108 protein-coding genes (2 of these 108 only partly in view) are annotated in these 112,376 nt (G+C 62.6%); 64 read left to right on the forward strand and 44 right to left on the reverse strand.

The features are described 5' to 3' along the window. Both GR167_RS08460 and GR167_RS08465 read right to left on the reverse strand, forming a co-directional pair. Positions 1–540: the 5' portion of an ActR/PrrA/RegA family redox response regulator transcription factor gene (locus tag GR167_RS08460; protein WP_160973030.1), read on the reverse strand. The gene continues 12 nt to the left of window position 1, outside the view; the window shows 540 of its 552 coding nt (coding positions 1–540); the start codon lies at positions 538–540; its stop codon lies beyond the left edge, outside the window. Between the two features lie 88 nt (positions 541–628). Further along, a complete protein-coding gene (locus tag GR167_RS08465; protein ID WP_160973031.1) occupies positions 629–1,261 on the reverse strand; it encodes an SCO family protein in 633 nt (210 codons plus the stop codon). Positions 1,262–1,351: 90 nt separating this feature from the next. Here GR167_RS08465 and regB point away from each other — a divergent pair, with 90 nt between their 5' ends. From regB to trxA, 8 genes are all read left to right on the forward strand, one after another. Beyond that, positions 1,352–2,749 (forward strand): sensor histidine kinase RegB, encoded by a 1,398-nt coding sequence (gene regB / locus GR167_RS08470; protein WP_160973032.1) that lies wholly within the window; start codon positions 1,352–1,354, stop codon positions 2,747–2,749. A 98-nt stretch (positions 2,750–2,847) separates the two neighbouring features. Next, entirely contained in the window at positions 2,848–4,356 is a 1,509-nt protein-coding gene (locus tag GR167_RS20405) for a PAS-domain containing protein (RefSeq protein WP_160973033.1), read from the forward strand. A gap of 40 nt (positions 4,357–4,396) precedes the next feature. Beyond that, positions 4,397–4,867 carry a tRNA (adenosine(37)-N6)-threonylcarbamoyltransferase complex ATPase subunit type 1 TsaE gene (gene tsaE / locus GR167_RS08480; protein ID WP_160973034.1) on the forward strand — a complete coding sequence of 157 codons (471 nt, stop codon included), beginning with the start codon at positions 4,397–4,399 and terminating at the stop codon, positions 4,865–4,867. Continuing rightward, the gene (locus GR167_RS08485) at positions 4,864–5,874 is read left to right on the forward strand and encodes an aminoglycoside phosphotransferase family protein (protein WP_160973035.1); all 1,011 of its coding nucleotides are present in this window, start codon (positions 4,864–4,866) and stop codon (positions 5,872–5,874) included. The genes tsaE and GR167_RS08485 overlap by 4 nt, the downstream gene beginning before the upstream one ends. Next, a complete protein-coding gene (locus tag GR167_RS08490; RefSeq protein ID WP_160973036.1) occupies positions 5,856–6,542 on the forward strand; it encodes a nucleotidyltransferase family protein in 687 nt (228 codons plus the stop codon). Before GR167_RS08485 ends, GR167_RS08490 begins: the two co-directional genes overlap by 19 nt. Beyond that, positions 6,535–9,468: a double-strand break repair protein AddB gene (gene addB / locus GR167_RS08495; RefSeq protein ID WP_160973037.1), complete on the forward strand. Its 2,934-nt coding sequence runs from the start codon at positions 6,535–6,537 to the stop codon at positions 9,466–9,468. Before GR167_RS08490 ends, addB begins: the two co-directional genes overlap by 8 nt. After that, positions 9,465–12,851 carry a double-strand break repair helicase AddA gene (addA, locus tag GR167_RS08500; protein WP_160973038.1) on the forward strand — a complete coding sequence of 1,129 codons (3,387 nt, stop codon included), beginning with the start codon at positions 9,465–9,467 and terminating at the stop codon, positions 12,849–12,851. The genes addB and addA overlap by 4 nt, the downstream gene beginning before the upstream one ends. 55 nt (positions 12,852–12,906) lie before the next feature. After that, positions 12,907–13,227 (forward strand): thioredoxin, encoded by a 321-nt coding sequence (gene trxA, locus GR167_RS08505; RefSeq protein WP_160973039.1) that lies wholly within the window; start codon positions 12,907–12,909, stop codon positions 13,225–13,227. Between the two features lie 72 nt (positions 13,228–13,299). On the opposite strand, the gene GR167_RS08510 is transcribed toward trxA, so the two are convergent. Continuing rightward, on the reverse strand, positions 13,300–14,217 hold the full coding sequence (locus GR167_RS08510; protein ID WP_160973040.1) for a hypothetical protein: 918 nt from the start codon (positions 14,215–14,217) through the stop codon (positions 13,300–13,302). Between the two features lie 98 nt (positions 14,218–14,315). Between GR167_RS08510 and hslV the strand changes: the two genes are divergently transcribed. From hslV to GR167_RS08530, 4 genes are all read left to right on the forward strand, one after another. Continuing rightward, positions 14,316–14,873 carry an ATP-dependent protease subunit HslV gene (gene hslV, locus GR167_RS08515; RefSeq protein WP_160973041.1) on the forward strand — a complete coding sequence of 186 codons (558 nt, stop codon included), beginning with the start codon at positions 14,316–14,318 and terminating at the stop codon, positions 14,871–14,873. Continuing rightward, a complete protein-coding gene (locus tag GR167_RS08520; RefSeq protein ID WP_160973042.1) occupies positions 14,870–15,937 on the forward strand; it encodes a hypothetical protein in 1,068 nt (355 codons plus the stop codon). Before hslV ends, GR167_RS08520 begins: the two co-directional genes overlap by 4 nt. A 12-nt stretch (positions 15,938–15,949) precedes the next feature. Beyond that, entirely contained in the window at positions 15,950–17,257 is a 1,308-nt protein-coding gene (hslU, locus tag GR167_RS08525) for an ATP-dependent protease ATPase subunit HslU (RefSeq protein WP_160973043.1), read from the forward strand. A 77-nt stretch (positions 17,258–17,334) separates the two neighbouring features. Beyond that, positions 17,335–18,435 (forward strand): alpha/beta hydrolase, encoded by a 1,101-nt coding sequence (locus GR167_RS08530; protein WP_160973044.1) that lies wholly within the window; start codon positions 17,335–17,337, stop codon positions 18,433–18,435. Here the strand turns inward: GR167_RS08530 and GR167_RS08535 are convergent. The 3 genes from GR167_RS08535 to GR167_RS08545 are packed head-to-tail and all read right to left on the reverse strand — an operon-like array spanning position 18,432 to position 20,697. Further along, entirely contained in the window at positions 18,432–19,013 is a 582-nt protein-coding gene (locus GR167_RS08535; RefSeq protein WP_160973045.1) for a Smr/MutS family protein, read from the reverse strand. The genes GR167_RS08530 and GR167_RS08535 overlap by 4 nt on opposite strands. After that, a complete protein-coding gene (gene mltA / locus GR167_RS08540) occupies positions 19,010–20,047 on the reverse strand; it encodes a murein transglycosylase A (protein ID WP_160973046.1) in 1,038 nt (345 codons plus the stop codon). The genes GR167_RS08535 and mltA overlap by 4 nt, the downstream gene beginning before the upstream one ends. Beyond that, on the reverse strand, positions 20,044–20,697 hold the full coding sequence (locus tag GR167_RS08545; protein ID WP_160973047.1) for a Tim44/TimA family putative adaptor protein: 654 nt from the start codon (positions 20,695–20,697) through the stop codon (positions 20,044–20,046). The genes mltA and GR167_RS08545 overlap by 4 nt, the downstream gene beginning before the upstream one ends. 106 nt (positions 20,698–20,803) lie before the next feature. Between GR167_RS08545 and GR167_RS08550 the strand changes: the two genes are divergently transcribed. Both GR167_RS08550 and secB read left to right on the forward strand, forming a co-directional pair. Continuing rightward, complete coding sequence (locus GR167_RS08550; RefSeq protein ID WP_160973048.1) at positions 20,804–21,292, forward strand: FxsA family protein; 489 nt, start codon at positions 20,804–20,806, stop codon at positions 21,290–21,292. A 55-nt stretch (positions 21,293–21,347) separates the two neighbouring features. Next, the gene (gene secB, locus GR167_RS08555) at positions 21,348–21,833 is read left to right on the forward strand and encodes a protein-export chaperone SecB (RefSeq protein WP_160973049.1); all 486 of its coding nucleotides are present in this window, start codon (positions 21,348–21,350) and stop codon (positions 21,831–21,833) included. A 4-nt stretch (positions 21,834–21,837) separates the two neighbouring features. Here the strand turns inward: secB and dnaQ are convergent, their stop codons facing one another. From dnaQ to GR167_RS08575, 4 genes are read right to left on the reverse strand one after another with little or no spacing between them, the layout of a single operon-like run. Beyond that, a complete protein-coding gene (gene dnaQ / locus GR167_RS08560) occupies positions 21,838–22,569 on the reverse strand; it encodes a DNA polymerase III subunit epsilon (protein WP_160973050.1) in 732 nt (243 codons plus the stop codon). Next, the gene (coaE, locus tag GR167_RS08565) at positions 22,562–23,155 is read right to left on the reverse strand and encodes a dephospho-CoA kinase (protein ID WP_160973051.1); all 594 of its coding nucleotides are present in this window, start codon (positions 23,153–23,155) and stop codon (positions 22,562–22,564) included. The genes dnaQ and coaE overlap by 8 nt, the downstream gene beginning before the upstream one ends. Continuing rightward, complete coding sequence (locus tag GR167_RS08570; protein ID WP_160973052.1) at positions 23,152–23,985, reverse strand: shikimate dehydrogenase; 834 nt, start codon at positions 23,983–23,985, stop codon at positions 23,152–23,154. Before GR167_RS08570 ends, coaE begins: the two co-directional genes overlap by 4 nt. Then, positions 23,982–24,581 carry a Maf family protein gene (locus tag GR167_RS08575; RefSeq protein ID WP_160973053.1) on the reverse strand — a complete coding sequence of 200 codons (600 nt, stop codon included), beginning with the start codon at positions 24,579–24,581 and terminating at the stop codon, positions 23,982–23,984. Before GR167_RS08575 ends, GR167_RS08570 begins: the two co-directional genes overlap by 4 nt. A gap of 555 nt (positions 24,582–25,136) precedes the next feature. On the opposite strand from GR167_RS08575, the gene rho reads away from it, so the two are divergent. The 6 genes from rho to GR167_RS08605 are packed head-to-tail and all read left to right on the forward strand — an operon-like array spanning position 25,137 to position 31,943. Further along, positions 25,137–26,414, forward strand: a complete 1,278-nt coding sequence (gene rho / locus GR167_RS08580; protein ID WP_160973054.1) for a transcription termination factor Rho — start codon at positions 25,137–25,139, stop codon at positions 26,412–26,414. An 18-nt stretch (positions 26,415–26,432) separates the two neighbouring features. Next, entirely contained in the window at positions 26,433–27,719 is a 1,287-nt protein-coding gene (mnmE, locus tag GR167_RS08585; RefSeq protein ID WP_160973055.1) for a tRNA uridine-5-carboxymethylaminomethyl(34) synthesis GTPase MnmE, read from the forward strand. Between the two features lie 3 nt (positions 27,720–27,722). After that, a complete protein-coding gene (gene mnmG / locus GR167_RS08590) occupies positions 27,723–29,600 on the forward strand; it encodes a tRNA uridine-5-carboxymethylaminomethyl(34) synthesis enzyme MnmG (RefSeq protein WP_160973056.1) in 1,878 nt (625 codons plus the stop codon). A 32-nt stretch (positions 29,601–29,632) separates the two neighbouring features. Continuing rightward, the gene (rsmG, locus tag GR167_RS08595; RefSeq protein ID WP_160973390.1) at positions 29,633–30,205 is read left to right on the forward strand and encodes a 16S rRNA (guanine(527)-N(7))-methyltransferase RsmG; all 573 of its coding nucleotides are present in this window, start codon (positions 29,633–29,635) and stop codon (positions 30,203–30,205) included. Beyond that, complete coding sequence (locus tag GR167_RS08600; protein WP_160973057.1) at positions 30,198–31,007, forward strand: ParA family protein; 810 nt, start codon at positions 30,198–30,200, stop codon at positions 31,005–31,007. Before rsmG ends, GR167_RS08600 begins: the two co-directional genes overlap by 8 nt. 21 nt (positions 31,008–31,028) lie before the next feature. Further along, on the forward strand, positions 31,029–31,943 hold the full coding sequence (locus tag GR167_RS08605; protein ID WP_160973058.1) for a ParB/RepB/Spo0J family partition protein: 915 nt from the start codon (positions 31,029–31,031) through the stop codon (positions 31,941–31,943). On the opposite strand, the gene GR167_RS08610 is transcribed toward GR167_RS08605, so the two are convergent. Genes GR167_RS08610 through rph form a run of 4 tightly spaced genes read right to left on the reverse strand, consistent with a single transcriptional unit; the run spans position 31,933 to position 34,759 of the window. Beyond that, positions 31,933–32,286, reverse strand: coding sequence for a YbaN family protein (locus GR167_RS08610; RefSeq protein WP_160973059.1), 354 nt, complete (start codon positions 32,284–32,286; stop codon positions 31,933–31,935). The two genes, GR167_RS08605 and GR167_RS08610, sit on opposite strands and share 11 nt — an antisense overlap. Further along, positions 32,286–33,446 (reverse strand): radical SAM family heme chaperone HemW, encoded by a 1,161-nt coding sequence (gene hemW, locus GR167_RS08615; RefSeq protein ID WP_160973060.1) that lies wholly within the window; start codon positions 33,444–33,446, stop codon positions 32,286–32,288. The genes GR167_RS08610 and hemW overlap by 1 nt, the downstream gene beginning before the upstream one ends. Next, positions 33,439–34,050, reverse strand: coding sequence for an RdgB/HAM1 family non-canonical purine NTP pyrophosphatase (rdgB, locus tag GR167_RS08620; RefSeq protein ID WP_160973061.1), 612 nt, complete (start codon positions 34,048–34,050; stop codon positions 33,439–33,441). Before rdgB ends, hemW begins: the two co-directional genes overlap by 8 nt. Next, positions 34,040–34,759 (reverse strand): ribonuclease PH, encoded by a 720-nt coding sequence (rph, locus tag GR167_RS08625; protein WP_160973062.1) that lies wholly within the window; start codon positions 34,757–34,759, stop codon positions 34,040–34,042. Before rph ends, rdgB begins: the two co-directional genes overlap by 11 nt. A 113-nt stretch (positions 34,760–34,872) precedes the next feature. On the opposite strand from rph, the gene hrcA reads away from it, so the two are divergent. Genes hrcA through GR167_RS08640 form a run of 3 tightly spaced genes read left to right on the forward strand, consistent with a single transcriptional unit; the run spans position 34,873 to position 37,603 of the window. Further along, a complete protein-coding gene (hrcA, locus tag GR167_RS08630; RefSeq protein WP_160973063.1) occupies positions 34,873–35,937 on the forward strand; it encodes a heat-inducible transcriptional repressor HrcA in 1,065 nt (354 codons plus the stop codon). Between the two features lie 16 nt (positions 35,938–35,953). After that, positions 35,954–36,508, forward strand: coding sequence for a nucleotide exchange factor GrpE (locus tag GR167_RS08635; RefSeq protein WP_160973064.1), 555 nt, complete (start codon positions 35,954–35,956; stop codon positions 36,506–36,508). A 54-nt stretch (positions 36,509–36,562) separates the two neighbouring features. Beyond that, positions 36,563–37,603 (forward strand): TPM domain-containing protein, encoded by a 1,041-nt coding sequence (locus tag GR167_RS08640; protein ID WP_160973065.1) that lies wholly within the window; start codon positions 36,563–36,565, stop codon positions 37,601–37,603. A gap of 4 nt (positions 37,604–37,607) precedes the next feature. On the opposite strand, the gene GR167_RS08645 is transcribed toward GR167_RS08640, so the two are convergent. After that, positions 37,608–38,879, reverse strand: a complete 1,272-nt coding sequence (locus tag GR167_RS08645; RefSeq protein WP_160973066.1) for an NAD(P)/FAD-dependent oxidoreductase — start codon at positions 38,877–38,879, stop codon at positions 37,608–37,610. 150 nt (positions 38,880–39,029) lie between these two features. Further along, positions 39,030–41,657: a DNA mismatch repair protein MutS gene (gene mutS, locus GR167_RS08650; protein WP_160973067.1), complete on the reverse strand. Its 2,628-nt coding sequence runs from the start codon at positions 41,655–41,657 to the stop codon at positions 39,030–39,032. A gap of 151 nt (positions 41,658–41,808) precedes the next feature. Between mutS and GR167_RS08655 the strand changes: the two genes are divergently transcribed. Both GR167_RS08655 and GR167_RS08660 read left to right on the forward strand, forming a co-directional pair. Further along, positions 41,809–44,064, forward strand: a complete 2,256-nt coding sequence (locus GR167_RS08655; protein ID WP_160973068.1) for an NADP-dependent malic enzyme — start codon at positions 41,809–41,811, stop codon at positions 44,062–44,064. A gap of 15 nt (positions 44,065–44,079) precedes the next feature. Beyond that, positions 44,080–44,955, forward strand: coding sequence for a ribokinase (locus GR167_RS08660; RefSeq protein WP_160973069.1), 876 nt, complete (start codon positions 44,080–44,082; stop codon positions 44,953–44,955). Positions 44,956–44,975: 20 nt separating this feature from the next. On the opposite strand, the gene msrA is transcribed toward GR167_RS08660, so the two are convergent. Next, positions 44,976–45,638, reverse strand: coding sequence for a peptide-methionine (S)-S-oxide reductase MsrA (msrA, locus tag GR167_RS08665; protein WP_160973070.1), 663 nt, complete (start codon positions 45,636–45,638; stop codon positions 44,976–44,978). A 172-nt stretch (positions 45,639–45,810) separates the two neighbouring features. Here msrA and GR167_RS08670 point away from each other — a divergent pair, with 172 nt between their 5' ends. Continuing rightward, positions 45,811–46,524: a sulfotransferase-like domain-containing protein gene (locus GR167_RS08670; RefSeq protein ID WP_160973071.1), complete on the forward strand. Its 714-nt coding sequence runs from the start codon at positions 45,811–45,813 to the stop codon at positions 46,522–46,524. A 9-nt stretch (positions 46,525–46,533) separates the two neighbouring features. Here GR167_RS08670 and GR167_RS08675 read toward each other — a convergent pair whose 3' ends face one another. Further along, on the reverse strand, positions 46,534–46,821 hold the full coding sequence (locus GR167_RS08675; protein WP_160973072.1) for an SCP2 sterol-binding domain-containing protein: 288 nt from the start codon (positions 46,819–46,821) through the stop codon (positions 46,534–46,536). A 71-nt stretch (positions 46,822–46,892) separates the two neighbouring features. Then, positions 46,893–48,119: an argininosuccinate synthase gene (locus GR167_RS08680; protein ID WP_160973073.1), complete on the reverse strand. Its 1,227-nt coding sequence runs from the start codon at positions 48,117–48,119 to the stop codon at positions 46,893–46,895. Positions 48,120–48,249: 130 nt separating this feature from the next. Between GR167_RS08680 and GR167_RS08685 the strand changes: the two genes are divergently transcribed. Together GR167_RS08685 and ilvA are read left to right on the forward strand one after the other, a co-directional pair. Then, on the forward strand, positions 48,250–49,038 hold the full coding sequence (locus GR167_RS08685; protein ID WP_160973074.1) for a hypothetical protein: 789 nt from the start codon (positions 48,250–48,252) through the stop codon (positions 49,036–49,038). 69 nt (positions 49,039–49,107) lie between these two features. Beyond that, positions 49,108–50,355 carry a threonine ammonia-lyase IlvA gene (gene ilvA / locus GR167_RS08690; RefSeq protein WP_160973075.1) on the forward strand — a complete coding sequence of 416 codons (1,248 nt, stop codon included), beginning with the start codon at positions 49,108–49,110 and terminating at the stop codon, positions 50,353–50,355. Here the strand turns inward: ilvA and GR167_RS08695 are convergent. Next, positions 50,352–50,684, reverse strand: coding sequence for an Hpt domain-containing protein (locus GR167_RS08695; RefSeq protein WP_160973076.1), 333 nt, complete (start codon positions 50,682–50,684; stop codon positions 50,352–50,354). The genes ilvA and GR167_RS08695 overlap by 4 nt on opposite strands. Positions 50,685–50,779: 95 nt before the next feature. Beyond that, positions 50,780–51,214 carry an NUDIX hydrolase gene (locus tag GR167_RS08700; RefSeq protein ID WP_160973077.1) on the reverse strand — a complete coding sequence of 145 codons (435 nt, stop codon included), beginning with the start codon at positions 51,212–51,214 and terminating at the stop codon, positions 50,780–50,782. A 75-nt stretch (positions 51,215–51,289) separates the two neighbouring features. Between GR167_RS08700 and hslO the strand changes: the two genes are divergently transcribed. The 6 genes from hslO to GR167_RS08730 all read left to right on the forward strand — a co-directional run bounded on the left by hslO (position 51,290) and on the right by GR167_RS08730 (position 57,753). Beyond that, a complete protein-coding gene (gene hslO / locus GR167_RS08705; RefSeq protein WP_160973078.1) occupies positions 51,290–52,285 on the forward strand; it encodes an Hsp33 family molecular chaperone HslO in 996 nt (331 codons plus the stop codon). Further along, positions 52,278–52,874 (forward strand): CoA pyrophosphatase, encoded by a 597-nt coding sequence (locus GR167_RS08710; RefSeq protein WP_235915888.1) that lies wholly within the window; start codon positions 52,278–52,280, stop codon positions 52,872–52,874. The genes hslO and GR167_RS08710 overlap by 8 nt, the downstream gene beginning before the upstream one ends. Then, positions 52,871–54,016 carry a CCA tRNA nucleotidyltransferase gene (locus GR167_RS08715; protein WP_160973079.1) on the forward strand — a complete coding sequence of 382 codons (1,146 nt, stop codon included), beginning with the start codon at positions 52,871–52,873 and terminating at the stop codon, positions 54,014–54,016. The genes GR167_RS08710 and GR167_RS08715 overlap by 4 nt, the downstream gene beginning before the upstream one ends. A 62-nt stretch (positions 54,017–54,078) precedes the next feature. Then, the gene (locus tag GR167_RS08720) at positions 54,079–55,917 is read left to right on the forward strand and encodes an ABC transporter ATP-binding protein (protein ID WP_160973080.1); all 1,839 of its coding nucleotides are present in this window, start codon (positions 54,079–54,081) and stop codon (positions 55,915–55,917) included. Positions 55,918–55,955: 38 nt separating this feature from the next. Beyond that, positions 55,956–57,179 carry a class I SAM-dependent RNA methyltransferase gene (locus tag GR167_RS08725; RefSeq protein ID WP_160973081.1) on the forward strand — a complete coding sequence of 408 codons (1,224 nt, stop codon included), beginning with the start codon at positions 55,956–55,958 and terminating at the stop codon, positions 57,177–57,179. A gap of 70 nt (positions 57,180–57,249) precedes the next feature. Then, positions 57,250–57,753 carry a L,D-transpeptidase family protein gene (locus GR167_RS08730; RefSeq protein WP_160973082.1) on the forward strand — a complete coding sequence of 168 codons (504 nt, stop codon included), beginning with the start codon at positions 57,250–57,252 and terminating at the stop codon, positions 57,751–57,753. Between the two features lie 16 nt (positions 57,754–57,769). Here GR167_RS08730 and GR167_RS08735 read toward each other — a convergent pair whose 3' ends face one another. Both GR167_RS08735 and dalA read right to left on the reverse strand, forming a co-directional pair. Continuing rightward, entirely contained in the window at positions 57,770–58,774 is a 1,005-nt protein-coding gene (locus GR167_RS08735) for a fatty acid desaturase (RefSeq protein WP_160973083.1), read from the reverse strand. Between the two features lie 188 nt (positions 58,775–58,962). Continuing rightward, positions 58,963–59,472, reverse strand: a complete 510-nt coding sequence (dalA, locus tag GR167_RS08740; protein ID WP_160973084.1) for a divisome-associated lipoprotein DalA — start codon at positions 59,470–59,472, stop codon at positions 58,963–58,965. Between the two features lie 171 nt (positions 59,473–59,643). On the opposite strand from dalA, the gene GR167_RS08745 reads away from it, so the two are divergent. Both GR167_RS08745 and GR167_RS08750 read left to right on the forward strand, forming a co-directional pair. Continuing rightward, a complete protein-coding gene (locus GR167_RS08745; protein ID WP_160973085.1) occupies positions 59,644–60,246 on the forward strand; it encodes a L,D-transpeptidase in 603 nt (200 codons plus the stop codon). A 147-nt stretch (positions 60,247–60,393) separates the two neighbouring features. Then, entirely contained in the window at positions 60,394–60,576 is a 183-nt protein-coding gene (locus GR167_RS08750; protein ID WP_160973086.1) for a hypothetical protein, read from the forward strand. 85 nt (positions 60,577–60,661) lie between these two features. Here GR167_RS08750 and hemH read toward each other — a convergent pair whose 3' ends face one another. Both hemH and GR167_RS08760 read right to left on the reverse strand, forming a co-directional pair. Next, a complete protein-coding gene (gene hemH / locus GR167_RS08755; protein ID WP_160973392.1) occupies positions 60,662–61,726 on the reverse strand; it encodes a ferrochelatase in 1,065 nt (354 codons plus the stop codon). A 64-nt stretch (positions 61,727–61,790) separates the two neighbouring features. Next, positions 61,791–62,612, reverse strand: coding sequence for a class I SAM-dependent methyltransferase (locus tag GR167_RS08760; protein ID WP_160973087.1), 822 nt, complete (start codon positions 62,610–62,612; stop codon positions 61,791–61,793). Positions 62,613–62,626: 14 nt separating this feature from the next. Between GR167_RS08760 and GR167_RS08765 the strand changes: the two genes are divergently transcribed. The 4 genes from GR167_RS08765 to GR167_RS08780 are packed head-to-tail and all read left to right on the forward strand — an operon-like array spanning position 62,627 to position 64,930. Then, complete coding sequence (locus GR167_RS08765) at positions 62,627–63,358, forward strand: ComF family protein (RefSeq protein ID WP_160973088.1); 732 nt, start codon at positions 62,627–62,629, stop codon at positions 63,356–63,358. A 40-nt stretch (positions 63,359–63,398) separates the two neighbouring features. Continuing rightward, complete coding sequence (gene grxC / locus GR167_RS08770) at positions 63,399–63,656, forward strand: glutaredoxin 3 (protein ID WP_160973089.1); 258 nt, start codon at positions 63,399–63,401, stop codon at positions 63,654–63,656. 3 nt (positions 63,657–63,659) lie between these two features. Next, positions 63,660–64,493, forward strand: a complete 834-nt coding sequence (locus GR167_RS08775; RefSeq protein ID WP_160973090.1) for a carbon-nitrogen hydrolase family protein — start codon at positions 63,660–63,662, stop codon at positions 64,491–64,493. Then, the gene (locus GR167_RS08780) at positions 64,490–64,930 is read left to right on the forward strand and encodes a MarR family winged helix-turn-helix transcriptional regulator (protein WP_160973091.1); all 441 of its coding nucleotides are present in this window, start codon (positions 64,490–64,492) and stop codon (positions 64,928–64,930) included. Before GR167_RS08775 ends, GR167_RS08780 begins: the two co-directional genes overlap by 4 nt. Positions 64,931–64,945: 15 nt before the next feature. Here GR167_RS08780 and ubiG read toward each other — a convergent pair whose 3' ends face one another. After that, positions 64,946–65,692 carry a bifunctional 2-polyprenyl-6-hydroxyphenol methylase/3-demethylubiquinol 3-O-methyltransferase UbiG gene (ubiG, locus tag GR167_RS08785; RefSeq protein WP_160973092.1) on the reverse strand — a complete coding sequence of 249 codons (747 nt, stop codon included), beginning with the start codon at positions 65,690–65,692 and terminating at the stop codon, positions 64,946–64,948. Between the two features lie 49 nt (positions 65,693–65,741). Between ubiG and pip the strand changes: the two genes are divergently transcribed. The 5 genes from pip to infB all read left to right on the forward strand — a co-directional run bounded on the left by pip (position 65,742) and on the right by infB (position 72,242). Then, on the forward strand, positions 65,742–66,725 hold the full coding sequence (gene pip / locus GR167_RS08790) for a prolyl aminopeptidase (RefSeq protein WP_160973093.1): 984 nt from the start codon (positions 65,742–65,744) through the stop codon (positions 66,723–66,725). A 140-nt stretch (positions 66,726–66,865) separates the two neighbouring features. Beyond that, the gene (gene rimP / locus GR167_RS08795) at positions 66,866–67,453 is read left to right on the forward strand and encodes a ribosome maturation factor RimP (RefSeq protein WP_160973094.1); all 588 of its coding nucleotides are present in this window, start codon (positions 66,866–66,868) and stop codon (positions 67,451–67,453) included. A 5-nt stretch (positions 67,454–67,458) separates the two neighbouring features. Beyond that, complete coding sequence (gene nusA, locus GR167_RS08800) at positions 67,459–69,087, forward strand: transcription termination factor NusA (RefSeq protein WP_160973095.1); 1,629 nt, start codon at positions 67,459–67,461, stop codon at positions 69,085–69,087. Positions 69,088–69,112: 25 nt separating this feature from the next. Then, positions 69,113–69,733 carry an RNA-binding protein gene (locus tag GR167_RS08805; protein WP_160973096.1) on the forward strand — a complete coding sequence of 207 codons (621 nt, stop codon included), beginning with the start codon at positions 69,113–69,115 and terminating at the stop codon, positions 69,731–69,733. Positions 69,734–69,743: 10 nt separating this feature from the next. Next, entirely contained in the window at positions 69,744–72,242 is a 2,499-nt protein-coding gene (infB, locus tag GR167_RS08810; protein WP_160973097.1) for a translation initiation factor IF-2, read from the forward strand. 76 nt (positions 72,243–72,318) lie between these two features. Here the strand turns inward: infB and GR167_RS20120 are convergent, their stop codons facing one another. The 4 genes from GR167_RS20120 to GR167_RS08825 all read right to left on the reverse strand — a co-directional run bounded on the left by GR167_RS20120 (position 72,319) and on the right by GR167_RS08825 (position 75,157). Then, entirely contained in the window at positions 72,319–72,456 is a 138-nt protein-coding gene (locus GR167_RS20120; RefSeq protein WP_212769887.1) for a hypothetical protein, read from the reverse strand. A 195-nt stretch (positions 72,457–72,651) separates the two neighbouring features. Next, a complete protein-coding gene (gene mutT / locus GR167_RS08815) occupies positions 72,652–73,050 on the reverse strand; it encodes an 8-oxo-dGTP diphosphatase MutT (RefSeq protein ID WP_160973098.1) in 399 nt (132 codons plus the stop codon). A gap of 7 nt (positions 73,051–73,057) precedes the next feature. Further along, a complete protein-coding gene (gene argJ, locus GR167_RS08820) occupies positions 73,058–74,302 on the reverse strand; it encodes a bifunctional glutamate N-acetyltransferase/amino-acid acetyltransferase ArgJ (protein ID WP_160973099.1) in 1,245 nt (414 codons plus the stop codon). Between the two features lie 3 nt (positions 74,303–74,305). Continuing rightward, positions 74,306–75,157: a peptidylprolyl isomerase gene (locus GR167_RS08825; protein ID WP_160973100.1), complete on the reverse strand. Its 852-nt coding sequence runs from the start codon at positions 75,155–75,157 to the stop codon at positions 74,306–74,308. Positions 75,158–75,334: 177 nt separating this feature from the next. Here GR167_RS08825 and secA point away from each other — a divergent pair, with 177 nt between their 5' ends. From secA to GR167_RS08840, 3 genes are all read left to right on the forward strand, one after another. Next, the gene (gene secA / locus GR167_RS08830) at positions 75,335–78,034 is read left to right on the forward strand and encodes a preprotein translocase subunit SecA (protein ID WP_160973101.1); all 2,700 of its coding nucleotides are present in this window, start codon (positions 75,335–75,337) and stop codon (positions 78,032–78,034) included. 103 nt (positions 78,035–78,137) lie between these two features. Beyond that, the gene (locus GR167_RS08835; protein WP_160973102.1) at positions 78,138–79,163 is read left to right on the forward strand and encodes a hypothetical protein; all 1,026 of its coding nucleotides are present in this window, start codon (positions 78,138–78,140) and stop codon (positions 79,161–79,163) included. 23 nt (positions 79,164–79,186) lie between these two features. Next, a complete protein-coding gene (locus tag GR167_RS08840) occupies positions 79,187–80,746 on the forward strand; it encodes a phosphate ABC transporter substrate-binding/OmpA family protein (protein ID WP_160973103.1) in 1,560 nt (519 codons plus the stop codon). Here the strand turns inward: GR167_RS08840 and radC are convergent. Beyond that, a complete protein-coding gene (radC, locus tag GR167_RS08845; protein WP_160973104.1) occupies positions 80,743–81,504 on the reverse strand; it encodes a RadC family protein in 762 nt (253 codons plus the stop codon). The genes GR167_RS08840 and radC overlap by 4 nt on opposite strands. 192 nt (positions 81,505–81,696) lie before the next feature. On the opposite strand from radC, the gene GR167_RS08850 reads away from it, so the two are divergent. After that, positions 81,697–82,632: a formylmethanofuran dehydrogenase subunit E family protein gene (locus GR167_RS08850; RefSeq protein ID WP_212769888.1), complete on the forward strand. Its 936-nt coding sequence runs from the start codon at positions 81,697–81,699 to the stop codon at positions 82,630–82,632. 103 nt (positions 82,633–82,735) lie between these two features. Here GR167_RS08850 and dnaJ read toward each other — a convergent pair whose 3' ends face one another. Further along, positions 82,736–83,884, reverse strand: a complete 1,149-nt coding sequence (gene dnaJ, locus GR167_RS08855) for a molecular chaperone DnaJ (protein ID WP_160973105.1) — start codon at positions 83,882–83,884, stop codon at positions 82,736–82,738. Positions 83,885–83,957: 73 nt separating this feature from the next. Further along, the gene (dnaK, locus tag GR167_RS08860) at positions 83,958–85,883 is read right to left on the reverse strand and encodes a molecular chaperone DnaK (protein WP_160973106.1); all 1,926 of its coding nucleotides are present in this window, start codon (positions 85,881–85,883) and stop codon (positions 83,958–83,960) included. Between the two features lie 227 nt (positions 85,884–86,110). On the opposite strand from dnaK, the gene GR167_RS08865 reads away from it, so the two are divergent. Then, positions 86,111–86,716, forward strand: coding sequence for an alpha-ketoglutarate-dependent dioxygenase AlkB family protein (locus tag GR167_RS08865; RefSeq protein WP_160973107.1), 606 nt, complete (start codon positions 86,111–86,113; stop codon positions 86,714–86,716). Between the two features lie 93 nt (positions 86,717–86,809). Here GR167_RS08865 and GR167_RS08870 read toward each other — a convergent pair whose 3' ends face one another. Further along, positions 86,810–87,631, reverse strand: coding sequence for an ABC transporter permease (locus GR167_RS08870; protein WP_160973108.1), 822 nt, complete (start codon positions 87,629–87,631; stop codon positions 86,810–86,812). Positions 87,632–87,767: 136 nt separating this feature from the next. On the opposite strand from GR167_RS08870, the gene cysQ reads away from it, so the two are divergent. The 7 genes from cysQ to GR167_RS08905 all read left to right on the forward strand — a co-directional run bounded on the left by cysQ (position 87,768) and on the right by GR167_RS08905 (position 96,562). Then, a complete protein-coding gene (cysQ, locus tag GR167_RS08875) occupies positions 87,768–88,565 on the forward strand; it encodes a 3'(2'),5'-bisphosphate nucleotidase CysQ (RefSeq protein WP_160973109.1) in 798 nt (265 codons plus the stop codon). A 43-nt stretch (positions 88,566–88,608) separates the two neighbouring features. Next, complete coding sequence (locus GR167_RS08880) at positions 88,609–89,853, forward strand: glycosyltransferase family 2 protein (RefSeq protein WP_160973110.1); 1,245 nt, start codon at positions 88,609–88,611, stop codon at positions 89,851–89,853. A gap of 130 nt (positions 89,854–89,983) precedes the next feature. After that, positions 89,984–90,877 carry a UTP--glucose-1-phosphate uridylyltransferase GalU gene (gene galU / locus GR167_RS08885; RefSeq protein ID WP_160973111.1) on the forward strand — a complete coding sequence of 298 codons (894 nt, stop codon included), beginning with the start codon at positions 89,984–89,986 and terminating at the stop codon, positions 90,875–90,877. Positions 90,878–91,155: 278 nt separating this feature from the next. Next, entirely contained in the window at positions 91,156–92,361 is a 1,206-nt protein-coding gene (locus GR167_RS08890; protein WP_235915889.1) for a glycosyltransferase family 4 protein, read from the forward strand. A 48-nt stretch (positions 92,362–92,409) separates the two neighbouring features. Next, positions 92,410–93,420, forward strand: coding sequence for a glycosyltransferase family 2 protein (locus GR167_RS08895; RefSeq protein ID WP_160973113.1), 1,011 nt, complete (start codon positions 92,410–92,412; stop codon positions 93,418–93,420). 31 nt (positions 93,421–93,451) lie between these two features. Beyond that, complete coding sequence (locus tag GR167_RS08900; protein WP_160973394.1) at positions 93,452–95,131, forward strand: DUF5927 domain-containing protein; 1,680 nt, start codon at positions 93,452–93,454, stop codon at positions 95,129–95,131. 6 nt (positions 95,132–95,137) lie between these two features. Further along, positions 95,138–96,562, forward strand: a complete 1,425-nt coding sequence (locus GR167_RS08905; protein WP_160973114.1) for a sulfotransferase domain-containing protein — start codon at positions 95,138–95,140, stop codon at positions 96,560–96,562. Here GR167_RS08905 and GR167_RS08910 read toward each other — a convergent pair whose 3' ends face one another. The 9 genes from GR167_RS08910 to GR167_RS08950 all read right to left on the reverse strand — a co-directional run bounded on the left by GR167_RS08910 (position 96,563) and on the right by GR167_RS08950 (position 103,567). Then, a complete protein-coding gene (locus tag GR167_RS08910; protein WP_160973115.1) occupies positions 96,563–97,027 on the reverse strand; it encodes a PTS sugar transporter subunit IIA in 465 nt (154 codons plus the stop codon). 39 nt (positions 97,028–97,066) lie between these two features. Next, a complete protein-coding gene (gene hpf, locus GR167_RS08915) occupies positions 97,067–97,636 on the reverse strand; it encodes a ribosome hibernation-promoting factor, HPF/YfiA family (RefSeq protein WP_160973116.1) in 570 nt (189 codons plus the stop codon). 250 nt (positions 97,637–97,886) lie between these two features. Continuing rightward, positions 97,887–98,645, reverse strand: a complete 759-nt coding sequence (gene lptB / locus GR167_RS08920) for an LPS export ABC transporter ATP-binding protein (protein WP_160973117.1) — start codon at positions 98,643–98,645, stop codon at positions 97,887–97,889. A 4-nt stretch (positions 98,646–98,649) separates the two neighbouring features. Continuing rightward, entirely contained in the window at positions 98,650–99,102 is a 453-nt protein-coding gene (gene lptA, locus GR167_RS08925; RefSeq protein WP_160973118.1) for a lipopolysaccharide transport periplasmic protein LptA, read from the reverse strand. A gap of 45 nt (positions 99,103–99,147) precedes the next feature. Next, a complete protein-coding gene (gene lptC, locus GR167_RS08930; protein ID WP_160973119.1) occupies positions 99,148–99,753 on the reverse strand; it encodes an LPS export ABC transporter periplasmic protein LptC in 606 nt (201 codons plus the stop codon). A 25-nt stretch (positions 99,754–99,778) separates the two neighbouring features. After that, entirely contained in the window at positions 99,779–100,390 is a 612-nt protein-coding gene (locus tag GR167_RS08935) for a ribonuclease D (RefSeq protein ID WP_160973120.1), read from the reverse strand. A 668-nt stretch (positions 100,391–101,058) separates the two neighbouring features. Further along, complete coding sequence (locus GR167_RS08940) at positions 101,059–101,673, reverse strand: response regulator transcription factor (protein ID WP_160973121.1); 615 nt, start codon at positions 101,671–101,673, stop codon at positions 101,059–101,061. A 242-nt stretch (positions 101,674–101,915) separates the two neighbouring features. Beyond that, entirely contained in the window at positions 101,916–102,722 is an 807-nt protein-coding gene (locus GR167_RS08945; protein ID WP_160973122.1) for an enoyl-CoA hydratase/isomerase family protein, read from the reverse strand. A 62-nt stretch (positions 102,723–102,784) separates the two neighbouring features. After that, a complete protein-coding gene (locus GR167_RS08950; protein ID WP_160973123.1) occupies positions 102,785–103,567 on the reverse strand; it encodes an IclR family transcriptional regulator in 783 nt (260 codons plus the stop codon). Between the two features lie 117 nt (positions 103,568–103,684). On the opposite strand from GR167_RS08950, the gene GR167_RS08955 reads away from it, so the two are divergent. From GR167_RS08955 to GR167_RS08965, 3 genes are all read left to right on the forward strand, one after another. After that, positions 103,685–105,841: a malate synthase G gene (locus GR167_RS08955; protein ID WP_160973124.1), complete on the forward strand. Its 2,157-nt coding sequence runs from the start codon at positions 103,685–103,687 to the stop codon at positions 105,839–105,841. Positions 105,842–105,843: 2 nt separating this feature from the next. After that, the gene (locus GR167_RS08960; protein ID WP_160973125.1) at positions 105,844–106,266 is read left to right on the forward strand and encodes a GlcG/HbpS family heme-binding protein; all 423 of its coding nucleotides are present in this window, start codon (positions 105,844–105,846) and stop codon (positions 106,264–106,266) included. 213 nt (positions 106,267–106,479) lie between these two features. Further along, positions 106,480–107,022: a VOC family protein gene (locus GR167_RS08965; protein WP_160973126.1), complete on the forward strand. Its 543-nt coding sequence runs from the start codon at positions 106,480–106,482 to the stop codon at positions 107,020–107,022. On the opposite strand, the gene GR167_RS08970 is transcribed toward GR167_RS08965, so the two are convergent. Further along, a complete protein-coding gene (locus GR167_RS08970) occupies positions 107,023–107,577 on the reverse strand; it encodes a carboxymuconolactone decarboxylase family protein (RefSeq protein ID WP_160973127.1) in 555 nt (184 codons plus the stop codon). Between the two features lie 251 nt (positions 107,578–107,828). On the opposite strand from GR167_RS08970, the gene GR167_RS08975 reads away from it, so the two are divergent. The 4 genes from GR167_RS08975 to GR167_RS08990 form a co-directional block, all read left to right on the forward strand. Continuing rightward, positions 107,829–108,269 (forward strand): GtrA family protein, encoded by a 441-nt coding sequence (locus GR167_RS08975; protein ID WP_160973128.1) that lies wholly within the window; start codon positions 107,829–107,831, stop codon positions 108,267–108,269. 9 nt (positions 108,270–108,278) lie between these two features. After that, entirely contained in the window at positions 108,279–109,862 is a 1,584-nt protein-coding gene (locus GR167_RS08980) for an NAD(P)/FAD-dependent oxidoreductase (protein ID WP_160973129.1), read from the forward strand. Positions 109,863–109,880: 18 nt separating this feature from the next. Continuing rightward, on the forward strand, positions 109,881–111,710 hold the full coding sequence (locus GR167_RS08985; RefSeq protein ID WP_160973130.1) for a hypothetical protein: 1,830 nt from the start codon (positions 109,881–109,883) through the stop codon (positions 111,708–111,710). Between the two features lie 73 nt (positions 111,711–111,783). Beyond that, on the forward strand, positions 111,784–112,376 hold the 5' portion of the coding sequence (locus GR167_RS08990; RefSeq protein WP_160973131.1) for an ion channel. The gene runs 169 nt beyond the window's last position; only the first 593 of its 762 coding nucleotides appear in the window; its start codon is at positions 111,784–111,786; its stop codon lies off the right edge, out of view.

Here is a 112,376-nt window from a genome sequence, read left to right on the forward strand (position 1 = left end):
GCGCTTGGCCAGGATGCGCTGCAGCGTACGGCGGTGCATGTTCAGGCGCCGGGCGGTTTCGCTGACATTGCGGTCGCAGAGTTCATACACCCGCTGAATATGTTCCCAGCGCACGCGATCCGCGCTCATCGGGTTTTCCGGCGGCGGCGGCAATTCGTCCCCGGTCGCCAGCAGGGCATTGGTGATGTCGGTCGCATCGGCGGGTTTCGACAGGTAATCGGTGGCGCCGATCTTGACCGCCGCGACGGCGGTGGCGATGGCGCCGTAGCCGGTCAGGACCACGACCCGGCAATCGGGGCGCTTTTCACGCAGCACTTCGACCACGTCCAACCCGTTGCCGTCTTCCAGCCGCAGGTCGCAGACCGCATAGGCTGGCGGGCGGGCGGTGGCGATCGCCTTGCCGGCGGCGACCGACCCGGCGGTTTCCACTTCGAACCCGCGCTTTTCCATCGCTTTCGCCAGACGCTTCAGGAACGGTTCGTCATCGTCGACGATCAGAAGCGATTTGTCCTCGCCAATATCCTGCATCTGATCGGTCATGTCGCTCCTCCAAAGTCGCGCGCTCGGTGTTTAGATGGTTCTATAGCGCGGGTCCCCCTGCGTCAAATGATCCCGGTCGGTCCTAATTTCAACCATGCGCGTCAAGAAAACACTGAACCCTGTCAGCCATTTGCTCGGGCGTCAGGTCGCGGCGGAAGAATTCGACAAAGCCGTCATCGGGGAACACCAGATAGGTGAAGGTCGAATGGTCGATCAGGTAATATTCCTCGTCGCCCGCTTCCGGTTCCTGTTTCTGATAGAAGGTGCGATAGGCCTGGCTGGCCGCCTTGACCTGTTCCGGAGTCCCGGTCAGCCCGATCATGCGCGGATGCATGTAATCGGTGAAATCGGCCAGCAATTCGGGCGTGTCGCGGTCGGGGTCGATGGAAATGAACACCGGTTTTACGATCTTGCCCCGGTTTTCCAGGATTTCGACCGCCTCGGCATTGCGCGTATTGTCCAGCGGGCAGACATCGGGGCAGAAGGTATAGCCGAAGTAAAGCAGCGTCGGCTGATCGATCACGTCTTTGTCGGTCACCGTCTTGCCGGTCTCATCGACCAGGGTGAACGGCCCGCCGATCTGGGCCCCGCCGGCCACCGCGCTGGTGCGGCAGTCAGCATATTTGTCATCCGGCCCCGGCCCCGAGGTCACGAACCAGGTCACCCCCAACAGGGCGGTTACGGCAACGGCCGAGATCGAAGCGATAAGCGTGCGGTTCATGATGCTGTCCTTGGTTCCGGAACGGTGTATTGATTGATGTACCTGCATATTTAACACTGAAACCAGAAGTTCAACGGGGCGAAGGCGCGCATGGCGGAAACCAAGTTCGATGTGCTGAAGGGTCAGGAGCGCGGCAACTGGATCAAGCTGCGCACCATCATCCTGCTCAGATGGGCCGCCATTGCCGGGCAATTGACGGCGATTTTCGTCGCCGAGCGCATGTTCGGCCTGCAGCTGGAACTCAGCCTGTGCCTGCTGGTCATCTCGGTGTCGGTGCTCGGCAACCTCGTGGCGATGTTCATCTTTCCCGAAAGCAAACGGCTGACGGAAAACGAAAACCTGCTGATGGTGCTGTTCGACCTGCTGCAGCTGTCGCTGCTTTTGTACCTGACCGGCGGGCTGCATAACCCGTTTTCGATCCTGATCCTCGCCCCGGTGATCGTGTCGGCCTCGGCCCTGTCGCTGCGCTCGACGATCTTCCTTGGGATGACGGCCATATTGGCGGTGACGCTGCTGGCGGAATTCCACCTGCCGCTGAAGACCGCGGACGATCACGTTTTGCGGGTGCCCGACATTTTCGTCTTCGGCAACTGGATCGCCACGGTGATCGCGGTGATCTTCCTCGGCGCCTATTCGCGCCGGGTGACGGTGGAAATGCATGCCATGTCGGACGCGTTGCAGGCGACTTACATGGCGCTGTCGCGGGAACAGAAGCTGACCGATATCGGCGGCGTGGTGGCCGCCGCCGCGCATGAGCTGGGCACGCCGCTGGCGACGATCAAGCTGACCAGCAGCGAATTGATCGAAGACCTGGAAGACCAGCCGGAACTGCAAGAAGACGCGCGGCTGATCCGCGAACAGGCCGATCGCTGCCGCGATATCCTGCATTCGATGGGGCAGGCGGGCAAGGACGACCTGCACCTTCGCCAGGCGCCGCTGATGGCGGTGCTGCGCGAAGCCGCCGAACCGCATATGGATCGCGGCAAGCTGATTCATTTCGACCAAGCCAGCGCAGAGCTGGACCCGACGACGCAGCCCAGCATCCTGCGCCGTCCGGAAATCATCCACGGGATGCGCAACCTGATCCAGAATGGTGTCGATTTCGCCGCCCGCAATGTCTGGATCGAAGCGGGATGGTCCAATGACACGATCTGCGTGCGGATCATGGATGACGGGCGCGGGTTCCCGCCGCATCTGATCGGCCGGATCGGCGACCCCTTCATGCGCCGCAAACGCAGCCAAGCCGACGATACCAAACGCCCCGAATACGAAGGCATGGGGCTGGGCCTGTTCATCGCCAAGACGCTGCTGGAACGGTCCGGGGCGGAGCTGAGTTTCGCCAATGGCCGCGACCCGCACCCGCCTTACAACGCCGATTCCGAACGGTGCGGCGCGATTGTCGAAGTGGTCTGGCCGCGGCGCGAAATCGACGCCGAAAGCGGGGAAAACGCGGTTCCAATCGGTAAAAACCGCCCCCTGGAGGTCTGATCCCCCCCTAAATTAAACTTTTATTAACGCATTTTACTAAATCTTTCCGAGTATTTTGAAGGGTTTATACAATGCTTGATTTACAAAGTTTAATGGTCGTGAGTGCCATTTCCTTGTCAGTCGCTTCGCTTACCTTTCACGTCGTTTCCCGGCCCGCGGCACCGGAACCGAACCCTCAGGCAAGATCGGCGCGGTCGACCCGGTTCCTCTATGACGGGCCGGAGCTTCTCGATGCCAGCGAAGGTGGCGAAGATCTGCTTGGCCTGTGCAGCGATCGCTGCGACTGGCAGGAACTGGCCAAGCTGCTGATGCCGCGGTTTCCCGGCTTTCCGGCGATGCCGCCGAACGGGCTTTCCAAACAACCGATCACGCTGGATTCGGCCGATATCGGCGCCCGATCGCAGGTGGTGATCGAAAACATACGCGGCCTGATCCGCGTCAGCCTGATCGAACATTCCGGCGACCCGGTCCTGTCTGCCGGCAATCTGCACCGCCAGCGGCTGCAGGCGGAGCGGATCGAAACCCTGTGCAACGCGGCCCACAGCGCGCCCTATCCGATCTGGCAGACCGATCAGGACGGCAAACTGCGCTGGAGCAATGCAGCCTATGACCAGGTCAAAAAGGCCTGTTTCAAAACCTCCTCGGTTACGCCGCCGCTTTTCGATCTGCAGGGCAACAGCCCGGACGCAACAGTGCGCAACCGTATGTCGGTGACCGTGAACAACGGCGCCGAGGAACTGTGGTACGACGTGACCTCGGTGCGGGGTGACGATTTCACCATGCATTACGCGATGGATGTCAACGCAGTGGTGCAGGGCCAGGCGGCGCAGAAGAATTTCGTTCAGACCCTGACCAAGACCTTCGCCCAGCTGTCGATCGGGCTGGCGATTTTCAACCGCAAACGCGAACTGGCGCTGTTCAACCCGGCCCTGGCCGACCTGACCGGCCTGCCGGTGAGTTTCCTCAGCAACCGGCCCGGCCTGCACAGCTTCTTCGACCGGCTGCGCGACAACCAGACCATGCCGGAACCCAGGGATTACACGTCCTGGCGCGAAAAGATGGACGACCTGGCCAATGCCGCCGCCGACGGGCGCTATCTGGAAACCTGGAACCTGCCGTCCGGGCTGACCTACCGGGTCAGCGGGCGGCCGCATCCGGACGGTGCCGTGGCCTTCCTGTTCGAAGATATCAGCGCCGAAATTTCGCTGACCCGCCGGTTCCGCGCCGACCTGGAACTGAACCAGTCGGTGATCGATCACCTCGATCTGGCCGTGGCGGTATTTTCCGCCAGCGGTCAGCTCTACCTGTGCAACGAGCTGTATCGCGAGATCTGGCAAACCGATCCCGATCGCAGCTGCGCCGAAGTGTCAATCCGCGATTCCCTGGACCTGTGGCAACAGTCCTGCCTGCCGTCGGACAGGTGGGATGACATCGCCCGTTTCGTCACCAGCGCCAATCCCGCGACCGACCCGGGCGGCGTGGTGCAGCTGAGCAACGGCACCCGTCTGAACACCCGCATGATGCGGATACGCGGCGGCGCCAGCATGGTGGTTTTCGACTTTGCCCGCCCGGCGAAACGGCGTATCAGCCTGGCCAAAACCACCTGAACCCGCTTGCAGCCTGCGCGCTTCCGGGTAATCTCCGGACATGGCCAGCTGCCCCTTGATCATCGACCTGAAAACGCCCGACGACACCGCAACCCTGGCCCGTGCGATCGGGGCGCGGTTGCGCCCGGGCGACGTGATCCTGATGGAAGGCGGCATCGGCGCCGGCAAGACCCATTTCGCCCGCGCCCTGATCCAATCGCTGCTGGTTGAGCCCGAAGACGTGCCGTCGCCCACCTTCACCCTGGTGCAGGTCTATGACGGGGCCGACGCGGAAATCTGGCACAGCGATCTGTACCGTCTGGGCAGCCCCGACGAAGCGGTCGAACTGGGGCTGGAAGACGCGTTCGAAACCGCGATCTGCCTGGTCGAATGGCCCGACCGGCTGGCCGATCTGGCGCCCGCCGACGCCCTGACCCTGTCCTTCGAGGTCACCGGGGACGAAACACGCCGGGTGACCTGCCGCTGGAGCGACGCGAAATGGAACGAAAAACTGGACGGGGTGGCGCCATGACGGGCAGGGCGGATTTGATCGACGCTTTCATCGCGGGTACCGATTGGGCCGGGGCATACCGACGCCCGCTGGCGGGCGATGCGTCGAACCGGCGTTACGAACGGCTGCACCGGGACGGCGAAACGGCCGTCCTGATGGATGCGCCGCCGGAAAAGGGTGAGGACATCCGCCCCTTCACCCGGATCGCCCGGTTCCTCACCGGGCTGGGGCTGAGCGCGCCGCGCATTATCGCAGAGGATGCTGAACACGGCTTCCTGATCCTCGAAGACCTCGGCGACGACCTGTTCGCCCGCGTCATTCCGCGCGATCCCGATCTGGAAACCCCGCTTTACGAAGCCGCGACCGATGTCCTGACCCTGCTGCACCGGGCCGATCCGCCCGACCTCGATCCCTATTCCCCGCAGGTGATGACCGACATGGCCGCGCTGGCCTGGCAATGGTACCGGGCGGGCAGCATCGGCAGCGATGAGGCGTCGGAACGGGCGTTCCGCGATGCCTTCGGGCCGATCCTCGAAACCCATGCAAGCGACCAATCGGTTCTGATCCAGCGCGATTACCACGCCGAAAACCTGCTGTGGTTGCCGGATCGTGTGGGCGAGGCGCGGGTCGGGCTGCTGGATTTCCAGGACGCGATGACCGGCCACCGCGCCTATGACCTGGTGTCGCTGCTGCAGGATGCGCGGCGCGACGTGCCGCCCGCGATCGAGGCGGCGATGATCGACCGCTATGTCGATCACAACGGCATCGACCCCGACATGTTCAAAACCGCCTATGCGGTGCTGGGCGCCCAGCGCAACCTGCGCATCGTCGGCGTTTTCGCGCGGCTGTGCATCCGCGACGGAAAGGCACACTATGTCGACCTGATCCCCCGGGTCTGGGACCTGATGAAACGCGATCTGGATCACCCGGCGCTGGCCCCGGTCAGACCGCTGGTGCTGGACGCGCTGCCCGAACCGACACCCGAAATCCTGCAGGAATTGAGACTGAAATGCGCCCGCAAGCCGTGATGCTGTTCGCCGCTGGCTTTGGCACCCGGATGGGGGCGCTGACGGCGGAAAGACCCAAACCCCTGATCGAGGTCGCGGGCCGTCCGCTGATCGATCACGCGCTGGATTTCGTCGACGCTTTCGGCGCCGAAACGGTGGTGGCCAACCTGCATTACAAATCCGACATGCTGCGCGCCCACCTGGCCGGGCGCGCCATCGGGTTTTCCGAGGAACAGCCCGATATCCTGGAAACCGGCGGCGGGCTACGCGCCGCGCTGCCGATGTTGGGGCAGGGGCCGGTGATGACGATGAATACCGACGCGGTATGGAACGGGCCGAACCCACTGAGCCTGCTGGCCGAAGCCTGGGACCCCGACCGGATGGATGCGCTGCTGATCTGCATCCCGCGCGCGCAGGCCGTCGGCCATGCCGGGCAGGGCGATTTCATCGCCGACGATCAGGGCCGCCTGACCCGTGGCCCCGGCGCGATCTATGGCGGCGTGCAGATCGTGAAGACCGAGGGGCTGAGCGATATCGAGGACGAGGCGTTTTCGCTTAACCTGCTGTGGAACAGGATGCTGGATGAAAACCGTCTGTTCGGTCTGACCTACCCGGGCCAATGGTGCGACGTGGGCCGCCCCGAAGGGATCGAACTGGCCGAACGCATGGTGGGGTTCAGCGATGTTTGACCCATCCAAGCCGCGCATCTTCGGCATCCCGTCGGGGTCGGATTTCCCGAAAGTCCTGGTCGAGGGGTTGATGCAACGCCACGGCGATGCCCCGCCTGAGGACCTGGCGCGCGCCACGCTGATGGTGAACACGCGGCGGATGGCGCGGCGCATCCGCGACCTGTTCGATGCCGGCCCGGCGCTGCTGCTGCCGCGCATCGGGCTGGTCACCGATCCGGCGATGGGCCGTGTCCTGCCCGACATTCCCGATGCCGTATCGCCGCTGCGCCGCCGGCTGGAAGTGGCGCAGCTGGTGTCGCGCCTGCTCGACAGCCAGCCCGATCTGGCGCCGCGCGCCTCGCTTTATGACCTCTCCGACAGCCTTGCCGCCCTGATGGACGAAATGCAGGGCGAAGGGGTGGCCCCGGACGTTCTGCGCAACCTCGATGTCAGCGATGAATCCGGCCACTGGAAACGCGCGCTCAACTTCCTCGACATCGTGCAGCACTATTTCGAAGACAGCATTGATGCCCCCGACAGCGAAACCCGCGCCCGGATGATCGTCACCGCGCTGACCGGGGACTGGGCCGCAAACCCGCCGCAAACCCCGCTGATCGTCGCCGGGTCCACCGGATCGCGCGGCACCACGATGCTGCTGATGAAGGCGGTGGCGAAGCTGCCGCAGGGCGCGATCGTGCTGCCCGGCTTCGATTTCGACATGCCGCTTTCCGGCTGGGACGATCTGGATGATGCTTTGGCGGCCGAAGATCACCCGCAATACCGGTTCCGCAAGCTGATGAACGAGCTGGGCATCGGCCCGCAGGACGTGCAGCCCTGGACGGATACCCCCGCACCCTGCCCGCCGCGCAACCGTCTGCTGTCGCTGGCGCTGCGCCCGGCCCCGGTGACCGACCGCTGGCTGGAAGAAGGCCCGCAGTTGCAGGACCTCGACCAGGCCTGCGCCGACCTGACCGTGATCGAGGCGCAATCGCAACGCGACGAAGCGCTGGCCATCGCCCTGCGCCTGCGCCGCGCCGCCGATGAGGGCATCACCGCCGCGCTGATCACCCCCGACCGGATGCTGACCCGGCAGGTGACCTCGGCGCTGGACCGCTGGGGCATCGTGCCCGACGATTCCGCCGGCACGCCGTTGCAACTGTCGCCGCCGGGGCGCTTCCTGCGACATGTTTCGGCGCTGTTTCACCGCAAGCTGACCTCTGAATCGCTGCTGACGCTGCTGATGCACCCGCTGACCCATTCGGGCGGCGAACGTGGCCCGCACCTGCTGCTGACCCGTGAACTGGAGCTGCATATCCGCCGCACCGGAATGCCGTTTCCCGACCCCGTCCAGATGCGCGCCTGGGCCGCCGTGATCGACAGGCCGATGGCCGTGGCGTGGATGGAATGGCTGATCGAGAATTTCATTGACAAGGATACGGGCGGCGAAATCGCCCTGACCGATCATGTCGAACGTCACATGATCCTGGCCGAAGCCATCGCCAATGGCAGCGCACCGTCGGGCGACAGCGCGCTTTGGTCCGGCGATTCCGGGCTGGCGGCGCAGGGCGTGGTGGCGACGCTGAGCGGCGAGGCGGAACATGGCGGCATCCTGTCGGCATCGGATTACGCCGACATGTTCGGTGCGATCCTGTCGCAGGGCGAGGTCCGCAACCCCGATGAACCGCATCCCAAGATCCTGATCTGGGGCACGTTGGAGGCCCGGGTGCAGGGCGCCGACCTGGTGATCCTCGGCGGTCTGAACGAAGGCAGCTGGCCTGAAATGCCCAACCCCGACCCGTGGCTGAACCGCCGGATGCGGCATGACGCGGGTCTGTTGCTGCCCGAACGCCGCATCGGTCTGTCGGCGCATGATTTCCAACAGGCGGCGGGCGCGCCGCAAGTCTGGATGACACGATCGGTCCGGTCCGATGACGCCGAAACCGTGCCGTCGCGCTGGCTGAACCGGATGACCAACCTGCTGAACGGCTTGCCGGGGCAGGGCGGCGATGTGGCGCTGGCCGGTGCCCGCGCGCGCGGCGATGAATGGCTGGCGCTGGCGCGCAAGCTGGAAGAACCGGGAACGACCCCCGCCGCACCGCGACCCTCGCCGCGCCCGCCGGTTGCGTCCCGGCCCAACCGGCTGTCGGTCACCGAAATCAAACGTCTGATCCGCGATCCTTACGCCATCTATGCTCGTCACGTGCTGCGGCTGCGACCGCTGGACCCGCTGATGCGCGCGCCCGACGCCTTGCTGCGCGGGATCGTCACCCATTCGGTGCTGGAACGGTTCATCCACGAATGCCGCGCCGATCCGGCAGCGCTGACCGCGCAGCGGCTCAATGAGATTGCAGACACTGTTCTGGCCCAAAACGTGCCCTGGCCCGATATCCGCGCGCTTTGGGCGGCGCGGATCGGGCGCATCGCGGACTGGTTCGTCGCCTCGGAAAAGGAACGTCAGGCCCGCGCAGTGCCGACCTATTTCGAAGAAAAGGGCGAGGTCGGTATCGACGGCATCGATTTCACCCTGGTGGGCAAGGCCGACCGTATCGACATGGATGATATGGGCCGCGCCCATATCTATGACTACAAGACCGGCGCGCCGCCCAGCGCCAAGCAGCAGCGGATTTTCGACAAGCAGCTTCTGCTGGAAGCGGCGATGATTTCGCGCGGCGGTTTCCCCGATATCGGACTGGCCGATGTGGCCGAGGCGACATTCATCGGGCTGGGATCGAAACCGGCGGAAGTTGCCGCGCCGCTTGAGGACGAACCGGTCGAACAGGTCTGGGACAAGTTCGAAACCCTGATCCAAAGCTATTTCCAGCCCGAACAGGGCTACACGGCGCGGCGCGCCCTGTTCAAGGACAGCGACATTTCCGATTACGACCAGCTGTCGCGCTTCGGCGAATGGGATGTCACCTCAGAGCCCGAACCGGAGGACCTGTCATGACCCCCCGCAACGAGGCCACCGAAAAGCAGGTTCAGGCGGCGCGCCCGAAACATTCCACATGGCTGGCCGCCAATGCCGGGTCGGGCAAGACCCGGGTTCTGACCGACCGGGTGGCGCGGCTGCTGCTGGAAAAGGTGCAGCCGCAGCATATCCTGTGCCTGACCTATACCAAGGCCGCGGCGAGCGAGATGCAGAACCGGCTGTTCAAGCGCCTGGGCGAATGGGCGATGCTGGCCGATGACAAGCTGCGGCTGCAATTGCTGGATCTGGGCGTTCCGGGCAGCATCAGTGACGAAGACCTGCGCAACGCCCGCACCCTGTTCGCCCGCGCCATCGAAACGCCGGGCGGGTTGAAGATCCAGACGATCCACTCGTTCTGTTCCTCGCTGCTGCGCCGTTTCCCGCTGGAAGCCCGCGTCAGCCCGCAATTCGCGGAAATGGAGGATCGCGCGGCGGCGCTATTGCGCGCCGAGATCGTGCAGGACCTGGCCGACGGGCGTGACGCCCCGGTAATCCGCCGCGTCGCGCATCATTTCACCGGCGAGGATTTCGAAAGCCTCACCGCCTCGATCGTGCATCAGCGCGCGTCGCTGCAAACCCCGCTGGGGCCGGACGATTGCCTGCAACTGTTCGATCTGGACCCCGGTTTCGACGAAGAGGCGCTGCAATCGCTGGTCTTCCTCGGCGATGAGGAGGATTTGCTGCGCGACGTGATCGCGGCGCTGGAAACCGGCAAGTCGAGCGATGCCAAGGCCGCCGCCAAGTTGCGGCTGATCGGGCGGCTGGACCTATCCGCCCTACCCATGCTGGAAGACGTGTTCCTGTTCGGGGCAAGCGCAAAATCGCCGTTTGGGGCCAAGATAGGGTCTTTCCCGACCAAGGATCTGCGCGAATCCATGGGCGCGCTGCTGCCCCGGCTGGAAAACCTGATGCGCCGGGTCGAAGACGCGCGAAACCGGCGGCTGTCGCTGTCGGCGGCGCGCAAGACCCATGCGTTGCAGGATTTCGCCCGCATCTTCCTGCCCGCCTATGAGGCGCGCAAGCAGCAGATGGGGTGGCTCGACTTCGACGACCTGATCCTGAAGGCGCGCGACCTGCTGACCGATCCGGCGGTGGCGGCCTGGGTTCTCTATCGCCTCGACGGCGGTATCGACCACATCCTGGTGGACGAGGCGCAGGATACCAGCCCTGCCCAATGGAAGGTGATCGAACTGCTGGCGCAGGAATTCACCTCCGGGTCCGGGGCACGGTCGCAGGTGGAACGCACGATTTTCGTGGTCGGCGACAAGAAACAATCGATCTATTCCTTCCAGGGCGCCGATCCGGGCGAATTCGACCGGATGCAGGCGGAATTCGCCGCGCGTCTGGCCACCACCGAACGGCCGCTGAACGAGATGGAGCTGCAATTCAGCTTCCGGTCGTCCCACGCGATCCTGTCGCTGGTGGACGAGGTGTTCAAAGGCCGCGAAGCATCCGGGTTCCATACCGGGTCGGAACACCGGGCGTTCAAGGACAAGATGTCGGGGCGGGTCGATCTGTGGCCGGTGGTGGACAAGACCGGCGAGGAAGAAGACGACGATTGGGCCGCGCCGGTGGACCGGCTGGGCGTCAAGCATCACACCGTTTTGCTGGCCGAACGGATCGCCCGGCAGATCCGCGCGATGATCGACCAGAAAGAGACTATTCCGGCGGAAATCGGCCATTCCGGCGAATACAACATGCGCCCGGTCAGCGAAGGCGATTTCCTGATCCTGGTGCAGCGCCGGTCGGACCTGTTCGCGGAAATCATCCGCGCCTGCAAGGAACAGGGGCTGGCCATCGCCGGGGCCGACCGGCTGAAGGTCGGCGCGGAACTGGCGGTGCGCGATCTGGCCGCGCTAATGAGCTTCCTTGCCACCCCCGAGGACAGCTATTACTTGGCCGTCGCTTTGAAATCGCCGCTGTTCGGCTGGGACGAACAGAAACTGTTCGACTTCGCCCATCGCCGCACCGAAAAACACCTGTGGGAAACCTTCCGCCACCGGCAGGAGGATATCCCCGAGGTGATGGAGGTGCTGAACGACCTGCGCGGCAAGGCCGATTACCTGCGCCCCTATGACTTGATCGAACGCATCCTGACCCGCCATGACGGGCGGCGCAAATTGCTGGCGCGGCTGGGGGCCGAGGCCGAAGATGGCATCAACGCCTTCCTCTCCCAGGCCTTGGCCTATGAACGCAGCGCGATTCCCAGCCTGATCGGGTTCCTGCAATGGATGGAAACCGACGAACTGGAAATCAAGCGGCAGATGGACAGCGCGGGCGACCGTATCCGGGTGATGACGGTGCATGGCGCCAAGGGGCTGGAAGCGCCGATCGTGATCCTGCCCGACACCGGAAAACGCAACGTGCAGCTGCGCGACGAAGTTCTGGCCGACGAGGGTCAGGTGATGTGGCGCACCGGCAGCGGCCAGATGCCGGACCGGATGCAGGCGGCGCGCGACAAACGCATCGCCGCCGAGGAGGCCGAGCGCGACCGGCTTTTGTACGTCGCGATGACGCGGGCGGAAAAATGGCTGATCGTGGCGGCGGCGGGCGATCTGGGGACAGACGGGGCAAGCTGGTACAGCAAGATCGGCAAGGCGATGGAACGGATGGCGGCAGAAGCGCAGGACTTCCCCTTCGGTCCCGGTCTGCGACTGAGCCACGGCGATTGGGGCGGCGACATTGTCGCCGCGCCGAAACGGGCCGAGGTGGAGGATGTCGTTCTGCCCGATTGGGCCCGCAGCACCGCCGCAACGCCGGAACCGATTGCCAAGACGCTCAGCCCCTCGACCGACCTTGGCGGCGCCAAGGCCCTGCCAGGCGAGGATAACCTGGACGAAGAAGCAGCCAAGAAACGCGGGCGGCAGATTCACCTGCTGCTGGAACACCTGCCCGAGGCAGATCAAGCGGATTGGCCCGACCTGGCCGCGAAGCTGCTGTCGCGCGGGGCCGACGCGGCGGGGGAGGATGAGCTTCCCGCGCTACTGGAAGAAGCGACCCGGGTGCTGACCAATCCCGATCTGCGACCGCTCTTCACCGATACCGCGCTGGCCGAGGTGCCGGTCACGGCTACGCTCGACGCCTTGGGCGGGCAGCGCATCCACGGCACCATCGACCGGTTGATCGTCGGTGAAAAAACCGTGATGGCGGTGGATTTCAAAACCAACGCTGTGACGCCGGAAAACCCCGAAGATTGCCCGCTTGGCCTGATCCGGCAGATGGCGGCCTATGCCGATGCTTTGACAAGGATTTATCCCAATAAGGACGTGCAGACCGCGCTGCTGTGGACCCGCACGGCGCGGCTGATGCCGCTGCCCGGGACGCTGCTGACACATTCGCTCGAAACGATCTGTCCGACTTGACGATTTCGGGTTCCAAACCTAGTTTTGCAGCAACCCAATTTTCAGGAGAAACCAAATGGGCACCGTAGCCGTTACCGACGCAACCTTCGACGCCGAAGTGAAGAATTCCGACATCCCCGTCGTGGTGGATTTCTGGGCTGAATGGTGCGGCCCCTGCAAGCAGATCGGCCCGGCCCTGGAAGAACTGGCCGCCGAACTGGAAGGCAAGGTGAAGATCGCCAAGGTCGACGTGGACAGCAACCCGAGCTCCGCCGCCGCCATGGGCATCCGCGGCATCCCGGCGCTGTTCATCTTCAAGGACGGCCAGGTCGTGTCGAACCGCGCCGGCGCAGCACCCAAGGCCGCGCTGCAAAGCTGGATCGAATCCTCGATCTGATCGGTTGCCGATACCGAATTGACGAAAACCCCGGTGCTTGCGCCGGGGTTTTTCTTTGCGAGGCCGTGAACGCTAAACCGGCCATCCGCCCCGCCGCAGCGCCTGGCGGATCTTGTTCTTGGCCTTGGGCGTACCGGCATTGATCGACATCTTCTGCCAGAACCACCAGATATAGCGCGCGTAATCGGGTGTTTCAGCCAGCACGGTTTCAAACGCCCGATCCAGCCCCTGCCGGTACACATCCGCCGCGACATGGTGGAAATCCACCCGCGCGAACAACACGCAGGGCTTGCCGAAGAAATAGCCGTTGAAGGCGGCGCTGGAATTCTGCGTCACCACGTAATCGCAGCGTTGCAGCATCTCGACCATATCCACCTCCTGCACCGTCAGGCGCGGGAAGCGGGCCGCCAGCGCATCCAGCTTGGAAATTTCCGAGGCCGTATAATGTTCCTTCGGGTGCAGCGTCGCGATTACCCGGCGCGACGGATCGTGCTGCAGGGTGGACACCAGCATTTCAAGCGGTGAACAGGTCTGGAACGACCGCCGTTCGGTCAGCCGCCCCTGCAACGGGGCATAGATGATGCCGTCGCGGGTTACCTGTTCCGCCGCGTCGCCGAACAGCCGCTTGCGCCAGAACCCATAGAACCGCTGCGCTTCGGTGTCGTCGATCCTGTCCGGGTCGAACCGGGTGTTCGCCACCCGCCAATCCCAGCGTTTCGTCGTCGGTTCGATCTGCCAGAACGGATAGTGATAGACCCGGCGGAAGGTTAGCGCGCGTTCCCCCTCCGGTTCGTCCATGTGGAACAGACGGTATCCGGGCCGGTTCACGCTGTCGGCGCGTTCGCGCAGGGAATTGCCGTTGAAACCGACGCTGAACCCGGCCTCTTCGACAACCTCAACGATCTTGGCGATGAAATTATGCTTGCCTTCCCGGGCGCTTTTTAAAAGCTCGGGTTCAAGATAGAAATCGAGGTGTGTAGGACTGCTCATGGATGGAAAGCTACCGGGCGCAACCGGGGCGGGCAAGCGCTACCCTTGTGCCGCCGCGCGCCAGCTTCCATATAGGCGGCAACGACAGGAGGCATCGCATGGCTGAGGATAAATTCCCCGGATGGCACGGCACCACCATCATCGGCGTCAAGAAGGGCGGCGAAGTGGTGATCGCGGGCGACGGGCAGGTTTCACTGGGTCAGACCGTGATCAAGGGCACCGCGCGCAAGGTGCGCAGGCTGTCCCCCGGCGGCTATGACGTGGTGGCGGGCTTTGCCGGATCGACCGCCGATGCCTTCACCCTGCTGGAACGGCTTGAGGCGAAACTGGAAGCGACCCCCGGTCAGCTGGCCCGCGCCAGCGTGGAACTGGCCAAGGATTGGCGCACCGACAAATACCTGCAAAAGCTCGAAGCGATGCTGATCGTCACCGACGGCGCGGAAATGTTCGTGATCACCGGCGCGGGCGACGTGCTGGAACCCGAACATGACGTCACCGCCATCGGGTCGGGCGGCAATTACGCCCTAGCCGCCGCACGCGGCATGATGGACAGCGACATGAGCGCCGAAGACATCGCCCGCAAGGCGATGGCGATCGCCGCCGATATCTGCGTCTACACCAACGGCAATTTGACGGTGGAGACGATCCGCAAATGATCTCCGACGACGATCTTCGCGCTGCCGTCGGATCGGGCCTGTTGTCCGAGGCGCAGGCGGCATCGCTGGCGGCGCTGGCCGACAGCCGCCGCGGGGCGCGCGAAAATCTGTCACCGGGGGATGAACCTTTCGAGCTGTTCAAAGGGTTCAACGAGATTTTCATCGTTGTCGGGCTGCTGATCCTGGCCGGGGGCTGGGCCGGGGTGACCGGCGTGGCGCTGACCGGACAGATCGTCAACGTGCAGACCGAGGTGGCGACCGCCGCCGCCATTGCCGCCGGTGCCATCTGGGCCCTGTCGGAATACTTCATCCGCCGCCGCCGCATGGTGGCGCCGGCCATCGCCCTGTCGGTGCTGTTCGCGCTGAACGCAGCGACCGGGCTGACCGCGTGGTTTTCGCAGCCCTTCATGGTGGCGCAGAACGACCTGACCAGCCTGCCGTTTCCTCTGGCCCTGACCACCGCGGCGACCGCGCTGTTCTGGGTCCGGTTCCGGGTGCCCTTCGCCATGGCGCTGATTGCGCTTGGCATCTTCGCGCTGGCGTTGCTGATCGGGGCCAACCAGGCCGGGGGACGGCCCGCGGAACTCACCGATTTCTTCCTGCTGTCGGCCAGCGGGCCATTCGCCTGGATCACGTTGCTGGTCGGGCTGGCCGTTTTTGCCGTGGCGATGTTTTTCGACATGAGCGACCCGCACCGCGTCACCCGCCGGTCGGCGCAGGGGTTCTGGCTGCACGTGGTCGCAGCGCCCGCTTTGGTCAACACCATCGCGCTCAGCCTGCTGGAAAAGGGCACGTCGGGCGCCTACCTGATCCTGCTGGCCGTTCTGGTTCTTTTCGCCGCCGTCGCCATCGTGATCGACCGCCGGTCCTTCCTGATTGCCGCGATCGGCTATATCGTCACCCTGGCCGGCACCGTTTTCGACGGCGGGGGCGCGGCGATGACCATTCTGATCCTGGGGCTTTTCCTGGTGATCCTCGGTGCATTCTGGGCCCGGATTCGCGCCACGCTTCTTTCACCCCTGTCCGGGCTGCTGCCGCTGCATCGGCTGCCGCCCTCTCACTGATAAGGGATTGTCATGACCAATCTTACCCCCCGCGAAATCGTTTCCGAACTCGACCGCTTCATCATCGGCCAGAACGACGCCAAGCGCGCCGTCGCCGTCGCCCTGCGCAACCGCTGGCGGCGCAAGCAACTGTCCGACGACCTGCGCGACGAGGTTTATCCGAAAAACATCCTGATGATCGGGCCCACCGGCGTCGGCAAGACCGAAATCAGCCGCCGCTTGGCGAAGCTCGCCAAGGCGCCCTTCATCAAGGTCGAGGCGACCAAGTTCACCGAGGTCGGGTATGTCGGCCGCGACGTGGAACAGATCGTCCGCGATCTGGTCGATGCGGCGATTTCCCAGACCCGCGAATACATGCGCGAAGAGGTCAAGGCCAAGGCGCATCAGGCCGCCGAGGACCGGGTGATCGAAGCCATCGCCGGCACGGATGCGCGCGAAGCGACCCGCGACATGTTCCGCAAGAAGCTGAAGTCGGGCGAGCTGGACGATACGGTCATCGAACTGGACGTGGCCGACACCTCGAACCCGATGCCGATGATGGACATCCCCGGCCAGCCGGGCAGCCAGATGGGCATGATGAACCTGGGCGATATCTTCGGCAAGGCCTTCGGCGGCCGTACCGTACGCCGCCGTATGACGGTGGCCGAAAGCTATGAAACCCTGATCAGCGAAGAGGCCGACAAGCTGCTGGACGACGAAACCGTGACCAGGACCGCGCTGGAATCGGTGGAAGAAAACGGCATCGTCTTCCTCGATGAGATCGACAAGGTCTGCGCCCGCTCCGACGCGCGCGGCGGCGACGTGTCCCGCGAAGGGGTGCAGCGCGACCTGCTGCCGCTGATCGAGGGTACCACCGTTTCCACAAAGCACGGCCCGGTGAAAACCGATCATATCCTGTTCATCGCCAGCGGAGCCTTCCATATCGCCAAACCGTCCGACCTGCTGCCCGAATTGCAGGGGCGTCTGCCGATCCGGGTGGAGCTCAGGCCGCTGACCGAGGACGATTTCGTCCGCATCCTGACCGAAACCGACAACGCGCTGACCCGGCAATACACCGCCCTGATGGCGACCGAGGAAGTGACGGTGAGCTTCACCGACGACGGCATCGCGGCACTGGCCAAGATCGCGGCCGACGTGAACCAGTCGGTGGAAAACATCGGCGCGCGGCGGCTTTACACGGTGATGGAGCGGGTATTCGAGGAACTGTCCTTCACCGCGCCGGACCAGCCGGGTCAGTCGGTGACGGTGGATGCCGCCTTCGTCGACAAGAACCTGGGCGAGCTGACCAAATCGGCCGATGTGAGCCGCTACGTTCTGTAACGCCAAGGCCGCGCAGCACTGGCATCGGTTTTGGAAAACCGCTAGCTCTGGCACTGTGACAAGCGCCGGAGCCGCCCGTGATCAGAAGCGCCCTGATATTCTGCCTGTTCTTCCTGGCCGCCTGCAGCGACCGGGAAATGATCGTGATGAGGCCCGAGGCGCGGGAAACCGGCCAGGTCTATACCGCCTTCGTCGCCACCAATCGCGGGCAGAACGATCAGGGCTGGTATGGGCACGACCGGGCAGGGGCGCTGGATTACCTGTCGGTGGACGTATCAGTTCCGCCGAAGCGCGAGGTCGGGCAGATCAAGATCGGGATGGGCGAAACCGATCCGGAAAGACATTTCGTCATCACCGGAAAACAGGATTTCACCAGCGCTGGCGGCTTCACGTCGGCCATACGAACAGCACTGGCCAAGCAGCCTCGGGGCGACCGCGACGTTCTGATCTACGTGCATGGCTACAACAACAGCTTCAGCGACGGCGTGTTCCGGACCGTGCAGATGAAACACGATTTCGACCTGCCCGGCATCGTGGTGCATTATTCCTGGCCAAGCGCCGCCAACCCGCTGGCCTATACCCATGACCGCGACAGCGTTCTTTACGCCCGTGACGGGTTCGAAACCCTGCTGCGGCAGGTCCGCGCCGCGCAGCCGGGGCGGATCATCCTTGTCGGGCATTCTCTGGGCACGATGCTGGTGATGGAAACGCTGCGGCAGATGGAAATCGCCACGCCGGGATGGTCGAAGCGGGCACTTGGTGGCGTTGTCCTGGTGTCGCCCGATCTGGATATCGACCTGTTCAAGACCCAGGCCGATCGCCTGGCCGGGCTGCCGCAGCCCTTTGCGATCTTCGTGTCCTCGCGCGACCGCGCGTTGCAGCTGTCAGCGCGGCTGAACGGCAGCCGCAGGCGGCTGGGCAACCTGACCGATCCCGAAGAGCTGGCCGAATATCCCGTCACCCTGATCGACGTTTCCGAATTCGCGCAGGAATCCGGCACGCGGCATTTCACGGTGGGAACCTCGCCGCTTTTGATCGCGCTTCTCAGCAACAGCGCCGCGGTGAACGAAGCCTTCGGTCAGGACCGCGCGGGCCGGTCGGGGCTGTTGCCGGGCACGGTGATCACCGCGCAGAACGCGACGCAGCTGATCCTGTCGCCGCTGTTGATGCTGAATTAACGGTTGCGCCGCAGGTAAACGTAATAGGCGCCCGATCCGCCATGGCTGAGATGCGCCTCGGACACCTGCAAGACGACCGCCGACAAGGGCGGCATGGTCAACCATTGCGGCACGTTGTGTTTCAGCACCCCGAAGCGCACCGGGATCGGCCCGCCTTCGTCGCGATGCTTGCCCTTGCCGGTGATCACCAGCACCAGCCGCTTGCCCTGCGCATGCGACCGCATGATGAACCCGTTCAGCACCGAATGCGCCTTGTCCAGGGTCATGCCGTGCAGGTCGATCCGGCCCTCGGGCACCAGTTTTCCGCGCCTCATCTTGCCGAAGGTTTTCTGATCCATCCGCACGGGAGTGTTGCCAAGCTGTTCGGAAATGCTGGGCATCAGGTCGTCGCGGGGCGGTGTTGCACCGGCCCTGGTGCCGACCTGGAAGTCCGGCAGCCGGAAAGACGGCGCTTTCTTCGGTTTCGGCTTGGGTTTGGGCAATTCGGAATGGGGCCGGTCGGGGTTCAGCCGTTCGGCCGTATCCGCCACCTTCTTCCACAGCTCCACTTCCTCGGGGCTCAGCCGCCGTCGCGTCATTGCTCGCTCTCCGGCAGCAGGGCAAAGGCGCGCTGGATCGGCAGCAGCACCATCATCCGCCCCGCATCGCGCAGCTTGCCAGCGGCGCGGCCCGCCGCATCGCCGGTACCGAAGAAGATATCGGCCCGCTGCGGCCCCTTGATCGCCGATCCGGTATCCTGCGCCACCATCAACCGGCGGATCGGCTGTTCGCCGTGCTTTTCCAGCCAGACCGGCGCGCCCAGCGGCGTGAAGGCGGGATCGACCGCTATGCTGCGCCCCGAAGTGACCGAGCGGTTCATCGCGCCCAGCGGCCCGTCTTCGGGCGACACCTTGTCGATCTTGCGGAAAAACACATAGGACGGGTTGTGGCGCAGCAATTCCAGCCCCTCGACCGGGTTGCGCCGGACCCAGGATTTGATCACCTGCGCCGACACCTGGTGTTTCCGATAAATCCCGCGCCGGATCAGTTCGACCCCGATGGACCGGTATTCGTGTCCGTTCGACCCGCCATAACCGACCCGGAGATGATGCCCGTCGGGCAGCCGGATGCGACCAGACCCTTGGATTTGCAGGAAAAACAGTTCCACCGGATCGTCGACCCAGGCGATTTCAAGCCCGCGGCCTTCCATCACGCCGCTGGTTTCGATCTCGCCCCGCGACAACCATTGCCCGGCGCCGCGCGCTTCGCGCGGCTGGCCGTAGACCGGGAAACGGAACCGGTCGGTCCGCACCAGCGATCCGTCCAGTTCGGGTTCGTAATAGCCGGTGAACAACGGCTTTTGCCCGTTCTCGATCAGCACCGGACGGAAGAAAAGCTCAAAGAACGCCTTGGGATTCTCGATCGTCTGCGCCACGGCGCACAGCGATTGCCAGTCGGGCGCATCGATATCGGGGCAGGTGGCCAGGAACACGTTCAGCGCGGCGGCGTGATCGTCGCGGTCCCAGCCATCCAGATCGGCGAAATCATGCACCTGATAGGACAGGTCGGCGGATTGCGCCGCACCTGTCATCAGCGCCCCTGCCAGAACGGCGGCTGGCAGCCGCCGGATCATTCGCCCGTTGCGACCAGTTGCCAGTTCGGATCGTCGGTTCCCATCTTGCGGGCAAAGGTCCAGACGTCCTTCTGACGCTTGATCTCGTTCAGCTTGCCTTCGACGATTTCGCCGGAACTGTCGCGCACGACCGAGGTCAATTCGCCAACGAATTTCACCGAAATCTCGGCGACGTTGTTTTCGAATTCCGCGTCGACCAGCGCCATTTCGCGAATACCGATGAAATCGGCCTCGATCTTCAGGCCCTGCGCTTCGCGCGCTTCGACTACTTCGGCGAAGCTGGCATAGACGTCATCGCTGAGGAACGGCTTGATATCGGCCATGTCGCCGCGTTCGAACCCCATCAGGATCATTTCATAGGCACCGCGCGCGCCGCCCAGGAATTCCGACACGTTGAAGCTGGGTTCCACGCGCTTCATCTGCGCCAATGCATCCGCCGCGGCGCTGCCTTCGGTGGCGTGATCGGTGATGTCGCGGTCGGGACCGCCTTCGATCACTTCGAAATCACGGCGCGGGGCGGATTTTTCCGGCACTTTCTGAACCGGGGGCTTTTCAAAACCCTCGCGGGTGCCCAACACGTTTTTCAACCGCAAAATCAGGAAGATTGCGATGCCAGCCAGTACCAGAAGCTGCAAAATCGGCGAATTCATACTATCCTCTCGAACCCATGGGCGTGGAAACCGGCCCGTTGGCTACTTATGTAGGTGAGGCAGGCGGTCAAGTCCACTGCGTCAAGGTTACAGGAGAGTGCCAAAAATGTGGCTGTTAATCGCTTTTATCGCCGTTCCGGTTATCGAGATCGCCCTTTTCATCCAAGTGGGCGGTTTGATCGGGACATGGCCGACGATCGGAATCGTCGTTCTGACCGCGATGCTGGGCACCTGGATGGTGCGGGCGCAGGGGCGTTTGGCGATCGGTAACCTGCAACGGTCCTTTTCCCAGCTCGACGATCCGACCGAACCTTTGGCGCATGGCGCGATGGTGCTGATTTCGGGCGTCCTGCTGCTGACGCCGGGTTTTTTCACCGACGCGCTTGGCTTTGCCCTGCTGGTTCCGGCGATCCGCTCGGCCTTTTTCCATTACCTGCGCAAGCGCGTGCGGGTTCAAAGCTTCACCATGGGCGCGGCGGGCACCCGGCAGGAATACCGCCCGATGCAGGACGATGACGTCATCGAAGGCGAATTTTACGAGGTCGATCCGTCAAAACGACCGACCCACCGGCCTTCGGGATGGACCAAGCATTGAGGCGCGTGATCCATCCTGATAAGGACGGATCAAACGCATTTTCTAGGAGCAAGAAATGGCTGAAGCTGCCACCGACCCGCAGGCCCCGTCCTTCCGCATGAACGTGTTGAACCAGTTCATCCGCGACATGTCCTTCGAAAACATCCTGGCGCAAAAAGGCGCGTCGGGCGAAGTCCAGCCGGACGTCAAGGTTCTGGTCAACCTGGACGCCAAGAAGCGGAGCCAGGAAAACCAGTATGAAGTCGCGATCAAGCTGACCGTGGATTCCTCGGCCAAGGATAGCGACGCCAAGCTGTTCCTGCTGGAAATCGACTATGCCGGGATCTTCCAGATCGAAGGCGTGCCGGAAGACCAGATGCATCCGTTCCTGCTGATCGAATGCCCGCGCATGATGTTCCCGTTCCTGCGCCGCATCGTCAGCGACGTGACCCGCGACGGCGGTTTCCCGCCGCTGAACCTGGAAAACATCGATTTCGTTCAGCTGTATCGCAACGAACTGGCCCGCCGTCAGGCCGAAGGTCAGACCGCGCCGGCGAACTGATCCCTTAAGACAGCTTTTTCCAAAGCGCGCCGTCGCCCATCGCCTCGACAAAGGCATCATGGGCGGCGGTTTCTTTTTCGGTGATCCGCGGCGGCAGCGGCGCCGGACGCTTGAAGGGGCGCCAATCGTCGCCGCCATCGCCGCCCGACGACCCGGTGGACACCGTGCTGAGCCCGAAATCGGGCTGCCGGCCGCCGATCAGTTCCAGATAGACATCCGCCAGGATTTCGGAGTCGAGCAACGCGCCGTGCAGCGTGCGCGACGAATTGTCGATGCCGAAGCGGCGGCACAGCGCATCCAGCGTCGCGGGCGAGCCGGGAAATTTCTTGCGCGCGATGGCCAGCGTATCAAGCGCCTGTTCCCACGGGATTTGCGGCAATCCCATCCAGCCCAGTTCGGCGTTGAGGAACTTGATATCGAAGGCCGCGTTATGGATCACCAGCTTGGAATCGCGGATGAAATCCAGGAAACTCTGGCCCACTTCCTTGAACAGCGGCTTGTCCTTCAGCGTCACCTGACCCGGTTTCGGGTCCTGCGGCGGCTGCAACAGGTCGGGCCCAATGCCGTGCACGCCGAAAGCTTCGTCCGGCATGTAGCGTTCGGGGTTGATATAGACGTGATAGGTTTCGCCGGTCGGCATGTGGTTATAGAGCTCAAGACAACCGATTTCGACGATCCGGTCGCCCGAATTCGGGTCGAAACCGGTGGTTTCCGTATCCATCACGATTTCACGCATTGCGCAGCTTCCCCTGAATATCGTCGATCACCGCCTGCACCTGCGCGCGCGCGTGATCCAGCGTGTCGGTTTCGATCACATAATCGGCCCGGGCGCGTTTTTCAGCGTCCGGCATCTGTTTTTCACGGATCGCTTCGAATTGCGCCTCGGTCATGGTGCCGCGGTCCATCACCCTTTGTTTCTGGATTTCGGCCGTGGCCGACACGGTGGCAACCGCATCCATCGCCGCGTTGCCGCCGGTTTCGAACAGCAGCGGGATGTCGAAGACAAGGATATCGGCCGTGGCATGGGCAATGAAATCGGCGCGGTCTTCGCCGACCAGCGGATGGACGATTTCCTCGATCCGTTTCAACGCGGTGGGATCGCGCCCGATGATCAGTTTCAGCGCCGCGCGCGACACTTCACCATCGATCACCGCCTCGGGAAAATCGCGCTCGAACGCCGGAACCGCCTTGCCACCCCTGGAATACAGCCGATGCACCGCCGCATCCGCATCCCAGACGGCGCAGCCCGCTTCGGCGAACATTTTCGCGGTGGTGGATTTGCCCATCCCGATCGACCCGGTCAGGCCCAGCTTGAAACTCATCGCAGCAACACCGCGCGGGTGGCCGCGTCGACCACGGGCCGTTGGCCGAACCAGCGTTCGAACCCCGGCACCGCCTGGTGGATCAGCATGCCCAAGCCGTCGACGGTGACGCATCCCATGTCTTCGGCTTCGCGCAAAAGCCGCGTTTGCAGCGGGTTATAGACCAGATCGGTCACCAAGGCGCCCTTCTGCAACCCGTCCAGCGGCACCCGCAATTCCGGTTTGCCCAACATGCCAAGCGAGGTGGTGTTCACCACCGTCGCCGCCTGTTCCAGCATGTTGCCGGCCTGGACCCATTCGACCACGCTCACCCTTGTGCCGAAATCCTGCTTCAGCGCTTCGGCGCGCGCCCGGGTGCGGTTGCTGATCAGGATTTCCGGCACACCGGCATCGAGCAGCGACGCCACCACGGCGCGCGCGGCGCCCCCGGCGCCCAAAACCGCGGCGGGCCCGGCCGCCGGGTTCCAATCCGGTGCGTTCTGACGCAGGTTTTCGATGAAACCATAGCCATCGGTGTTGTCGGCGTGGATTTTCCCATCTTCGCGGAAAATCAGCGTGTTCACCGCCCCGATCAGCGTCGCCCGGTCGGTGACCTGATCGGCGATCCGCATCGCGGCTTCCTTATGCGGCACGGTGATGTTGACGCCGACAAAACCCATCCGGGGCAGGGTGCGCAGCACGTTTTCCAGGTCTTCCGGCGCCACATCCATCGGGATGTAATGGCCCTTGATGCCAAGGGTTTTCAGCCAGTGACCGTGCAAAAGCGGCGATTTCGAATGGGCGATCGGCGATCCGATCACACCGGCCAGGGGAATACGCTCGACACTCATTGTTGCAGCTCTCCTCGCAGGGTCAGGTAGGACAGGAGTTCCAGAAGCGGCAGCCCCAGGACCGTAAAGTAATCGCCGTCGATACGGGAAAACAACCGTACACCTTCCTCTTCAAGCTTATAGGCGCCCACGCAATGCCCGATTTCCGGCCAGTTGCGATCCAGATAGCCCTCTAGGAAGTCGTCGGAGAAATCGCGCATCCGCAAACGAACCTGCCCGATATGGCGCCAAAGCGGTTTGCCCGCCTCGCAGATCACCGCCGCCGACAGCAACATGTGCCTCTCGCCCCGCATCTGGCGCAGCTGATCGCGCGCCTCGTCCCGGGTTTCGGGTTTCGACAGCATCTGACCGTTGAAATCGAGCACCTGATCGCATCCGATGACCAGGGCGTCGGGGAATTTTTCGCTGATCTTCAGCGCTTTCATCTCGGCCAGCGTGTCGGCGATGTCGCGCGGCGTGGCCTCTTCGGCCAGAAGCGCGGCTTTCACCATCTCTTCGTCGATTCGCGGCCGTTCAACGGTGAAGGAAACGTTGGCATTTCTGAGCAGGGATTGCCGAATTTCGGACCCAGAAGCGAGGATCAGATTTTTCTGCATGTGGATAAACCCGTGGGAAAGCGATGGCATGACTTGGTGACGAGTACTGGATGGTTCGGGGGATCTTTGCAAGCTGTGCGAAACTCACCATTCCATGCCACGCTTGCAAGACGCTTATCCTTTCGGGGCAAGGATAACTGCAAACCTGTGGCAAACCCCGGTTTCACCGCCCCAGTCCAGAAATTATCCCCGGTTCCGGTTTTCAGAAATATTATTACAACGCATTGAAATTATACAATAATCAGAAAATTACCCAGAAAGCACACCCAATATTTCCATAGGTTTCTCTACAGGCTTCCGGCCAAGTGAAAATCCCTCTGGATAAGTCGGTAATCCACAGGAATCCGGCTACCCTAAAACAAAAACAATCCTTTTATCTTTCTTTATTTATTTTTGTTTGCCTGCCCGAGGACTTGCACCAACCATGCCAGGATGAGAATTGACTCAGAAAGGGACGGCCCTTATATCGCAGCCTAAGCCCCCGTCCGGGGGACCTGATTTTCCTTCAATGAAGATGACGGCAATCCCGACGGGATTGTGCGCAGGATTATTCCAATGACAGAGCAGCAGCAGCGCCTGAACCTCGCCGATCTCAAGGCCAAGAGCCCCAAAGACCTTCTTGCCATGGCGGAAGAGCTGGAAATCGAAAACGCCTCGACCATGCGGAAGGGCGAAATGATGTTCCAGATCCTTCGGGAAATGGCCGATGAAGGCTGGGAAATCGGCGGTGACGGCGTGCTGGAGGTCCTGCAGGACGGATTCGGCTTCCTGCGGTCGCCCGAAGCGAACTATCTGCCGGGTCCCGACGACATCTATGTGTCGCCCGACATGATCCGGCAGTATTCTTTGCGCACCGGCGACACCGTCGAAGGCGTGATCAAGGCGCCCGAGGAAAACGAAAACTACTTCGCACTGACCTCGGCCACCACGATCAACTTCGAGGAACCGGAAAAGGCGCGTCACAAGATCGCCTTCGACAACCTGACGCCTCTCTATCCCGATGAGCGGCTGAAGATGGAAATCGAGGACCCGACGATCAAGGACCGCTCGGCCCGGATCATCGACCTGGTATCGCCGATCGGGAAGGGCCAGCGGTCGCTGATCGTGGCGCCGCCGCGGACCGGTAAGACGGTTCTGCTGCAGAACATCGCCCATTCGATCGAAACCAACCATCCCGAATGCTATCTGATCGTCCTGCTGATCGACGAACGGCCCGAAGAAGTCACCGACATGCAGCGCTCGGTGAAGGGCGAAGTGATTTCGTCGACCTTCGACGAACCGGCGACCCGTCACGTGGCCGTTTCGGAAATGGTCATCGAAAAGGCCAAGCGCCTAGTCGAACATAAACGAGATGTTGTTATCCTTCTCGATTCGATCACAAGACTTGGTCGTGCCTTCAACACCGTGGTGCCGTCCTCGGGTAAGGTTCTGACCGGTGGTGTGGACGCCAACGCGCTGCAACGGCCGAAACGGTTCTTCGGTGCGGCCCGGAATATCGAAGAAGGCGGGTCGCTGACCATCATCGCCACCGCGCTGATCGATACCGGTTCGCGCATGGACGAAGTGATCTTCGAAGAATTCAAGGGCACCGGTAACAGCGAAATCGTGCTCGACCGCAAGGTCGCCGACAAGCGCGTGTTCCCGGCGATGGACATCCTCAAATCCGGCACCCGGAAAGAGGACCTGCTGGTCGATCCGAAGGATCTGCAGAAAACCTTCGTTCTGCGCCGCATCCTGAACCCGATGGGCACCACCGATGCGATCGAATTCCTGATCTCGAAGCTTAAACAGACCAAGACCAACACCGAATTCTTCGATTCGATGAACGGATAAGGGTCCAGGACCTTACAGATGGACACGATTTTCGCCCTTGCCACGGCCCATGGTAAGGCCGGGGTCGCGGTGATCCGCGTGTCCGGCCCTATGGCCTTTGCCGCGGGCGAAACCTTGGCCGGGTCATTGCCGGAAGTGCGCAAGGCCGGGCTGCGGCTGCTGAAGGACGGGCAGGGGGTACGCCTGGACGAGGCGCTGATCCTGTGTTTCGAGGACAAGGCCAGCTTCACCGGCGAAGCGGTGGTGGAATTCCAACTGCACGGATCGACCGCTGTCATCGCCGCCGTGTTGCGCGAATTGGGCAACATGGACGGGCTGCGCCAGGCCGATCCCGGCGAATTCACCCGCCGCGCGCTGGAAAACGGCCGTCTGGACCTGGCGCAGGTCGAAGGCCTGGCCGATCTGATCGAGGCTGAAACCGAAGCGCAGCGACGGCAGGCGTTGCGGGTTCTGTCCGGCGATCTGGGCAACCGGGCCGAGGAATGGCGCCGCGACCTGATCCGCGCGGCATCGCTGCTGGAAGCGACGATCGATTTCGCCGATGAGGACATCCCGGTCGACGTGTCGCCGGAAGTGAACGAATTGCTGGATCGGGTGATTGCGTCTCTAAGCAAGGAAATCGCCGGGGTTTCCGCCGCCGAACGGGTCCGCACCGGATTCGAAGTTGCCATCATCGGCGCGCCGAATGTCGGCAAATCGACCCTGTTGAACGCTTTGGCGGGGCGCGATGCGGCGATCACTTCGGAATATGCCGGCACGACGCGCGACGTGATCGAGGTGCGGATGGACCTGGCCGGATTGCCGGTGACTCTGCTGGATACCGCCGGATTGCGTGAAACCCAGGACAAGGTCGAAGAAATCGGCATCCAACGTGCCCGCGAACGGGCAGGGCTGGCCGATCTGCGGGTGTTCCTGGTCGAGGGCGATCAGAAACCGGATTTCGAACCGCAGCCCGACGATATCGTTCTGAAGGCCAAGGCGGACCTGCTGGACGATAAATCCGGCGCCGTGTCCGGGGCGAGTGGAGAAGGCGTCGCGAATCTGATAGATCAGATCACTGAACGCCTGTCGCAGCGCACCGCAAATATCGGCATCGCCACCCGCGAACGCCATCGCGTGTCGATGCAGAACGCGGTTGCCGCGCTGGACGAGGCGAAAAGACTGGTCGCGATGGGCGAAGACATGACCGATATCGCGGCCGAAGAAATGCGGACGGCGATCCGCGCGCTGGATGCGCTGGTCGGCCGGATCGATGTTGAAAACCTGCTGGACGAAATCTTCGCCAGTTTCTGCCTTGGGAAGTGAGGAGTGTTTCACGTGAAACAATTCGACTTCGATGTGATCGTGATCGGCGGCGGACATGCCGGATCGGACGCCGCCCATGCCGCGGCCCGGATGGGCGCGCGCACCGCGCTGATCACCCTGCGCAAGGACGGGATCGGCGTGATGTCCTGCAATCCGGCGATCGGGGGCCTCGGCAAGGGGCACCTGGTGCGCGAGGTCGATGCACTGGACGGCGTGATGGGCCGTGTCGCCGACGTATCGGGCATTCAGTTCCGTCTGCTGAACCGTCGCAAGGGCCCGGCGGTGCAGGGGCCGCGTTGCCAATCCGACCGGAAACTTTACCGCCAGGCGATGCTGGCGGAGATAGAGGCGCAGCCGAATCTGCAGATCGTCGAGGGCGAAGCGACCGATTTCATCATGAACGGCGAATCGGTTGCCGGCGTGATCCTGGCCGACGGATCGGAGCTGAACGCGAAGCAGGTGGTGCTGACCACCGGTACCTTCCTGCGCGGCGTGATCCATATCGGCGATGTTCGGCGCCCCGGCGGGCGCATGGGCGACAAACCCTCGGTCAAGTTGGCCGAACGAATCGACGGGTTCGAATTGCCCTTGGGTCGTTTGAAAACCGGCACCCCGCCGCGGCTGGACGGGCGCACGATCAAATGGGACCTTCTGGAAATGCAGCCGGGCGATGACGACCCGGTGATGTTTTCCTTCCTGTCCAAGGGCCCGTCGGTGCGGCAGATTTCCTGCGGCATCACGCACACCAACGAACGCACCCACGAAATCATCCGTGAAAACCTGGAACGCTCGGCGATGTATGGCGGCCATATCGAAGGGGTAGGGCCACGTTATTGCCCGTCGATCGAGGACAAGATCGTGCGATTTGCCGACAAGACCTCGCACCAGGTGTTTCTGGAACCCGAAGGGTTGGACGATCACACCGTCTATCCCAACGGGATTTCGACCTCGCTGCCCGAGGATGTGCAGCGCGATTACGTGCATTCGATCTTTGGGCTGGAGGATACCGAGATCCTGCAACCCGGCTATGCCATTGAATACGATTACGTCGATCCGCGCGCCTTGGATTCGCGGTTGGCGGTGAAATCGGTGCCGGGGCTGTTCCTGGCTGGGCAGATCAACGGCACTACAGGGTACGAGGAGGCGGCCGCGCAAGGGCTGGTCGCCGGCTTGAATGCTGCGGCCTCGGCCTTGGGCCGTGAACCGGTGCTGTTCAGCCGCTCCGACAGCTATATCGGCGTGATGATCGACGATCTGATCACCCGCGGCGTGTCGGAACCCTATCGCATGTTCACCTCCCGCGCCGAATTCCGGCTGTCCTTGCGCGCCGACAACGCCGATCAGCGGCTGACCCCAAAGGGGATCGAGGTTGGTTGCGTCGGCGAAACGCGCAAAGCCGCGTTCGAGGACAAGATGGAACGGCTGCAGGCAGGCGAGGCGCGGCTGAAAGCGGCGAGCTTCACCCCGCACCACCTGAAGGAACACGGATTCAACGTCAATCAGGACGGCGCCCGGCGCAGCCTGTACCAGGTGCTGTCCTTCCCGGATGTCGATTTCGACAAGCTGATCGAGCTGGACCCGGACCTGTCGGATATCGACGGGGAAATCCGCGGCCAGCTGGAAAAGGACGCGCTTTACGCCAATTATATCGAACGGCAACAACGCGATGTCGAGGCGGTGAAGCGCGATGAGATGCAGGTGATTCCGGCCGATTTCTCTTATGACAGCATTGAAGGGCTGTCGAACGAGCTGAAGCTGAAGCTGAAACAGGCGCGGCCGGAAAACCTGGCCCAGGCAGCGCGGGTTGAGGGAATGACACCGGCGGCGCTGACTTTGCTGCTGGCGAAGCTGCGGCAGGCGAAACGGGAAAAATCCGCGTGAGACAGATCGGCATCGATGTTTCACGTGAAACAATGGTGCGGCTGGAAGCCTATGCCGCGCTGCTGGAAAAGTGGAACCCCAAGATCAACCTCGTCGCCCGCTCCACGCTGGAAACCTTGTGGGATAGGCATTTCGTCGATTCGGCGCAGGTGTTCCGGCATCTGCCCGACGGCGCGGCAAGCTGGGCCGATCTGGGCAGCGGCGGCGGTTTTCCCGGGTTGGTGATCGCGATCCTGGCGGCGGAAAAGGCGCCGGAGATGCAGGTGGCGCTGGTGGAAAGCGATACACGCAAGGCGGCGTTCCTGCGAACGGTGATCCGGGAAACCGGCATTTCCGCGCGGGTGATCGACGAGAGGATCGAAAACATCCCGCCCTTGCAGGCAGATGTGATTTCGGCCCGGGCACTGGCCGACCTGTCGACGCTTCTGGGCTTTGCTGCCCAACATTTGGCGCAAGGCGGCGTCGCCTTGTTCCCGAAAGGCGTCAATTGGGAAAAAGAGGTGCAGGAAGCACGGCAGAAGTGGCGATTCGCCTGTAAGCAATTTACAAGTGAAACCGATACCGGAGCCGTCATCCTGCGAATCGAGGGAATAGAACATGTCTGATCCGACCCGTCTGCCTGGACCGAAAATCATCGCGGTGGCGAACCAGAAGGGTGGGGTGGGCAAGACCACGACGACGATCAACCTTGGCGCGGCGCTGGCGGCGGAAGGGATGAAGGTTCTGGTGGTGGATCTGGACCCGCAGGGCAACGCCTCGACCGGGCTGGGGATCGACCCCGAGAACCGCGAATACACCACCTACGACCTGCTGATCGACGACAGCGACCTGGACAAGGTGATTCAGCCGACCCGCACTGAAGGCATGGATATCATCCCGGCCACCGTCGATCTGAGCTCGGCCGATATCGAGCTGATGTCGAACGAAAAGCGGTCCTTCCTGCTGCATGACGCGCTGCGTCAGCACGCGATGGACGCGCATGAATACGATTTCATCCTGATCGATTGCCCGCCGTCGCTGAACCTGCTGACGGTGAACGCGATGGTGGCGTCGCATTCTGTGCTGGTGCCGCTGCAATCGGAATTCTTCGCGCTGGAAGGTCTGTCGCAGCTGATGCTGACGATCCGCGAAGTGCGGCAAAGCGCCAATCCGGGGCTCCGGATCGAAGGTATTGTGTTGACCATGTATGACGCACGCAACAACTTGTCTCAGCAGGTCGAAGCAGATGCGCGCGATAATCTGGGCGACCTGGTGTTCAACACGGTGATTCCGCGCAATGTCCGGGTCAGCGAAGCGCCGTCTTACGCGGTTCCGGTCCTGGATTACGACCCGACCTCGAAGGGCGCGCAGGCCTATCTGCAGCTGGCCAAGGAATTGATGTCGAAAAACATCCGCATCGCGGCATAATAAGAAGAAAAAGAGGGCAAGATGAGCGATAAACCCAAATCCCGCGGCCTGGGCCGCGGATTGTCGGCGTTGATGGCCGATGTGAACCCGACCCCGACCACTGCTGAAACCGGCGACAGCATGCGCCGGCCCGACATGATGGTGCCGATCGAAAAGGTGCAGCCGAACCCGGATCAGCCGCGCCGCACCTTTACCAAGGAACAGCTGGACGAACTGGCCGCTTCGATCAAGGAAAAGGGCATCATCCAGCCGCTGATCGTTCGGGAAAAGCCGGGCGAAAAGGGAATGTATGAAATCGTCGCCGGGGAACGCCGCTGGCGCGCGGCGCAGATGGCGATGCAGCACACGGTCCCGGTGGTCGTGCGCGATTTCGACGATACCGAGGTTCTGGAAGTCGCGATCATCGAAAACATCCAGCGCGCCGACCTGAACCCGGTGGAAGAAGCCGCCGGCTACAAGCAGCTGATGGAGAAATTCGGCCATACCCAGGAAAAACTGTCCGAGGTTCTGGGCAAGAGCCGCAGCTATATCGCCAACCTGGTGCGGCTGCTGCAATTGCCCGAAGAAGTTCAGGAATTCCTGCGCGAAGGCAAGCTGAGCGCGGGTCACGCGCGGGCGCTGATCACCTCGGACGATCCGGTGACACTGGCCAAGAAGGTGATCCATTCCGGCCTGTCGGTGCGGGAAACCGAACGGCTGGCCAAGCAACCGGCCGGTGAGATCTTCAACGAGGCTGCAAAGCCCACGAAGAAGGCGCCGAAATCGCTGGAAAAGGATGCCGATACCCGCGCGCTGGAGGGCGATCTGTCCGCCGCCATCGGCATGCAGGTGTCGATCGACCACGATCCCGGCAAGGAAAGTGGCATGGTGATGATTACCTACAAGGATTTCGATCAGCTGGACGAGCTGTGCCGCAAGCTGTCGGTCACGAGTTAGGCCGCGTCCATATAAAAGTCAGAACTGCGCCCAGGGTGATTGCCTGAATGATCAGGAGCATCGGGCGCAGTCCCATGATCAGCGCAATTGCGAAAACGGCGACGATAGACAGGGTGGCGATCCGCTTGCCTTTGCTACTGATCGCGCCACGGGTCTGCCAATCGACGATCGAGGGCCCGAAGGTCGGGTGCTCGATCAGCCAGGCGTGAAGCCTTTCACTGGAGCGGGCGAAGAAGAACGCGGCCAGCAGCATGAAGGGTACCGTCGGCAGCAGCGGCAGCACTACACCGATCAGGCCCAAAGCGACGCTGATCAACCCCAAAATAGCCCAGATAACACGCATCAGCCGTCCACCAGCAGTTCCCTGATAACGGCATTGAGTACCATGCGCCCCTGATCTGTCACGCGTAGTTTTGACGCAGATGGCGCGATCATGCCGATATCTGTCAGATAGGCCAGTTTTTCGGCGTTCAAAGGCTGCCCTGCAAGAGCAGCATAGCGATCAATATCTATGCCTTCGCTGATGCGCAGCCCCATCATTAGGTATTCCCCGGCCTGATCCATCCCACTCAGCGCACGGCGGGTTTCCGCGCCGGTGCCGCTTTCCACGCCGTGCAGCCATTTGCCCGGCGTCAGTTCGGTTTCGCTGGCGATGCGCTGGCCGTTCAGCGTCACCCGGCCATGGGCGCCGGGGCCGATGCCGACGTAATCGCCATAGCGCCAGTAGATCAGGTTATGCCGCGATTCCGCGCCGGGTTTGGCGTGGTTCGACACTTCATAGGCGTTGAACCCGGCTTCGCCGCAAATGTCCTGCGTCGCCTCGTACATGTCGGCGGCGGTATCGTCTTCGGGCAACCCGCGCAGCGATCCGCGGTTGTAGCGGTCGCCGAAGGCGGTGCCTTGTTCGATGGTCAGTTGGTAGAGCGATACATGGTCGATCGCCATCGACAGCGCCTCGGACAGTTCAGCGCGCCAATCCTGCAATGTCTGGTCCTGGCGGGCATAGATCAGATCGAAACTGACCCTCTCGAACTGTGTGCGGGCGATATCGAAGGCCTTGCGCGCCTCCTCGACCGTGTGGATTCGGCCCAGACGGCGCAGATCGCGGTCGTTGAGGGCCTGGATGCCCATCGAAACGCGGCTGACCCCGGCCTGGGCATAGGCGGCGAAGCGGCCTGCTTCGACCGATCCGGGATTGGCTTCTAACGTGACTTCAAGATCGTTGGCCTGCGGCCAGATCTGGCGGACCCGTTCCAGGATGGCGTGAACCACGTCTGGGTTCATCAGGCTGGGCGTGCCGCCGCCGAAGAAGATGGAATTCAGAACCCTGTGCGGGACTTCTTCGGCGTAACGGTCAAGCTCGGCCAGATAGGCCCTGAGCCAGCGGGATTGGTCGATTTCGCGCGCTACATGGCTGTTGAAATCGCAATAGGGGCATTTGGCCTGACAAAACGGCCAATGCAGGTAAAGGCCGAAGCCCCCCTGTTGCCAATCCTCACTCAAAGCAGCCCTTTACCAGCTTGGCAAAGGCATCCGCGCGGTGGCTCATTTCCTGTTTCTTGTCCTGGTCCATTTCACCGAATGTAATGTCGAAACCCTCAGGAACAAACATCGGGTCATAACCGAAGCCGTGTTCGCCGCGCGCCGGCCAGATGACCTGACCTTCGACGCGGCCCTCGAACAGTTCGTCATGGCCATCGGGCCAGGCCAGGCACAGGGTGCAGACAAAGGCGGCCTTGCGCGGGAAGGGGGCGTTCTTTTCTTCCAGCAGCTTCCAGGTCTTTTCCATCGCCATCGGGAAATCGCGCCCGTTCGGCGTTTCCGCCCAGTCGGCGGTGTAAACGCCCGGCGCGCCGTTCAGTGCCTCGACCGCGATGCCGCTGTCGTCGGACAGGGCGGGCAGGCCGGTTTCCTTCGCCGCGTAATGCGCCTTGATCCGGGCGTTGCCGGCGAAGGTGTCTTCGGTTTCCTCCGGTTCCTCCAGCCCGTGTTCGGCGGCGGAACTGACATGGATTCCGAAAGGTGCAAGCAGCGCGGAAATCTCGCGCAGCTTGCCCTTGTTGTGGCTGGCCAGGACCAGTTGATCGCCGTCGAACTTACGCTGCATCGACCGCTGCCCGCTGCGCCGAAACCAGTTCGCCGACGCCTTTTTCCGCCAGATCCAGCAGCTGGTTCATCTGATCGCGCGAATAGGTCGCGCCTTCGGCCGACATCTGCACCTCGATTAGCTGCTTGTTGCCCAGCATGATGAAGTTGCCGTCGACGCCCGCTTCGCTGTCTTCGGGGTAATCCAGGTCCAGAACCGGCTGCCCGGCGTAAATGCCGCAGCTGACCGCGGCGACCGGTTCGATCAGCGGATCGGAATAGATGTCGCCCGCCTTCATCAGCTTGTCCACTGCCAGGCGCAGCGCGACCCAGCCGCCGGTGATCGACGCGCAGCGGGTGCCGCCATCGGCCTGGATCACGTCGCAATCGATGGTGATCTGACGTTCGCCAAGCGCCACGCGATCCACGCCTGCGCGCAGCGATCGACCGATAAGCCTTTGAATTTCAACGGTTCTTCCGCCCTGCTTGCCCGAAGTGGCTTCGCGGCGCATGCGCGACGTAGTAGACCGCGGCAGCATGCCGTATTCCGCCGTGACCCAACCCAGGCCCGATCCCTTGATGAAGGGCGGAACACGGTTTTCCAGGGTCGCGGTGCACAGCACATGGGTGTCGCCCATGCGGATCATGCAGGACCCTTCTGCATGTTTGGTGACGCCCGTTTCGATTGAAACTGCGCGCATTTCACTTAAATCTCTACCAGATGGCCGCATGTCGTTTCCCCTTGTCCATTTAATGCGGGGATACAGGGCGGGGCGCGTCAAACGCAACCCCGATTGACCTTTGCGGCACAACCTCTTTAATGACCCTGAGCAGGGTTTCGCGAATGGATGACGGCAAGAACATTCTGGCACAGATGAACGACAGATCGCGCGAAGTGTTTCGCCGCGTCGTCGAAAGCTACCTGTTAAGCGGCGATCCGGTGGGGTCGCGCAGCCTGACCCGCGAGATGAGCGAAAAGGTCAGCGCCGCCACCATCCGCAACGTGATGCAGGACCTGGAATTCATGGGCCTGCTGGACAGCCCGCATGTGTCCGCCGGTCGGATACCCACCCAGATGGGGTTGCGGATGTTCGTCGACGGCTTGCTGGAAGTGCGCGACCTGGATCAATCCGACCGGATGATGCTGGACGAAACCGTCGGCAGTAATGCGGGCGACGTGCCTGATATCCTCAACCGGGTCAGCACGGCGCTTTCGGGCGTGACGCGAGGCGCCTCGCTGGTGCTGGCGCCCAAGCACGAGGCGCCGATCAAGCATGTGGAATTCGTGTCGCTGGGGGCCGAGCGGGCGCTGGTGGTTCTGGTCTTTGCCGACGGGCACGTTGAAAACCGGCTGTTCACCCCGCCGGCGGGGCAAACCCCGTCCTCGATGCGCGAGGCGGCGAATTTCGTCAATGCTTTGGTCGAAGGCAAGACGCTGAGCGAGCTGAGCGTCGCGATCCGGCAGCAGATCGATGCGCGGCGTCAGGAAATCGATGTGCTGGCGCGCGACCTGGTCGAAAGCGGCATGGCGCTATGGGAAGGTGACGGCGGCGAACACGAACGGCTGATCGTGCGCGGCCGGTCGAATCTGTTGCAGGCCGAAGGCGGCGAAGCGGACCTGGAACGCATCCGAAACCTGTTCGACGACTTGGAACGCAAGCGCGATATCGCCGATTTCCTGGATCTGACCGAGGCGGGCGAGGGTGTTCGCATTTTTATCGGCTCGGAAAACAAACTTTTCTCACTTTCGGGTTCCTCTTTGGTGGTGTCTCCCTATATGAACGCTGATCGTAAGATTGTCGGTGCGGTCGGGGTCATCGGGCCCACACGCCTAAACTATGGGCGGATCGTGCCGATTGTGGACTATACGGCACAGCTGGTTGGACGGATGATTTCCGACCGCAGCTAAAGTTGGAAGGTGGCACATGCCCAAGGAAAACGAATTTCTCGACGATATCGAAGCCGCCGAGGCCGAAGCCTTTGCCGAGGAAAACTCCGAGATCACGGATGAGGCAGCCGAAATCGACGCCCTGCGCGCCGAGCGCGACGATTACAAGGACAAGTTCATGCGCGCCCTGGCCGATGCGGAAAATTCCCGCAAGCGCGCCGACAAGCAGCGCCGCGAAGCCGAACAATATGGCGGTTCGAAACTGTCGCGCGACATCCTGCCGGTCTTCGACAACCTGAAGCGCGCGATGGACGCGGTGACCGACGAACAGCGCGAACAGATGGGCGCGATGATCGAAGGGGTCGAACTGACCCTGCGCGAATTGCTGAGCGTGTTCAAAAAGCACGGGATCGAGCTGATTTCGCCGGAGGTCGGCGACAAGTTCGACCCGCAGATGCACGAAGCGATGTTCGAAGCCCCGGTGCCGAACACCGTGGCGGGAGAAATCATCCAGGTCGCGGCCGAAGGCTTCATGCTGCATGACCGTCTGTTGCGCCCGGCGCAGGTGGGCGTGTCGTCCAATCCCGGCTAAACAGATCGCCGGTTAAGTGATAGAAAGCTCCCATCCATTTGGGAGCTTTTTCTTTTGCGACATTTCATCCTGGCCCTTTTCATCGGCCTTGCCGCTATTTCCGCGCGCGCGCAGACCTATCCAGATTACACCGAGATTTACGTGAACGACTTCGCCGACCTGTTGTCGGAAGAAGACGAAGACCGCATTCGCGGCAAGCTGCAGGAATTGCGCCGCGAACGCGGGATCGAATTCACCGTGGTGACCATCGGGCTGATGTCCGATTACGGCCATGTGGGCGACATTGAACCTTTCGCCACCGGGCTGTTCAACGACTGGCAGGTCGGCAATGCTGGGCGCAATGACGGCGTGATGCTGCTGGTGGCGCGATACGACCGCAAGCTGCGGATCGAGGTCGGGTCGGGTTACGGCAACGATAAGAACATCCCGATGAAGGACATCATCGACGATGTGATCGTTCCCCGCTTCAAGCGCGACGATTACGTCGGCGGGATCGAGGACGGGGTGGATGCGGTGATTTTCGACCTGACTGGAAGTTACCCGGGCGAATACGACGCCAGCTTTGCGCAAAAGGCGCTGAACCGAGGCAAGCGGTTCCTGGATTGGATCGGTGGCTGGATTTTCGTGATCTTGGCGCCGTTGCTGGGCTTTCCGGTGCAGGCCTATCGCCGCTGGCAGCGCAACAAGCCGCGGATCTGCCCAAATGACGGGTCGCAGATGGAACGGTTGGATGAAGCCTGGGACGACAACCACCTGCAAAAGGGCCAGATCACCGAGGAAGAGCTGAAAAGCGTCGATTACGATGTCTGGGTTTGCCCGAAATGCGATCACGTGACGGTCGAGGCCTACAAGGCCTGGTTCAGCCGCTATTCCGCCTGCCGGTCCTGCGGTTACAGGACGGTGGAAGGTGAAACCGAAATCCTGGAACCCGCCACCACCTCATCGACCGGCACCAAGCGGATCGATTATCACTGCCTGAATTGCGACGACCGCTGGTCGGTCACCCGGATCATTCCGCGAAAATCCTCCAGCTCCTCCTCGGGGTCCTTCGGCGGCGGATCGTCCAGCGGCGGCGGCGCCAGCGGCAGCTGGTGATCCGCTATTTCAGCCGCGTGACCTTGGTCATGCCCATGATCGCCTTTTCGAAAAACGGCTCGGATTTGCCCTTGCGGATCTTGTGCATGAAATATTTCTCGAACCCGATCTTGGCGAGGTGCACCCAACGGCCCTCGGACGCCCAGTTCAGATTGCGCGGCGGGTTTTGCGGCTGGGCAAGGAAGGCCACGCCCTTGTTGCCGAAATCGGCCAGGCAGAAGGCGTTCCACGATCCTTCCAGCGTCGGTTCCTTGCCCTCGAGCTCCAACCCGATATTGCCGGCGGTGGCGGCGACCATGCTTTCGATCATGTAGCCGGTTTTCGGAACGCCGACCGCGACGGGCGTCGCTTCAAGCGGCGGGATCGCGATGCAGACGCCGACCGAATAGATGTTCTTGAACGTCGGATTGCGCTGATGTTCGTCGACGATGACGAAGCCGCGCGGATTGACCAGCCCCTCGATGCCGCGCAGCGCGGGGATGCCGCGGAACGCCGGCAGCATCATCGAATATTTGAAGTCCAGTTCGTGCGATCCGACTGCTTCCTCGGCTGTTTTCATTTCGGTGACGAACATCTTGCCGTCTTCGACCTTGTCGACCTTGGCGTTGGTGATCCACTTGATATGCCGGTGGCGCATTTCGCTTTCGAGAATGCCCTTGGTGTCGCCGACGCCGCCAAGCCCCAGATGGCCGACATAGGGTTCGGCGGTGACGAAGGTCATCGGCACCTTGTCGCGGATTTTGCGTTTGCGCAGCTCGGTATCCATGATCATGGCGAATTCATAGGCCGGGCCATAGCAGGACGCGCCCTGCACCGCGCCGACCACGATCGGGCCGGGATCGCGGCAGAATTCCTCCCAGGCGTCATATGCGGTGACTGCGTGATCCACGGCACAGACCGAATGGGTGAACCCGCCATGCGGGCCAAGCCCTTCGACTTCGTCGAAGGCAAGTTCGGGGCCGGTGGCGATGATCAGGTAATCGTAACTGACCTCGCGCCCGGATTCGAGGATCACCTTGTTGTTCTCGGGTTCCAGCTTGGCGGCGCCGTCGGCGATGAAATCGATCCCCAGCTTCTTGAGAACCGGATCAAGCTCGATGGTGATGTCTTTCTTGGTCCGCCATCCGACCGCCGCCCAGGGGTTGGACGGGGTGAACTGGAAATAGGATTGATTGGATATCACCGTGATCTTGTCGGACTTGCCGATTTCACGTTTCATATCATAGGCCATCGGCAAACCGCCGATGCCTGCGCCAAGAATGACGATTTCTGCCATAACGGATTCCTCCTTCGCGGTATCGCAATGCTTGAAACAGCATTTTCAATTCGCGCCCGGAAAGAGTGACAGGGGCCCCGGGCCCCCGTCAAATGAAATTTGAGATCGGTAAACGGGTCGTGTTCGCCGTTCGGGTCCCGGTTGTGGGGCTTAACCGGCCTTGGTCAATCCCTTGAGATCGTACAGGATCTGCAACGCCTGCCTTGGGGTAAGGTCGTCGGGGTGGATGTCCTCGAGCTTCTGTTCGACCTCCGAGGGGCCGCTTGGCGCGGCGACTGGCGCCGGGGCAGGGGCGGCGGAAAACAGCGGCAGATCGTCGATCACCGCCTGTTTCTTGCCGCCTTCCCGTTCGCCCTTTTCCAACGCGTCCAGAACCACGCGGGCGCGTTCGACCACCGCGTCGGGCAGGCCCGCGAGCTTCGCCACCTGCACCCCGTAGGAGCGGTCGGCGGCGCCCTTGCGCACCTCGTGCAGGAAAATCACCTCGCCTTCGAATTCCTTCACCGCGACGGTGGCGTTTTCCACACCCTCGAGCTTGGCTGCGAGGTTGGTCAATTCGTGGTAATGGGTGGCGAACAAAGCCCGGCAGCGGTTCACATCGTGCAGATGTTCCAGCGTCGCCCAGGCGATCGACAAGCCGTCATAGGTCGCGGTGCCGCGCCCGATTTCATCGAGGATCACCAAGGCCCTGTCGTCGGCCTGGTTGAGGATCGCGGCGGTTTCCACCATTTCCACCATGAAGGTCGACCGCCCGCGCGCCAGGTCATCGGACGCCCCGACGCGGCTGAACAGCTGGCTGACCAGCCCGATTTCCGCTTTCCTTGCAGGGACATAGCTGCCCATCTGCGCCAGCAGCGCGATCAGCGCGTTCTGCCGCAGGAAGGTCGATTTACCGGCCATGTTGGGGCCGGTCAGCAGCCAGATATCGGCGCCGTCAGTGCCTTCGGCCAGGTCGCAATCATTGGCGATGAAGGGCGCGCCGCCCTGTTTCTTCAGCGCCTGTTCGACCACCGGGTGACGGCCACCTTCGATATGCAGCCGGCGAGAATCGTCGACCGTGGGACGCGCCCAATCCTCGGCCCGGGCCAGATCGGCGAGCGAGGTGGCAAGGTCCAGTTCCGCCAGCCCGCGTGAAGCGACGCTGATTTCGTCGGCGCGGGTCAGGATCGCCTGCCGCAGGACCTCGAACAGCCGCTTTTCGATTTCCAAGGCCCGGCCGCCCGCGTTCAGGATCTTGGTTTCCATTTCCGACAGCGGCACGGTGGTGAACCGCACCTGGTTCGCCGTGGTCTGCCGGTGCTTGAACGTGTTGGACAGCGGCTCAGACAGCATCTTGTCGGCATGGGTCGCGGTGACCTCGACGAAGTACCCCAGCACGTTGTTGTGCTTGATCTTGAGCGAGGTGATGCCTGTTTCCTGCTGGTATTGAGCCTGCATTTGCGCGATCACGCCGCGCCCTTCGTCACGCAGCTGGCGCATTTCGTCGAGTTCTTCGTCGAACCCCGGCGCGATGAAGCCGCCATCGCGGGCTAGCAGCGGCGGTTCGGCGATCAGCGCCTGATCCAGCAGGTCCAGCAATTCGTCATGGCCGACCAGCGCGCCGGCGGCATCTTTCAGCAGCGCCGGTAGGTCGAGCGGCGAAATATGATTTGAGATTTGCCCGGCCTGATCCAGCCCGTTGCGGATCGCCGCCAGATCGCGCGGCCCGCCGCGATCCAGACCCAGCCGCGACAGCGCGCGATCCAGGTCGGGCACCTTGCGCAACTCATCGCGCAGATCGGCCCGCATTCGACCCTGTTCCACCGCAAAATCCACCGCGGCCAGCCGGTCATGGATTACCGACAGCACCCTTGAGGGGCTGGAAACCCGCCGTTCCAGCAGCCGCGCGCCAGCAGCGGTCACGGTGCGGTCGATGGTGGCCAGCAGCGATCCGGCCCGTCCGCCGTTCATCGCGTGGGTCAGTTCCAGGTTGCGGCGCGTGGCGGCGTCGATCTGCATCACCCGGGCTTGGGCTTCGCGATGCGGTTTGCGCAACAGCGGCAGTTTGCCCTTCTGGGTGATTTCCAGATATTCGACCACGGCGCCCATCGCAGACACCTCGGCGCGGGAAAACTGGCCGAAGGCATCGAGCGACGACACTTCGAACAGCGCGCACAGCCGCTTTTCGGCACTGGTGCTGTCGAAGGCGGCGCGCGACAGCGGCGTCAGCGACGCGCCGGATTCAGAGACTATTTCAGCCAAATCGTGCTCTTGCGCTTCGGATACCACGACCTCGGACGGCATCAGCCGCGCCAGTTCCGGGCCAAGCCGCACCGGCGGCAACGGCATCACGTGGAATTCGCCGGTCGAGATATCGACCCAGGCCAGTGCAGCTTCGTCCCGCACCAGGGCATAGGCGCACAGGAAATTGTGCCGCCGGGCTTCCAGCAGGGATTCCTCGGTCAGCGTCCCGGGGGTGACCAGCCGCACCACTTCGCGCCGGACCACGGATTTCGACCCGCGTTTCTTGGCCTCGGCCGGGTCTTCCATCTGTTCGCAGACGGCGACGCGGAACCCCTTGCGGATCAGGGTCAGCAGGTAGCCTTCGGCGGAATGCACCGGCACGCCGCACATCGGGATGTCTTCGCCTGCGTGCTTGCCGCGCTTGGTCAAAGCGATGTCCAGCGCTTCGGATGCGGCGACCGCATCGTCGAAGAACATCTCGTAAAAATCGCCCATCCGGTAGAACAGAAGCGCATCCTTATGGGCTTCCTTGATTTCCAGATATTGCGCCATCATGGGCGTTACTGCTGACACGATTTACCCCCGTTTCGTTTCGGCAGACCTTACAAATCGCGGGGCCGGGACGAAAGGCGAAAACGTGTTTCTGTTGAGACGCGGGCGTTCCCGCTGTAAGAGGCTTCGACTACATTAATTTCAGGCCAGACAGATGACAAAGCAGAAAGTTACCCCGGAAGAGGCTTTGGCGTTCCATTTGGAACCCACCCCCGGGAAATTCGAAATCACCGCGACCGTGCCGATGACCACGCAGCGCGACCTGTCTTTGGCTTATTCCCCCGGCGTCGCGGTGCCCTGCGAAGCGATCGCGGAAAACCCCGAAACCGCCTATGACTACACCAACAAGGGCAACCTTGTGGCGGTGATTTCCAACGGTACCGCCGTGTTGGGCCTTGGCAACCTGGGCGCTTTGGGATCGAAACCGGTGATGGAAGGCAAGGCGGTGCTGTTCAAGCGCTTCGCCGACGTCAATTCCATCGATATCGAACTGGATACCGAGGACCCGGATGAAATCATCAAGGCGGTGAAGCTGATGGGGCCGACCTTCGGCGGCATCAATTTGGAAGACATCAAGGCGCCCGAGTGTTTCATCATCGAGCAGAAGCTCAAGGAAGAAATGGATATCCCGGTCTTCCACGACGACCAGCACGGCACGGCGGTGATCTGTGCGGCGGGGCTGATCAACGCGCTGCATATCTCGGGTAAGAAAATCGAGGACGTGAAAGTCGTTCTGAACGGGGCCGGTGCCGCCGGGATCGCCTGTATCGAACTGCTGAAGCGTATGGGCGCGCGGCATGAGAACTGCATCGTCTGCGACACCAAGGGTGTGATCTACCAGGGCCGGACCGAGGGCATGAACCAGTGGAAATCGGCCCATGCGGTGAAAACCGACCTGCGCACGCTGGATGAGGCGATGGAAGGCGCCGACGTGTTCCTGGGCGTATCGGTCAAGGGCGCGGTGACCCCCGAAATGGTGGAAAAGATGGCCGACAACCCGGTGATCTTCGCCATGGCGAACCCCGATCCGGAAATCACCCCGGAAGAGGCCCATGCGGTGCGCGCCGATGCCATCGTGGCGACCGGCCGGTCGGATTACCCCAACCAGGTCAACAACGTGCTGGGCTTCCCCTACCTGTTCCGCGGCGCGCTGGATATCCACGCCCGCGCGATCAATGACGAGATGAAGATCGCCTGCGCCGAGGCGCTGGCGAAACTGGCGCGCGAAGATGTGCCGGACGAGGTCGCGATGGCCTATGGCAAGGCGCTGACCTTCGGGCGCGATTACATCATCCCGACGCCGTTCGACCCGCGTCTGATCCACACCATCCCGCCGGCGGTGGCCAAGGCGGGGATGGATACCGGCGCAGCGCGCCGTCCGATCATCGACATGGACGCCTATCAGGTGTCTTTGAAATCGCGGATGGACCCGACCGCCAACGTGATGCGCGGCATCCATGCCCGCGCCCGCAAGGCGCAGGCGCGGATGATTTTTGCCGAGGGCGACGATCCCCGCGTGTTGCGCGCCGCCGTGCAATATCAGCGGTCCGGCCTGGGCAAGGCTTTGGTCGTCGGCCGCGAAGCGGATGTGAAGCAGAAGCTGGAAGCCGCCGGCATGGGCGACGCGGTGCGCGAACTGGAAGTGGTGAACGCCGCCAATACCCGGCATCTGGATACCTACAAGGATTTCCTTTACCGCCGCCTGCAGCGCAAGGGGTTCGACCGGCACGACATTCACCGGCTGGCCGCGCGCGACCGGCACGTGTTTTCGTCGCTGATGCTGGCGCATGGCCATGGTGACGGGCTGATCACCGGGGCGACGCGGAAATCGGCGCATGTGCTGAAGCTGATCAACCACGTGTTCGACGCCGATGCCGAACATGGCGCGGTGGGTGTGACGGCGCTGCTGCACAAGGGGCGGATCGTGCTGATTTCCGACACTCTGGTGCATGAATGGCCGAATGAGGAAGACCTTGCCAATATCGCCGAACGGTCGGCCGATGTGGCGCGGCACCTGGGGCTGGAACCGCGGGTGGCCTTCGTTAGCTTCTCGACCTTCGGCTATCCGGTGTCGGAACGGGCGGAAAAAATGCACCTGGCCCCGGGCGTTCTGGAAAAACGCGGCGTGGATTTCGAATACGAAGGCGAAATGACCGTCGACGTGGCGCTGAACCCGAAAGCGGCCGAAGCCTATCCGTTCCAGCGGCTGACCGGCCCGGCCAATATCCTGGTGGTTCCGGCGCGGCATTCGGCCTCGATCTCGGTCAAGCTGATGCAGGAAATGGCGGGGGCGACCGTTGTGGGCCCGATCCTGTCGGGCGTCGACGTGCCGATCCAGATCTGTTCGACCGGTTCGACCGCCAACGACATCCTGAACATGGCGCTGCTGGCTGCCTGCAAGATCGGATAAGGAAGGACCGCCCCGATGACCATCTGGAACCTCGGGTCGATCAATTCCGACCATTTCTACCGCGTCGGGCACCTGCCGGCGCCGGGGGAAACCGTGCTGTCGGCGGGGATGGAACGCGGCCTGGGCGGCAAGGGGGCCAACATGTCGGTCGCCGCCGCCCGCGCCGGGTCGCATGTCAGCCATATCGGCGCGGTGGGGACGGACGGGCAGTGGGCCATCGACCGGCTGACCGAATACGGCGTCGACACGCGGCCCATCGCGGTGCTGGACACGCTGACCGGCCATGCGGTGATCGCGCTGGACGATGCGGGCGAAAACCACATCATCGTGTTTCCTGGCGCCAACCGGGAAATTTCCCGCGACGCCGTGGGTCTGGCGCTGGCCGAGGCCACGCCGGGAGACATTCTGGTGATGCAGAATGAAACCAATCAACAGGCGTTTGCCGCTGAAACAGGGTCGAAACTGGGGCTGAAAGTGGCCTATGCCGCCGCGCCCTTTTCGGCCGAAGCGGTGACGGCGGTTTTGCCCTATCTCGACATTCTGGTGCTGAACCATATCGAAATGGCGCAGCTGGTCGAAGAAACCGGGCTGCTGCCGGGGCCGAAGCTGGGCGTGGATACGGTGATCGTGACCAAGGGGGCCGAGGGTTGCGTGCTGTATGACCGCAAAAACGGCTGGGACGCGATCGGCTTCGACGCGATCCGGGTCGATGCCGTTGACACCACCGGGGCGGGGGACACGTTCACCGGCTATTTCCTGGCCGGGATCGACCGTGGCATGGGGGCCGAAGACGCCATCGAGCTGGCGATCAAGGCTTCGGCGCTGATGGTGACGCGGCAGGGCACGGCGGATGTGATTCCCGACCTGAAAGAGGTCCTGGACTGGTCCTGACCGGCGCCCCGGCGCGGTTTTTAGTGATTGGCGAAGGGCGCAGCGTCGCCCCACAGCGCGCGCACCCGCTGATCCCGGCCGCAGGCGTCGCGGTAGCGCTTGTAGGCTGCCGACTGCTTGATCGGGCCGAAGCGGGTCAGCACGCGATTGTCGCCCTTGTAATAATCCTGGTGATAGCCTTCGGCTTCGTAAAATGGCTGGGCCTCAAGAATCGGGGTCACGATCCTGCGGCCCAGGGCGGCTTCGGCGCGGGCCTTTGCGGCCTCGGCAAGCTGCTTTTCAGCCGGATCAGACACGAAAATCGCGGTGCGGTAGCTGTCGCCGCGATCGCAGAACTGGCCGCCCGCATCGGTGGGATCGACCGAGCGGAAAAACAGGTCCAGCAGGGTTTCGCGCGACACCACGGCGGGGTCGAAATGGATTTGCACCGCTTCGTAATGGCCCGATCCGCCGCGGCTGACCTGTTTGTAGGTCGGGTTTTCGACATGGCCGCCGGTATAGCCCGACACCACGCTTTCGACGCCCTGGACGGATTCGAAATCGGATTCGACGCACCAGAAACAGCCGCCCGCCACGGTCAGTACCTCTTGTCCCGCCGCCTTGGTGTCGCCGCTATTTACCGCCCATCCCAGCAGGATCGCGATGGACAGGATTATCGGTTTCAGATCGTTGAATGTCAGCATGGCTTGGCCTCCTGGCGCCAAACTGCATCGGCGCGCCGATCCTGACCAGCACCTGCAACGGAATTTCACGCAGGGTTGAGCGCCCGTGACCGCGATGTTTCCGGTCTTCTCAATCCGGCGGAACGGGTCTAGCCTTAATTAAAAATGAGCAGTTTTAAAAAGGAGCAGTGTTATGCGTATTGCGATGTGGTCGGGGCCGCGCAACCTGTCGACGGCGATGATGTATTCCTTTGCGGCACGGGGCGATTGCGCCGTGGTGGATGAACCTTTCTATGCGGCTTACCTGCGGCTGACCGGGCTGAACCACCCGATGCGCGACGATATCCTTGCGTCGCAATCGCAGGACCCGGAGGAGGTTGTGAAGGCGCTGTTAGGCCCTGTTCCAGCCGATAAGCCGCATTTTTACCAGAAACACATGACCCAGCACATGATCCCGGGCATCCCGCGCGACTGGATGGCGCATGTTGCCAACGTGTTCCTGATCCGCCACCCGGCGCGGGTGATCGCCAGTTTCGGGGCGAAATACGACAACCCGACGCTGGAAGATATCGGGTTCACCCAGCAGACCGAGCTTTACGATTACGTGCTTGGGCTGGGCCATCACCCGGTGGTGATCGACAGCGCCGATATCCGCCGCGATCCCGAAGGGATGCTGACCAAGCTGTGCGCCGCGATCGGGCTGGATTTCATCCCGTCGATGCTGAACTGGCCCCGGGGCGGACACCCCGATGACGGCGTCTGGGCGTCGCATTGGTACGGGGCGGTGCATGCCTCGACTGGATTCGCCCCCGCCGAGGGCGATCTGCCGGAGCTGGAAGGCAAGGCGGCGGAACTGCTGGAACAGGCGCTGCCGCATTACGAAAGGCTGGCGGCGCTGAAGCTGTAGGACGACGCCTCAGCCCTTCAGCAGGCCGGCCAGCTTCATTGCCACGCCGGGATCGCCGGACACTTTCAGCTTGCCCATCACCACGGCGGTCATCGGGTTCAGCTTGCCGGCGACCAGCTTGTCCAGGTTCTTGGCCGACAGTTTCAGGGTGCAATCGGTGGGCTGGTCTTCCAGGCTGACCTGTTTGTCCGCGATGACCAGAACGCCATCGTCGCCGCAGTCGAATTTCAAACTGTCGGTGAACGAACTGGCGGCAACGTTGCCGCGGATTTTGTCGGCGATTTCGGCAAGCGTCATGGTGTCCCCCAAATGAAAAACGCCCCCCTTGGATAGGGGGGCGTTAAAGGCGTCACAATTATGACTTGGCGTCAGCCCTTCAGGCGGCGTTTCCGCGCACCCAGCAGCTTCAGGCGCAGCGCGTTGAGCTGGATGAAGCCCGCCGCGTCCTTCTGATCGTAAGCGCCGGCGTCTTCCTCGAAGGTCACGTGGGCTTCGGAATACAGCGAATGATCCGACCAGCGGGCGACGGTGAAGGCCGAGCCCTTGTAAAGCTTCAGCTTCACGGTGCCGGTGACGTGCTCTTGCGATTTGTCGATCAGCGCCTGCAGCATTTCGCGTTCGGGCGAGTACCAGAAGCCGTTATAGATCAGTTCCGCATAGCGGGGCATGATCGAATCCTTCAGGTGACCGGCGCCGGAATCCAGCGTGATCTGTTCGATGCCGCGATGGGCCTCCAGCAGGATGGTGCCGCCGGGGGTTTCATAGATGCCGCGCGACTTCATGCCGACGAAACGGTTTTCCACGAAATCCAGCCGGCCGATGCCGTGTTTGCGGCCATACTCGTTCAGCTCGGTCAGGATCGTCGCGGGCGACATCGCAACGCCGTTGATCGCCACCGCGTCGCCCTGCTCGAAGGTCACTTCGATGAATTCGGGCTCATCGGGCGCATCTTCGGGGTTCACGGTGCGCTGATAGACGTAATCGGGGGCCATTTCGGCGGGGTCTTCCAGAACCTTGCCCTCGGAGGAGGTGTGCAGCAGGTTCGCGTCGACCGAAAACGGCGCTTCGCCGCGCTTGTCCTTGGCGATCGGGATCTGGTTCTGTTCGGCGAAGGCCAGCAGCTTGGTGCGCGAGGACAGGTCCCATTCACGCCAGGGCGCGATCACCTTGATATCGGGGTTCAGCGCATAGGCGGCCAGTTCGAAACGCACCTGGTCGTTGCCCTTGCCGGTGGCGCCATGGGCGACGGCATCGGCGCCGGTTTCCTCGGCGATTTCGACCAGGCGCTTGGAAATCAGCGGCCGTGCGATCGAGGTGCCCAGCAGGTACAGCCCTTCGTAAACGGCATTGGCGCGGAACATCGGGAAGACGAAATCGCGCACGAATTCTTCGCGGACGTCTTCGATATAGATGTTCTCGGGCTTGATCCCCAGAAGCTCGGCCTTCTTGCGGGCCGGATCCAGTTCTTCGCCCTGACCGAGGTCGGCGGTGAAGGTGACGACTTCGCAGCCATATTCGGTCTGCAGCCATTTCAGAATGATCGAGGTATCGAGGCCACCGGAATAGGCCAGGACAACTTTCTTGGGCGCGGACATGGGAGCTCCTGATATGTCAAGTTTTCAAGCGCGATACCGGGTTTTGCGACCAAGAGCAAGGTCGTGTCGGGAAGCTTGGCGCTTTGGCAAAATTGTTCTAATAGTCTGAAAAACAATTTCAGGTAGAGACATGTTCGGATTACTGCTGTTTGCCCGTTCAATCTGGAGCGTGGTCTCAAATCCTCAGCGGCTCATAAGGGTATACACCGCGCCATTGGTTGTGGGTGTAGGGTTCTTTGTACTTCCATACTTGGTAGCCGGGGATCGGTGGCCCATTATGACCAATTTGGGAGGAGGGACTTTTTTCTATGATCCGTCTTTAGTTTCTCCATGGTTCATCCCGCTTTCTTGGGCGAGCTCTACCGGTCTCTTTCTTTGTTTAATCTGGGCCGCAGTAAGCTGGCATCGCGCGGTGCTATTGCAGCCGCGCCCGGGTGATGCATCCTGGCTTCCACAGCTTGGTTCGATCGCGCGATACCTATTCGGATTGGCAGTTGTCGTGGGGACGCTATGGGGCGCTTGGATTGCCGTCGATTTGGTAGTTGCGTTTCTGGCTAATTCGTTCTCGCTCAATACAGACGAATTACTACCCAATAAAGTGGCGAGCATTGCACCTATTGCTCAGCTTTGGCTTTTTCTTGCTACTAGCCCTGTAATGGTTGCTGCGTCGATTGGTCAGGCTAAACAAATTTGGCAGCTGCTTCTTACAACGCCGTCCCGCATTTTCGTTTCGCTGATCTGCGCAGCATGTATGTACGGCTTGGCATCCGGACTTTGGTGGTTCGCGGACGAATATATGCCGTCCTATATCAGTTATGTTTTGGTTTCCCGCTTGGGCACGTTGTTTCTGGGCATGATCGGGATAAGCCTTCTGACCACCATCTACGGCCATTACGTCGAGGGGCGCGACCTAACCTGACCGGTATACTGCCGTCTTCTTTGCCTCGGGGCCTTGCCTTGGGGCAAAGGATGATCCACTCAGGTGAGCATGAACGATTTTCTGAAAAAGGCCCGGGTGGCCGAACGGCAGATGCGGGCGCTGTTCCCGGCGACGCCGCTTTTGCGCAACGATCACCTGTCGGCCAAGTACGGCGCCGATATCTGGCTCAAGCGCGAAGACCTGAGCCCGGTGCGCAGCTACAAGATCCGCGGCGCGCTGAACGCGATGGGCAAGGTGCTGGCCGCCGATCCGTTGCGCGAAGTGTTCGTTTGCGCCAGTGCGGGCAACCACGCGCAGGGCGTGGCCTTCGTCAGCCGCCATTTCGGCGTGAAGGGCGTGATCTTCATGCCCGTCACCACGCCGCAGCAGAAGATCGACAAGACCCGGATTTTCGGCGGCGACAATGTCGAAATCGTGCTGACCGGGGACTATTTCGACGACACGCTGGCGGCGGCGCAGGAATACTGCGCGGCCCATGGCGGGCATTTCCTGTCGCCCTTCGACGATCTGGACGTAATCGAAGGCCAGGCCAGCGTGGCGGCGGAAATCACCGCGCAGCTGGGCCGCGATCCCGACATGGTGGTGCTGCCGGTGGGCGGCGGCGGATTGTCGGCCGGGATCACCCGTTACCTGAGCGAGGTGTCGCCGGACACCGACATCCGCTATGTCGAACCGGCGGGTGGGGCCAGCCTGCGCGCGGCGTTGCGCGACAAGCATCCGGTGAAGCTGAAGAAGGTGGACAGTTTCGTCGACGGCGCAGCGGTGGCGCAGATCGGCGCCTATCCGTTCGAAATCCTGGCCCATACCGATCCCGACCATGTGCTGGACGCGCCCGAGGACCGGATTTGCGTGACCATGCTGGAAATGCTGAATGTCGAAGGCATCGTTCTGGAACCGGCCGGGGCCCTGTCGGTCGATGCGCTGGCCGATCTGAAGGGCGAAATCATGGGCAAGACCGTGGTTTGCGTCACATCGGGCGGGAATTTCGATTTCGAACGCCTGCCCGAGGTCAAGGAACGCGCGCAGCGTTTCGCGGGGTTGAAGAAATACTTCCTGCTGCGGCTGCCGCAGCGCCCCGGGGCGTTGAAGGAATTCCTCAATATCCTGGGCCCGGATGACGATATCGCGCGGTTCGAATACCTGAAGAAATCGGCGCGCAATTTCGGGTCGGTTCTGCTGGGCATCGAAACCTCGCGGCCGGAAAATTTCGAAGCGCTTTACAGCAAGCTCGACGAAATCGGGATGACCTTTCAGGACATCACGGATGACGAGGTTCTGGCTGAATTCCTGATCTAGGCGGCGAATTTCCTGGGCAAGTCCCGGGTGAATTCCGCCAGCGAGCGGTCGAAATGATCGAGGATCGAAGCAATGTCGATCCGGTCGCGGCGGCCATCGGCGGCCATCCGTTCGCTGGCCTGGCATTTTTCGGAAAACGCGCTGAAGCCGAGGTTGGCCGCGCCCAGCTTGAGCAGATGCAGGTCGCTTTCCAGATCGTCCGGGTTCGGACGGTGGCGCAGCTTTTCGATCACGCCGTGCAGGTTGTCGAGGAAGAGGCCGAAGACTTCCCCGAAATCTTCCGCCCCGATTTCATCGCGCAGTTCGGCAACTTTGATCCAGTCAATCATCGCAACCCCCATGAAATGCGGGGGATGATCCACCTTGGGTCTTAAGATTTCCTGATCATGGGTCCGGGGCGGGGTAAAACAGGCCCCGGTACGGCCTAGCCCAGCCGTTCCAGGAAATGCCGGTCGCCCGGATTGCCAAGCGCATCGACGGCCAGGTCGTAGGGCATCCAGACCGCGCTGTGATCGGGTTCCGGCGGTTCCGCCAGTTGCCGCACCGGGCGGGCGGCGTAGATGGTGCACAGCTTTTCCGCCCAGATGTCGTATTCCGGCATGAAGGTGAAGCGGCGGAAGGCACCCAGGCGTCGCGGCACCGAAATCGACCAGCCGGTTTCTTCGAACACTTCGCGATGCAGCGCGTGCAAAGGCGATTCGCCCTTGTCGATGCCGCCGCCGGGCAGCTGGAATTCGGGCCAGGGGGTGGCCTGATGGGTCAGCAGCACCTGGTCGCCCAGCGTCAGCACCGCATAGGCCCCCGGCCGCAGCGTATAACGTCGCCCGGTTTCGGGCGGTGTTCCGAATCGTCTGATCATGGGCTTTCCTTGGAGTGCGGCTTGTCGCGCCTATATAGTCGCTGTATGCCAAGGCCAGGCGCATAAGGAAACCCCATGACTATTGGTTCGAAACTCGCCTGGGACGACACCGTATTGCCGTTCCAGCTGGACAAATCCGATATCCGCGGCCGCGTTGCGCGGCTTGACGGCGTATTGGGCAATGTTCTCAAACAGCACGACTACCCGCCGGTGGTCGAAGCTCTGGTCGCCGAAATGGCGCTGCTGACCGCGCTGATCGGCCAGACGATCAAGCTGCGCTGGAAACTGTCGCTGCAGGTGCAGTCGAAAGGCCCGGTGCGGATGATCGCCACCGATTATTACGGCCCGACGAAAGAGGGCGAACCGGCCCGCATCCGCGCCTATGCCAGCTATGACGCCGCGCGGCTGACCGATGGCGCGCCGTTCGACCAGGTCGGCGAAGGCTACTTCGCCATCATGATCGACCAGGGCACCGGCATGATGCCGTACAAGGGGCTGACCCCACTGGCCGGCAAATCGCTGAGCGACTGCGCCGAGGCTTATTTTGCCCAGTCGGAACAGATTCCGACCCGATTCCAGCTGAGTTTCGGCAAATCCACCGAACCGGGGAAGGGCGAACACTGGCGCGCCGGCGGCGTGATGATCCAGCACATGCCGAAAGCTTCGCCCTACGCCAAGGGGGCCGAGGCGACCGGCGAAGGCGGTCTGCTGCATGCCCGCGACCTGATCGACGACGACGCCGAGGAAAACTGGAACCGCGTCAACGTCCTGTTGTCCTCGGTCGAGGAGATGGAACTGATCGGCCCCCACGTGACGGTGACCGACCTTCTGGTCCGGCTGTTTCACGAGGAACAGCCGCGCGTTTACGACGCGCAGCCGGTGCGCTTCGGCTGCACCTGTTCCGAGGCGCGGGTGCGGCAGACCCTGTCGATCTATTCCGCCAAGGACATCCAGAAAATGACCACCGAGGACGGCCGCGTCACCGCCGATTGCCAGTTCTGCGGCGCGCATTACGACCTGGACCCGGAAACGGTCGGGTTCGACGCGAAAAAGGCGCCGGGCGATGAGTGATCCGCTCGATCCGGTGATGCGCGCGCTGGGCAAGACCAGCGCGGCATCGTCGGATTTCGACCTGAACCCCGATTTCAAGCTGCCCGAGGGGCGCCAATTGCGCGCCGCTGGGGTTCTGGTGGGCTTCGTCGAACGTCCGGGCGGCACCCGGGTGATCCTGACCAAGCGGGCGTCGCATCTGAAACACCACCCCGGGCAGATCGCCTTCCCGGGCGGCAAGGTCGAAGACAGCGACGCGGATGTGACCGCCGCCGCCCTGCGCGAGGCGCGTGAAGAGGTCGGGCTGCACCCCGGCATGGCCGAAGTTCTGGGCATTCTGCCCAGCCATGAAACCGTGACCAGTTTCCAGGTGACACCGGTCCTGGCCCGGGTCAGCCCGGATTTTTCGCCCCTCCCCGAACCGGGCGAGGTCGACGAGGTGTTCGAGGTGCCGCTGGCCCATCTGGCGAATCCGGCGAATTTCCGCATCGAATCGCGCCGCTGGCGCGGCCAGCGACGGAATTATTTCACCGTGCCCTTCGGCCCCTACTATATCTGGGGCGCGACCGCCCGTATCCTGCGCGGGCTGGCGGAACGGATGGCGGTATGAAGATCACCGATGCGTGGATAACCCAGCCTGCAACCCAGGCCGTGTGCCGCGCATTGCTCGATGCCGGCTACAAGGCCTATTTCGTCGGTGGTTGCGTGCGCAACGCGCTGTTGCGTACCCCGGTCAGCGATCTGGACATTTCCACCGACGCGGTGCCGGAAAAGGTGATCGAACTGGCCGAAAAGGCGGGGCTGAAGGCGATCCCGACCGGCATCGATCACGGCACGATCACGGTGGTTTCGGGTCACATTCCGCATGAAATCACCACCTTCCGCCGCGACGTGGAAACCGACGGTCGCCGCGCCGTGGTGGCGTTTTCCACCCATATGATCGACGACGCGAAACGGCGCGATTTCACCATGAATGCGCTTTATGCCGATGCACAGGGTGAAATCTATGATCCGCTGGGCGAAGGGATCGACGATCTGTCGGCGCGCCGTGTCCGGTTCATCGAAGACCCCGAAATGCGCATCCGCGAAGATTTCCTGCGCATCCTGCGGTTTTTCCGCTTTCACGCCTGGTACGGCGATCCCTTCGGTGGGCCGGACCCGGAGGCATTGGCGGCCATCGCGGCGAATCTGGACGGGATAGAGACGCTTTCGCGCGAACGGATCGGGGCGGAGATGCGCAAGCTGCTGGCAGCGCCCGAACCCGCGCCCTCGGTCGCCTCGATGCGGATGACCGGGACATTGGCGCGGGTGGTGGACGGCGCCGACGATCGCGCGCTGGCGCCGCTGGTGTCGTTCGAGCATCATTTCCACATGTCGCATGACCCGATGCGGCGTCTGGCCTGTCTGGGCGGCGACGGGCAGGGGCTGCGCCTGTCGAACGGTGACAAGCGGCAGCTGGCGCTTTATCGCGCCGGCATGGCCGGATCGGAAAGCGCGGCAGAGTTGGGATATAGGCACGGGGCGGAAATTGCGGTGGGTATCCTTGCGCTGCGCGCCGCGCAGTTCGAACAGCCGCTGACGGAAAGCAACGTGGCGGCGGCGCAAGCGGGGGCCGGGCAGGCCTTTCCGGTCAAGGCCGCCGATCTTATGCCCGCATACCAGGGCGCGGCGCTTGGCGCGCGGCTGAAAGAGCTTGAAAAACAGTGGATCGCCTCGGGCTTTACGCTTGGTAAGGAGCAATTGCTGGGCTGACCCGCCCTTGCCCTGCGCTGTCGCGTGCTATCTCATGGCAGGACATTGCATAAGAGCCCGCCATGGCATCCCGATTGATCGATCCTTTCCGTCCCTCCGACCGGCCGCCGCCGCAAAAGCTGGTGGCGTTCATCCGCTGGGCGCTGGCCGATGCCTGGGGCGCTGTGGGGGTGGCGGCGGTGCTGTCCTGCGCTGCCGGGCTGTTCGACGCCGGCACCGCCTACCTGCTGGGCAAGGTGATCGACAGCACCACGGGCGCTGCGCCGGAAAGCTACTTTTCAGGCTCTAACCTTGCCCTGATCCTGTTTGGCGTCGCGTTTTTCATCCTGATCCGGCCCGCCGTCTTCGCCCTGTCGGCGCTGGCGAACGGGGTGATCCTGGGCCCCAATGTGACGCCGCTGGTCCTGTCGCGGCTGCACCGCTGGACGCTGGGCCAGTCGGTGGAATTCTTCGACAACGATTTCGCCGGGCGGATCGCGCAGAAGCAGATGCAGGCGGCCAACGCGTTGGCGCAGGTGACGCTGGAATCGATCCATGTGGTGGCCTTCGCCATGGCGTCGGTCGTGGGATCGGTGGCGCTTCTGCTGACCATCGATATCCGCATCGGTTTGGCGTTTTTGGCCTGGTTTAGTCTCTATATCCTGCTGATCCGCTGGTTCCTGCCGCGGGTGCGCAAACGCGCCGGGGCGCGGGCCGGGGCGCGGGCGGCGGTGTCGGGGCAGGTGGTGGACACGATCACTAACATCAAGACGGTGAAGCTGTTCGCGCTGGCTGAACACGAAGACCGCGCCGCATTGGGCGCGATGGACGTGTTCCGCGACAAGGCGCTGCAATTCGGCTGGCTGTCCACCGGGTTCCGGCTGTCGCTGATGTTCGTCGCCGGATTGCTGCCGATCCTGCTGATCGGGGCGACGCTGTGGTTCTGGTCGAAGGGGCAGGTCACCGCAGGCGATATCGTGGCGGCGGGCACCGTGTCTTTGCGCCTGTCGCAGATGACCGGCTGGTTCAGTTTTTCGCTGATGGGCATCTATGCCAGCCTGGGCGAGGTCGAGGACGGGATGAAGACCCTGACCCCGCGCATCCGGCTGGAAAACGCGGCGGATGCCGGTGAGTTGAAGGTCAGCAAGGGCGAAATCGCGCTGCACGATGTCAGTTTCGCCTATGGCCGCGAAGTGGGCGGGGTCAGCAATATCGACCTGGTGATACGGCCGGGTGAAAAGCTGGGCATCGTCGGCGCATCGGGGGCGGGGAAATCGACGCTGGTGGCGCTGCTGCTGCGGCTTTACGACCCCGAGGAGGGGCATCTGGAAATCGACGGGCAGGACCTGCGCGACGTGACGCAGGAAAGCCTGCGCCAGCAGATCGGCATGGTCACGCAGGAAACCGCGATGTTCAACCGGTCCGCCCGCGACAACATCCTTTACGGCCGCCCCGACGCCAGCGAGGACGACATGATCGCGGCGGCACAAAAGGCCGAGGCGCATGAATTCATTCTGACCCTGCGCGATCACGAGGGGCGCGAGGGATACGCGGCCTATCTGGGCGAACGCGGGGTGAAACTGTCGGGCGGGCAAAGGCAACGTATCGCGCTGGCCCGCGCGATCCTGAAAGACGCGCCGATCCTGGTGCTGGACGAGGCGACGAGTGCCCTGGACAGCGAGGTCGAAGCGGCGATCCAGACCGCGCTGGAACGGGTGATGGAGGGCAAGACCGTGCTGGCCATCGCCCACCGCCTGTCGACGATTTCGCAGATGGACCGGATCATCGTGTTGGATCAGGGCCGGATCGTCGAACAGGGCAGCCATGACGAATTGCTGGCGCTTGGCGGGCTTTACGCGCGCTATTGGGACCGGCAATCGGGCGGCTTCATCGGGTCCGACGCGGCGGAAGCGGCCGAATAGGGCTTCCGAAGCGGGCTTTCGCGCGCTATTGGGCGCGCATGAGCGAATACACCATCATACGTCTGGGCCATCAGGGTGATGGCATCGCCGAAGGGCCGGTTTTTGCGCCGATGACCCTGCCGGGCGAAGTTGTCAGCGGCACGCTGGACGGCAACCGTTTGCGCGACATGCGGATCGTCACGCCGTCCGACGACCGCGTTTCCGCCCCCTGCCGGCATTACAAGAGCTGCGGCGGTTGCCAGTTGCAGCACGCCTCGGACGCCTTCGTGGCCGAGTGGAAGCTGGGCGTCGTGCGCCAGGCGCTGGCGGCGCAGGGGCTGGAGGCGGAGTTTCGCCCTATCGTGACATCGGCGCCGCAAACCCGCCGCCGCGCCAGCCTGTCGGTCAAGCGCACCAAGAAGGGCGCGATGGCCGGGTTCCATGCGCGCGGATCGGACGTGATCATCCAGATCCCCGATTGCCAGCTGTTGAATCCCGACCTGATAGCGGCGATCCCGGTGGCCGAAAAGCTGGCCACGATCGGCGGCAGCCGCAAGGGCGAGCTGAGCGTGCTGGTCACCCTGTCCGAGGTCGGTCTGGATATCGCGGTGAGCGGCGGCAAGGAGCTGGACGAACCGCTGCGATTGGCGCTTTCGGCTGAAACAGAGACGCATAAGCTGGCGCGGCTGGCCTGGGATGGCGAGGTGATCGGCCAGCGTGAACCGCCTGTTCAGCGCTTCGGCAAGGCGCTTGTCGCGCCGCCGCCCGGCGCCTTCATGCAGGCCACGCCGGACGGTGAGGCCGCATTGCTGGCTGCTGTGAAAGAAATTGTCGGCAATGCTTCGCAGGTCGCCGACCTGTTCGCCGGGTGCGGCACCTTCGCGCTGCCGCTGGCCGAACGGGCCGAGGTGCATGCGGTCGAGGGCGAGGCGGCGATGGTCGCGGCGCTTGACCTGGGGTGGCGCCGCGCCGGGGGGCTGAAGAAAGTCACGCATGAGGCGCGCGATCTATTCCGCCGCCCGTTGATGCCCGACGAATTGCGCAAATTCGACGCCGTAGTGATCGACCCGCCGCGCGCCGGGGCCGAGGCGCAGGTCAAAGAACTGGCCGGATCGGAGGTGCCCAAGATCGCCTTCGTGTCCTGCAACCCGGTCACCTTCGCGCGCGACGCGCGGATTCTGACCGAGGCGGGATTCAAGCTGCATTGTGTGCAGGTGGTGGATCAGTTCCGCTGGTCCGCGCATGTGGAACTTGTCGCGTATTTTACGGGGAAGCAGGGCTGAAACCGCAATAACTGCTCCTCTTTTTGGCGGATATGCGGTATAAATCAGCAAAAAGATAAACGAGGCAGGCATGAAGCGGTTTTTCAAACTGTTGACGATGGGAGTCGTCCTGTGCGCCGTTGCGGCGTGCAGTTCTTCGAAGATCAAGACCTATGAAGGTGCGGAAGTCACCGGCATCGTCGTGCAGAAGGAAAAGCGCAAGCTGCACCTGATGAGTGACGGCAAGGCGCTGAGAAGCTATGAAATCGGGCTGGGCAACGAACCGGTCGGCCAGAAGACCAAGCAGGGCGACGGCAAGACCCCCGAAGGCCACTATTTCATCAACCGCCGCAATCCCAACAGCCGCTATCACCTGTCATTGGGGATTTCCTATCCCGACCGGTCGGCCTGGCAGCTGGCGCGCGAGGCGGGCAACGATCCCGGCGGCGATATCTTCATCCACGGGCGCGGGCGGGATTTCGATCCGACCAAGGGCGACGACTGGACCGCCGGCTGCATTGCCGTCACCGACCGCGAAATAGAAGAGATTTACGCGATGGTCCGGGACGGCACGCCGATTTCAATCTATCCCTGACGCCGGTCAGACCTGATCATGCATTCACGGCCTGCCGCGCGGCATGTTTCGGAAACGGAACCATGCGGCCGGTCTCTTCGTCCCAGAGCTTCCAGCGCAGGCAGCCAAGCGCCTCTCGGAACCCGATCCGGACCGAGCTGAAATGCGGCGACAGGTCCCGGTGGCAGCGTTTCAGGTTGTAGCAGGGGATATTGGAATTCAGGTGGTGCAGATCGTGATAGGCGATATTCGCCGTGCACAGGTCGAACAGCCATCCGAAATCCAAGACGGCCGATCCCTGCATCGCAGCGGTTTCGAAATCCAGATCGGGCTTGCGGCCCCAATATACGGTTTCGAAATTGTGCTGCACATAAGGGATGATCACACCGCAGGAGGTGCCGATCACCACCGATCCCAGCCAGACCAGCAGCGCGATCGGGCCGAAACCGAGGTAAAGCGCGGCCAGGACGGCGGCGACCATGACATCATGCGCGATGACATCGCCGATGCCCGATGCGCGGGCATTGCGCGGAAAGCGGTAGATCACCGCGTAAAGCAGCGTCGGGCCGAGGATGAACAGCAGGAAGAAGCTGCGATAGATTCGGTATCCGAGTTTCCGCCACCACGGCGCGGCCTGATATTCGGCAACCGTCATGACATAGATCTCGGTCGCATCGCGCCGGTCCAGATCGCCGATATGGGCGTGGTGCAGGTTGTGATTATACCGCGTCGCCTTGTAGGGCGTCAGGGTGAAGGGCGACAGGAATGACCCGACCAGGTTGTTCATCCGGCGGGTGGTGAAATACGACCCGTGGCCGCAATCGTGCTGCAGCATGTAAAGCCGCACCGCCATGGCGCCGTTCACGCACATCAAAGGCAGGGCCAGTGGCCAGAGCGACGTTTTCGCCACCACGATCGCCCCGATCAGCGCCGCGACATAGATCGCCAGCGTGACGGCGATATTGGTCGCGGCGATCCTGTTGTCGCGCGTGGTATAAGCCCGGGTCAATTGCCGCAGGCCCGGTCCCCGACCGTTCCCCATCGTGATATGCTCCCTGTCCGCTTCGAGTTGCCCCGCCTTTTCGGCGGTGTTCAGCGAACTGGTGCATACCGACTGGCGGCTCACAAGCTATCATTGTGTATTTGCGTGAAAGGGTTAGCGAGTGTGGAATCCCCGTCACGCCACGCAGTGAGGATGGTGGGTTTCGCGATCGGGTATAGGAAGAGCGGTCAGCCGCCCATCACCAGGGTCCACCAGATCTTGCCGTTGGGATCCTGATGCCAGGCGAATCCCATCTGCACCGCTTCCTTGTCGAGGATGATCCGGCGGGTGTCGGGCTGTTCCAACCAGGCGCCAAGGGTTTCGATTTCGGTTTCGTAGGTTTCCGAAATGGTTTCGCCGCGGAATTCTCCTTCATAGCCGACCCGCCCGACACGGTCGATGGGCGAAGACCCGTCAGAGCCGAAATGCCACGGCCGTCCCTGTATCGACATGTCGCGCGAATGGGTGGCGGCGGCGGCGTTGAGCTGCGCGTTCAGTTGCACCGGCGCGGCCCCGGCGGCCTGCCGCAGGGCGTTAACCGAATCCAGCATCCGGTACTGGATCGCCGAGCTTTCGCCAGCCCCGATGTAATAGCGCCGCGGCATGGGTTTTCCGTCCGGGCCCATTTGGGGGGTCGTGTCGACACAGGCCGAAAGCGACAGGGCGGAGATCAGAACAAGACCAAGAAGACGCAGCATTTCATTCACCACTTATGGACATTTTGGAAAATGTCCTATCGCGGCAGGCGTTGCGATTCAAACCCACATCGGCGTGAGTTGACCTATTAACGGGTGTTTGATTTGCGACTGAGGCTTTCGCGCCATATAAATCAGCGATGCTGCGCTATATGCGGCGAGTGAGGTGTTTCGATGACGGATAATCGTGTGAACAAGTTGAATCGGCGAGGTTTCCTGGCGGGAACGGCAGCTTTGTTGGGCAGTCCGGTGCTGGCCCAGGATGTCGACGGCGCGGGTAGCGTGGAGGTGGAACAGGATATTTCGACTGTCGTTCGCCACAATATTTCAAGTTTTCGTGCGCTGGATTGGCGGCCCTACTTCAGCAACCTGAGAAATGGGGCGATTCTGGTCGATATCGATTCCAGGGCGCTGCATTTCTGGTCGCAAGATGGGGAAACCTACAAGCTCTACCCCTCCAGCGTGCCGCTGACCGACGAAATGACCCGCCGTGGCCGCACCAGCGTGGTGCGCAAGGTCGAAGGCCCGGAATGGCGCCCGACCCCGTCTATGAAGAAGCGCAACCCGGAATGGCCCGATTACATCCCGGCAGGGCCGGAAAACCCGCTTGGCACCCATGCTTTGTACCTCAGCTGGACCTATTACCGCATCCACGGAACCCATGACACGCGCAAGATCGGCCGCCGTTCGTCCAATGGCTGCATCGGGCTGTACAACGAACATATCGCTGAACTTTTCGCGCTGACTAAGGTGGGCACGCAGGTGTTGCTAATTTGACGACATAGTGGCGGTCTGTGCCAAATCTCCGACAACTAGCATTTGCAATTGAACGGATTTGTTGGTTAGAAATTGACACAAGGCATGTCTTGGGCGCTTAACGTCGTTTAACTTCCAAGCGTTAGGCAATTAACTGGAGTAAACATCATGAAAAAACTCGTTCTGGCCGCTGCTCTGACCGCCGCCGCATCGACCGCATTCGCTGGCAGCATGGCCGAGCCCGTCATGGAGCCGGTCGTCATCGTTGAAGAAGCTGCAAGCTCCTCGACCGGTGGCGTTCTGGTGCCGCTGGTTCTGCTGGCCGTCATCGCCGCAGTCGCAGCCAACTAATTGGCCTGCGCATCCTGCGCATAAAGAATTAAAAAAGGCGGTGGATTTCCCACCGCCTTTTTTTATGTCCGGGGGCGGGCGGTTTTCAGTCCAGCCAGCCCTTGAGGTTTTCCTCGACCAGTTCGGCCAGCGCCTGCATGTGCAGCGGCTCGGCGTTCAGGCAGGGGATATAGGTGAACTTCTCACCGCCCGCATGTTCGAAGCTTTCGCGAATCTCTTCGTTGATTTCTTCCAGCGTCTCGATGCAGTCGGCGGAAAAGGCGGGCGCGATCACCGCGATATGTTTCTTGCCTTCCTCGGCGGCCTGGCGGGCGACTTCTTCGACCGTGTAGGGGCGCAGCCATTCCTCGGTGCCGAACACCGACTGGAAACTGGTGATGATCTGGGTGTCGTCCCAGCCCAGACGTTCCTTCAGCAGCCGCGTGTTCTTCTGGCATTTGCAGTGATAGGGATCGCCCTGCATCAGATAGCGTTTTGGCATCCCGTGATAGGACACGACCAGCAGCTCGGGCTTGGATTCGGCGGCGGCATAGGATTTTTCCACCGACTGGGCCAGCGCCTCGATATAGGTCGGGTGTTCGAAGTAATCCGGCACGGTGCGGGCGGCGGGCTGATAGGGTTCCTTCATCAGCGCGCGGAAGAACTGATCGTTGGCGGTCGCCGTGGTGGCGCCGGCATATTGCGGGTAGAGCGGGAAGAACAGGATCTTGGTGCAGCCCGCCTCGACCATCGCCCGGACCTTGGAATCGGTCGAGGGGTTGCCGTAGCGCATGCAGAAATCCACCATCACGTTGTCGCCGTAACGGGCCTTCATCAGATCGGACAGCGCGGCGGTCTGTTCCTTGGTGATGGTCAGCAGCGGGCTTTCGTTCTTTTCCTCGTTCCAGATCGACCGGTAGGCCGCGCCCGAGGTGAAGGGCCGCTTGGTCAGGATGATCAGCTGCAGCAGCGGCTGCCATTTCCACGCCGGGAAATCGATCACCCGCTTGTCCGACAGGAATTCGCTCAGGTAGCGGCGCATCGACCAGTAATCGGTATTGTCCGGCGTGCCCAGATTGGCCAGCAGAACGCCGACTTTCTCAGCCGCGATCTTGGGGTGATCGGCTGGGGCGTGGTCGGGTCGGGTGGCGTTTTTCAAAGCATCCGGCATCTGGGGTCCCTTCATTGGTTCCTGAATCGCGTTTCAAAGGGAAATATACGGTTGCCGCTACAGGTCAATCCGGCAGGCGCTTTTCCAGCGTTCCAAGCGCGTCAGCGAGACGAGCGGTCGCACTTCCGGGCCGCAAAGGCTGTGGTTGGCTGGGGTCGGGGGCCCAGCCGGTGAGGAAGATCAGCTCGAACGTGGCGGCGACGCGGTTTTCGTCGTCGGCATGCAGCGATTGATAAATCTCGGCCGCGCGGCGCAGCACCGAAGGCCGGGTCGGGTGGCGCAAGCGGCCTTCGAGCGCGTTGACCTCGCCCATGGCGCGCAGGTCGCGCATCAGGTGGAAGGCGGTCTGGTAGCTGACATTGAGCGCCAGGTTATCGGCCACCGGTAGGGTCAGCCCAGCGCGTTGCAGCAGCCCGCCCAGATCGCGAATCTCCGCCATCGGCAGGACCCGGGGGGACAACCCGCCGCTGATCTCGATCTCGGCCTCGGCAAGGGCACTGCGCAGTTGCGCCAGGGTCTGGCCGCCGAACATCGCGGCCAGGAAGAACCCGTCGGGGGACAGCGCGCGGCGGCTTTGGATGATCTGGCCGACCGGATCGTTGGCCCAATGCAGCGCCATCGCGTGGATCACCAGATCATGCGCGCCGGGGTCCAGCGCCAGCACCTCGTCATCCGCCACCACGGTCGCGCCGGGCAGGACGGAAGACCAGAAATCGGGGAAGCCGGTCACGATGGCGGGCTTCGTAAATTCCCTGTTAACCATCGCCAGCCGATCCTGAAGCTCCTCCGCAGCGGTTTCGTGCAGGAACAGGGCCGGGTCGCGCTGGGCGCGGGTCCGGTTGCGGTTCAGGGCGTCACGGTCCGTCAGGCGGGGGGCGTTGGTCATGGGGCGTAAATAGAATGGCTTGGCAGAAGTTTCAAACCGCGTTGCGCGCGATCTATCCGCCCCGCTGCCTGAGCTGTGGCGAGATGGTGGAAAGCGAATATGGGCTGTGCGGTCCTTGCCGGGGTGGCACGGCCTTCATTGGCGGGCTGACCTGCGATGCCTGCGGCACGCCCCTGCCGGGCGACCCGTGCGACGACCCGGTGCTGTGCGACGACTGCCTGAGGCTTTCGCGGCCCTGGTCACGTGGGCGGGCGGCGCTGTTGTATCAGGATAACGGCCGCAGGCTGGTGCTGGCGCTGAAACATGGTGATAGGCATGACATCGTGCGCCCGGCAGCACAGTGGATGCTGGCGGCGGCGCGGCCGATCCTTGCCCCCGACATGCTGGTTGCGCCGGTGCCGCTGCATTGGCTGCGGCTGGCGCGGCGGCGGTTCAATCAATCGGCGCTGCTGGCCGAACGGGTGGCGGGCCTGGCCGGGTTCGATTACTGCCCCGACCTGTTGCAGCGGCACCGGGCGACCCGGTCGACCAAGGGGCAGGGGCTGGAGCAACGCTTCGCCACGATGCAGCAGGCGATCCGCGCCCACCCGCGCAATGCGGGGCGAATCGCCGGGCGGCACGTTTTGCTGATCGATGACGTGATGACCACCGGTGCCACTTTATCCGCCACGACCGAGGCCTGCCTTGCGGCAAATGCAACGCAGGTTTCCGTGCTGCTACTGGCGCGCGTTGCCAAGTCTTCCTAAATAACGGACAACTCAACGACCCGTTTCAGGAAAGACCACCATGCCGAATATCGAAATCTATTCCTCGCCGCTGTGCGGTTTCTGCCATGCCGCCAAGCGGCTGCTGAACGAAAAAGGCGCTGAATTCACCGAATTCAACGTGCTGACCAATCCGACGCTGAAGCCGCAGATGATCGAACGCGCCAATGGCAGCCGCACCGTGCCGCAGATTTTCATCGATGGCCGTCATATCGGCGGTTGTGATGAGCTTTATGCCCTGGAACGCACCGGTCAGCTCGACCCGCTGCTGGCGGGCTGATCGATGACCCGCGCCGCGCTGCTGCAACTGAACGCCTCGGACGACCCGCAGGCCAACCTGCCCGTCACCCGCGCCTTCCTGCGCGAAGCGGCGGAGGGCGGGGCGCAATTCGTGCTGACGCCCGAGGTGACCAATTGCCTGTCGTCGAGCCGCGACCACCAGCGTAAGGTGCTGCAGCGGCAGGAGGACGACATCACCCTCGCGGCGCTGCGGTCTGATGCGAAGGAGCTGGGCATCTGGCTGCTGATCGGGTCGCTGGGGCTGAAGACCGGTGATCCGGACGGGCGGTTTGCCAACCGGTCCTTCCTGATCGACCCGCAGGGCGAAATCGCGGGCTGGTACGACAAGATCCACATGTTCGACGTGCAGGTGTCGGAAACCGAGACCTACCGCGAATCGGATGGCTACCGCCCCGGCAACCGCGCGGTCGTCGTGCCGACACCCTTCGGCAACGTCGGCATGACCATCTGTTACGACGTGCGCTTTCCCTATCTGCACCGGGCGCTGGCCAAGGCGGGGGCGACGATCCTGACCGGCCCGGCGGCGTTTTCCCATGTCACCGGCGAAGCGCATTGGCATACGCTACTGCGGGCGCGCGCGATCGAAACCGGCTGTTACGTCCTAGCCCCGGCGCAGACCGGCACCCATGACACCCATAACGGCCAGCCGCGCCGCACCTTCGGTCATTCGCTGGCGGTGGCGCCCTGGGGCGAAGTTCTGGCCGATGCGGGAACCGAGGCTTGCGTCACATTCGTCGATCTTGATACCAAGGCGGTCATAGAAGCGCGCCGGAAGGTTCCGTCGCTGATCCATGACCGAAAGTTCGACGGCCCTTGAGCGACGAAACCTATTCCCTAGCCATCGCCTTGTTCAGCGAATTGCTGACCGCCGACCAGTTGGTGCGCAACCGGCTGTCGAAGGTATTGCCCAAGGGGATGGAGATTTCGCATTTTTCCGTGCTGAACCAACTGGCTCGGGCGGGCGATGAACGCACCCCGGCGCAATTGGCGAAAAGTTTTCACGTCACGCGCGGCGCGATGACCAACACGCTGTCGAAACTGGAATGGGCCGGGTACGTGCATATCCGCCCCGATTGGGACGATGCGCGCCGCAAGATGGTGGCGATCAGCCCGGCCGGACGGCAGGCGCGCGACGCGGCGCTGGCGGCGATCACGCCGATGATTTCCGAACTGGTGGGCGAGCTGGGCGAAGACAAGGTGCGCGCCGCCCTGCCGATCCTGCGAGAGTTGCGGGTCAAGCTGGAAGAGGATTGAGCCGGGCGGCTGTCGTCAGCCCGGTTTCACGCTGGCGGTGACGTAATTCACGCTCAGGTCGCGATCCGACAGCGACCATTGCCAGCTGATCGGATTGAACACGAATCCCTTGCGATCGACCGGGTCCAGCCCGGCCTTGCTGATCAGGTCGTAAAGTTCATCGGGGGTGATGAATTTCGACCATTCATGGGTGCCCTTGGGCAGCCAGCGCATGACGAATTCCGCCCCCACGATGGCCATGGCGAAGCTTTTCGGATTGCGGTTGATGGTCGAACAGATCATCAGCCCGCCGGGTTTCAGCAACTGCTGGCAGGCGGTCATATAGGCCAACGGGTCGGCCACGTGTTCCACCACTTCCATGTTCAGCACCACGTCGAACTGTTCGCCCGCCGCGGCCAGCGCTTCGGCCGTGACGTTGCGGTAATCGATGTCGAGACCGGATTGTTCCGCGTGGACCTGCGCCACCGGGATATTGCCCGCCGCCGCGTCGGCGCCCACCACCGTCGCACCCAGCCGCGCCATCGGTTCGCTGAGCAGCCCGCCGCCGCAGCCGATATCCAGCAGCCGCAGCCCTTCGAACGGGCGCTCCTGCGACAGATTGCGCCCGAACTCGCCGGCGATCTGCTGCGTGATATAATCAAGTCTGCAGGGGTTGAGCATGTGCAGCGGCTTGAACTTGCCCTTCGGGTCCCACCATTCGGCGGCCATCGCTTCGAACTTGGCGACCTCGGAGGGATCAACGGTGGTCTGAGCGGCTTGCATTCTGCTCTCCATATGCTCTTTTGGGTCTGCGCCACTATATAGGACGATCATGGACAAATACTCGGGCCAAAAAAGCGCAGTTCATTACCTGCACCCGCCGATCGACCCTTTCGATCAGCGTATGCTCGACGTGGGCGACGGTCACAAGATTTATCTGGAACAGTCCGGCAAACCCGACGGCGTGCCGGTGGTGGTGTTTCATGGCGGTCCGGGCGGCGGCTGCAGCCCGGCGATGCGGCGCTATTTCGATCCGCAGGTGTTCCGTATCGTGCTGTTTGATCAGCGCGGCTGCGGCCGGTCGCTGCCCCATGCCAGCGTCGAGGACAACACCACCTGGCATTTGGTGCGCGATATCGAACTGATCAGGCGCGAGTTGGAGATCGATACCTGGTACGTGTTCGGCGGCAGCTGGGGCGCGACGCTGGCGCTGGTCTATGCCCAGGCACATCCCGAATCGGTGCTGGGGCTGATCCTGCGCGGGGTGTTCCTGGCAACCCAGTCGGAACTCGATTGGTTCTATGGCGGCGGCGCCGGCAAGTTCTGGCCGGAAACCTGGGCGCGGTTCGCCGACCTGATCCCCGAGGAAGAACAGGGCGACATGATCGCGGCCTATCACAAGCGACTGTTTTCCGGTCACCTGCCGACCGAAACCAAATTCGCCAAGGCCTGGGCGCAATGGGAAAACGCGCTGGCCTCGGTCTATTCCACCGGCCATGGCGGCGACAGCCCCGGCGATTACGCCCGCGCCTTTGCCCGGCTGGAAAACCATTATTTCACCAACGCGGCCTTCCTGGAACGCGACGGGCAGATCCTGCAGGACATGCACCGCATCGCCCATATCCCCGGGGTGATCGTTCAGGGGCGTTACGACATGATCTGCCCGCCGGCCTCGGCCTGGGCTTTGGCGAAACGTTGGCCCAATGCCGACCTGAAGATGATCCGCAACGCCGGTCACGCGCTTTCGGAACCGGGGATCAGCGCCGAGCTGGTCCGGGTGATGGATCAGATCGCGGAAGACGGCGGGTTGGGGTGACGCTGGCGCAGATCAGCAATCCCCTTGCAAGATCGGTCAAACAAGCCTATATCCCCTCTCAACAGCGGCGCGTCGGGCAACCGACGCTCCACCGGGAAAGATCGACGGGCCGCGCGCCCGTTTTTTTGTGTTTGGATGATATGACCAACGACCTGATAGCCAAAGCCGCGATGGATCGCCGCCTCGCCGAAATCATCACCCCCGTGATCGAAGACATGGGGTTCGAACTGGTGCGGGTGCGGCTGATGGGCGGCAAGACCCATACGCTGCAGATCATGGCCGAACGTCCCGAGGGCGGGATCGAGGTTGATGATTGCGCCAAGATTTCGACCGCCGTTTCGGCCGTTCTGGACGTCGAAGACCCGATCGTAGACCAGTATATGCTGGAAGTGTCGAGCCCCGGCATCGACCGGCCGCTGACCCGGCTGAAGGATTTCGAAACCTACGAAGGCTACGAGGCCAAGCTTGAAACCACCGAGCTGATCGACGGTCAGCGCCGGTTCAAGGGTGTGCTGGCCGGGGTCGAAGACGACGAGGTGCTGATCAATATCGACCAGAATGGCGAAGAGGTGACCGTGGGTCTGAACTTCGACTGGCTGTCCGACGCCAAGCTGGTTCTGACCGACGAGCTGATCAAGGAAATGCTGAAGGCCCGCAAGGCCGCCGGCACCCTGAACGAAGACGAATTTGACGAGATTGAAACCGAATCCGGTTCCCAGGAGGACTGAAGACAATGGCAATTACTTCTGCAAACCAGCTGGAGCTGTTGCAAACCGCCGAAGCCGTGGCCCGCGAAAAGATGATCGACCCCTCGCTGGTGGTCGAAGCGATGGAAGAATCGCTCGCCCGTGCGGCGAAGTCGCGTTACGGCGCCGAAATGGATATCCGCGTGTCGATCGACCGCAGAACCGGCAAGGCGACCTTCACCCGCGTCCGCACCGTGGTCGAGGAAGAGGACCTGGAAAACTACCAGGCCGAAATGACCGTCGAACAGGCCAAGCAGTACATGTCCGACCCGCAGGTCGGTGACACTTTCGTCGAGGAAGTGCCCCCCGTTGAACTGGGCCGGATCGCGGCGCAGTCGGCCAAGCAGGTGATCCTGCAGAAGGTGCGCGAAGCCGAGCGGGATCGTCAGTACGAAGAATTCAAGGATCGCCAGGGCACCATCATCAACGGTGTGGTCAAGCGCGAGGAATACGGCAACGTCATCGTCGACGTGGGCCGGGGCGAAGCGATCCTGCGCCGCAACGAAAAGATCGGCCGCGAAAGCTATCGCCCGAACGACCGCGTGCGCTGCTTCATCAAGGATGTGCGCCGCGAAACCCGCGGGCCGCAGATCTTCCTGTCGCGCACCGCGCCGGAATTCATGGCCGAGCTGTTCAAGATGGAAGTGCCGGAAATCTATGACGGCATCATCGAAATCAAGGCCGTGGCCCGCGACCCCGGTTCGCGCGCCAAGATCGCCGTGGTGTCCTATGACAACTCGATCGACCCGGTCGGCGCCTGCGTCGGTATGCGCGGTTCGCGCGTGCAGGCCGTGGTGAACGAGCTGCAGGGCGAAAAGATCGACATCATCCCGTGGAACGAAGACGTGCCGACCTTCCTGGTCAACGCGCTGCAGCCGGCGGAAGTGTCCAAGGTGGTTCTGGACGAAGATGCAGAACGCATCGAAGTCGTGGTGCCCGACGAGCAGCTGAGCCTGGCCATCGGCCGTCGTGGTCAGAACGTGCGCCTGGCGTCGCAGCTGACCGGCCTGGATATCGACATCATGACCGAATCCGACGACTCGGCCCGCCGCCAGAAGGAATTCGAGGAACGCACCCAGCTGTTCGTCGATACCCTGGACGTGGACGAATTCTTCGCCCAGCTGCTGGTGTCGGAAGGCTTCACCAACCTCGAAGAAGTCGCCTATGTCGAACTGGACGAACTGCTGGTCATCGACGGGGTCGACGAAGACACCGCCAACGAACTGCAGGCCCGTGCCCGCGATCATCTTGAGGAACAGGCGCGCAAGGCAATCGAAAAGGCCCGCGAACTGGGCGTCGAGGACAGCCTGTTTGACTTTGAGGGTCTGACACCCCAAATGATTCAGGCATTGGCCGAAGACGGCGTGAAGACGCTGGAAGACTTCGCCACCTGCGCCGACTGGGAACTGGCCGGCGGCTGGACCACGGTCGATGGTGAACGGGTCAAGGATGACGGTATCCTGGAACCCTTCGACGTGTCGCTGGAAGAAGCCCAGGCCCTGATCATGACCGCCCGCATCGCCCTGGGCTGGGTCGACCCGGCCGAGCTGGAAGCCGAAGCCGAGGAAGAGTCCGAAGCCGAAGGCGAAGAAGGCGCAGAGGAGGCCGAGGCCTGATCGCAGGGCCTCGGAGGCTGTCCGCATGACGCGCGGTGGGAAGCATAAGGACCGGGAACACGGTTCGGAACGCAAGTGTATCGCCACCGGCGCGATCGAGCCCAAATCGGGCCTGATCCGCTTCGTGGTCGGTCCCGAAGGTCAGCTCGTGCCGGACCTGATGGAAAAATTGCCGGGCCGCGGGATCTGGGTCTCCGCGGACCGTGCGGCGTTGGAAAAGGCGGCCAAGAAGGGATTGTTTTCCCGCGCCGCCAAGCAACAAGTGAGCGTGCCCGAAGATCTGGCCGATCTGGTCGAACAGGCGCTGGTGCGCCGGATCGTCGATCTGATCAGCCTGGCCCGCAAGGGCGGCGAAGCGGTGTCCGGGTTCGAGAAGGTCAAGGACTGGCTGATCAAGGATCAGGCCGAGGTGCTGATTCAGGCCTATGACGGATCGGGCCGGGGCAAGTCGAAGCTGCGGACGCCGGAAGGCGGGTCTTTCATTGGCTGGCTCAGCGCGGATGAGCTGGGTCAGGCCTTTGGACGACAAACTGTAATACATGTGGCGCTAGGCGCTGGAGGTTTGACCCAGCGTGTAGTAGAGGAAGCCGCAAGACTTAAGGGTATGCGAGCCCCAGGCGGCGACGATGACCGCCGGAAAGGATGAAGAGAGCCAGATGAGCGACAACGACGGTAAAAAGACTTTGGGTGTACGTGGCGGGCCCCGTTCGGGCAATGTGAAGCAGAGCTTCAGCCACGGGCGGACCAAGAACGTCGTGGTGGAAACCAAGCGCAAGCGCGTTGTGGTTCCCAAACCCGGCGCCGCCAAGACAGGTGCGGGCAAGGGCGGTCAGGCCATCGGCGATCCGTCCAAGCGTCCCGCAGGGATTTCCGACGCGGAAATGGAACGCCGGATGAAGGCGTTGCAGGCGGCCAAGGCGCGCGAGGCGGAAGAAGCCGCGCAGCGCGAGGCCGATGAAAAGGCGCGCGAAGAAGAACGCATGCGCCGCCGCGAGGAAGCCGAGGCGAAGGAACGCGAAGAGCGTGAACGCGAAGAGGCGCTGAAGGCCAAGGCCGAGGAAGAGGCACGCAAGAAGAAAGAGGCGGAAGAAGCCGCCAAGCGTGCCGCCGCCGCTGCTGCCGCCGCACCCCAGGGCGAAGAAAAAGGCCCGGCACGGTCGCAGAAAGCGGCCCCCGCAGGCGGCGCTGCCGCCGCTCCGCGCAAGAAGGAACGCGAAGAAGACCGCGCCCGTGGCAAGGGCCGTGACGACAGCCGCCGTTCGGGCAAGCTGACCGTCAACCAGGCGCTGACCGGTGGCGAAGGCGGCCGGCAGAAATCGATGGCCGCGATGAAGCGCAAGCAGGAACGTGCCCGCCAGAAGGCGATGGGCGCGCCGGTCGAGCGTGAAAAGGTCGTGCGCGACGTTCAGGTGCCCGAAACCATCGTGGTGTCGGAACTTGCCAACCGGATGGCCGAACGGGTCGCCGATGTGGTCAAGTCGCTGATGAAAATGGGCATGATGGTGACGCAGAACCAAACCATCGACGCCGATACCGCCGAGCTGATCGTCGAGGAATTCGGCCACCGCATCCAGCGGGTGTCGGATGCCGACGTCGAGGACGTGATCCAGCAGATCGAAGACGACGAAGCCGATCTGCAGCCGCGTCCGCCGGTCATCACCATCATGGGCCACGTCGACCACGGCAAGACCTCGCTGCTGGACGCGATCCGCAACGCCAAGGTGGTCGCGGGCGAAGCCGGCGGCATTACCCAGCATATCGGCGCCTATCAGGTGAAGACCGACAGCGGTTCGACGCTGACCTTCCTCGATACGCCGGGCCACGCGGCCTTTACCTCGATGCGGTCGCGCGGTGCGCAGGTCACCGACATCGTGGTCCTGGTCGTGGCCGCCGACGATTCGGTGATGCCGCAGACGATTGAGGCGATCAACCACGCCAAGGCTGCCGGTGTTCCGATGATCGTGGCGATCAACAAGATCGACAAACCCGCCGCCGATCCCAACAAGGTGCGCGCGGAACTGCTGCAGCACGAAGTGATCGTCGAGGCGATGTCGGGCGAGGTGCAGGACGTTGAAGTCTCCGCCGTGACCGGTCAGGGCCTGGACGAACTGCTGGAAGCCATCGCGCTGCAGGCGGAAATCCTGGAACTGAAGGCCAACCCCGACCGCGCCGCCGAAGGCGCCGTGATCGAGGCGCAGCTGGATGTGGGCCGCGGCCCCGTCGCCACCGTTCTGGTCCAGAAAGGCACCCTGAAGCAGGGCGACATCTTCGTCGTCGGCGAACAGTGGGGCCGGGTCCGGGCGCTGGTCGACGACAAGGGCGAACGGGTAAGCGAAGCCGGGCCGTCGGTTCCGGTCGAGGTTCTGGGCCTGAACGGCACCCCGGAAGCGGGCGACGTTCTGAACGTGGTGGATACCGAAGCCCAGGCGCGCGAGATCGCGGAATACCGTGAAAGCGCCGCCAAGGAAAAACGCGCCGCCGCCGGGGCCGCTGCAACGCTGGAACAGCTGATGCAGAAGGCCAAGGACGACGAAAACGTCAAGGAACTGCCGATCCTGGTGAAAGCCGACGTGCAGGGTTCCGCCGAAGCCATCGTTCAGGCGATGGAAAAGATCGGCAACGAAGAAGTCCGCGTGCGGGTTCTGCATTACGGCGTCGGTGCGATCACCGAAACCGATGTGGGCCTTGCCGAAGCTTCGGGCGCGCCGATCATGGGCTTCAACGTGCGGGCCAATGCCTCGGCACGGAACTCGGCCAACCAGAAGGGCGTGGAAATCCGCTACTACTCGGTCATCTATGACCTGGTGGACGATGTGAAAGCCGCCGCTTCGGGCCTGCTGTCCGCGGAAATCCGCGAACACTTCATCGGCTATGCCGAGATCCGCGAAGTGTTCAAGGTGACGGGCGTCGGCAAGGTCGCCGGCTGTCTGGTCACCGAAGGCGTTGCCCGCCGCTCGGCCGGCGTGCGCCTGCTGCGCGACGACGTGGTGATCCACGAAGGCACGCTGAAGACGCTGAAGCGCTTCAAGGACGAGGTCAAGGAAGTCCAGTCCGGCCAGGAATGCGGTATGGCCTTCGAAAACTACGACGATATCCGCCCCGGCGATGTCATCGAGATCTTCGAACGCGAGGAGGTCGAGCGTCAGCTCGACTGATCCGCGGCCATCACCGGCACAAGAAAAAAGGGGAGAGCGAAAGCTCTCCCCTTTCTCTATTCCGGTATGTCGTGCGTCAGGCGGCCTTGCTCGGCACCGGCTGACCGGCGAATTCCCGATCGCCGACCCGGACGAGAATCTTTCCGTCCGGCAGTTTCCGCACAAACGTTCCTTGGATGGAAATGTAATTTCCGATCACGATTGTACGCAGCATTGCTCAAGTCTCCCACGTGAATGGTTTGATGGGGTACTTCAAGAATTACAGCGTTTTGACACAAATCCTACAAAAAAGATCGTGATCTTCCCAAAACCTATACCGATTAGAAAGCCGGAAACGCGCAATCTCCGGGTTTTTCGATTCGAACGCGGTGCTTCGCCCAAGAACTGTGCAGATGCCCCGCGTGCCGGATCACAGCCAGTCGCGCAGAATCGGGATCAGCGGGATGTCGGCCGGCGGCATCGGGTAATCGCGCAGATCCTTCGCATGGACCCATTTCAGGGTCTGACCTTCCTTGGGGTGGGGAATCCCGTCCCATTTGCGGCAGGCGAACAGCGGCATCAGCAGGTGGAAATCGTCATAGCTGTGGCTGGCGAAGGTCAGCGGCGCCAGGCAGCTGGCCCAGGTGTCGATGCCCAGTTCCTCGTGCAATTCGCGGATCAGCGCGTGTTCGGGGGTTTCGCCCGGTTCGATCTTGCCGCCTGGGAATTCCCACAGACCGGCCATGGATTTGCCTTCCGGCCGCTGTGCAAGAAGCACGCGGCCGTCGGCGTCGATCAGCGCAACGGCGGAGACCAATACGGTTTTCATCGCGACCTCAGGACCGGTAATCGGCGTTGATCGAGATATAGCCATGGGTCAGGTCGCAGGACCAAACCGTGGCCGTACCATTGTCGAGGCCAAGATCGACCCGAATGACAATCTCGTCCTTCTTCATGTAGGCGGCGCCGGCTTCCTCGGTGTAGGACGGGGCGACCCAGCCGTTTTCGGCCACCAGAATATCGCCGAACCAGATGGTCAGCCGGTCACGCTCGGCGCGCTCGCCCGACTTGCCGACGGCCATGACGATACGGCCCCAGTTCGGGTCTTCGCCGGCCACGGCGGTTTTCACCAGCGGCGAATTGGCGATGGCCATGGCGACACGATGCGCGGGGCCATTGGCATTTGCGCCGGTGACCTGCACCTCGATCAGCTTGGTCGCGCCTTCGCCGTCGCGGGCGATCTGGATCGCAAGGTCCTTCATCACCGCATGCAAAGCATCGCGGAACACCCGCACCCGCGGATCGGCGAAATCGGTGATCGGTTCCATATCGGCCTTGCCGGTGGCGGCGACCAGAACCGTGTCCGAGGTCGAGGTGTCCCCATCCACCGTCACGCAGTTGAAGGTCGAAGCATTGTCGAGCCAGAGGCATTGCTGCAGCACCTCGCGCGAAATCGCGGTGTCGGTGAAGATGTAGCACAGCATGGTCGCCATATCGGGGGCGATCATGCCCGAGCCCTTGGCAAAACCGGCGATCTTTACTTCGACCCCGTCGAGCGTGGCGGTTTCGGTGGCACCCTTCGGGAAGGTGTCCGTGGTCATGATCGCACGGGCAGCCTTTTCCATGGCGCCCTCATCGAGCGCCGCGTTCAGGTCACCGATCTTGGCGGTGATCCGTTCCCATTTGAGCGGCTCGCCGATCACGCCGGTGGAGGCGGTGAAGACGCGATTGGCGTCGATGCCCATTTCCTCGGCCACGGCCGCGGTGATCTTCGCGACCGAGTCGAAACCGGACTGGCCGGTGAAGGCGTTGGAATTGCCCGAATTCACCAGGATCGCGGCCTTGCCGCCCAGATCCTCGGTGATCTTTTCCTGACAATCGAGAACGGCTGCCGAGCGGGTGGACGAGCGGGTGAAGACACCGGCAACAGCGCTGCCTTCACAAAGCTCGGCCAACATGACATCCGTCCGGCCCGCATAGCGCACCCCGGCCTCAAGCGCGGCGAAACGCACGCCATCGATCACCGGAAGATCGGGAAATTTTTCTGGCGCCAGCGGCGAAACGGGGAGTTTTCCAGCCATGGATCAGTCCTCGAAAATCGTGGTGTCGTTGAGGATAGCGGGATCAAGGGCATCGGCGCCGGTGCGGTCGATGTCGGCCTTGCCGGTCAGCTCTTCCAGCAGCGCGCTGATGGTCTTTTCCTCGATATTGGCGACCAGTTCGCGGCGCACCTCGTCCAGCGACGGGGCCGGTTGCATGCGGGTTTCGTTCAGCTTGATCACGTGCCAGCCGAATTGCGTCTGAACCGGATCGGACACCTGGCCCGGTTCCATCGCGACCACCGCGTCCTCGAACGGCTTGACCATCATGCCCGGCCCGAACCAGCCCAGATCGCCGCCATTGGGGCCCGAGGGACCGGTGGAATTGGCCTTGGCCAGCTCGGCGAAATCGGCATCGCCGCGGGCTTCCTCGGCCAGTTTCTTTGCCTCTTCCTCGGTTTCGACCAGGATATGCGCCGCCTTGTATTCCGGGGTCGGTTCGGCATTGGCATAGCTGGCGTCATATTCGGCCTGCAGCGCCTCGTCGGTGATGGCGTTTTCCAGCACGGCCTCGATGGCAAGGTTTGCCAGCGCGCCGCGGCGCTGGTTGTCCAGCTTGTACTGGGTGGCCAGCGGCACTTCGCCTTTCAGGGTCTGTTCCAGCAGGGTCTGCTGGATCACCTGGTCGACAAGACCGGGATACAGCATCTCGACGGGGAATTGCTGATATTGCGCGGGCAGCGCCTGGCGGGTCTGCAGCAGGTGGCCCAGGGTGATTTCGGTCCCGTTCACCGTCGCGATGACGGTATCCGCCTTGGGGGCATCTTCGGCCATCACCGGCAGCGCAAGCCCGATGGAAAGGGCGGCGGCTGACAGGAAAGTGAGGCGTTTTGACATGGGTTGGGTCCTTTAAAGGCGCGCTTCGGGCGCGTGACGTTGACACTGCACCAGCCGCCCCTTACATCGCCATAAGGCATTTGGACCGCTGGACTTGGCGCCTGTTTTATTCGGTGCGCTCGTGTGCAGCAAGCAAATGCCACGCACGATATTGTCAACGACCAGATCGGATAGAACATGCTGGGTTTCGGAACTCTCGCCAAAAAGGTCTTCGGCACGCCTAACGACCGCAAGATCAAGGCGACCCGCCCGTTGGTGGAAAAGATCAACGCGCTGGAACCGGAATTCGAAAAACTCTCCGACGAGGGGCTGATCGAAAAGACCGCGGAATTCAGGAAACGGGTGGCCGAGGGCGAAAGCCTTGACGCGATCCTGCCCGAAGCCTTCGCCAACTGCCGCGAAGGCGCCAAGCGGGCGCTTGGCCTGCGCGCCTTCGACACCCAGCTGATGGGCGGGATTTTCCTGCACCAGGGTAACATTTCGGAAATGAAGACGGGTGAAGGCAAGACGCTGGTCGCGACCTTCCCGGCCTACCTGAACGCGCTGACCGGGCGCGGCGTGCATATCGTGACGGTCAACGATTACCTGGCCAAGCGCGACGCCGAATGGATGAGCAACGTCTATACCGCTCTGGGCATGACGACCGGCGTGGTTTACCCGCAGCAGCCCGAGGTCGAAAAGAAGGCCGCCTATGGCTGCGACGTCACCTATGCGACCAATAACGAACTGGGCTTTGATTACCTGCGCGACAACATGAAGTCGGAACTGACCGACATGAACCAGCGCGACCATTACTTCGCCATCGTCGACGAGGTCGATTCGATCCTGATCGACGAAGCGCGGACGCCGCTGATCATCTCGGGCCCGGCGCAGGACCGTTCTGACCTTTACCTCGCCGTCGACAAGCTGATCCCGCAACTGTCCGAGGATCACTTCAGCATCGACGAAAAGACCCGCAACGTCACCTTCACCGACGAAGGTAACGAATACCTCGAAGAGCTGCTGCAGAAGGCCGGTCTGCTGCCCGAGGGGCAAAGCCTGTACGATCCCGAAAGCACCACCATCGTTCACCACGTGAACCAGGGGCTGCGGGCGCACAAACTGTTCACCAAGGACAAGGATTACATCGTCCGCGACGGCGACGTGGTTCTGATCGACGAATTCACCGGCCGGATGATGGCCGGGCGGCGCCTGTCGGACGGTCTGCACCAGGCCATCGAGGCCAAGGAAGGCTGCCCGATCCAGGCCGAAAACGTGACCCTGGCGCAGGTGACATTCCAGAACTATTTCCGGCTCTACGACAAGCTGTCGGGCATGACCGGCACCGCGGCGACCGAGGCCGAGGAATTCATGGAAATCTACGGGTTGGGCGTGGTCGAAGTGCCGACCAACCGGCCGATCGCGCGGATCGACGAGGACGATCAGGTCTATCGCACCGCCAAGGAAAAGTTCGAAGCCGTCGTGCGCACCATCAAGGAAGCGCATGAAAAGCAGCAGCCGGTTCTGGTCGGCACCACCTCGATCGAGAAATCGGAATTCCTCAGCCAGCTGCTGACCGAGGCGGGGATCAAGCACAACGTGCTTAACGCGCGCCAGCACGAGCAGGAGGCGCAGATCGTCGCCGATGCCGGCAAGCTGGGCGCGGTGACCATCGCCACCAACATGGCCGGGCGCGGCACCGACATCAAGCTGGGCGGCAATGTCGAATTCAAGATCATGGAAGCCATCGAAGGCAATCCCGAGGGCGACCATCAGGCGATCCGCGAACGGATCGAAACCGAACACGCAGCCGACGAACAGGCGGTGAAGGATGCCGGGGGCCTGTTCGTTCTGGCCACCGAACGGCACGAAAGCCGCCGCATCGACAACCAGTTGCGCGGCCGTTCGGGCCGTCAGGGTGACCCGGGTCGGTCGTCCTTCTTCCTCAGCCTCGAAGACGACCTGATGCGCATTTTCGGGTCGGAACGGCTCGACAAGGTGCTGTCGTCGCTGGGCATGAAGGAAGGCGAAGCGATCATTCACCCCTGGGTGAACAAGTCGCTGGAACGGGCCCAGGCCAAGGTCGAGGGGCGCAACTTCGACATCCGCAAGCAGCTGCTGAAATTCGACGACGTGATGAACGAGCAGCGCAAGGTGATCTTCAGCCAGCGGCTTGAAATCATGGAAGCCGACGACCTGTCGGAAATCACCAAGGACATGCGCGACCAGGTGATCGACGATCTGGTCGATACTTTCATCCCGCCGAAATCCTATGCCGACCAGTGGAACACCGAAGGGCTCTATGCCGCGGTGATCGAGAAGCTGAACATGGACGTGCCGGTCATTAAATGGGCCGAGGAAGAAGGCGTCGACGGCGACGTGATTGCCGAGCGGCTGGAAGAAGAAGCCGACAAGATGATGGCGGGCAAGGCCGAAGCCTTCGGCGCCGACACCATGCGGCAGATCGAAAAGCAGATCCTGCTGCAGGCGATCGACGGCAAATGGCGCGAACACCTTCTGACGCTGGAACATCTGCGCTCGGTCGTGGGTTTCCGCGGCTATGCGCAGCGCGATCCGCTGAACGAGTACAAGACCGAAAGCTTCCAGCTGTTCGAATCGATGCTCGACGGTCTGCGTGAGGACGTGACCGAAAAACTGGGTCAGATCCGTCCGATGACCGAGGAAGAACAGCAGCAGCTGATGCAGCAGATGGCGGCGCAGCAGGCCGCGATGCAGCCCCCGGCAGAGGACCCCGAGCCCGCAGCGGCAGCGCCGGGCGAGGCACGCGAAGGGTTCGACGAAAACGATCCCTCGACCTGGGGCAATCCGGCGCGAAACGAACCCTGTCCCTGCGGATCGGGCAAGAAATTCAAGCACTGCCACGGCCGTCTGGCCTGATTTCAGCCGGGCGCGGGGTCAGAAAGACTCCGTGCCCGCGCCACATGTCTGCCTTTTTTCTAGTGTTTGATTAAAACTGATCAGACCCGTTCTGGAGGCAGCAATGGTAAATCCGAATCGTATCTTGATGGGCGCCGCATCCGTCACCGTCGCTTTGGCGATCGGATTCGTGATGCAATCGGGGCCGCAGCCGCAACATCTGACGGCCGCAGCCCCGGTACAGGAAAAGCCGCTGAAACCGGCGCAGCCCGCGCCCGTTGCCGCCGCTTCCGCCGCAAAGGATCGGATCGACTTGGACGGGATCGCGCTGACGGTCGCGCCAGCTGTCGAACAGGAAAAGCCCGCGGTTCTGCCCGTCGAGGAAGAGGCGGTGCTGCACGCCGCGGCCACACCGCAGCTCGATATCGCCCCGATCGTTGAAACGCCGGTGCTGGACCAGCCGGAAGCGTCCTGCGATCCGCAGATGTCGGCCCGGGCGATGCCCGCCGCGATGGTGGAACTGACGCTCGACGCGGCTTGCCTGCCGGATCAGCGCGTCACCATTCACCACAACGGCATGATGTTCACCGCAACGATGGATGCCGACGGGAAACTGACCGTTCAGGTCCCCGCGCTGTCGCAATCCTCGGTCTTCATCGCCGATTTCGGCAATGACTTGGGGGCGGTTGCCCACAGTGCCGTGCCCGATCTGATGGATTTTGAGCGCGCTGTGCTGCAATGGCAAGGCGATGCCGGGTTGCACCTGCACGCGATGGAATTCGGCGCCGGCTTCGGCCAGGACGGTCATGTCTGGGCCGAACGCCCCGGGTCGGCCGATCAGGCGCTGGCCGGGCAGGGCGGGTTCTTCACCCGTCTGGGCGACGCGGCGCAGCAGGACGCCCACCTTGCGGAAATCTATACCTTCCCCTCGGGCCAGGCGGCGCGGGCGGGCGATATCGCGCTCAGCGCCGATGTCGAGGTCACCAGCGGCAACTGCCATCAGCAAGTGATCGCCGAGTCGCTGCAGCTTTCTCGCGGCGGCGCTTTGGAGGCGCGCGAACTTGTGCTTTCCATGCCGCAATGCGACGCGGTGGGTGACTTTCTGGTGTTGAAAAACCTGCTGCAAGACCTGAAGATCGCCGCGAACTGAAATCAGCGATCCGGGGTGGGTCCATGGCAATGCGATGTGCGGCGGTTCTCGCCGCACTTTTTCTTTTGGTCACGGCGCCGCTGGCCCGGGCGCAGGACGTTACCCTGATGTCGCGCGACGGATCGGTGGAAATCACCGGCACGTTGCTGGGATTTGACGGCGAATTTTACCGGGTCCACACCATCTATGGCGAACTGACCGTGGACGGGTCGGGGGTGTCCTGCGATGGTCCCGGTTGTCCCAACCTGACCGATTACGTGGCCGATCTGACACTGTCCGGCGCCGGGTCGATGGGGCGGGTTCTGCTGCCCGCGCTGATCGAGGTCTTCGCGCAAAAATCCGGCCACGCGGTCAGCCGCGAGGCAATCGATGGCAGCAACACCCTGTTCACCCTGACCGAAGCGAGCAGCGGCAAGATCGCGGGCCGCTTCACCATCCGGCTGACCAACAGCGACGAAGGTTTCGCCGATCTTCTGGCCGACGAGGCCGATATCGCCCTGTCGCTGCGCGAGGTGCGCCCGGAGGAGGCGAAGCTGGCGCGAGAAGCCGGTCTGGGCGACATGACCGGGCGGGGCCGCAGCCGCGTGTTGGCGCTGGACGCGCTGGTGCCCATCGTTGCGCCCGGCAACCCGCTGCGCCAGATCGGCACGCCGGACCTGGCGCGGGTGGTGGCGGGCGAAATCACCAACTGGGCCGAACTGGGCGGCCCCGACGCGCCGATCACCGTGCATATGCGCGACGATCCCTCGGGCATCTGGCAGGCGGTCGAGGACCGGTTGCTGGACCCGGCGGGCAAGACCCTGACCGGCTATGCCGAGAGGTATGACAGCGGCCCGGCGCTGGCCCGGGCGGTGGAACATGATCCGTTCGGGATCGGCCTGACCAGCGTGACCGAGATCGGCAACACGACTCAACTGGCGCTGAGCGGCGATTGCGGCTTCGCCCTGGCCGCCAGCCGCAAGACGATCAAGACCGAGGATTATCCGCTGACCGCGCCGATGTTCCTGTACCTGCCGGCGCGGCGGTTGCCGAAACTGGCACGCGATTTCCTGAGCTTCACCCGTTCGACGGCAGCGCAGTCGGTGATCCGCCGCGTCGGCTTCACCGATCAGCAGCCCGAGGAGATCGAGATCGACCGCCAGGGCAACCGTTTCGCCAACGCCATCGCGCGCGCGGGCAAGGAGGTCGGGCTGGACGAGTTGCAGCGGATGGTGTCGGTGCTGTCGGGCCGCAAGCGGCTGACCACCTCGTTCAGGTTCGAGCCGGGATCGGCGCGGCTCGATGCGCAATCGCGGTCGAACGTGGCGCAGCTGGCTCATGCGCTGGAGGCCGGTTTGTATGATGGTCGTGCGTTGATGTTCGTGGGGTTCAGCGATGGCGACGGGCCTGCCAAGGCCAACCAGGCCATCGCGCTGCGCCGCGCCAAGGCGGTTCTGGCGGCGGTGCAGCAGGCGGCGGAGACGGCGAATTTCGACCGGCTGGAGATGCTGGCGGACGGCTTTGGCGAAGCGATGCCGATGGCCTGCGACGACAGCGCCTGGGGCCGCCGGGTCAACCGGCGGGTCGAGGTCTGGCTGCGCTAGAGCAACCCTTCGGAACGGAAGCTCAATTCGCGCGATTTGCCGATGATCAGGTGGTCGTGCAGTGTCAGGCCAAGCGCCAGCGCCGCCGATTCTACCTGCTGGGTCATCGTGATGTCAGATTGCGACGGGGTGGGATCGCCCGACGGGTGGTTATGCACCAGGATCAGCGCGCTGGCATTGAGTTCCAGCGCCCGTTTCACCACCTCGCGCGGATAGACCGGCACGTGATCGACGGTGCCGCGCGCCTGTTCCTCATCCGCGATCAGCACGTTTTTGCGGTCCAGGAACAGCACCCGGAACTGTTCGGTATCGCGATGCGCCATGGCGGTGTGGCAGTAATCCAGCAATGCGTCCCAGCTGCTGACCACGGGGCGCTGCATCACCCGGGCGCGGGCCAGACGGTGCGCCGCGGCCTCGACGATCTTCAGCTCGGTGATGACGGCGGGGCCGACGCCGTCGACCTCGCTCAGCCTTGGGATCGGGGCCGACAGCACCCGGTTGAAATCGCCGAACCGGTCAAGCAGCAGCCGCGCCAGCGGTTTGACATCCTGCCGCGGGATGGCGCGAAACAGCACCAGTTCCAGCATTTCGTAATCGGGCATCGCATCCGCCCCGCCGCGCAGGAACCGGTCGCGCAGCCGGATGCGGTGATCCTTCATATAGGAGGGCAGTTTCGGCGCCTTGGCCGGGGCCACGGGGGCGGCGCCCGCTGCGAAGAGCGGCAAGGTCTGTTCGGAGAAGGCGCGTGGTTTGGGCATGCGGGCAAGGCTGCCCGGGATTGGTTAGGGAAGCGTTAAGCGCCGAAGGGGAGGGGTGCTGCCCCGGATTTGACTCTAATCAATCTAAAAAGCTGCCACTTCCGGTATTCTAATTTGGTGAAACGGCGCGATCGGCGACCGGGATTATACGTTGGCCTGCCCATCAAGCGCCTCCATTTCAGGAGCGAGACGATGGAACGAAGCTCTACAAAGCTCATTTTACGACATAAATTCGGCGCCGCCTGGCGCAACGTGATTTTCGGCCTGACCGTCTTGGCGGGCGGGGCGGTGATGGCGCACGCGGAATCGGGTGAACCGACCTATCACCAGGGCGAAGACATCTTCATCGAAACCGGCGTCGAAGCGCCCGACCGCAGCCCGAGCTGGTACGCGCCGATGGTGGGCAAGCCCTATGCGCCCAGTTTCGAGATGCTGGCGACGCGGGGCACGCAGGGGCGCTACTACTCTTACACCTACCCGGTGACGCTCAAGGACATGATCAAGTTCCACGGCCATGACTGCGAAGGCACCATCCATGCCGCCAACAACGCGCGCATCGCCTTCGACATCCTGTTCCCCGATGGGATCGTCGACCGCAGCGTGCTGTGGGGCATCTCGGGGACCTCGCCCTGCTGGTCCGACGCGGTCGTCTTCCTGACCGGGGCGCGGCTGCAATACGGCAATCTCGGCTATTTCAAGGACACCAGCTATTCCCACGCCATCGTGCTTTATCGCGAAGATACCGGCGTCGCCGTTCTCGCCACCTGGAAGAAGGGGATCAACAACATCCCTGGCGAACCGGTGATGCTGCCGGGGGTGATCGATTGGCAAACGAAGGTCGACACGGACGCGGTGATGCAGCTCAAGGCCGACGTGAAGACGGCAGGGGGCACACCGACGCCCTACCAGGTCGACAAGCTGCGCTATCTGCAGTTCACCCATGTCAACGACATCCTCGAGCACCCGCTCGAGATGAGCTACCAGGCGCAGGTGATCGAGGATTTCCGCTGGGAGGACTGGATCGATCCGGACAAGACCATCGCCAAGCCGCATAGCCGCGGCGATATCCGGCTGAAGAACTATCCCTATCGGGACCGCCCGATTTCGGGTCCGGAAGAGGGGCAGTAAGCCCCGACCGGCCCGACCGTTTCTCGGTCGGGCCGGGAGTTCTTTAAAAGAAAAAGGGGAACGCGCCGGTTCCCCTTTTCAAAGTGTTTGCGATGGGGCTGGATCAGCCCTTCATCGAGTCCCAGAAGCTTTTCACCGAGGAAAAGAAGCTGGAGCTTTCGGGGTTGTTGTCTTCCGAAAGCGCTTCGAATTCCTTCAGCAGTTCCTTCTGCTTGCCGGTCAGGTTGACCGGGGTTTCCACCGCCAGTTCGATGAACATGTCGCCTTCGTGGCCGCCGCGCAGGGCCGGCATGCCCTTGCCGCGCAGGCGCATCTGGCGGCCCGACTGCGACCCCGCGGGAATCTTCACCCGGGAACGGCCGCCGTCGATGGTCGGGACCTCGATATCGCCACCCAATGCCGCCACGGTCATCGCGACCGGTACGCGGCAATAAAGGTTGGTGTCCTCGCGTTCGAAGATCTCGTGCTTCTTCACCTCGATGAAGATGTAGAGATCGCCCGAGGGCCCGCCGCGCATGCCTGCCTCGCCTTCGCCGGCGAGCCGGATACGGGTGCCGGTTTCGACGCCCGCCGGGATGTTCACCGACAGCGACCGGTCCTTGTGAACCCGGCCCTGGCCGCCGCATTTCTTGCACGGGTTCTGGATGATCTGGCCCATGCCGTTGCAGGTCGGACAGGTGCGTTCGACGGTGAAGAAACCCTGCTGCGCGCGCACCTTGCCCATGCCCGAACAGGTCGGGCAGGTCTGCGGTTCGGCACCGCCTTCGGCGCCCGATCCGTCGCAGGAATCGCAGGTGACCGAGGTCGGCACCTTGATGGTCTTCTGCATACCCGAATAGGCTTCTTCCAGGGTGACGCGCAGGTTGTAGCGCAGGTCGGCGCCGCGGGCCGCGCGGCTGCGTCCGCCGCCGCCGCGACCGCCCATCATGTCGCCGAACAGGTCGTCGAACACGTCCGAGAAGGCGCTGGCGAAATCGCCCTGGCCGCCACCATAGCCGCCGCCGGGACGTCCACCGCCCATACCGCCTTCGAAAGCGGCATGGCCGAAACGGTCATAGGCGGCTTTCTTTTCGGGGTCTTTCAGGCAGTCATAGGCTTCGTTCGCTTCCTTGAACTGAGCCTCGGCATCGGGGTTGTCGGAATTGCGGTCTGGGTGCAATTCCTTGGCTTTCTTGCGATAGCCCTTCTTGATTTCTTCAGCAGAGGCCCCCTTGGCCACGCCAAGCACGTCGTAATAATCACGTTTTGCCATTGGGTCTCCCCTCCATGAGGAACGTCAAGGGCCGGCCCGGCAGGGACCGGCCCCGAACATTTCGGGAAAACGCTTACGAGCGCTTGTCGTCGTCGAGGTCTTCGAAGTCGGCGTCGACGATATCGTCGTCACCGGCGCGGGTATCGACATCATCGACATCCGCCGGAGCCGCTTCGCCTTCTTCCTGGCTGGCCTTGTAGATGGCTTCGCCCAGCTTCATGGCGGCTTCGGTCACGTTCTGCACGCCCGACTTGATCTTGTCGGCGGTGGCGTCGTCTTTTTCCAGATCGTCCTTCAGCGCGGCAATCGCCAGTTCGATGGCCTCGATGGTGGTCGGGTCGACCTTGTCGCCATGCTCTTCCATCGACTTTTCGGTCGAATGGATCAGGCTTTCGGCCTGGTTGCGCGCTTCGACGAGTTCCTTGCGATCCTTGTCCGCTTCGGCGTTTTCCTCGGCGTCCTTGACCATCTTTTCGATGTCCTCGTCGGACAAGCCGCCCGAGGCTTGGATCGTGATGTTCTGTTCCTTGCCGGTGCCCTTGTCCTTGGCCGAAACAGACACGATGCCGTTGGCGTCGATGTCGAAGGTCACCTCGATCTGCGGCATGCCGCGCGGGGCCGGCGGGATGTCTTCGAGGTTGAACTGGCCGAGCATCTTGTTGTCGGCCGCCATTTCCCGTTCGCCCTGGAAGACGCGGATGGTCACCGCGTTCTGGTTATCCTCGGCGGTCGAGAAGACCTGGCTCTTCTTGGTCGGGATCGTGGTGTTGCGGTCGATCAGGCGGGTGAAGACGCCGCCCAGGGTTTCGATACCCAGCGACAGCGGGGTCACGTCGAGCAGCACGACGTCTTTCACGTCGCCCTGCAGCACGCCGGCCTGGATGGCGGCGCCCATGGCCACGACTTCGTCCGGGTTCACGCCCTTATGCGGTTCCTTGCCGAAGAACTTGGTGACCTCTTCGATCACTTTCGGCATCCGGGTCATACCGCCGACCAGAACGACTTCGTCGATGTCGGAGGTGGTCAGACCGGCGTCTTTCAGCGCGGCCTGGCAGGGCTTGATCGAGGCCTTGATCAGGTCGCCGACCAGGCTTTCCAGCTTGGCGCGGGTCAGCTTCATCACCATGTGCAGCGGCTGGCCGCCTTTCGGGTCCATCGAGATGAACGGCTGGTTGATTTCGGTCTGCTGCGACGAGGACAGTTCGATCTTGGCCTTTTCGGCGGCTTCCTTCAGGCGCTGCAGCGCCATCTTGTCCTTGGTCAGGTCGACGCCGTGCTCTTTCTTGAACTCGTCGGCGAGGTAGTTGACGATCCGCATGTCGAAGTCTTCGCCACCCAGGAAGGTGTCGCCGTTGGTCGACTTCACTTCGAACAGGCCATCGTCGATTTCCAGGATGGTCACGTCGAAGGTGCCGCCGCCAAGGTCATAGACCGCGATGGTGTGGGTTTCTTCCTTGTCCAGGCCATAGGCCAGCGCGGCGGCGGTCGGTTCGTTGATGATCCGCAGCACTTCCAGGCCGGCGATCTTGCCGGCGTCCTTGGTGGCCTGACGCTGGGCGTCGTTGAAATAGGCGGGAACCGTGATCACCGCCTGGGTGACTTCTTCGCCCAGGTAGGATTCTGCGGTTTCCTTCATCTTGCCGAGGATGAAGGCGGAGATTTGCGACGGGCTGTACTTGTCGCCCTTGGCTTCGACCCAGGCGTCGCCATTGCCGCCATCGACGACTGCGAAGGGCAGGTTTTTCTTGTCCTTGGCCAGATCCGCATCGTCGGCGCGGCGGCCGATCAGGCGCTTGACGCCGAAAATGGTGTTGGAAGCGTTGGTGACGGCTTGGCGCTTCGCGGCCTGGCCGACCAGGCGTTCGTCGTCGGTGAAGGCGACGATCGACGGCGTGGTGCGCGCACCTTCGGAGTTTTCGATCACTTTGGGCTGCGAACCGTCCATGATGGCGACGCAGCTGTTGGTGGTCCCAAGGTCAATACCGATGACTTTCGACATATTATTCGATCCCTTTACATTTCAAGGCGATGACACGAGGCGGGGACCCGTTATGGCATCCTGCCCCGATCCGGTTGTGCGATGTGCCATGCATCATCGCGCTTCCCGGCGTATATAGGGAGGCAGAAACAGCCCTGCAAGCGGTGTGAGCGGGTGGGAAACGCGATTCACATGCAAAAAATTGACGACGAGGCGTTATCGAGCGTTTTGGGGAACGGAGGGCGATCATGGCCGGTCATTTGACGGTGCGGGGTTTCGAAATCCACAGCGGCAAGCTGGATGCGCAGGCGCAGCGTGCGCTGGTCGCGGATCTGCGCCGGGTGATCGAAGCCGCGCCGATGTTTTCGCCGCAGACGTCGCGCGGCAAGCCGATGTCGGTGCGGATGACCTCGGCCGGGAAATACGGCTGGTATTCGGACCGCAAGGGATACCGGTACGAGCCCCGCCATCCCGGCGGCGCCCCCTGGCCGGCGATCCCGGGCAGCGTGCTGGCGCTGTGGCGCGACCTGGTCAGCCCGGAACGCGATCCCGATTGCTGCCTGATCAATTTCTACGGCGAAGGCGCGCGGATGGGGCTGCACCAGGACCGCGACGAGGCCGATTTTTCCTGGCCTGTGCTGTCGGTGTCGCTGGGCGACGAGGGGCTGTTCCGGATCGGCAACCAGACAAGGGGCGGCAAGACCGAATCGATCTGGCTGCGCTCGGGCGACGTGATGGTGATGGGCGGCGAGGCGCGGCTGACCTATCACGGCATCGACCGGATCCGCTTCGGGTCGTCGCAACTGCTGCCCAGGGGCGGGCGGATCAACCTGACCTGCCGGGTTGTGGATTGAGGCTGCCATTGCGCGATTGGGGGCCAGCCCCCAAACCCCCGGGATATTTTTGAACAGAAGAAGGCCGGGGCCCTTTTCCTTCCCGGGCCGGGATCAGCGGCGGGCGCTGAGGCTGACCGAGCTATTCTTGCGGGCGTAGAATTCGCCCATCAGCCCGATCATCAGGAACACCAGGCTGACGATGATCGGATAGGTGATCGAACTGTTGCGCGGAAAGTAGTTGATGAAGGTGAAGCCGCGGGCCTGGTCGATGCAATGGAATAGCGGGTTCCAGTCGAACATGTTCAGCATGAAGGTGGGCAGCGAATTGGCCAGGAACATCTTGCCCGAGGCGATCATGTTGGCGCGCTGATAGATCAGGGTGATCATGCCGACCGCGGTGGGGAACCAGGGCTTGATCGCCAGCAGCACCATGCCGATCGACAGGCCCGAGAACCAGGCCAGCATCAGCATGCCGAAGGCCCCGGCCGGGTCTTCGATCACGAAATGCTTGAACGCCACGTAGTAGACGAACAGGATCAGCGACAGTGACAGGACCTGGATGTAAAGCGCGCTGAGCGCCGAGGACAGGATCGCGATGATCGTGTTCATCGGCGCGTGCAGCATCATCGGAGATGTCGGCCCTTCGGACCCGACCACGGCGCCCAGCGTCTTGGTATGGGTCATGTAGAGGAAGATGCCCGACATCAGGTAAAGCAGGAAGTCGCCGCGCACCGCGGAGGAACGCAGGCCCAGCAGCGTGAACATCACGTAGAAGGCCAGCACGAAGACGACCAGCTGCAGCAGGTTCACGATGATCGACATCAGCGCGTTGCGGTGCGACTTGCGGATCTTGCGGGCGATGCTGTGATAGATCAGCTCGGCGATGGTGAAGGTCGCGACCAGGCCGGAATCTTTCCGGGAATTGTAAAACATGGTGGCACTGCTCCCGCGGGTGGCGGTTATGAATACGGCCCATTCTTGCCGTTTGCTTAGCTCCGGATCATAAGGAGGAAGACATTTCATTTCAACAAATGGCCGCAACGGCCGATCCAGAATGAGGAGTTTCAGTTTGGATTACCAGAAACTGACCGAGGTCATGCGCAAGCTGGCCCTGGAAGCCGGCGACAAGATCATGGAAATCTACAATTCGGACGATTTCGAGGTGAAGGTGAAATCCGACGACAGCCCGGTGACCGCGGCGGACGAAGCCGCCGATGCGCTGATTTCGGCGGGGCTGCGGGCGGCTTTCCCGGATGTGCTTCTGGTGACCGAGGAACAGGCGGAGTCGCATGCGGAAAAGGCCGATACGTTCCTGATCGTCGATCCGCTGGACGGGACCAAGGAATTCATCCATCGCCGCGGCGATTTCACCGTCAACATCGCCTATGTCGAAAACGGCGTGCCGACCCGCGGCGTGGTCTATGCCCCGGCGAAGAACCGGATGTTCTATACCCTGGCGGATGGCAGCGCGGTGGAGGAAACCGGTGCGCTGGATAAGCAGGTGATCGGGCAGACCGCGCCGATCAAGGTGTCGCAGGCCGATAACGACGCGCTGCTGGTGGTGGCGTCGAAATCGCATCGCGACCAGGCTACCGACGATTACATCAACAAATACAGCGTCGCGGATTCCAAGAGCGCCGGATCGTCGCTGAAATTCTGCCTAGTCGCCACCGGCGAGGCCGATCTTTACCCCCGCGTCGGGCGGACGATGGAATGGGACACGGCGGCCGGCCACGCGGTGCTGCAGGGCGCCGGCGGCAAGGTGGTGCGTTTCGACGATCACAGCCCGCTGACCTATGGCAAGGAGGGTTACGCCAACCCGTTCTTCATCGCCTATTCGCCCAGCGTGGCGCTGAAAGAGGCCTGATGGCCCGGGCGCGCGCCACAGGACCCTGCAGGGGGCGCCGCGGATGACGGCGCCTTCGGTCAGCATCGTGGTGGTCAGCCGCCACCGGCCGAAGGCGCTGCAATATTGCCTGACCAGCCTGTCGCGGCTGGTCTATCCCGCTTACGAGATCATCGCCGTCACCGATCCCTCGGGCGAGGTCGCCATCCACGACATGGGGCTGACCGGCAAGGTCAGGGTGGTGCCCTTCGACATCGCCAATATTTCCCAGGCCCGCAACGCCGGAATCGAGGCCGCGGGCGGCGATATCGTGGCCTTCATCGACGATGATGCGGTGGCCGAACCGCTGTGGTTGCACCACCTGGCCGGGGCCTTCGCGGACCCTGAGGTCGCCGCGGCGGGCGGGTTCGTGCGCGGCCGCAACGGGATCAGTTTCCAGTGGAAGGCGCGCGGCGTCGACTGTACCGGGGCCGCTTTCCCGATCGCGGTGGAGGAGGAACGCAGCACCGTCCTGACCCCGCCGCCGGGGCAGGCGGTCAAGACCGAGGGTACAAACATGGCGCTGCGGCGCGAGGTTCTGCTGCGCCTGGGCGGGTTCGACCCGGTGTATCGTTTCTACCTCGATGAAACCGATCTCAACATGCGGCTGGCGCGGGCCGGGCATAAGACCGCCATCGTACCGCTGGCGCAGGTGCATCACGCCTATGCCGCCAGCGACAGGCGGCGGCAGGACCGGGCGGTGCGCGACCTGTTCGATGTCGGGGCCAGCAGCATGGCCTTTCTGCGCCGTCATTGCCCCGAAGCGATGTGGCCGCAGCGGCTGGAGGCCTTGCGGCAGGAACAGCGGGCGCGGTTGCTGGCGCAGATGCGCGACGGGTTGCTGGAACCGGGCGGGGTGCGCCAAGCGCTGCGGCGGCTGGAACAGGGGTTGGCCGAGGCGGATGCACCGGCGGGTCCGTTGGAACCGCTGCAGGGCAATACCGGGGATTTCCTGCGTTTCGACAGCCGCGCTACGGGTGAACATGTCGAATTGGCCGGGCGTATCTGGCGCAAGCGGGAGCTTTGCCGGCAGGCGGCACAGCTGGCGGAACAAGGGAAAACCGTGTCCGTTTTCGCCTTTTCGCCCACTGCCCTGTTTCATTCGGTGCGCTACCGGAAACCCGGTTTCTGGCTACAACGGGGCGGGCTGTTTGGCCGCAGCGAAAGGCATCAGAACCTGTTTCAGATCGGACTATTCGCCGCGCGTTTGCGGGCGGAAACCGCGCGAGTCGCTAAAATTCGCTGGATTTGCTCAAAATCCGGGCGATAACGCCACAATATTGGCCGACTCCTTTGATAGAGCGCCAAAACGGCTGTTGTCCTCGTCTTAACGGAATGGCTAACATGTCGTATATAAAATAGGGCAGCAAAGCTGCGCAGAGTTGATCTGAGGATTAGTGATGAGAGCAAAAGTAACCAAGGCGATTTTCCCGGTGGCAGGTTTGGGAACCCGGTTCCTGCCGGCGACCAAGTCGGTGCCGAAGGAAATCATGACGCTGGTGGACCGCCCGCTCATTCAATACGCGATCGATGAAGCCCGTGCTGCCGGGATCAAGGAATTCATTTTCGTCACCTCGCGCGGAAAATCCGCGCTTGAGGACTATTTCGATCATTCGCAAACGCTCGAAGCCGAGCTGCGCAAGAAGGGCAAGACCGACCTGTTGGAAATCCTCAAGGAAACCAACATGGATTCGGGTGAAATCGCCTATGTCCGCCAGCACAAAGCGCTTGGGCTCGGTCACGCGGTATGGTGCGCCCGCCGCCTGATCCATAACGAACCCTTCGCCGTGATCCTGCCCGATGACGTGATCGCCGCAGAAAAGCCCTGCCTGCAGCAGATGGTCGAAGCCTATGCCGAAACCGGCGGGTCGATGGTTGCCGCGATGGAAGTGCCGCCGGAAAAGGCCTCGGCCTATGGCGTTCTGGACGTGAAGGAAGACATGGGCTCCGTCGTGTCGGTCAACGGCATGGTGGAAAAACCCGCCCCCGAGGAAGCGCCCTCGAACCTGGCGGTGATCGGCCGTTACATCCTGCATCCCAATGTTCTGAAGACTTTGAACAAGAAGGAAACCGGCGCCGGCGGGGAAATCCAGCTGACCGATGCCATCGCCAAGGAAATCGAAACCGAGCGCGGCGTTTACGGTTACCGTTTCCGCGGCCAGCGTTTCGATTGCGGATCGAAGGCGGGTTTCCTGCAGGCGACCGTGTCCTTCGGCCTGTCGCGCGACGATCTGAAAGACGAATTGATGGCCTATCTGCAGGAAGTCATCGCACTGGATAAGGCTGCGCAATAAGCGCGGCCTGGGCGCAGGGCGCGATATACCCTGCGCGACCGGCAATCGGTCATCTTCCGGTCTTTCGGCGTCTTTCGCGGTGGTGAAAGGGGCGGAACGATCCCCATGCCCAAGTCCCGCATCAAGCGGGCGAATGCACAAAGCTTGTATCCGGATCGGTTCGGGCCAAGGATGGGCCGGGATAACCTCAACCCGTTCGACCCTGGACCGGATGATCGCAGATGCATGGCGCTGGCACCAAACTGGCCATTCCGACAAATAACCCCGCGCCAGCGCGGTTGCTGGACGTAACCCGGCTGTTGCGCCGCGCTGGGCGCGTGGCGACGGGCATCGACCGGGTCGAAGCCGCCTATCTGGACCATCTGCTGCGTGACGAGGGGCCGCTTTTCGGGCTGGCGCGAACCACGCTGGGTTACGTGCTGCTGGACCGGGCCGGGCTGGAAGGCTTCCGCGCGCGGGTCGCGGGCGAAATCCCCTGGGGGCCGCCCGATATGCTGTCACGCGCATCGCGCCGGCTGAACCCGGATCAGAAACGGGCGCAGGCCGATATCAGGCGGCTGAGTATCCGGCGTTGCCTGCCGCAACGCCTGGGCCGGATGCTGGCGCGGGACCTGCCCGAGGGCAGCCATTATTTCAACATCGGCCATTCCAACCTGACCGACCGGGTGCTTTTTACTCTGAAACAGAGCCTGAATGCGCAGATCGTGGTGATGATCCACGACACGATCCCGCTGGATTTCCCGCAATACCAGCGCGCGGGAACCGTCGTTCCCTTCCGGCGGATGCTGGAACGGGTGCGGCGGCAGGCCGACCTGATCCTGTGCAACTCGGAGCAGACCCGGGCAGATGTCACCCGGCATATGGCACCGCAGGGTGCTGTGCCCGATTGCCTGGTCGCGCCGCTGGGGGTCGAGATCGCCGAGCCCGAACCGATGCAGATGCCCGAGGGTTTCGATCCCGCGCGCGCTTATTTCGTCGCTTTGGGTACGATCGAGCCGCGCAAGAACCACGCTTTGCTGCTGGATATCTGGGACGGGCTGGCGCAGGAGGACGCGCCGCAATTGCTGATCTGCGGCAATCGCGGCTGGAACAACGACGCGGTGTTCGCCCGGCTGGAGGATTGGGCCGCCCGCAATGGGCCGGTGTTTGAAATCAGCGGCGCCAGCGACGGGCAGCTGGCGGGGTTGCTGCAGGGATCGGCCGGGTTGCTGTTTCCCAGCCATGCCGAAGGTTACGGATTGCCGCCGCTGGAGGCGCTGGCGCTTGGTGCGCCGGTGGTCTGTTCCGACCTGCCGGTCTGTCGAGAATTGCTTGGCGAGAACGCCATTTACGCAGATGTGAATGATCGGTATTCTTGGCAAAGACAAATAAAATCGCTGGCGGAAAGCTGGCAGGCAGATAGTCGGGCAAGCCATTCCGGAATGGCACGTTTTGTGCCCCCTTGTTGGGAAACGCATTTCAACGTGGTGTTCAAGCTGGCGTGACGGGCCCGAAGAAGCCTGTCGTGACGCCAGTCGGGTGAGGGGAAAAGTTTGGGCGTTTGGCAGGCATACCGTCTGAGGCTGAAGCGGCAGCGCTATCTGGTCCGCGCCTTTCGCAAGCGGCGCGAACTGACGCCCGTCGTCAACCGCACCGATCAGATCAAGCCCGGCGACATCCTGCTGTTTTCGACCCAGCGGAACGAACAGATCCGGCTGCCCTATTTCCTGCAATATTACCGCGACATGGGGGTGAACCACTTCCTGATCGTCGACAATGACAGCACCGACGGATCGCTGTCCTACCTGCAGGATCAGCCCGACGTGTCGCTTTGGCATACACGGGGCAGTTACAAGCGGTCGCGCTTCGGGGTCGATTGGCTGAACTGGCTGCAGCGTAAATACGGCCACGGGCATTGGAACCTGGTGGTCGATCCGGACGAATTCCTGGTCTATCCGTTCTGCGACACGCGGCCCTTGCGGGCGCTGACCGACTGGCTCGACGCATCGTCGATCAAATCCTTCAGCGCGATGCTGCTGGACATGTATCCCAAGGGGCAGATCGACCAGCAGCCCTATCGCGCCGGGCAGAACCCGATGGAAATCGCCAACTGGTTCGATTCCGGCAATTACACGATCGAGCGGAACTGGAAATTCGGCAACCTGTGGATTCAGGGCGGGCCGCGCAGCCGGGTGTTCTTCGACAAGGCGCCGGAAAAGGCGCCGGCGCTGAACAAGATCCCGCTGGTGAAGTGGGATCGCAAATACGTCTACATGAGCTCCACCCACATGCTGCTGCCGCGGGGTCTGAACCTGGTTTACGACGAATGGGGCGGGGAAAAGGCCAGCGGGGCGCTTCTGCACACCAAATTTCTGGACACGTTCCATGCAAAGGCCGAAGAAGAATTGCAGCGCAAGCAGCACTATTCGGCCAGCGTGGAATATATCGCCTATGCCGAAAGCCTGAACGACAACCCGGACCTGTGGTGCAAATGGTCCGAGAAATACATCAACTGGCGCCAGCTCGAGATTCTCGGGCTGATGTCAAAGGGCAACTGGGCGTAAGGGGGCGCAGGTGGGGACCGTCGGGATCGTCATGCTGGTGCATACCGCACTGGGCCGGGCCGAACAGGTCGCGCGGCACTGGGCCGCCGCGGGCTGCCCGGTGGTGATCCATGTCGACCGCAATGTCGATCGCGCCACCTTTACCGCTTTCCGCAAGGCGCTGTCGGACCTGCCCGATGTGCGCTTCAGCGCCCGACACCGCTGCGAATGGGGCACCTGGGGCATCGTGGCGGCGTCGCAAAGCGCGTCCGAGCTGATGCTGGCGGAATTCCCCGATGTGCGCCATGTCTACCTGTCCTCGGGGTCGTGCCTGCCGCTGCGCCCGGTGCAGGAGCTGATCGACTACCTGGCCGACCGTCCGCGCACAGATTTTATCGAAAGCGCCACCACCGCCGACGTGCCCTGGACCGTGGGCGGGCTGGACGAGGAACGGTTCACGCTGAGTTTTCCGTTTTCGTGGAAAAAGCAACGGGCGCTGTTCGATATCTGGGTGAACCTGCAGCGCAAGCTGGGGCTGAAGCGGAAAATGCCCAACGGCATCGTGCCGCATATGGGAAGCCAGTGGTGGTGCCTGACCCGGCAAACCCTGTCGGCGATCCTAGAAGACCCCGACCGCGATCTGTACGACCGGTTCTTCCGGCAGGTCTGGATCCCGGATGAAAGCTATTTTCAGTCTCTATCCCGGCTCTATTCGACCAATATCGAAAGCCGGTCGCTGACCCTGTCGAAATTCGACTTCCAGGGCAAACCGCATATTTTCTACGACGATCACCTGCAATTGCTGCGCCGGTCGGATTGTTTCGTGGCGCGGAAAATCTGGCCCCATGCCGACCGCCTGTACGAGGCGTTCCTGACCGACCCGGCGGGCACGATGAAGGGGGCCGAACCCAATCCGGGCAAGATCGACCGCATCTTCGCCAAGGCGGTGGAAAGGCGGACGCGCGGGCGGCCGGGGCTTTATATGCAAAGCCGCTTCCCGCATGAGGGCTGGGAAAACGGCGTCACCTCGGGGCAGTATTCGGTGTTCGAGGGCTTTTCCGACCTGTTCGAGGATTTCGACCGCTGGCTGGCCAAGGTCACCGGCGCGCGGGTGCACGGCCACCTGTTCGCGCCCGAGCGTGTAGAATATGCCGACGGGCAGACGGTGATGAACGGTGCGCTGTCAGACAGCGCGCTGCACCGCGATTATAATCCGCAGGCCTTCCTGACCAGCCTGATCTGGAATTCACGCGGCGAACGGCAATGTTTCCAGTTCGGGCCGGGCGACGTGCAGGATATCGACTGGCTGTTCGCGCAGGACCCCAATGCGCAGGTGTCGGTGATTTCCGGCGCTTGGGCGGTGCCGCTGTTCAAGTCGAACCGCAATTTCGCCGAACTGCGCAAGGAAGCGGCGCTGCTGCAGAAGATCGAAGCCGAGCATCTGAACGTGCTGCGGTCGCCCTATGCCAAGGCGCGGATTCGGATCTGGACCATGGCGGAATTCATCGAAAACCCGATGGAACCGCTGCAGACCATCATCGACGAGATCGGCAACCGGTCGCGCAGCCGGCTGACCGAGGCGCCGAAGATGGCCGATCTGGCCGGCTTCGGCCAGTTCCTGCAGAACCTGAAGAACCAGGGCATGCACCCCTATCTGATGGGCGATTTCGCGGTCGAACGCGGGCTGTCCAAGGGCGACCGCCCGAAACGCAAACCCTATCTGGTAAGATGATCCGCGATGAATGACAGGTTCGATTATTTTGTCGTGTTCGCCGAAATGCGCACCGGGTCCAATTTTCTGGAAGCGAACCTGAACGCCTTTCCCGGGCTGGTGTGTCACGGCGAGGCGTTCAATCCGCATTTCATCGGCTACCCGAATTCGACCGAAATCCTGGGCATCAGCCAGGACATGCGCGATGCCGATCCGGCGCGGCTGATCGAGGCGATCAAGCGGCAACCGGGCAAGATGGGCGGTTTCCGCTATTTCCACGATCACGACCCGCGGGTTCTGGATCAGTGCCTGAACGATCCGCGCTGCGCCAAGATCATCCTGACCCGCAATCCCGTCGACAGCTATGTCAGCTGGAAGATCGCGCAGGCGACCGGGCAGTGGAAACTGACCAACGTGAACAAGCGCCGTGACAGCAAGGCGCGGTTCGACCGGGCCGAGTTCGAAAAGCACTTGGGCGATCTGCAGGATTTCCAGGTGCTGCTGCTCAACGGGTTGCAGAAGACCGGGCAGACGGCGTTTTACGTGGCTTACGAGGACCTGCAGGACCTCGACGTGATGAACGGGCTGGCGCGCTGGTTGGGGCAGGAAGATCAGCTGGACTCGCTCGACGACAAGCTGAAGAAGCAGAACCCGGCGCCGGTGTCGGAAAAGGTGGAAAACTTCGCCGAGATGGAACAGGCGCTGGCGCGGCTGGACCGGTTCAACCTGACCCGCACGCCCAATTTCGAACCGCGCCGCAACGCGGTGGTGCCCAGTTATGTCGCCGCCGCCAAATCGCGGCTGTTGTACCTGCCGGTCCGGTCGGGGCCCGAGGCGACGGTGATGCGCTGGCTGGCGGCGCTGGATGGGGCGGACGAGGGCGATCTGCAGTCGGGCTTCAGCCAGAAGACCCTGCGCCAGTGGAAAAAGGACAATCCGGGTTTCCGTAGCTTCACCGCGCTGCGCCATCCGGTGGCTCGCGCCCATGCGGCGTTCTGCGACAGGATCCTGTCCACCGGGCCGGGCAGCTTTGCCAAGATCCGCAAGACGATCCAGAAGACTTTCAAGCTGCCGCTGCCGGACGAGGTGGATAGCAGTTACGACGCGGCGACCCACCGCGCCTGTTTCATCGGGTTCCTGGAGTTCCTCAAGGCCAACCTGTCAGGCCAGACCGGGGTGCGGGTCGATGCGTCCTGGGCCAGCCAGGCGCAGGTGCTGCAGGGCTTCACCGACGTCGCGCCGCCCGATTTCATCCTGCGTGAGGATGAGATGGAGGCGATGCTGCCCTTCGTCGCCGCGCGGGCAGGGCAGGGGCAGGCGCCCGCGCCGGCCCCCGTGGCCGACACGGCGCCGGTGCCGCTGAGCGCGATCTACGATGACGAGATCGAGCAGTTGGCGGGCAATATCTACCAGAAGGATTATATCAGATTCGGGTTCGGCCGCTGGAAGTGATCAGGCCGCCTGCGCCCCCTGGGCGGCGGTCAGGATCGTGTACAGCGTGCTGGGATCGTTGTTCGAGCGCAGCTTGGAACACAGCGCGCTTTCGCGCAGCGTCCGCGACACCAGCGCCAGTGCCTTGAGGTGTTCGACCCCGGCTTCTTCGGGGGCGAACAGGGCGAAGACCAGGTCCACCGGCTGCCGGTCGATGGCTTCGAAATCGATCGGCTTTTCCAGCAGGATGAAGGCACCGACGACGCGATCCAGATCGGTCAGCCGCGCATGCGGCAGGGCCACGCCGTGGCCCACGCCGGTCGGTCCAAGGGTTTCGCGTTCCAGCAACGCCTCGACCGCCGCGGACGGATTGACGCCGTAAGCGGAAAAGGCCAGGTCGCCCAGGTCGTGCAGCAGGCGTTTCTTGCTGGAGGCCGAGGCAACAACCTTGACGGCCTCAGGCTTGAGGATTCTGGAAAGTTCCATTTGGCTTACGTTGCTCCGCAGGCGGGTCGTTGGCCGCCGTTATTTCTGTGGGTCGATCCAGCCGATATTGCCGTCATCGCGCCGATAAACGACGTTTACCCCTTCTCTACCCTCATTGCGGAAAACAAGAACCGGTGCCCCGGCGAGTTCCATCTGCATGACGGCTTCGCCCACGGTCAGCGACGGGATCTTGGTTTCCATCTCTGCGACGATGATCGGTTCCAGCTTTTCGGGTTCGGAATCCGAGTCGTCACTTTCAGGCGCGAGGATATACGCGGCTGCGCCGAATTGTTCAACCGGCTCGGTTCTTGAGGCGTGATGGTCCTTCAGGCGGCGCTTGTAGCGGCGCAGCTGCTTTTCCATCTTGTCGCAGCATTTTTCGAAGGAGGCATAGATTTCGTGGTCATGCGCCTTGGCCTGGGCGGTCAGCCCCGTCGACAGGTGCACAGTGGCTTCGCATACATATTCGTTGGCCGATTTCGAAAAGATGACATTCGCGTCGGTCGGGCGCTCCGCGTATTTCTTGACCGCGGCATTCAGCCCTTCCTGGACGTGAACCTGCAGCGCTTCGCCGATATCAATCTGCTTTCCACTGATCTGATAGCGCATCTTGTCTCCTTTACGTGACAAATCGGGTGCTTCGCCGGCCCGCATCACGCGACCGGTTCTCGTTATCCCCGAATGCTGGAATGCGACATGACGTGGGCTTGGCCGTGACCGGGCCTTGTCAACAAGACCACAAGCATCAGAGCTGCGAGTTCCACGACTGTCATGAGAACCATTTGAGGCGACTCGATGGGGGTCTGTCAATCGACGTGTGAAAGAAAAATGACGGCGCCCTGACGGATCGGGCGGATTTTCAGGAAATCCTGAAACTTTCGCCCAGATAGACGCGGCGGACGTTTTCGTTTTCGACCACCTCGCCCGGCGTGCCGGACATCAGCACCTTGCCGTCATGCAGGATATAAGCGCGATCAACGATTTCCAGAGTCTCGCGCACGTTGTGATCGGTGATCAACACGCCGATGCCGCGTTTCTTCAGGTCGGCCACCAGGTGGCGGATATCGCCGACGCTGATCGGATCGACCCCGGCAAAGGGTTCGTCGAGCAGCAGGTATTTCGGGTTGGCGGCCAGGCAGCGGGCGATTTCCACCCGCCGTCTTTCGCCGCCCGACAGCGCCAGCGCGGGGGCGCGGCGCAGGTGTTCGATGGAAAATTCCGACAGCAACTCTTCGAGCCGCTCACGCCGCTTGTGGCGGTCCTTTTCGGAAATATCCAGCACTGCCGAGATGTTGTCTTCGACACTCAGCCCGCGGAAGATCGACATTTCCTGCGGCAGGTAGCCGATGCCCAGCTTGGCGCGGCGATACATCGGCAGGTTGGTCACGTCGCGCCCGTCGATCAGCACGTGACCGCCTTCGGGATAGACCAGGCCGCAGACCGCGTAAAAGGTCGTCGACTTGCCGCTGCCGTTCGGGCCCAGCAGCGCCACCACTTCGCCGCGGTTCAGTTCCATGCTGAAATCGCGGATCACGACCCGGGTCTTGTAGCTTTTGCGCAGGTTGCGCACGACCAGGCCGGAATCGCCTTCGGTCACGGTCAGATCGGGCGCCGCCATTGGATCACTCCTTGGGTTGCAGCGTGGTTTTCACACGCCCGCCGACCTGCGCCGTGCCGGCGTTGAGATCGATGTTGATCCGGTCGCCCGACATCACGTTGGGCCCCTGGCTCAGCAGCACCGAACCCAGCAGCAAAACCATGCCCGCATCGACATCGTATTCGGCGGTCTGCGCCTCGGCCGCGTCTGCGCCGCTGACCAGCGTCACGCCGCCCGTCGCTTCGAGCTTGGAAATCCGGCTGTCGTCTTCCTTGTAGATCACCAGCACGTTGTCGGCATTGATGATCATGTCGCCCTGGGTGACGACCACATTGCCGATAAAGGTCGCGGTGCCGTCTTTCTGGCTGACCGACAGTTTGTCGGCGACGACTTCCACCGGCAGGTCGGTGTTCTGCCGTGCCTTGCCGAACGCCACATCCTCGGCCAGCGCAGGCAGCGCGGGCGCGATCAGGAACATGCACAAGGTGAAAGCGGTCAGTCGTGAAAATCGCACGGGAGCATCCTATTCTTGCGGTTGATATACCAGCTTTACGCCGTTTGTGAAAAGCAAATGGATCTCGTCGCTGTCGGGATCGGTGGTGAGCTGCATTTTCCCCGCCTCGATGGTTCCCGGCGGGCCTTCGCCCGAGACCGGACCATCGGTTTCCGCCTCGATGGCGCTGAGCTTGGTCTTCAGGTTTTCGCTGCGGATGGTGTAGCCGGTCGAGCTGGTGATCACCACGCCGCCCATCAGTTCTGCCTCTTCCTGTTGCGTGTTCAGCAGCGCGCTGCTGGCCTGGAAAGAGATATGCGCTCCGGTGGTCAGATCAATCTCGGCCTTGAGATTGCTGGCATGGGCGACATTGGCGATTTCGGCGTCGGGCTGCGCGGTTTCGGCGGTGAAGGAAATCAGATCGCCCTGCGGGGTGGCCCCGGCGAAGCGCGGGGCGGAAATGATTTCTTCCTTCACGCGTTCCTTCAGCTCGATCTGGGAAAACGGCAATTCGCCGCTGTGATCGCGCCCACGCGACAGCAGGAACAGAGTCGACAACAGCGCCAGCGCCGCCAGCGGCAGCAGGATCTTAAGCCAGGCGATCAGCCTTGAATGGAAACCGTCGCGCGATGCCATTTTTGTCCGCCGCTCGGGGCCCAGGTCAGTGGGCGAAAATGTCGATCTCGGGCCAGCCGGCCAGGTCCAGCTTGGCACGGGTCGGCAGGAAATCGAAACACGATTGCGCCAGCTCGACCCGGCCTTCGCGTTCCAGCATACGGTCCAGTTCGGTTTTCAGCCGGTGCAGGTACAAAACGTCCGACGCGGCATAGTCGAGCTGCGCCGAGGTCAGATCGGGCGCGCCCCAGTCCGACATCTGCTGCTGCTTGGAAATGTCGGTGGACAGCAATTCGCCCAGCAGGTTCTTCAGCCCGTGCCGGTCGGTATAGGTGCGCACCAGTTTCGACGCGATCTTGGTGCAATAGACCGGCGCGGTCAGCGCCCCGAAGGCGTTGTAGAGCGCGGCGATGTCGAACCGCCCGAAATGGAACAGTTTCAGCACCTCGGGGTTTTCCAGCATCCGGCACAGGTTCGGCGCCGCCGTCTGGCCCTTTTCGATCTGCACGATATGGGCATTGCCGTCGCCGCCGGACATCTGCACCACGCACAGCCGGTCGCGATGCGGGTTCAGCCCCATGGTTTCGCAATCGATCGCCACGACAGGACCAAGGTCCAGCCCGTCCGGCAGGTCGTTCAGGTAAAGATGGTTCGCCATGGTGGTTCCTTCTGCGCCCCGCGCGGGGGTGACGATTCGAAAACTTGGGCGGTTTGGGGGAAATTCAGGGCCGGAACCGCCAGATTTGAAAGGGTTCTAGGGCATTTCGCGGGGCTTTGCCAAGCAGGGGCGGGGATTCGAATCGCGATTCCCTGCCGATGGAACGGCCAATACCAAGGTCCTGACGGGAAATTGACGCCGTTTTCGGCGGGTGAGCGGAAAAATTCGCAAATCAATATATTTTACAAATCATTGTTTTGTATGAGAAAAAACTTCTAAAAACGCGCCTTAGTCAGGCGGAATCTGTCAAAAGTATGTATTCCCATACCATTAACCGGATATTCGGCGGTCCGTGCTTCAAGGTAAAAACGATACCAAGGTACTGGTGATGAGTTCCTTTGTTCTAAGTAAGCGTAACGAGTAGTAAAGAGTTGTAGGAGCGCGAGTAGAAAACACGTCTAGGCAGTCAACCGTTGTTTTCGATGTCCCCCAAAAATCCTCGCGCTCCTTTTTCTCTCTCATCAGTTCTGTTTTTCTCTCTGATGTCCAAAGGCCCCGGCGTTTATCGCCGGGGTTCTTTCTTTTGGCGATGGTGCTGAGGGCCTGATCGGCAAAAAAAGACCCGGTGCACGGGGCACCGGGCGTTACAGTCGGCGGGGAAAAAGGGATCAGACCAGGCCGTAATCGCGCGCCAGCAGCGCCGCCTGGGTGCGGTTCTGCACGTTCAGCTTCTTGTTGATCAGGGTGACGAACTGTTTCACCGTGGTTTCCTGGATGCCCAGGTCGCGGGCGATATGCTTGTTCGTCTTGCCGGTGGCGAGTTCCCGCAGGATTTCGGTTTCGCGCTTCGACAGGTTTTCGAAGAAGGGATTTTCCGGCTGGTCGTCGGGTGATTCGAACAATTCGTCCGGCAGGTGCTTGCCGCCCATGGCGAGGTATTTCAGCGTGTGGGCGAAATAATCGGGCGTGGCGGATTTCGAAATGATCCCCGAGGCGCCCATGCGGATCGCCTCCAGCGCGTCGGAACGCGGGATCTGCCCCGACATCAGCGCCACATGATCGGTATTCGGCGCCGCCAGAACCTGGCGCAAGCCGGCCAGACCGTTCATGCCGGGCATCATGTAGTCGAGAACCACCAGATCGTACTGGGCGCCGTTTTCGATGATCTGCATGGCGGCGGGCAGGGTCCCGGCCTTGTCCACCTTCATGCTGCCGTCATGCGACAGGAAGGTCACCAGCATTTCGAGAAGGAGAAGATGATCGTCGGCCAAGAGAACGCGCATGAGCGAATATTTCCCGCCTTTCCTGATTACCAAGACAACTTTTTACCGGAATCAGCTTACCCGTTTTGTGCAGTTGACGGAACTGCGGCGGGCTTTGAAAATCGCATGAAATCAGGGTTATAAGTTCGTGTGCCGCGCACTAAGTGATGGCGAAACACGACTTAAGGCTAGTTTTCTGTGCGAAAGGCGAAGCCACTTTTGGGTGTTTCGCCTCTCCACTTGTCGCCTAAAGCACGAATCGCCTAATTCCCCCGGAATTTTGCCGGGCGTTTTTCGAAGAAGGAATCGATGCCCTCGTCGAAATCCTCGGAGGTATAGAGGATCGCCTGGGTGTCGCGTTCGGCAGCTAGGTAATCGTCGAATCCCATCGGCAGCCGGGCCAGCAATTGCTTGGTATAGCTGTTGGTCAGCGGCGCGCCTTGGGCGATTTCCTCGGCCAGCGCCAGTGAGTGGGCCAGCGTCGCACCGTCTTCGGCGATGTCTTCCACCGCGCCCCAGTCCTGCGCCGTGCGCGCGTCGATGGTGCGGCGGGTGAAGGCCAGCCACTTGGTCCGGCCCATGCCGATCCGGGCGCTCAGCGTGTGCAGCGATCCCAGGTCGGGGATCAGCCCCAGCTTGCCGAAGGGCAGTGAAAACTTTGCCTCCGGCGCTGCCACCACGATATCGCAGGCCGCCGCCAACGACATGCCCGCGCCGACGCACCAGCCTTCGACGGCCGCGACGACGGGTTTGGGCCCCTGCACAATCACACGCATTAGGTCGGCGGCGTCATTCATCCGTTCGCGCCCGGCGACCGAGGTGATCCCCTTCATCGTGGACAGGTCGCCGCCGGCGCTGAAATTGCCCTGCGCGCCGCAGATCACGATCACCCGCACCGTGTCGTCGCGCATCGCCTGTTGCAGCAGATCCTTCAGCGCCCCGCGCAGATCCGGTGACAGCGCGTTGCGCCGCTTCGGCTGGTTCAGCCAGATCAGCCGCGTCGCGCCCAGCGATACGGGAACGCACAATCCGTCGTCGGCGCCGGGTTCGGCCGGGATGGGCAGGGTCATCGGTTTATCCTCCTCTTTGCCGGGCATTGGTCGCATGAGGGGGCGATGCCGCACAAGACCGTTCAGCGCGCCGGGGGACGGCCGCCCAGGACCTCGGTCAGTTCATCGGCCAGCCGCATCACCACCGCGCCGGTTTCCGCCACCTTTTCCGGCGTCATCCGCGCTGCGAGCCCGGACACGGAAATGGCGCAGGCTGCTTCGCCCTGCGGCCCCCAGACCACGGCGGCGACGCAGCGCAGGCCCAGTACGAATTCTTCGTCATCCAGCGCGAATCCGCGGTCGCGAATCCGGGCGATTTCGTTGTGTACCGCGTCGCGGCTGGTCAGGCTGTGCGCCGTCATCGCGCGCAGTCCGTGGCGGTCGATGATGCGGTCGATGGCGTCGTCTTCCCAGGTCGCCAGGATCGCCTTGCCCATGCCGGAACACATCACCGGCACCCGCCCGCCGGGGGGCGATATCGCGCGCATGATTTCGCGGCTTTCCACCTGGGATATGGTGACGACCTCACCATCCTCGATCACGCCCAGATTAGCGGTTTCGCGGGTGATATCGCGCAACCGGCGCAGGAAGGGCAGGGCGGGGGCGACGAAGCTGCGCTGCTTGGCATAGGCCGATCCGACGGCAAAGGCCTGTTGCCCGATATGCCAGCGGCCGCTGGCGGCATCCGACTGCACGAAACCGCGCTGTTCCAGCGTGGTCAGCAAACGGTGTGTGGTGGACACGGCCAGACCCGCCTCCTTCGCAAGGTCAGACAGCCGCGCGCCATCGCTGACCTGCGCGATCCGTTCCAGCAGTTCCAGCGCCCGGTGCACCGATTGAACGCCGCCTGTTTGCTTCTCTGCCATGACATGCCTTTCCATTTTCGGAAGACACTTTTCCACGATATGGAAAACTTTGACAAGGGGCGAGACGGCATCCCGTGGTATTCTTATTCTGCGCGCAATCATGAAAGGAGAGTCGCGATGACTGATTACGTGACCCGCGCCGGGATTCAGGTGGCCAGCGAACTGGCTGAACTGGTAGAAACGCAGATCCTGCCCGATCTGGGGCTGGAGGCCGAAACGGTCTGGGCAGGCTATGCAAAGATGCTGGCCGATCTGGCGCCGGAAAACCGCCGCCTGCTGGAGGTCCGCGAAGACCTGCAGAAACAGATCGACGACTGGCTGGCCGCCCGCAAGGGGCAGGACTGGGATAACGACGCCTACCAGGCGTTCCTGCGCGAAATCGGATACCTGGTGCCCGAGGGCGAGGATTTCGAAATCACCACCGGAAACGTGGATGACGAAATCGCCCGTGTCGCGGGCCCGCAGCTGGTGGTGCCGGTGATGAACGCGCGTTTCGCGCTGAACGCTGCGAATGCGCGTTGGGGATCGCTCTATGACGCTCTGTACGGCACCGACGCCCTGCCGGGCGCGCCGGAAGGGACCGGTTACGATCCCAAGCGCGGTGCACAGGCGGTGGCCTGGGCCGCGGATTTCCTCGACAAGGCGGTGCCGCTGGTCGGCGCGTCGCATAAGGACGTGACCGCCTATCAGCGCAATGGCGCTGAACTGTCGGCGATGATCGACGGGCGTGACGTGCCCTTCGCCGATCCGGCCGCTTTCGTGGGCTATACCGAAGACGGCGACAAGGCGTCTTACATGCTGCGCCATAACGGCATGCATATCGAGCTGCTGATCGACCCGTCGCACCCGGTGGGGTCCACCCATCCGGCCGGCCTGCGCGACGTGGTGCTGGAAAGTGCGCTGACCGCGATCCAGGATTGCGAAGACAGCGTCGCGGCGGTGGATGCCGAGGACAAAACGGATGTCTACGCCAAGTGGCTTGGCCTGATGAAGGGCGATCTGGCCGAGACCTTCGAGAAGGGCGGCAAGCAGATGACCCGCCGCCTGGCCGAGGACAAGGTGCTGACCGCGCCGGACGGTTCCACGCTGACCCTGCAGGGCCGCGCGCTGCTGCTGGTGCGCAACGTGGGTCACCTGATGACCACCGACGCGGTGCTGATGGATGGCCAGGAAACCCCCGAAGGGATGCTGGACGCGCTGATCACCGTGGCCTGCGCCATGCATGACCTGAAGAAGACCGAAGGACCGCGCAATTCGCGCGCCGGATCGGTCTACGTGGTGAAGCCGAAGATGCACGGCCCCGAGGAAGTGGCCTTCGCCAATACCATGTATGGCCGGGTCGAAGACATCCTTGGCCTGCCCGCCAACACCGTCAAGCTGGGCGTGATGGACGAGGAACGCCGTACCTCGGCCAACCTCAAGGAATGTATCCGCGCGGTGAAGGACCGTCTGGTCTTCATCAACACCGGCTTCCTGGACCGGACCGGCGACGAGATCCATACCAGCATGAAGGCCGGGCCGTTCATTCCCAAGGGCGAGATGAAGGATGCCGGTTGGCTGTCCGCCTATGAGGACGGCAACGTCGATACCGGTCTTGCGACCGGCATGCAGGGCAAGGGCCAGATCGGTAAGGGCATGTGGGCGAAACCCGATGCGATGGCCGAAATGCTGGAGGCCAAGATCGGCCACCCGATGGCCGGCGCCAACACCGCATGGGTGCCGTCGCCCACCGCCGCGACGCTGCACGCCACCCATTATCACCAGGTCGACGTTTTCGCCCGTCAGGACGAAATCAAGGATCGCGCAGCGGCCAGCCGCGACGCGCTGCTGACCCCGCCGCTGCTGGCGGGCCGCAACCTGACCGAAGACGAGGTGCGCCGCGACGTGGACAACAACTGCCAGGGCATCCTGGGCTATGTTGTGCGCTGGATCGACCAGGGCGTGGGCTGTTCCAAGGTGCCCGACATCAACGATGTGGGCCTGATGGAAGACCGCGCGACGCTGCGGATTTCGTCGCAATACCTGGCGAACTGGCTGATGCACGGCCTGGTGACCGAGGATCAGGTGATGGAAAGCCTCAAGCGCATGGCGCTGGAAGTGGACCGCCAGAACGCGGGCGATGCGGCCTATACGCCGATGGCCCCGGGGTATGACGGCGTGGCCTTTGCCGCCGCCTGCGACCTGATCTTCAAGGGTGCGGAACAGCCTTCGGGCTATACCGAGCCGGTTCTGCATGCCCGCCGCCGCGAAGCCAAGGCGCAACAAGGAGCGTAATGATGATTACCGTAACCAGACTGGATTGCGCCGACGCGCGCGTGATGATCGAAGGCGCCCGCGCCAAGGCCGATGAGATCGGGGTGCCGATGTGCATCGCGATCACCGACGACGCCGGCAACCTGATCGCGTTCGAGCGGATGGATGGCGGCAAGGTGACCTCGACCACCATCGCGATCGACAAGAGTTTCACCGCCTCGGGCGCGAAGAAGGCGACCCATGAATACGGCGCGGCAGCCCAGCCGGGCGCGCCGGCCTATGGCATCGGGTCGGCTATCGGTGGCCGCTTGATGGTGGTGGGCGGCGGCCTGCCGGTCTTCGTGAACGGCGACTGCGTCGGCGGCATCGGCGTCAGCTCCGGCACCCCGGCGCAGGATACCGAAGTGGCCCAGGCCGGGCTCGACGCCTTCCTCGCCACGCTCTGAGCGGCGGGGCTGTTATCAAGATGTGCGCCCTTTCAGGGCGCGCATGATTTGCTTCGCCTGAAGGCGAAGCGGTGCGGGGGCGCTGCCCCCGTCGCGCCTTGCGCGACTCCCCCGGAGTATTTCGGCCAAGAAGAAGCCGCCGGGATTTTTCTGAAAAGGCTTGTTGGTTGCAAATGTAACCACTACGCCCTTCTGAAAAGGAGGACTCAAGCCATGAAAATCGAGAAGATTCACCACGTCGCCTATCGCTGCAAGGATGCCAAGGAGACGGTGGAATGGTACCGCGACATGCTGAACATGGATTTCATCCTGGCGATCGCCGAGGACCATGTTCCGTCAACCCATGAACCCGACCCCTACATGCACGTGTTCCTGGATGCGGGCGACGGCAACGTGTTGGCGTTTTTCGAATTGCCGACCAAGCCGGAGATGGGGCGCGATCCCAACACGCCGATCTGGGTGCAGCATATCGCCTTCAAGGTGAAGGATCGCGACGCCTTGGTCGAATTCAAGGAGCACCTGGAGGAGAAGGGCGTCGAGGTTCTGGGCGTCACCGACCATTCGATTTTCCATTCGATCTATTTCTTCGACCCGAACGGCCACCGGATCGAGCTGGCCTGCCCGGACCCGGAAGAAGACGCGATGCTGGAAAAGCTGAACGCGGTGAAATGGGAGATGCTGGAGGAATGGTCGCGCACCAAGAAAGCCCCTCGGCACGCGGACTGGATGCATAAGAAGGAATTGAGCGGGGTTTGATCAGCCCGTGAAGGGCTGGTCCGCCAGGTCCGCCGCGATATCGTCGTCCAGCGGCGTGTCGCAGCTGTTCAGGATATAGCCCAGCGTGGAATAGAACCCCACCGTGGCGATCACGTCGAAAAGGCCCTTTTCGCCGACAAGCGCGATCAGGGCCTTTTGCGTATCCGGCGACAGGCGCTTGGCGGTGAACAATTCGTCCACCGCGCCGGCGATGGTGGCGTCGTCCTTGTCCATGTCCGAGACAGGCCCGCGGATCGATCCGATCCGGGCATCCGACATGCCGCAGATGCGGGCGCGGTGCACGTGCTGGTTCCATTCGTAGGACGAGCCGAGATTGTGGCCGGTGCGCAGGATCGTCACCTCGCTCAGTTGCGCCCCGAGCGCGTTGTCGATCACCACGTGCTGGCGCAGCGGCGCCCAGGCCTTCAGCAGCTCGGGGTCATGCGCCATGGTGCGGTAGACGTTCAGCTTTCCGGCAAACCCGTCGCGCAGATCGGCGACCGCTTCGGGCCAGTCGGCATCGGTGATCGGGGGGAAGCGGAGCGGGTCGGTCATCGCATGGTCCTTGCTTTGGGTCTGGCAGCTGCGCCGGAAAATGAGGCGGCTGATGCAAAAAGCGAAGCCCTCACCTTTCGGCCCCGGTTAAATAAATGCCGGGGTTTAACCGTTATCCTGAGGGGTATCGATTCGCAAAGTTTCCGAAAATAGCGCCGTTTCCGCCGGTCGATTGGGAAAACCCACGCGGCGGAAAGGAAAACCGGCCCAACCGCGGGTCGTATATCGGTTCAGACGCCGGAAAGGCCGTTATGTTTTTCAAATTCCTTCTTTGTTCGGGACTGGCCGCGGCGCTGAATCTGATGTCGGGGCACCTGTTTTACGGCGTGTTGGGCTTCGACAGCCCGGTGGAATACCCGGTCTCGGTCGCCTTGGGGTTTGTCCTTGGGATGGGGGTGAGCTTCGTTCTGAACCGCGCCTATACCTACGACCCGTCCGGCCGTCCCCCGAAACAGGAGCTGCGGGATTTCTTCATTGTTTCGATTGTCGGCCTGGTTCTGACCACTCTGACGGCGCATCTGTTCCTGACCGGGCTGAGATGGCTGGCGGCCGGGCAATGGCCCCTGCCGGTCGCGGCGGAAGCGGTCGCGCATGTCATGGCGGTCGGTTTCACCGCCTTCTATTCCTTCTTCGCGCATATGCATGTGAGCTTCCGCCGAGCCCGTGCTGTATCCAGTTCTCTTGTCACCTAGGGATCGATCATGACCCAGAAGATCGCCGTCATCGTCGGGGCCGGCCCGGCCGGTCTGACCGCCGCTTACGAACTCGTCACCCGCACCGATATCAAGCCGGTCATATTCGAGGCCGACACCCAGGTCGGCGGCATTTCCAAGACCGTGAATTACAAGGGCAACCGGATCGATATCGGCGGCCACCGGTTCTTTTCCAAATCCGACCGGGTGATGGAATGGTGGACCCATATCCTGCCGCTGCAGGTGTTGAAGGACGGCGAGGAAGGGCTGACCATCACCTATCACCACCGCCAGCGCGAGGTGGATACCCACGGGCCGGCGGCGGATCCCGATCAGGTGGACGAGGTGATGCTGGTGCGCAACCGGGTGTCGCGCATCCTTTATGATCGCAAGATGTACGATTACCCGCTGAAATTCAGCCTGCAGACCTTCGCCAACCTGGGGGCGCTGCGCACGGCCAAGATCGTGGCGAGCTATGCCAAGGCGCGGCTGAACCCGATCAAGCCCGAGCGCACCCTGCGCGATTTCATCGTCAACCGGTTCGGGCAGGAGCTCTATGCCACCTTCTTCCGCGACTATACCGAAAAGGTTTGGGGCGTACCCTGCGAAGACATCCCCGCCGACTGGGGCGCGCAGCGGATCAAGGGGGTGTCGATCACCGGGCTGATCAAGAACATGCTGCGCAAGCTGAAGCCCGCCACCGGATCGCTGTCGCAGAAGGATACCGAAACCAGCCTGATCGAACGCTTTCTCTATCCCAAGCATGGGCCGGGGCAGCTGTGGGAAGTGGTGGCGCGCGAAATCGAGGCGCGCGGCGGCGAGATTCATTACCGCAACTTCGTCAGTGGCATTTCCCATGACGGCGCCCATATCAGCGGCGCCACCGTGACGGGACCGGATGGCGAGACCCGCGAGGTGAAGGCCGATTACCTGTTTTCCTCGATGCCGATCACCGAGTTGATCGGCGGCTGGGCCCCGCCCGCCCCGGCCGAGGTGCGCGAGGTGGCCGAGGGTCTGAGCTACCGCGACTTCATGACCGTGGGGATTTTGCTGAAGCGGCTGAAACTGGGCGGCGGTACCGATGCGCGCGGCCTGGCGGACAAGGTGCCGGACAACTGGATTTACATCCAGGACAACGACGTGAAGGTCGGGCGGCTGCAGATTTTCAACAACTGGAGCCCCTACCTGGTCGCCGATCCCGATACGATCTGGGTGGGGCTGGAATATTTCGTCAACGAGGGCGATGAATTCTGGACCATGGAGGAAGAGGCGCTGAAACAATTCGGCGCGGCGGAGCTGGAAAAGCTGGGCGTGGCCGATCCGGCCGATGTTCTGGACGCCGTGGTTGTGCGCACGAAAAAGGCATACCCGGCCTATTTCGGCACTTATGACCGCTTCAAGGAGGTCGAAACCTATACCAGGCAGTTCGACAACCTGTTCTGTGTTGGCCGCAACGGGATGCACCGCTACAACAACCAGGACCATTCGATGCTGACGGCAATGATCGCAGTCGATGGTATCGTCGACGGTCGCGATGTCCGCGAGGAATTGTGGGACATCAACACCGAAGAGGAATATCACGAGAGCAAGTAAGGCCGCGGAAGACATCGAATGACGTTGAAGCCCGATCCCAATGGCGATCTGACCGGCAGCAGGTTCACCTACCGGCTGGCGTTCCTGGTGGCGCTGCTGATCTACACGATGCTGCACTGGCAGGGTCTGGGGGATCTGTTCACCTATCTGACGCTGCCGGACAACGATGATGCGATGCGCCTGGTACAGGTGCAGGATTTGCTGGCCGGGCAGGGCTGGTTCGACATGGTGCAGCACCGGGCGATGCCGCCCGACGGGTTGTCGCTGCACTGGTCGCGGCTGGTCGATCTGCCGCTGGCCGGGCTGACCCTGTTTTTCCAGCAGTTCACCGCGCCGGACAGGGCGCTGGCGCTGACGGCGGCGCTTTGGCCGGCGCTGCTTTTCGTTGCTTACCTGGCGATCGTCGGGCGGGTGGCGTCGCGGGTTTTTGGCACGATTGCCGCCAGTTTCGCGGTGGTCGCGGCAGCGGCGACGCCCGGCTTGTCCTTCAGCATCTTCCCGCCCGGCCGGGTCGATCATCACAGCGTGCAGGTGATCTGCATGGCGCTGGTCATATCGGCGCTGATCCTGCCCGGGCGGCCGGTGCTGCGCGGGGTGATGGGCGGGCTGGTCGCGGCGGTGTCGCTGGCGGTCGGGCTGGAAACCATCGTGGTGCTGGCGCTGGCCGGGGTGGTGCTGACCGTGCAGCATGTGCTGGATCATCCGGGCGCCACCGATCGTCTGGTGGGATACGGGATCGCATTGGGCGGGGCTGCGCCCTTGCTGTTCATGATCCAGACCGATCCGGCGCTTTGGGCGGTGCCGCGCTGCGATCAGCTGTCGCCGCCGGTACTGGGGATCACCTCGGCGGCGATGGCCTTTGCGCTGATCACCTATCTCAGCCGGGAAACGGTGAGGTCGAAACGGGCGCGCGGGGCGATGGCGGCGGTCATGATCGTGGCGATCCTGGCCGGGCTGTGGCCGATGCTCAGCCCGTGCCGGGAAGGGCCGTTTTCGATGCTGCCGCCCGAGGTGCGCCACCTGATCCTGAGCCGCATCACTGAATCCCTGTCGGTGGTGCGGATGTTCGAAAGAAATCCCGGTTTCGCCACCCAGCTGGTCCTGCCGCTGGCGCTGGTTTCTGCGCTGCTGATCTGGCAGCTGATCGGCAGTGCCAGGGGCGCGCGGTCGGCCGTTTCGGTCCTGCTGGTCTTCACCCTGCTGGGGCTGGCCGGTCTGTTTTACCAGATTCGGGTGATGATCTGGGGGCTGGCGGTCCTGCCGCTGGGCTTCGGCGCCGCGATGGCCTGGGCGGTGGGGCGCGACTGGGGCGGGTGGCGTTGGGCGAAGGCGGCGCTGTTGCCCGTCGTCGGCATTCTGGTGATCTATCCGCATGTTTTCACCCAAAGCCCGCTTTTCGCGGCGGCCCTGATTGGGGAAAACCAGCCGGTGAATGGCAAGCTGGCGAGCGCCGATCAAAACTGCAGCCGCCGCGACAAGTTCGACGGGTTGCAGGATATCGAACCGATGGCGGTGCTGGCGCCGCTGAACCTGGGCACCAAGATCCTGCTTTATACGCCGCATTCGATCTTCGCCGCGCCCTATCACCGCGCGCCCGAAGCCTATTGGAACGGCACCCTGGCCTTCAGCGGGTCGGATATGGACATGGCGCGGCGGCTGCGCACGACCCGGGCCGATTACGTGCTGGTCTGCGACGGCGAGGTCTATGGCAAAGCCGACAGTATCGGATCGCGGCTTGCCCGCGGCGAGGTGCCGGCGTGGCTGCAACCGGTCGATACCGGCGGCGGGCCGATCCGGCTGATGCGGGTGGACCGGGCCAGGCTGGCGCCCTTCGTGAACGGCAGCTGAGGCCGCGCCGCCCGATCTGGTCAGGGCGGCCACCATATGCGAAAATGCCTTGGAAAGACGCAGGGGATCGGCAGTGCTGGAAAAGATCAGGTCGCTTTACGAAGGCGAAACGCCCCAGGCGCATCGGTTCCGCTATGCCGTTCTGGCCTTCGATTTCGTCACCATCTTTTTCGTCATCGCCACTTCGTTCTTTCCCAGGACCCTGGCGGTGGAAATCGCCGATGCGATTTTCGGCCTCCTGATCCTGCTGGATTTCTTCATCCGCTTCTGGCTGGAAACCGAAAAGGGCCGGATGTGGCTGCGGCTGGCCACCTGGGCCGATATCGCCGCCGTCCTGTCCTTTCTCGCGCCGATCGCGGGCGAAGGGTTCGGGTTTCTGCGCATCCTGCGCACGCTGCGGCTGCTGCACACCTATCAGTTGCTGTCGCGGCTCAGGCAGGATTTCAAATTCTTCCGCGAAAACGAAGACGTGGTGCTGGCCTCGATCAACCTCGGCGTTTTCCTGTTCGTGATGACCGGGCTGATCTATGCCACCCAGGAAGCGGTCAATCCGCTGATCGGCAATTACGCCGACGCCCTTTATTTCACCGTCACCACGCTGACCACCACGGGGTTCGGCGACATCACCCTGACCGGGCCGTGGGGGCGGATGTTGTCGGTGGGGGT

This window comes from Thalassovita mangrovi, assembly GCF_009857745.1.
GTDB lineage: Bacteria > Pseudomonadota > Alphaproteobacteria > Rhodobacterales > Rhodobacteraceae > Thalassobius > Thalassobius mangrovi.

Excerpts from the sequence above, each read along its gene's own strand:
- GR167_RS08465 (WP_160973031.1), bottom strand. The coding sequence starts at position 1,261 with ATGAACCGCACGCTTATCGCTTCGATCTCGGCCGTTGCCGTAACCGCC.
- regB (WP_160973032.1), top strand. The coding sequence starts at position 1,352 with ATGGCGGAAACCAAGTTCGATGTGCTGAAGGGTCAGGAGCGCGGCAAC.
- tsaE (WP_160973034.1), top strand. The coding sequence starts at position 4,397 with ATGGCCAGCTGCCCCTTGATCATCGACCTGAAAACGCCCGACGACACC.
- GR167_RS08485 (WP_160973035.1), top strand. The coding sequence starts at position 4,864 with ATGACGGGCAGGGCGGATTTGATCGACGCTTTCATCGCGGGTACCGAT.
- GR167_RS08490 (WP_160973036.1), top strand. The coding sequence starts at position 5,856 with ATGCGCCCGCAAGCCGTGATGCTGTTCGCCGCTGGCTTTGGCACCCGG.
- addB (WP_160973037.1), top strand. The coding sequence starts at position 6,535 with ATGTTTGACCCATCCAAGCCGCGCATCTTCGGCATCCCGTCGGGGTCG.
- addA (WP_160973038.1), top strand. The coding sequence starts at position 9,465 with ATGACCCCCCGCAACGAGGCCACCGAAAAGCAGGTTCAGGCGGCGCGC.
- trxA (WP_160973039.1), top strand. The coding sequence starts at position 12,907 with ATGGGCACCGTAGCCGTTACCGACGCAACCTTCGACGCCGAAGTGAAG.
- GR167_RS08510 (WP_160973040.1), bottom strand. The coding sequence starts at position 14,217 with ATGAGCAGTCCTACACACCTCGATTTCTATCTTGAACCCGAGCTTTTA.
- hslV (WP_160973041.1), top strand. The coding sequence starts at position 14,316 with ATGGCTGAGGATAAATTCCCCGGATGGCACGGCACCACCATCATCGGC.
- GR167_RS08520 (WP_160973042.1), top strand. The coding sequence starts at position 14,870 with ATGATCTCCGACGACGATCTTCGCGCTGCCGTCGGATCGGGCCTGTTG.
- hslU (WP_160973043.1), top strand. The coding sequence starts at position 15,950 with ATGACCAATCTTACCCCCCGCGAAATCGTTTCCGAACTCGACCGCTTC.
- GR167_RS08535 (WP_160973045.1), bottom strand. The coding sequence starts at position 19,013 with ATGACGCGACGGCGGCTGAGCCCCGAGGAAGTGGAGCTGTGGAAGAAG.
- mltA (WP_160973046.1), bottom strand. The coding sequence starts at position 20,047 with ATGATCCGGCGGCTGCCAGCCGCCGTTCTGGCAGGGGCGCTGATGACA.
- GR167_RS08545 (WP_160973047.1), bottom strand. The coding sequence starts at position 20,697 with ATGAATTCGCCGATTTTGCAGCTTCTGGTACTGGCTGGCATCGCAATC.
- GR167_RS08550 (WP_160973048.1), top strand. The coding sequence starts at position 20,804 with ATGTGGCTGTTAATCGCTTTTATCGCCGTTCCGGTTATCGAGATCGCC.
- secB (WP_160973049.1), top strand. The coding sequence starts at position 21,348 with ATGGCTGAAGCTGCCACCGACCCGCAGGCCCCGTCCTTCCGCATGAAC.
- dnaQ (WP_160973050.1), bottom strand. The coding sequence starts at position 22,569 with ATGCGTGAAATCGTGATGGATACGGAAACCACCGGTTTCGACCCGAAT.
- coaE (WP_160973051.1), bottom strand. The coding sequence starts at position 23,155 with ATGAGTTTCAAGCTGGGCCTGACCGGGTCGATCGGGATGGGCAAATCC.
- GR167_RS08570 (WP_160973052.1), bottom strand. The coding sequence starts at position 23,985 with ATGAGTGTCGAGCGTATTCCCCTGGCCGGTGTGATCGGATCGCCGATC.
- GR167_RS08575 (WP_160973053.1), bottom strand. The coding sequence starts at position 24,581 with ATGCAGAAAAATCTGATCCTCGCTTCTGGGTCCGAAATTCGGCAATCC.
- rho (WP_160973054.1), top strand. The coding sequence starts at position 25,137 with ATGACAGAGCAGCAGCAGCGCCTGAACCTCGCCGATCTCAAGGCCAAG.
- mnmE (WP_160973055.1), top strand. The coding sequence starts at position 26,433 with ATGGACACGATTTTCGCCCTTGCCACGGCCCATGGTAAGGCCGGGGTC.
- rsmG (WP_160973390.1), top strand. The coding sequence starts at position 29,633 with ATGGTGCGGCTGGAAGCCTATGCCGCGCTGCTGGAAAAGTGGAACCCC.
- GR167_RS08600 (WP_160973057.1), top strand. The coding sequence starts at position 30,198 with ATGTCTGATCCGACCCGTCTGCCTGGACCGAAAATCATCGCGGTGGCG.
- GR167_RS08605 (WP_160973058.1), top strand. The coding sequence starts at position 31,029 with ATGAGCGATAAACCCAAATCCCGCGGCCTGGGCCGCGGATTGTCGGCG.
- GR167_RS08610 (WP_160973059.1), bottom strand. The coding sequence starts at position 32,286 with ATGCGTGTTATCTGGGCTATTTTGGGGTTGATCAGCGTCGCTTTGGGC.
- rdgB (WP_160973061.1), bottom strand. The coding sequence starts at position 34,050 with ATGCAGCGTAAGTTCGACGGCGATCAACTGGTCCTGGCCAGCCACAAC.
- rph (WP_160973062.1), bottom strand. The coding sequence starts at position 34,759 with ATGCGGCCATCTGGTAGAGATTTAAGTGAAATGCGCGCAGTTTCAATC.
- hrcA (WP_160973063.1), top strand. The coding sequence starts at position 34,873 with ATGGATGACGGCAAGAACATTCTGGCACAGATGAACGACAGATCGCGC.
- GR167_RS08635 (WP_160973064.1), top strand. The coding sequence starts at position 35,954 with ATGCCCAAGGAAAACGAATTTCTCGACGATATCGAAGCCGCCGAGGCC.
- GR167_RS08645 (WP_160973066.1), bottom strand. The coding sequence starts at position 38,879 with ATGGCAGAAATCGTCATTCTTGGCGCAGGCATCGGCGGTTTGCCGATG.
- mutS (WP_160973067.1), bottom strand. The coding sequence starts at position 41,657 with ATGATGGCGCAATATCTGGAAATCAAGGAAGCCCATAAGGATGCGCTT.
- GR167_RS08655 (WP_160973068.1), top strand. The coding sequence starts at position 41,809 with ATGACAAAGCAGAAAGTTACCCCGGAAGAGGCTTTGGCGTTCCATTTG.
- GR167_RS08660 (WP_160973069.1), top strand. The coding sequence starts at position 44,080 with ATGACCATCTGGAACCTCGGGTCGATCAATTCCGACCATTTCTACCGC.
- msrA (WP_160973070.1), bottom strand. The coding sequence starts at position 45,638 with ATGCTGACATTCAACGATCTGAAACCGATAATCCTGTCCATCGCGATC.
- GR167_RS08670 (WP_160973071.1), top strand. The coding sequence starts at position 45,811 with ATGCGTATTGCGATGTGGTCGGGGCCGCGCAACCTGTCGACGGCGATG.
- GR167_RS08675 (WP_160973072.1), bottom strand. The coding sequence starts at position 46,821 with ATGACGCTTGCCGAAATCGCCGACAAAATCCGCGGCAACGTTGCCGCC.
- GR167_RS08680 (WP_160973073.1), bottom strand. The coding sequence starts at position 48,119 with ATGTCCGCGCCCAAGAAAGTTGTCCTGGCCTATTCCGGTGGCCTCGAT.
- GR167_RS08685 (WP_160973074.1), top strand. The coding sequence starts at position 48,250 with ATGTTCGGATTACTGCTGTTTGCCCGTTCAATCTGGAGCGTGGTCTCA.
- ilvA (WP_160973075.1), top strand. The coding sequence starts at position 49,108 with ATGAACGATTTTCTGAAAAAGGCCCGGGTGGCCGAACGGCAGATGCGG.
- GR167_RS08695 (WP_160973076.1), bottom strand. The coding sequence starts at position 50,684 with ATGATTGACTGGATCAAAGTTGCCGAACTGCGCGATGAAATCGGGGCG.
- GR167_RS08700 (WP_160973077.1), bottom strand. The coding sequence starts at position 51,214 with ATGATCAGACGATTCGGAACACCGCCCGAAACCGGGCGACGTTATACG.
- hslO (WP_160973078.1), top strand. The coding sequence starts at position 51,290 with ATGACTATTGGTTCGAAACTCGCCTGGGACGACACCGTATTGCCGTTC.
- GR167_RS08710 (WP_235915888.1), top strand. The coding sequence starts at position 52,278 with ATGAGTGATCCGCTCGATCCGGTGATGCGCGCGCTGGGCAAGACCAGC.
- GR167_RS08715 (WP_160973079.1), top strand. The coding sequence starts at position 52,871 with ATGAAGATCACCGATGCGTGGATAACCCAGCCTGCAACCCAGGCCGTG.
- GR167_RS08720 (WP_160973080.1), top strand. The coding sequence starts at position 54,079 with ATGGCATCCCGATTGATCGATCCTTTCCGTCCCTCCGACCGGCCGCCG.
- GR167_RS08725 (WP_160973081.1), top strand. The coding sequence starts at position 55,956 with ATGAGCGAATACACCATCATACGTCTGGGCCATCAGGGTGATGGCATC.
- GR167_RS08730 (WP_160973082.1), top strand. The coding sequence starts at position 57,250 with ATGAAGCGGTTTTTCAAACTGTTGACGATGGGAGTCGTCCTGTGCGCC.
- GR167_RS08735 (WP_160973083.1), bottom strand. The coding sequence starts at position 58,774 with ATGGGGAACGGTCGGGGACCGGGCCTGCGGCAATTGACCCGGGCTTAT.
- dalA (WP_160973084.1), bottom strand. The coding sequence starts at position 59,472 with ATGCTGCGTCTTCTTGGTCTTGTTCTGATCTCCGCCCTGTCGCTTTCG.
- GR167_RS08745 (WP_160973085.1), top strand. The coding sequence starts at position 59,644 with ATGACGGATAATCGTGTGAACAAGTTGAATCGGCGAGGTTTCCTGGCG.
- GR167_RS08750 (WP_160973086.1), top strand. The coding sequence starts at position 60,394 with ATGAAAAAACTCGTTCTGGCCGCTGCTCTGACCGCCGCCGCATCGACC.
- hemH (WP_160973392.1), bottom strand. The coding sequence starts at position 61,726 with ATGCCGGATGCTTTGAAAAACGCCACCCGACCCGACCACGCCCCAGCC.
- GR167_RS08760 (WP_160973087.1), bottom strand. The coding sequence starts at position 62,612 with ATGACCAACGCCCCCCGCCTGACGGACCGTGACGCCCTGAACCGCAAC.
- GR167_RS08765 (WP_160973088.1), top strand. The coding sequence starts at position 62,627 with ATGGCTTGGCAGAAGTTTCAAACCGCGTTGCGCGCGATCTATCCGCCC.
- grxC (WP_160973089.1), top strand. The coding sequence starts at position 63,399 with ATGCCGAATATCGAAATCTATTCCTCGCCGCTGTGCGGTTTCTGCCAT.
- GR167_RS08775 (WP_160973090.1), top strand. The coding sequence starts at position 63,660 with ATGACCCGCGCCGCGCTGCTGCAACTGAACGCCTCGGACGACCCGCAG.
- ubiG (WP_160973092.1), bottom strand. The coding sequence starts at position 65,692 with ATGCAAGCCGCTCAGACCACCGTTGATCCCTCCGAGGTCGCCAAGTTC.
- pip (WP_160973093.1), top strand. The coding sequence starts at position 65,742 with ATGGACAAATACTCGGGCCAAAAAAGCGCAGTTCATTACCTGCACCCG.
- rimP (WP_160973094.1), top strand. The coding sequence starts at position 66,866 with ATGACCAACGACCTGATAGCCAAAGCCGCGATGGATCGCCGCCTCGCC.
- nusA (WP_160973095.1), top strand. The coding sequence starts at position 67,459 with ATGGCAATTACTTCTGCAAACCAGCTGGAGCTGTTGCAAACCGCCGAA.
- GR167_RS08805 (WP_160973096.1), top strand. The coding sequence starts at position 69,113 with ATGACGCGCGGTGGGAAGCATAAGGACCGGGAACACGGTTCGGAACGC.
- infB (WP_160973097.1), top strand. The coding sequence starts at position 69,744 with ATGAGCGACAACGACGGTAAAAAGACTTTGGGTGTACGTGGCGGGCCC.
- GR167_RS20120 (WP_212769887.1), bottom strand. The coding sequence starts at position 72,456 with ATGCTGCGTACAATCGTGATCGGAAATTACATTTCCATCCAAGGAACG.
- mutT (WP_160973098.1), bottom strand. The coding sequence starts at position 73,050 with ATGAAAACCGTATTGGTCTCCGCCGTTGCGCTGATCGACGCCGACGGC.
- argJ (WP_160973099.1), bottom strand. The coding sequence starts at position 74,302 with ATGGCTGGAAAACTCCCCGTTTCGCCGCTGGCGCCAGAAAAATTTCCC.
- GR167_RS08825 (WP_160973100.1), bottom strand. The coding sequence starts at position 75,157 with ATGTCAAAACGCCTCACTTTCCTGTCAGCCGCCGCCCTTTCCATCGGG.
- secA (WP_160973101.1), top strand. The coding sequence starts at position 75,335 with ATGCTGGGTTTCGGAACTCTCGCCAAAAAGGTCTTCGGCACGCCTAAC.
- GR167_RS08835 (WP_160973102.1), top strand. The coding sequence starts at position 78,138 with ATGGTAAATCCGAATCGTATCTTGATGGGCGCCGCATCCGTCACCGTC.
- GR167_RS08840 (WP_160973103.1), top strand. The coding sequence starts at position 79,187 with ATGGCAATGCGATGTGCGGCGGTTCTCGCCGCACTTTTTCTTTTGGTC.
- radC (WP_160973104.1), bottom strand. The coding sequence starts at position 81,504 with ATGCCCAAACCACGCGCCTTCTCCGAACAGACCTTGCCGCTCTTCGCA.
- GR167_RS08850 (WP_212769888.1), top strand. The coding sequence starts at position 81,697 with ATGGAACGAAGCTCTACAAAGCTCATTTTACGACATAAATTCGGCGCC.
- dnaJ (WP_160973105.1), bottom strand. The coding sequence starts at position 83,884 with ATGGCAAAACGTGATTATTACGACGTGCTTGGCGTGGCCAAGGGGGCC.
- dnaK (WP_160973106.1), bottom strand. The coding sequence starts at position 85,883 with ATGTCGAAAGTCATCGGTATTGACCTTGGGACCACCAACAGCTGCGTC.
- GR167_RS08865 (WP_160973107.1), top strand. The coding sequence starts at position 86,111 with ATGGCCGGTCATTTGACGGTGCGGGGTTTCGAAATCCACAGCGGCAAG.
- GR167_RS08870 (WP_160973108.1), bottom strand. The coding sequence starts at position 87,631 with ATGTTTTACAATTCCCGGAAAGATTCCGGCCTGGTCGCGACCTTCACC.
- GR167_RS08880 (WP_160973110.1), top strand. The coding sequence starts at position 88,609 with ATGACGGCGCCTTCGGTCAGCATCGTGGTGGTCAGCCGCCACCGGCCG.
- galU (WP_160973111.1), top strand. The coding sequence starts at position 89,984 with ATGAGAGCAAAAGTAACCAAGGCGATTTTCCCGGTGGCAGGTTTGGGA.
- GR167_RS08900 (WP_160973394.1), top strand. The coding sequence starts at position 93,452 with ATGCTGGTGCATACCGCACTGGGCCGGGCCGAACAGGTCGCGCGGCAC.
- GR167_RS08905 (WP_160973114.1), top strand. The coding sequence starts at position 95,138 with ATGAATGACAGGTTCGATTATTTTGTCGTGTTCGCCGAAATGCGCACC.
- GR167_RS08910 (WP_160973115.1), bottom strand. The coding sequence starts at position 97,027 with ATGGAACTTTCCAGAATCCTCAAGCCTGAGGCCGTCAAGGTTGTTGCC.
- hpf (WP_160973116.1), bottom strand. The coding sequence starts at position 97,636 with ATGCGCTATCAGATCAGTGGAAAGCAGATTGATATCGGCGAAGCGCTG.
- lptB (WP_160973117.1), bottom strand. The coding sequence starts at position 98,645 with ATGGCGGCGCCCGATCTGACCGTGACCGAAGGCGATTCCGGCCTGGTC.
- lptA (WP_160973118.1), bottom strand. The coding sequence starts at position 99,102 with ATGTTCCTGATCGCGCCCGCGCTGCCTGCGCTGGCCGAGGATGTGGCG.
- lptC (WP_160973119.1), bottom strand. The coding sequence starts at position 99,753 with ATGGCATCGCGCGACGGTTTCCATTCAAGGCTGATCGCCTGGCTTAAG.
- GR167_RS08935 (WP_160973120.1), bottom strand. The coding sequence starts at position 100,390 with ATGGCGAACCATCTTTACCTGAACGACCTGCCGGACGGGCTGGACCTT.
- GR167_RS08940 (WP_160973121.1), bottom strand. The coding sequence starts at position 101,673 with ATGCGCGTTCTCTTGGCCGACGATCATCTTCTCCTTCTCGAAATGCTG.
- GR167_RS08945 (WP_160973122.1), bottom strand. The coding sequence starts at position 102,722 with ATGACCCTGCCCATCCCGGCCGAACCCGGCGCCGACGACGGATTGTGC.
- GR167_RS08950 (WP_160973123.1), bottom strand. The coding sequence starts at position 103,567 with ATGGCAGAGAAGCAAACAGGCGGCGTTCAATCGGTGCACCGGGCGCTG.
- GR167_RS08955 (WP_160973124.1), top strand. The coding sequence starts at position 103,685 with ATGACTGATTACGTGACCCGCGCCGGGATTCAGGTGGCCAGCGAACTG.
- GR167_RS08960 (WP_160973125.1), top strand. The coding sequence starts at position 105,844 with ATGATTACCGTAACCAGACTGGATTGCGCCGACGCGCGCGTGATGATC.
- GR167_RS08965 (WP_160973126.1), top strand. The coding sequence starts at position 106,480 with ATGAAAATCGAGAAGATTCACCACGTCGCCTATCGCTGCAAGGATGCC.
- GR167_RS08970 (WP_160973127.1), bottom strand. The coding sequence starts at position 107,577 with ATGACCGACCCGCTCCGCTTCCCCCCGATCACCGATGCCGACTGGCCC.
- GR167_RS08975 (WP_160973128.1), top strand. The coding sequence starts at position 107,829 with ATGTTTTTCAAATTCCTTCTTTGTTCGGGACTGGCCGCGGCGCTGAAT.
- GR167_RS08980 (WP_160973129.1), top strand. The coding sequence starts at position 108,279 with ATGACCCAGAAGATCGCCGTCATCGTCGGGGCCGGCCCGGCCGGTCTG.
- GR167_RS08985 (WP_160973130.1), top strand. The coding sequence starts at position 109,881 with ATGACGTTGAAGCCCGATCCCAATGGCGATCTGACCGGCAGCAGGTTC.